This is a genomic window from Phenylobacterium sp. P4_E10 (assembly GCF_056401675.1).
Window position 1 is genome coordinate 1 of record NZ_JBFUIW010000015.1, and the last position, 96,629, is coordinate 96,629.

87 protein-coding genes, 1 tRNA gene and 4 pseudogenes are annotated in these 96,629 nt (G+C 68.1%); 54 read left to right on the plus strand and 38 right to left on the minus strand.

Translation table 11 applies throughout. From position 1 onward, the window contains the following. The 3 genes and pseudogenes from odhB to AC1DQJ_RS16515 form a co-directional block, all read left to right on the plus strand. A partial coding sequence (gene odhB, locus AC1DQJ_RS16505) for a 2-oxoglutarate dehydrogenase complex dihydrolipoyllysine-residue succinyltransferase (RefSeq protein ID WP_477605234.1) occupies positions 1 to 915 on the plus strand: 915 nt, incomplete at its 5' end. Positions 916 to 977: 62 nt separating this feature from the next. Beyond that, a pseudogene (gene lpdA, locus AC1DQJ_RS16510) lies at positions 978 to 2,390 on the plus strand (dihydrolipoyl dehydrogenase); the annotation flags it as partial. Between the two features lie 61 nt (positions 2,391 to 2,451). After that, positions 2,452 to 2,733, plus strand: coding sequence for a hypothetical protein (locus AC1DQJ_RS16515; protein ID WP_477605236.1), 282 nt, complete (start codon positions 2,452 to 2,454; stop codon positions 2,731 to 2,733). 52 nt (positions 2,734 to 2,785) lie between these two features. Here the strand turns inward: AC1DQJ_RS16515 and AC1DQJ_RS16520 are convergent, their stop codons facing one another. The 3 genes from AC1DQJ_RS16520 to AC1DQJ_RS16530 all read right to left on the minus strand — a co-directional run bounded on the left by AC1DQJ_RS16520 (position 2,786) and on the right by AC1DQJ_RS16530 (position 5,119). Beyond that, a complete protein-coding gene (locus tag AC1DQJ_RS16520) occupies positions 2,786 to 3,172 on the minus strand; it encodes a hypothetical protein (RefSeq protein ID WP_477605238.1) in 387 nt (128 codons plus the stop codon). 67 nt (positions 3,173 to 3,239) lie between these two features. Next, on the minus strand, positions 3,240 to 4,031 hold the full coding sequence (locus AC1DQJ_RS16525; RefSeq protein ID WP_477605240.1) for a LytR/AlgR family response regulator transcription factor: 792 nt from the start codon (positions 4,029 to 4,031) through the stop codon (positions 3,240 to 3,242). After that, positions 4,028 to 5,119, minus strand: coding sequence for a sensor histidine kinase (locus AC1DQJ_RS16530; RefSeq protein ID WP_477605242.1), 1,092 nt, complete (start codon positions 5,117 to 5,119; stop codon positions 4,028 to 4,030). The genes AC1DQJ_RS16525 and AC1DQJ_RS16530 overlap by 4 nt, the downstream gene beginning before the upstream one ends. A 197-nt stretch (positions 5,120 to 5,316) precedes the next feature. On the opposite strand from AC1DQJ_RS16530, the gene AC1DQJ_RS16535 reads away from it, so the two are divergent. Both AC1DQJ_RS16535 and AC1DQJ_RS16540 read left to right on the plus strand, forming a co-directional pair. Continuing rightward, positions 5,317 to 5,745 carry a hypothetical protein gene (locus AC1DQJ_RS16535; protein ID WP_477605244.1) on the plus strand — a complete coding sequence of 143 codons (429 nt, stop codon included), beginning with the start codon at positions 5,317 to 5,319 and terminating at the stop codon, positions 5,743 to 5,745. Between the two features lie 43 nt (positions 5,746 to 5,788). Further along, positions 5,789 to 5,902, plus strand: a pseudogene (locus tag AC1DQJ_RS16540) (PEPxxWA-CTERM sorting domain-containing protein); the annotation flags it as partial. Between the two features lie 39 nt (positions 5,903 to 5,941). On the opposite strand, the gene AC1DQJ_RS16545 reads toward AC1DQJ_RS16540, so the two are convergent. From AC1DQJ_RS16545 to fsa, 3 genes are read right to left on the minus strand one after another with little or no spacing between them, the layout of a single operon-like run. Then, a complete protein-coding gene (locus tag AC1DQJ_RS16545) occupies positions 5,942 to 6,871 on the minus strand; it encodes a tyrosine recombinase XerC (protein WP_477605246.1) in 930 nt (309 codons plus the stop codon). Continuing rightward, complete coding sequence (locus tag AC1DQJ_RS16550) at positions 6,856 to 7,533, minus strand: DUF484 family protein (RefSeq protein ID WP_477605248.1); 678 nt, start codon at positions 7,531 to 7,533, stop codon at positions 6,856 to 6,858. Before AC1DQJ_RS16550 ends, AC1DQJ_RS16545 begins: the two co-directional genes overlap by 16 nt. 20 nt (positions 7,534 to 7,553) lie before the next feature. Next, positions 7,554 to 8,207, minus strand: a complete 654-nt coding sequence (gene fsa / locus AC1DQJ_RS16555; RefSeq protein ID WP_477605250.1) for a fructose-6-phosphate aldolase — start codon at positions 8,205 to 8,207, stop codon at positions 7,554 to 7,556. A 78-nt stretch (positions 8,208 to 8,285) separates the two neighbouring features. Here fsa and AC1DQJ_RS16560 point away from each other — a divergent pair, with 78 nt between their 5' ends. Beyond that, entirely contained in the window at positions 8,286 to 10,448 is a 2,163-nt protein-coding gene (locus AC1DQJ_RS16560) for a primosomal protein N' (RefSeq protein ID WP_477605252.1), read from the plus strand. 45 nt (positions 10,449 to 10,493) lie between these two features. Here AC1DQJ_RS16560 and AC1DQJ_RS16565 read toward each other — a convergent pair whose 3' ends face one another. Together AC1DQJ_RS16565 and AC1DQJ_RS16570 are read right to left on the minus strand one after the other, a co-directional pair. Further along, positions 10,494 to 12,140: an MDR family MFS transporter gene (locus AC1DQJ_RS16565; protein WP_477605254.1), complete on the minus strand. Its 1,647-nt coding sequence runs from the start codon at positions 12,138 to 12,140 to the stop codon at positions 10,494 to 10,496. 127 nt (positions 12,141 to 12,267) lie between these two features. Beyond that, complete coding sequence (locus AC1DQJ_RS16570) at positions 12,268 to 13,089, minus strand: TerC family protein (protein WP_477605256.1); 822 nt, start codon at positions 13,087 to 13,089, stop codon at positions 12,268 to 12,270. A 160-nt stretch (positions 13,090 to 13,249) separates the two neighbouring features. Here AC1DQJ_RS16570 and AC1DQJ_RS16575 point away from each other — a divergent pair, with 160 nt between their 5' ends. The 5 genes from AC1DQJ_RS16575 to AC1DQJ_RS16595 all read left to right on the plus strand — a co-directional run bounded on the left by AC1DQJ_RS16575 (position 13,250) and on the right by AC1DQJ_RS16595 (position 18,099). Then, on the plus strand, positions 13,250 to 13,612 hold the full coding sequence (locus tag AC1DQJ_RS16575; protein WP_477605258.1) for a VOC family protein: 363 nt from the start codon (positions 13,250 to 13,252) through the stop codon (positions 13,610 to 13,612). A gap of 259 nt (positions 13,613 to 13,871) precedes the next feature. Beyond that, positions 13,872 to 14,972 (plus strand): acyltransferase family protein, encoded by a 1,101-nt coding sequence (locus AC1DQJ_RS16580; protein ID WP_477605260.1) that lies wholly within the window; start codon positions 13,872 to 13,874, stop codon positions 14,970 to 14,972. A gap of 67 nt (positions 14,973 to 15,039) precedes the next feature. After that, a complete protein-coding gene (locus tag AC1DQJ_RS16585; RefSeq protein ID WP_477605262.1) occupies positions 15,040 to 15,723 on the plus strand; it encodes a CHAP domain-containing protein in 684 nt (227 codons plus the stop codon). Positions 15,724 to 15,825: 102 nt separating this feature from the next. After that, a complete protein-coding gene (locus tag AC1DQJ_RS16590; RefSeq protein ID WP_477605264.1) occupies positions 15,826 to 16,779 on the plus strand; it encodes a magnesium transporter CorA family protein in 954 nt (317 codons plus the stop codon). A 108-nt stretch (positions 16,780 to 16,887) separates the two neighbouring features. Then, the gene (locus AC1DQJ_RS16595; RefSeq protein WP_477605266.1) at positions 16,888 to 18,099 is read left to right on the plus strand and encodes a pentapeptide repeat-containing protein; all 1,212 of its coding nucleotides are present in this window, start codon (positions 16,888 to 16,890) and stop codon (positions 18,097 to 18,099) included. A gap of 128 nt (positions 18,100 to 18,227) precedes the next feature. Here AC1DQJ_RS16595 and AC1DQJ_RS16600 read toward each other — a convergent pair whose 3' ends face one another. Beyond that, positions 18,228 to 19,088, minus strand: a complete 861-nt coding sequence (locus AC1DQJ_RS16600) for a crotonase/enoyl-CoA hydratase family protein (RefSeq protein WP_477605268.1) — start codon at positions 19,086 to 19,088, stop codon at positions 18,228 to 18,230. 197 nt (positions 19,089 to 19,285) lie between these two features. After that, a complete protein-coding gene (locus tag AC1DQJ_RS16605) occupies positions 19,286 to 19,918 on the minus strand; it encodes a COQ9 family protein (RefSeq protein ID WP_477605270.1) in 633 nt (210 codons plus the stop codon). A 177-nt stretch (positions 19,919 to 20,095) separates the two neighbouring features. On the opposite strand from AC1DQJ_RS16605, the gene rpsU reads away from it, so the two are divergent. The 4 genes from rpsU to AC1DQJ_RS16625 all read left to right on the plus strand — a co-directional run bounded on the left by rpsU (position 20,096) and on the right by AC1DQJ_RS16625 (position 24,452). Then, entirely contained in the window at positions 20,096 to 20,329 is a 234-nt protein-coding gene (gene rpsU, locus AC1DQJ_RS16610; protein WP_068874644.1) for a 30S ribosomal protein S21, read from the plus strand. Positions 20,330 to 20,521: 192 nt separating this feature from the next. After that, a complete protein-coding gene (gene ftsH / locus AC1DQJ_RS16615) occupies positions 20,522 to 22,399 on the plus strand; it encodes an ATP-dependent zinc metalloprotease FtsH (RefSeq protein WP_477605272.1) in 1,878 nt (625 codons plus the stop codon). A gap of 86 nt (positions 22,400 to 22,485) precedes the next feature. Further along, complete coding sequence (gene folP / locus AC1DQJ_RS16620) at positions 22,486 to 23,298, plus strand: dihydropteroate synthase (RefSeq protein WP_477605274.1); 813 nt, start codon at positions 22,486 to 22,488, stop codon at positions 23,296 to 23,298. Positions 23,299 to 23,363: 65 nt separating this feature from the next. After that, entirely contained in the window at positions 23,364 to 24,452 is a 1,089-nt protein-coding gene (locus tag AC1DQJ_RS16625; RefSeq protein ID WP_477605276.1) for an alpha/beta fold hydrolase, read from the plus strand. Here the strand turns inward: AC1DQJ_RS16625 and AC1DQJ_RS16630 are convergent. Continuing rightward, the gene (locus tag AC1DQJ_RS16630; protein WP_477605278.1) at positions 24,449 to 25,186 is read right to left on the minus strand and encodes an SDR family oxidoreductase; all 738 of its coding nucleotides are present in this window, start codon (positions 25,184 to 25,186) and stop codon (positions 24,449 to 24,451) included. The two genes, AC1DQJ_RS16625 and AC1DQJ_RS16630, sit on opposite strands and share 4 nt — an antisense overlap. Positions 25,187 to 25,293: 107 nt before the next feature. On the opposite strand from AC1DQJ_RS16630, the gene thiD reads away from it, so the two are divergent. Continuing rightward, complete coding sequence (gene thiD, locus AC1DQJ_RS16635; RefSeq protein ID WP_477605280.1) at positions 25,294 to 26,097, plus strand: bifunctional hydroxymethylpyrimidine kinase/phosphomethylpyrimidine kinase; 804 nt, start codon at positions 25,294 to 25,296, stop codon at positions 26,095 to 26,097. Further along, positions 26,094 to 26,666 carry a nucleotidyltransferase family protein gene (locus AC1DQJ_RS16640; protein WP_477605281.1) on the plus strand — a complete coding sequence of 191 codons (573 nt, stop codon included), beginning with the start codon at positions 26,094 to 26,096 and terminating at the stop codon, positions 26,664 to 26,666. Before thiD ends, AC1DQJ_RS16640 begins: the two co-directional genes overlap by 4 nt. Here the strand turns inward: AC1DQJ_RS16640 and AC1DQJ_RS16645 are convergent. The 3 genes from AC1DQJ_RS16645 to AC1DQJ_RS16655 all read right to left on the minus strand — a co-directional run bounded on the left by AC1DQJ_RS16645 (position 26,663) and on the right by AC1DQJ_RS16655 (position 29,816). Then, positions 26,663 to 27,106 carry a GNAT family N-acetyltransferase gene (locus AC1DQJ_RS16645; protein ID WP_477605283.1) on the minus strand — a complete coding sequence of 148 codons (444 nt, stop codon included), beginning with the start codon at positions 27,104 to 27,106 and terminating at the stop codon, positions 26,663 to 26,665. The genes AC1DQJ_RS16640 and AC1DQJ_RS16645 overlap by 4 nt on opposite strands. A 98-nt stretch (positions 27,107 to 27,204) precedes the next feature. Beyond that, positions 27,205 to 27,798 (minus strand): hypothetical protein, encoded by a 594-nt coding sequence (locus tag AC1DQJ_RS16650; protein ID WP_477605285.1) that lies wholly within the window; start codon positions 27,796 to 27,798, stop codon positions 27,205 to 27,207. A 125-nt stretch (positions 27,799 to 27,923) separates the two neighbouring features. Further along, on the minus strand, positions 27,924 to 29,816 hold the full coding sequence (locus AC1DQJ_RS16655) for an ATP-binding protein (RefSeq protein ID WP_477605287.1): 1,893 nt from the start codon (positions 29,814 to 29,816) through the stop codon (positions 27,924 to 27,926). 217 nt (positions 29,817 to 30,033) lie between these two features. Here AC1DQJ_RS16655 and AC1DQJ_RS16660 point away from each other — a divergent pair, with 217 nt between their 5' ends. Both AC1DQJ_RS16660 and AC1DQJ_RS16665 read left to right on the plus strand, forming a co-directional pair. Further along, the gene (locus AC1DQJ_RS16660; RefSeq protein ID WP_477605289.1) at positions 30,034 to 30,369 is read left to right on the plus strand and encodes a hypothetical protein; all 336 of its coding nucleotides are present in this window, start codon (positions 30,034 to 30,036) and stop codon (positions 30,367 to 30,369) included. Between the two features lie 66 nt (positions 30,370 to 30,435). Next, positions 30,436 to 30,903, plus strand: coding sequence for a hypothetical protein (locus AC1DQJ_RS16665; RefSeq protein WP_477605291.1), 468 nt, complete (start codon positions 30,436 to 30,438; stop codon positions 30,901 to 30,903). On the opposite strand, the gene AC1DQJ_RS16670 is transcribed toward AC1DQJ_RS16665, so the two are convergent. Next, positions 30,900 to 31,787 (minus strand): DMT family transporter, encoded by an 888-nt coding sequence (locus tag AC1DQJ_RS16670; RefSeq protein WP_477605293.1) that lies wholly within the window; start codon positions 31,785 to 31,787, stop codon positions 30,900 to 30,902. The genes AC1DQJ_RS16665 and AC1DQJ_RS16670 overlap by 4 nt on opposite strands. Before the next feature lie 173 nt (positions 31,788 to 31,960). Between AC1DQJ_RS16670 and AC1DQJ_RS16675 the strand changes: the two genes are divergently transcribed. From AC1DQJ_RS16675 to AC1DQJ_RS16685, 3 genes are all read left to right on the plus strand, one after another. Next, complete coding sequence (locus AC1DQJ_RS16675) at positions 31,961 to 33,130, plus strand: phosphoserine transaminase (RefSeq protein ID WP_477605295.1); 1,170 nt, start codon at positions 31,961 to 31,963, stop codon at positions 33,128 to 33,130. Between the two features lie 76 nt (positions 33,131 to 33,206). Beyond that, entirely contained in the window at positions 33,207 to 34,787 is a 1,581-nt protein-coding gene (serA, locus tag AC1DQJ_RS16680) for a phosphoglycerate dehydrogenase (protein ID WP_477605401.1), read from the plus strand. A gap of 104 nt (positions 34,788 to 34,891) precedes the next feature. After that, a complete protein-coding gene (locus AC1DQJ_RS16685) occupies positions 34,892 to 35,278 on the plus strand; it encodes an MmcQ/YjbR family DNA-binding protein (protein WP_477605297.1) in 387 nt (128 codons plus the stop codon). A 6-nt stretch (positions 35,279 to 35,284) separates the two neighbouring features. Here AC1DQJ_RS16685 and AC1DQJ_RS16690 read toward each other — a convergent pair whose 3' ends face one another. Together AC1DQJ_RS16690 and AC1DQJ_RS16695 are read right to left on the minus strand one after the other, a co-directional pair. Next, complete coding sequence (locus AC1DQJ_RS16690) at positions 35,285 to 35,548, minus strand: MoaD/ThiS family protein (protein ID WP_477605299.1); 264 nt, start codon at positions 35,546 to 35,548, stop codon at positions 35,285 to 35,287. Then, positions 35,548 to 36,672: a glycosyl hydrolase gene (locus AC1DQJ_RS16695; protein ID WP_477605301.1), complete on the minus strand. Its 1,125-nt coding sequence runs from the start codon at positions 36,670 to 36,672 to the stop codon at positions 35,548 to 35,550. The genes AC1DQJ_RS16690 and AC1DQJ_RS16695 overlap by 1 nt, the downstream gene beginning before the upstream one ends. Positions 36,673 to 36,800: 128 nt before the next feature. Here AC1DQJ_RS16695 and AC1DQJ_RS16700 point away from each other — a divergent pair, with 128 nt between their 5' ends. The 5 genes from AC1DQJ_RS16700 to ku are packed head-to-tail and all read left to right on the plus strand — an operon-like array spanning position 36,801 to position 44,861. Continuing rightward, positions 36,801 to 37,583 carry an ImuA family protein gene (locus AC1DQJ_RS16700; protein WP_477605303.1) on the plus strand — a complete coding sequence of 261 codons (783 nt, stop codon included), beginning with the start codon at positions 36,801 to 36,803 and terminating at the stop codon, positions 37,581 to 37,583. Next, positions 37,507 to 39,168 carry a Y-family DNA polymerase gene (locus tag AC1DQJ_RS16705; RefSeq protein WP_477605305.1) on the plus strand — a complete coding sequence of 554 codons (1,662 nt, stop codon included), beginning with the start codon at positions 37,507 to 37,509 and terminating at the stop codon, positions 39,166 to 39,168. Before AC1DQJ_RS16700 ends, AC1DQJ_RS16705 begins: the two co-directional genes overlap by 77 nt. Next, positions 39,165 to 42,380: an error-prone DNA polymerase gene (locus AC1DQJ_RS16710; RefSeq protein WP_477605307.1), complete on the plus strand. Its 3,216-nt coding sequence runs from the start codon at positions 39,165 to 39,167 to the stop codon at positions 42,378 to 42,380. The genes AC1DQJ_RS16705 and AC1DQJ_RS16710 overlap by 4 nt, the downstream gene beginning before the upstream one ends. Positions 42,381 to 42,437: 57 nt before the next feature. Further along, positions 42,438 to 43,946 (plus strand): carboxylesterase/lipase family protein, encoded by a 1,509-nt coding sequence (locus tag AC1DQJ_RS16715; protein ID WP_477605309.1) that lies wholly within the window; start codon positions 42,438 to 42,440, stop codon positions 43,944 to 43,946. Between the two features lie 57 nt (positions 43,947 to 44,003). After that, the gene (gene ku / locus AC1DQJ_RS16720) at positions 44,004 to 44,861 is read left to right on the plus strand and encodes a non-homologous end joining protein Ku (protein ID WP_477605311.1); all 858 of its coding nucleotides are present in this window, start codon (positions 44,004 to 44,006) and stop codon (positions 44,859 to 44,861) included. A gap of 1 nt (position 44,862) precedes the next feature. On the opposite strand, the gene AC1DQJ_RS16725 is transcribed toward ku, so the two are convergent. The 4 genes and pseudogenes from AC1DQJ_RS16725 to otsB form a co-directional block, all read right to left on the minus strand. After that, positions 44,863 to 45,267 (minus strand): RcnB family protein, encoded by a 405-nt coding sequence (locus tag AC1DQJ_RS16725; RefSeq protein ID WP_477605313.1) that lies wholly within the window; start codon positions 45,265 to 45,267, stop codon positions 44,863 to 44,865. Between the two features lie 115 nt (positions 45,268 to 45,382). Further along, positions 45,383 to 47,980 (minus strand): DNA ligase D, encoded by a 2,598-nt coding sequence (gene ligD, locus AC1DQJ_RS16730; protein ID WP_477605315.1) that lies wholly within the window; start codon positions 47,978 to 47,980, stop codon positions 45,383 to 45,385. A 49-nt stretch (positions 47,981 to 48,029) separates the two neighbouring features. Beyond that, positions 48,030 to 49,391: pseudogene (locus AC1DQJ_RS16735) on the minus strand (alpha,alpha-trehalose-phosphate synthase (UDP-forming)); the annotation flags it as partial. Next, a complete protein-coding gene (gene otsB / locus AC1DQJ_RS16740; protein ID WP_477605317.1) occupies positions 49,388 to 50,140 on the minus strand; it encodes a trehalose-phosphatase in 753 nt (250 codons plus the stop codon). The pseudogene AC1DQJ_RS16735 and the gene otsB, both read right to left, overlap by 4 nt. Positions 50,141 to 50,319: 179 nt before the next feature. Here otsB and zwf point away from each other — a divergent pair, with 179 nt between their 5' ends. Continuing rightward, positions 50,320 to 51,789 carry a glucose-6-phosphate dehydrogenase gene (gene zwf / locus AC1DQJ_RS16745; protein WP_477605319.1) on the plus strand — a complete coding sequence of 490 codons (1,470 nt, stop codon included), beginning with the start codon at positions 50,320 to 50,322 and terminating at the stop codon, positions 51,787 to 51,789. Here the strand turns inward: zwf and AC1DQJ_RS16750 are convergent, their stop codons facing one another. Both AC1DQJ_RS16750 and AC1DQJ_RS16755 read right to left on the minus strand, forming a co-directional pair. Further along, positions 51,790 to 51,978: a DUF5961 family protein gene (locus AC1DQJ_RS16750; protein WP_477605321.1), complete on the minus strand. Its 189-nt coding sequence runs from the start codon at positions 51,976 to 51,978 to the stop codon at positions 51,790 to 51,792. Positions 51,979 to 52,032: 54 nt separating this feature from the next. After that, positions 52,033 to 53,829 (minus strand): glycoside hydrolase family 15 protein, encoded by a 1,797-nt coding sequence (locus tag AC1DQJ_RS16755; RefSeq protein WP_477605323.1) that lies wholly within the window; start codon positions 53,827 to 53,829, stop codon positions 52,033 to 52,035. A gap of 192 nt (positions 53,830 to 54,021) precedes the next feature. On the opposite strand from AC1DQJ_RS16755, the gene pyk reads away from it, so the two are divergent. After that, positions 54,022 to 55,440, plus strand: a complete 1,419-nt coding sequence (gene pyk / locus AC1DQJ_RS16760; RefSeq protein ID WP_477605325.1) for a pyruvate kinase — start codon at positions 54,022 to 54,024, stop codon at positions 55,438 to 55,440. A gap of 116 nt (positions 55,441 to 55,556) precedes the next feature. Beyond that, the gene (locus AC1DQJ_RS16765; protein ID WP_477605327.1) at positions 55,557 to 55,985 is read left to right on the plus strand and encodes a YciI family protein; all 429 of its coding nucleotides are present in this window, start codon (positions 55,557 to 55,559) and stop codon (positions 55,983 to 55,985) included. Positions 55,986 to 56,052: 67 nt separating this feature from the next. Here AC1DQJ_RS16765 and AC1DQJ_RS16770 read toward each other — a convergent pair whose 3' ends face one another. After that, a complete protein-coding gene (locus AC1DQJ_RS16770; protein WP_477605329.1) occupies positions 56,053 to 56,508 on the minus strand; it encodes an AraC family ligand binding domain-containing protein in 456 nt (151 codons plus the stop codon). Positions 56,509 to 56,641: 133 nt separating this feature from the next. Between AC1DQJ_RS16770 and AC1DQJ_RS16775 the strand changes: the two genes are divergently transcribed. Further along, a complete protein-coding gene (locus AC1DQJ_RS16775) occupies positions 56,642 to 57,025 on the plus strand; it encodes a YidH family protein (protein ID WP_477605331.1) in 384 nt (127 codons plus the stop codon). A 41-nt stretch (positions 57,026 to 57,066) separates the two neighbouring features. Here AC1DQJ_RS16775 and AC1DQJ_RS16780 read toward each other — a convergent pair whose 3' ends face one another. Both AC1DQJ_RS16780 and AC1DQJ_RS16785 read right to left on the minus strand, forming a co-directional pair. Beyond that, positions 57,067 to 59,217, minus strand: coding sequence for an amylo-alpha-1,6-glucosidase (locus AC1DQJ_RS16780; RefSeq protein ID WP_477605333.1), 2,151 nt, complete (start codon positions 59,215 to 59,217; stop codon positions 57,067 to 57,069). 11 nt (positions 59,218 to 59,228) lie between these two features. Beyond that, positions 59,229 to 60,296: a glycosyltransferase family 4 protein gene (locus AC1DQJ_RS16785; protein WP_477605335.1), complete on the minus strand. Its 1,068-nt coding sequence runs from the start codon at positions 60,294 to 60,296 to the stop codon at positions 59,229 to 59,231. 176 nt (positions 60,297 to 60,472) lie between these two features. On the opposite strand from AC1DQJ_RS16785, the gene pgl reads away from it, so the two are divergent. From pgl to eda, 4 genes are read left to right on the plus strand one after another with little or no spacing between them, the layout of a single operon-like run. Then, a complete protein-coding gene (gene pgl, locus AC1DQJ_RS16790) occupies positions 60,473 to 61,147 on the plus strand; it encodes a 6-phosphogluconolactonase (RefSeq protein ID WP_477605337.1) in 675 nt (224 codons plus the stop codon). 27 nt (positions 61,148 to 61,174) lie between these two features. After that, positions 61,175 to 63,001 (plus strand): phosphogluconate dehydratase, encoded by a 1,827-nt coding sequence (edd, locus tag AC1DQJ_RS16795; RefSeq protein WP_477605339.1) that lies wholly within the window; start codon positions 61,175 to 61,177, stop codon positions 62,999 to 63,001. After that, a complete protein-coding gene (gene glk, locus AC1DQJ_RS16800; protein ID WP_477605341.1) occupies positions 62,998 to 63,975 on the plus strand; it encodes a glucokinase in 978 nt (325 codons plus the stop codon). The genes edd and glk overlap by 4 nt, the downstream gene beginning before the upstream one ends. Next, positions 63,972 to 64,586: a bifunctional 4-hydroxy-2-oxoglutarate aldolase/2-dehydro-3-deoxy-phosphogluconate aldolase gene (eda, locus tag AC1DQJ_RS16805; RefSeq protein WP_477605343.1), complete on the plus strand. Its 615-nt coding sequence runs from the start codon at positions 63,972 to 63,974 to the stop codon at positions 64,584 to 64,586. The genes glk and eda overlap by 4 nt, the downstream gene beginning before the upstream one ends. A gap of 139 nt (positions 64,587 to 64,725) precedes the next feature. Here the strand turns inward: eda and AC1DQJ_RS16810 are convergent, their stop codons facing one another. Together AC1DQJ_RS16810 and AC1DQJ_RS16815 are read right to left on the minus strand one after the other, a co-directional pair. Beyond that, positions 64,726 to 65,508, minus strand: coding sequence for an enoyl-CoA hydratase/isomerase family protein (locus tag AC1DQJ_RS16810; protein ID WP_477605345.1), 783 nt, complete (start codon positions 65,506 to 65,508; stop codon positions 64,726 to 64,728). Then, a complete protein-coding gene (locus AC1DQJ_RS16815) occupies positions 65,505 to 66,671 on the minus strand; it encodes an acyl-CoA dehydrogenase family protein (RefSeq protein WP_477605347.1) in 1,167 nt (388 codons plus the stop codon). The genes AC1DQJ_RS16810 and AC1DQJ_RS16815 overlap by 4 nt, the downstream gene beginning before the upstream one ends. A 73-nt stretch (positions 66,672 to 66,744) precedes the next feature. Here AC1DQJ_RS16815 and AC1DQJ_RS16820 point away from each other — a divergent pair, with 73 nt between their 5' ends. Both AC1DQJ_RS16820 and AC1DQJ_RS16825 read left to right on the plus strand, forming a co-directional pair. Beyond that, entirely contained in the window at positions 66,745 to 67,962 is a 1,218-nt protein-coding gene (locus AC1DQJ_RS16820; protein WP_477605349.1) for a CaiB/BaiF CoA transferase family protein, read from the plus strand. Then, positions 67,962 to 68,498, plus strand: coding sequence for a P-loop NTPase family protein (locus AC1DQJ_RS16825; RefSeq protein ID WP_477605351.1), 537 nt, complete (start codon positions 67,962 to 67,964; stop codon positions 68,496 to 68,498). The genes AC1DQJ_RS16820 and AC1DQJ_RS16825 overlap by 1 nt, the downstream gene beginning before the upstream one ends. A 128-nt stretch (positions 68,499 to 68,626) precedes the next feature. On the opposite strand, the gene AC1DQJ_RS16830 is transcribed toward AC1DQJ_RS16825, so the two are convergent. The 3 genes from AC1DQJ_RS16830 to AC1DQJ_RS16840 all read right to left on the minus strand — a co-directional run bounded on the left by AC1DQJ_RS16830 (position 68,627) and on the right by AC1DQJ_RS16840 (position 71,935). Next, the gene (locus tag AC1DQJ_RS16830; RefSeq protein ID WP_477605353.1) at positions 68,627 to 69,043 is read right to left on the minus strand and encodes a Zn-ribbon domain-containing OB-fold protein; all 417 of its coding nucleotides are present in this window, start codon (positions 69,041 to 69,043) and stop codon (positions 68,627 to 68,629) included. Positions 69,044 to 69,048: 5 nt separating this feature from the next. Beyond that, the gene (locus AC1DQJ_RS16835) at positions 69,049 to 70,233 is read right to left on the minus strand and encodes a thiolase domain-containing protein (RefSeq protein WP_477605355.1); all 1,185 of its coding nucleotides are present in this window, start codon (positions 70,231 to 70,233) and stop codon (positions 69,049 to 69,051) included. Positions 70,234 to 70,459: 226 nt separating this feature from the next. Beyond that, entirely contained in the window at positions 70,460 to 71,935 is a 1,476-nt protein-coding gene (locus AC1DQJ_RS16840; RefSeq protein ID WP_477605357.1) for an AMP-binding protein, read from the minus strand. Positions 71,936 to 72,116: 181 nt separating this feature from the next. Here AC1DQJ_RS16840 and AC1DQJ_RS16845 point away from each other — a divergent pair, with 181 nt between their 5' ends. From AC1DQJ_RS16845 to AC1DQJ_RS16860, 4 genes are all read left to right on the plus strand, one after another. Beyond that, positions 72,117 to 73,664, plus strand: coding sequence for a class I adenylate-forming enzyme family protein (locus tag AC1DQJ_RS16845; RefSeq protein ID WP_477605358.1), 1,548 nt, complete (start codon positions 72,117 to 72,119; stop codon positions 73,662 to 73,664). Beyond that, entirely contained in the window at positions 73,661 to 74,140 is a 480-nt protein-coding gene (gene rraA / locus AC1DQJ_RS16850) for a ribonuclease E activity regulator RraA (RefSeq protein ID WP_477605360.1), read from the plus strand. The genes AC1DQJ_RS16845 and rraA overlap by 4 nt, the downstream gene beginning before the upstream one ends. An 11-nt stretch (positions 74,141 to 74,151) precedes the next feature. After that, positions 74,152 to 74,592, plus strand: coding sequence for a PaaI family thioesterase (locus AC1DQJ_RS16855; protein ID WP_477605362.1), 441 nt, complete (start codon positions 74,152 to 74,154; stop codon positions 74,590 to 74,592). Positions 74,593 to 74,694: 102 nt separating this feature from the next. Further along, positions 74,695 to 74,784 (plus strand) — tRNA-Ser (locus tag AC1DQJ_RS16860). 29 nt (positions 74,785 to 74,813) lie between these two features. On the opposite strand, the gene AC1DQJ_RS16865 is transcribed toward AC1DQJ_RS16860, so the two are convergent. Both AC1DQJ_RS16865 and AC1DQJ_RS16870 read right to left on the minus strand, forming a co-directional pair. Beyond that, positions 74,814 to 76,739, minus strand: coding sequence for a toll/interleukin-1 receptor domain-containing protein (locus AC1DQJ_RS16865; RefSeq protein WP_477605365.1), 1,926 nt, complete (start codon positions 76,737 to 76,739; stop codon positions 74,814 to 74,816). Between the two features lie 3 nt (positions 76,740 to 76,742). Next, complete coding sequence (locus tag AC1DQJ_RS16870; protein WP_477605367.1) at positions 76,743 to 77,804, minus strand: PEPxxWA-CTERM sorting domain-containing protein; 1,062 nt, start codon at positions 77,802 to 77,804, stop codon at positions 76,743 to 76,745. A 359-nt stretch (positions 77,805 to 78,163) separates the two neighbouring features. Here AC1DQJ_RS16870 and AC1DQJ_RS16875 point away from each other — a divergent pair, with 359 nt between their 5' ends. Continuing rightward, positions 78,164 to 78,814, plus strand: a complete 651-nt coding sequence (locus AC1DQJ_RS16875; protein WP_477605369.1) for a YidH family protein — start codon at positions 78,164 to 78,166, stop codon at positions 78,812 to 78,814. On the opposite strand, the gene AC1DQJ_RS16880 is transcribed toward AC1DQJ_RS16875, so the two are convergent. After that, positions 78,811 to 78,993: a hypothetical protein gene (locus AC1DQJ_RS16880; protein WP_477605371.1), complete on the minus strand. Its 183-nt coding sequence runs from the start codon at positions 78,991 to 78,993 to the stop codon at positions 78,811 to 78,813. The genes AC1DQJ_RS16875 and AC1DQJ_RS16880 overlap by 4 nt on opposite strands. Before the next feature lie 189 nt (positions 78,994 to 79,182). On the opposite strand from AC1DQJ_RS16880, the gene pth2 reads away from it, so the two are divergent. The 3 genes from pth2 (at position 79,183) to AC1DQJ_RS16895 (ending at position 80,155) form a co-directional block, all read left to right on the plus strand. Next, positions 79,183 to 79,524, plus strand: coding sequence for a peptidyl-tRNA hydrolase Pth2 (gene pth2 / locus AC1DQJ_RS16885; RefSeq protein ID WP_477605373.1), 342 nt, complete (start codon positions 79,183 to 79,185; stop codon positions 79,522 to 79,524). Positions 79,525 to 79,528: 4 nt separating this feature from the next. Continuing rightward, positions 79,529 to 79,789 carry a hypothetical protein gene (locus tag AC1DQJ_RS16890; protein ID WP_477605375.1) on the plus strand — a complete coding sequence of 87 codons (261 nt, stop codon included), beginning with the start codon at positions 79,529 to 79,531 and terminating at the stop codon, positions 79,787 to 79,789. 111 nt (positions 79,790 to 79,900) lie between these two features. Beyond that, positions 79,901 to 80,155 (plus strand): EF-hand domain-containing protein, encoded by a 255-nt coding sequence (locus AC1DQJ_RS16895; RefSeq protein WP_477605377.1) that lies wholly within the window; start codon positions 79,901 to 79,903, stop codon positions 80,153 to 80,155. A 3-nt stretch (positions 80,156 to 80,158) separates the two neighbouring features. Here AC1DQJ_RS16895 and AC1DQJ_RS16900 read toward each other — a convergent pair whose 3' ends face one another. Together AC1DQJ_RS16900 and AC1DQJ_RS16905 are read right to left on the minus strand one after the other, a co-directional pair. After that, positions 80,159 to 81,334, minus strand: coding sequence for a cystathionine gamma-synthase (locus tag AC1DQJ_RS16900; RefSeq protein WP_477605379.1), 1,176 nt, complete (start codon positions 81,332 to 81,334; stop codon positions 80,159 to 80,161). Beyond that, positions 81,331 to 82,725 (minus strand): pyridoxal-phosphate dependent enzyme, encoded by a 1,395-nt coding sequence (locus tag AC1DQJ_RS16905; RefSeq protein ID WP_477605381.1) that lies wholly within the window; start codon positions 82,723 to 82,725, stop codon positions 81,331 to 81,333. Before AC1DQJ_RS16905 ends, AC1DQJ_RS16900 begins: the two co-directional genes overlap by 4 nt. Before the next feature lie 254 nt (positions 82,726 to 82,979). Between AC1DQJ_RS16905 and AC1DQJ_RS16910 the strand changes: the two genes are divergently transcribed. The 7 genes from AC1DQJ_RS16910 to AC1DQJ_RS16940 all read left to right on the plus strand — a co-directional run bounded on the left by AC1DQJ_RS16910 (position 82,980) and on the right by AC1DQJ_RS16940 (position 92,756). Further along, positions 82,980 to 86,207: an amidohydrolase family protein gene (locus AC1DQJ_RS16910; protein ID WP_477605383.1), complete on the plus strand. Its 3,228-nt coding sequence runs from the start codon at positions 82,980 to 82,982 to the stop codon at positions 86,205 to 86,207. An 81-nt stretch (positions 86,208 to 86,288) separates the two neighbouring features. Further along, entirely contained in the window at positions 86,289 to 86,759 is a 471-nt protein-coding gene (ybaK, locus tag AC1DQJ_RS16915; protein WP_477605385.1) for a Cys-tRNA(Pro) deacylase, read from the plus strand. Between the two features lie 122 nt (positions 86,760 to 86,881). Next, positions 86,882 to 87,484: a TetR/AcrR family transcriptional regulator gene (locus AC1DQJ_RS16920; RefSeq protein ID WP_477605387.1), complete on the plus strand. Its 603-nt coding sequence runs from the start codon at positions 86,882 to 86,884 to the stop codon at positions 87,482 to 87,484. 212 nt (positions 87,485 to 87,696) lie between these two features. Further along, the gene (locus AC1DQJ_RS16925; protein WP_477605389.1) at positions 87,697 to 90,231 is read left to right on the plus strand and encodes a TonB-dependent receptor; all 2,535 of its coding nucleotides are present in this window, start codon (positions 87,697 to 87,699) and stop codon (positions 90,229 to 90,231) included. Between the two features lie 186 nt (positions 90,232 to 90,417). Next, positions 90,418 to 91,683, plus strand: a complete 1,266-nt coding sequence (locus tag AC1DQJ_RS16930; protein WP_477605391.1) for an LLM class flavin-dependent oxidoreductase — start codon at positions 90,418 to 90,420, stop codon at positions 91,681 to 91,683. A 13-nt stretch (positions 91,684 to 91,696) separates the two neighbouring features. Then, on the plus strand, positions 91,697 to 92,473 hold the full coding sequence (locus AC1DQJ_RS16935) for an alpha/beta fold hydrolase (RefSeq protein WP_477605393.1): 777 nt from the start codon (positions 91,697 to 91,699) through the stop codon (positions 92,471 to 92,473). A gap of 73 nt (positions 92,474 to 92,546) precedes the next feature. After that, the gene (locus AC1DQJ_RS16940; protein ID WP_477605395.1) at positions 92,547 to 92,756 is read left to right on the plus strand and encodes a dodecin family protein; all 210 of its coding nucleotides are present in this window, start codon (positions 92,547 to 92,549) and stop codon (positions 92,754 to 92,756) included. A 51-nt stretch (positions 92,757 to 92,807) separates the two neighbouring features. Here the strand turns inward: AC1DQJ_RS16940 and AC1DQJ_RS16945 are convergent, their stop codons facing one another. Next, positions 92,808 to 94,337, minus strand: coding sequence for a M10 family metallopeptidase C-terminal domain-containing protein (locus tag AC1DQJ_RS16945; protein WP_477605397.1), 1,530 nt, complete (start codon positions 94,335 to 94,337; stop codon positions 92,808 to 92,810). A gap of 322 nt (positions 94,338 to 94,659) precedes the next feature. Between AC1DQJ_RS16945 and AC1DQJ_RS16950 the strand changes: the two genes are divergently transcribed. Then, on the plus strand, positions 94,660 to 94,998 hold the full coding sequence (locus AC1DQJ_RS16950) for a c-type cytochrome (protein WP_477605403.1): 339 nt from the start codon (positions 94,660 to 94,662) through the stop codon (positions 94,996 to 94,998). Beyond that, complete coding sequence (locus tag AC1DQJ_RS16955; protein WP_477605398.1) at positions 94,995 to 96,389, plus strand: D-arabinono-1,4-lactone oxidase; 1,395 nt, start codon at positions 94,995 to 94,997, stop codon at positions 96,387 to 96,389. The genes AC1DQJ_RS16950 and AC1DQJ_RS16955 overlap by 4 nt, the downstream gene beginning before the upstream one ends. Positions 96,390 to 96,419: 30 nt before the next feature. Here the strand turns inward: AC1DQJ_RS16955 and AC1DQJ_RS16960 are convergent. Beyond that, a pseudogene (locus AC1DQJ_RS16960) lies at positions 96,420 to 96,629 on the minus strand (hypothetical protein); the annotation flags it as partial.

Genomic DNA, 96,629 nt, shown 5'->3' on the forward strand with positions numbered 1-96,629 from the left:
GCGCCGACCCCGGCGCCCGTCGCGGCTCCGGCCGCCGCCGCGCCGCTGGCCCCCTCGGCCCAGCGCATCGTCGCCGAGAACAGCCTCGACGCCGGCTCGATCGCCGGTTCGGGCAAGGGCGGCCGCGTGACCAAGGGCGACGCCCTGGCCGCGCTGGAAGCCCGCGCCAACGCCCCGGCGGCGCCCGCCGCCCCGGCCGCGCCGCGTGAGATCCACGAACGTGAAGAGCGGGTCCGCATGACCCGCCTGCGCCAGACCATCGCGCGCCGCCTGAAGGAAGCCCAGAACGCCGCGGCCATGCTCACGACCTTCAACGAGGTCGACATGAGCGCGGTCATGGCCCTGCGCAACCAGTACAAGGACGGCTTCGAGAAGAGCCACGGCGTGAAGCTCGGCTTCATGAGCTTCTTCGTGAAGGCCGTGATCCACGGCCTCAAGCACGTGCCGGACGTCAACGCCGAGATCGACGGCACCGACGTGATCTACAAGAACCACTACGACATCGGCGTCGCCGTCGGCACCGAGAAGGGCCTGGTGGTTCCGGTGCTGCGTGACGCCGACGTGCTGTCGCTGTCGGGCATCGAAAAGGGCATCGGCGCCCTGGGCAAGAAGGCCCGCGACGGCCAACTGGCCCTCGAGGACCTGCAGGGCGGCACCTTCACCATCTCGAACGGCGGCGTCTACGGCTCGCTGATGTCGACCCCGATCCTCAACGCCCCGCAATCGGGCATCCTGGGCATGCACAAGATCCAGGAACGCCCGATGGCCGTGAACGGCCAGGTGGTGATCCGCCCGATGATGTACCTGGCGCTCAGCTACGATCACCGCATCGTCGACGGCCAGGGCGCGGTGACCTTCCTGGTGAAGGTCAAGGAAGCCATCGAAGACCCGCAGCGCCTGCTGCTGGACGTCTAATTCGCGCCGATCTCGGCGAACGCATTTCATGACGGCGGGGCTTCACGCCTCGCCGTTTTGCTAAGGACTGGAAGAGCATGGCTCAATACGACGTCATCATCATCGGCGGCGGCCCGGGCGGCTACAACGCCGGCATTCGCGCTGGCCAGCTGGGCCTCAAGGTCGCGGTGATCGAAAAGCGCGTCACCCTCGGCGGCACCTGCCTCAATGTCGGCTGCATGCCGTCCAAGGCCCTGCTGCACGCCTCGGAACTCTACGAAGCCGCCGGAGGCGATTTCGCCACCCTCGGCATCGAGGTGAAGCCGAAGCTGAACCTGGTGCAGATGATGAAGCAGAAGGGCGAGTCGGTGACCGCCCTGACCAAGGGCATCGAGTTCCTGTTCAAGAAGAACAAGGTCGAGTGGATCAAGGGCGCGGGCAAGATCACCGGCCCCGGCAGGGTCGACGTCACCGCCGAGGACGGCTCGGTGACCAGCCTGGAAGCCAAGAACATCGTCATCGCCACCGGCTCGGAGCCGACCCCGCTGCCCGGCGTGACCATCGACCAGGAGCGTATCGTCGACTCCACGGGCGCCCTGTCGCTGCCGGAAGTGCCGGGCAGCCTGATCGTCATCGGCGCCGGCATCATCGGTCTGGAGCTGGGCTCGGTGTGGCGCCGCCTCGGCTCGAAGGTGACCGTGGTCGAATTCCTCGACCGCATCACGCCCGGCATGGACACCGAAACCGCCAAGACCTTCCAGCGCTCGCTGACCAAGCAGGGCGTCGAGTTCAAGCTGGGCGCCAAGGTGACCGGCGCGACCGCCTCCAAGAAGGGCGTCAGCCTGACCGTCGAGCCGGTGGCCGGCGGCGCGGCGCAGACCCTGGAAGCCGACTACGTGCTGGTCGCCATCGGCCGCCGTCCCTACACCGAAGGCCTGGGCCTGGAGAACGTCGGCGTCGCGCTCGACAAGCGCGGCTTCATCCCGACCGACCACTTCAAGACTTCGGCGCCCGGCGTCTGGGCGATCGGAGACGCCATTCTCGGCCCGATGCTGGCCCACAAGGCCGAGGAAGACTCGGTCGCCTGCATCGAGATGATCGCCGGCAAGTACGGCCACGTGGACTACAACCTGGTCCCCAGCGTCGTTTACACCTACCCGGAAGTCGCCTGGGTCGGTCAGACCGAGGAGCAGCTGAAGGAAGCGGGCGTCGCCTACAAGGTCGGCAAGTTCCCGTTCACCGCCAACAGCCGCGCCAAGATCAACCACGAGACCGAAGGCTTCGCGAAGGTTCTGGCCGACGCCAAGACCGACGAGATCCTCGGCGTCCACATCGTCGGCCCGCAGGCCGGCGAGATGATCGGCGAATACTGCGTGGCCATGGCGTTCAAGGCCGCCAGCGAGGACATCGCCCGCGTCTGCCATCCGCACCCGACCCGCTCGGAAGCCGGCCGTCAGGCCGCCATGGGCGTCGAGGGCTGGACCATGCAGGCCTGACGACGAGTTAACTTTTGCGCGGAAGCAGCCGGCGGTAGACTCCTCGCGAAGGAGAACCGCCATGGTTGTTTCCGCGCTTCTGGCTGCCGCCACGATGGCGACGGCCGCCCCTCCGCCGGCCCGGACCTGCCCGGCCGAAGGCGCGATGGAAGTCTCCGACAAGAGCCCGGCCTTGCTGCTCCGGCCGCAGGACCGCCGCGGAGACTCCGGCGCGCAGACCCTGGGCAGCCTGCCCAGAGCCGACCTCCAGCTCACCGTCATGCGCTCGATCGGCGGCTGCGCCGTCTCCACCGTGGTCCGTGAAAACGTCCAGGGCGACGGCCGCTTCGCGCGTCCGCGTTAGGCCGCGTCCCGGTTTCGGCGCAGTCGAAGACTGGGATGTCGCCGCAAGGCCGCTACCGCGGCATATCGAACCCGCTCATCTGCGCGAACGTCCGCGCCAGCTCGTCGCAGTCCGGCTTCGCCGCTTCGCAGCGCACGGCCATGGCGATGTCGAGACCGCCGGCGCCCTGCGCCACCTGGCGCCTCACCACCGTCGGGTAGGCGGGATGTCCGGGCGGGGCGAACGACCAGACGGTGCGCGTGGCGTCGTCGGCCGCGATCAGCCAACCGTTCTGGCTGCTGCGCTTGACGGAGGGCTTCGCGCCCAGATCGTTCATCGCCGCCTCGACGCTGTCGTAGCCGATCGTCGATTGCGGCGTTTCGGGAGGCTGTTGAGCGCCGGCGGCGCTCGCCCCGGCAAGCAGGACGACAGCCAGAGTTCGACCAAGCCAGCGCAGCATTCTCGCATCCCCCGATTGCAGGACCGCAAGACCACCACGCAAAGCAAGGGCTGTCGAGCGCCGGGCCCTAGGCCTCCACGCGCCGCATCTCCACCTTCAGGGCCGCGAGCAGCGCCGTCGCATAGGTCGGCCCCACCTGGATGACCGCCCCGTCGTGCAGCTTGAGAGCGTAGAGCCCCTTTCCCTGGCGTTGGATCTCGGCCACCGCCCCGGGCCGTACGAAGCTCGATCTGTGGACGCGCATCATCACCTGCGGATCCAGTCGCCGCTCCAGTCCGGCCATGGTCGCGCGGTAGAGGTGGCTGCGGGTGGAGGTGTGCAGCAGTACATAGTCGCGGGCGGCCTCGATCCAGTCGATGCTCTCCACGGGTATCCGCTTTACGCCCTGCAGCGTCGGCGCCCAGAACTCGGTGTCGAAGTCTCCGGCGGGGTCGCCCGCGCGGAGCTGGCCGATGAGGGTCTCGAGCTCCGCGGCGCGCCCGCTGGCCTGCTGCATCTCGCGTCGCCGCCGCGCCCGGTCCACTGCCAGCCGCAGCCGTTCGAACTTCACGGGTTTCAGCAGATAGTCGACAGCCTCCACCTCGAAGGCGTCCGCTGCGTAGTGATCGAAGGCGGTGATAAAGATCACCTCGGGGCGGTCGGCTCCCTCCAGGGCGGCGGCTACGCCCAATCCGTCCAGGTTCGGCATCTGGATGTCGAGCAGCACCAGGTCCGGCGACAGGGCGGCGATCTTGTCGACGGCTTCCCTCCCATCCTGCGCATTGCCGACGACGGTCACGTCGCTGAATCCCTCCAGCGCGGCCGACACCCGGGCCAGGGCCAGGGGCTCGTCATCCACCAGCAGCATGCGGAGCGTCACTCTGCGGCCTCCCGAATGGCGAACAGGTCGAGCGGCAAGGTGACCATGCACCGATAGCCCCGCTCGCGCGGCCCGCTCACCAACCCCCCGCGGTCGCCGTAAAGAACCGCCAGACGACTGCGCAGATTGGGCAGGCCGACGCCGGGCCCGCCGGCCGCAGGCGGCCAGGCGCGCGCGGCCGCGCTCTCGTCTTCCACGCTGAGGATCAGCTGCGACGAGAGCGCCAAGGCGACGACCCGGATGGTGACCGGGGCCCGCGAGGGCGCCACCGCGTACTTGATGGCGTTCTCGACTAGGGGCTGAAGCATGAAGCTGGGCACGCACGCCAGGCGCAGGTCGGCAGGGCACTCGATTTCGACGACGAGGCGCTCGCCGAACCGGACCCGCTCGATGTCGAGATAGGCTCGCAAGGTGTCCAGCTCGTCCTCAAGCGAAACGAACTGGTGCGGATCAGAGGTCAGGGTGGCGCGCAGGAAGTCGGACAGCTTGTCCATCATCGCCTCGGCTTGGTCGTTGTGGCGCGTGACGATGAGCGAGGAGATGGCGTTCAGGGTGTTGAACATGAAATGCGGGTTGAGCTGGAAGCGCAGCGCCGCCATCTGCGCTTGATGCGCGGCCTCGCGGGCCTCGGCCAGCAGACGTTCGCGGTGCTGGACGGCAAGGTTGGACAGCATCAGGCCGACGACGGCGGCGAACATGCCGTAGACCCAGACATAGATGACGACGCTGCCGCCGATCGAAATGAAGCTTGGGCGGTCAGGAGCGACGGCGCGGATGAAGACCCCGACGAGCGAGACGTCGAGAACCGCGTGCAGGATGGCCAGGGCGAGCGCAACCACGCTGATGGTCACGATCTTGCCCACCCGTGGCCAGGGTTCGATGGCGCGAATGAAGAAGAAGAACGCCGGCAGCAGCACCAGCCCCGGCAGGACCGAGACCCCGAGCACGCCGTAGTACAGTCCCGCTATCGGCGCGCCGTCAGCCATCGGGGAGGCGACGAAGACGACATAGGACATGAGCGTCAGGCCCACGGTCAGCACCATGGCCTCCCGTAACCCCCGATGCCTGAAGTCCAGCGCGGCCGCCATGCACGAGCCCTCCGCCATGCGTGATTGTATTCCGTCAGCTTAGCTCGCCGCCCAGGGACTGGCGTCCGCCTTGATCGCTCCAGGGTCCGCCCTGGTCGATGATCGCCGTCGGTCGCAAGCCCGGCGCCTATGGCTTGCGCTCCACCCGCGCCCGGAAACCGACATGTCAGGGCGCCGCTATGCCATGAGGGCTCCAAATGAAATCCATCGTCTCCGTCTTGCTGCTCGCCTTCGCCCTCCCTGGCGTGGGCCGCGCCGACACGCCTGCCGACATCGTCCGGGTCGGCGACAGCCAGTTGAGCTGCGAGAAGCTGGCGGCCGAGATCAACGCCCTGACCGCCGCGGCCGGGACGGCGCGTGAGGCTGCGGCCAAGCGCGAAAGCCAGGCGCGCGCGACGAAGGGCCTTCTGAAGGGTCTTGCGGGCGGCGCCCTGAGCATGGCCCCCTCGTTGCTCGGCGGGCGCGGCGGCATGATGACTCAGCTCGCATTGAACGGCGCATTGCAGGGCGTGCAGGCCGGTTCCGTCCCTGCCGTCCCTTCTGCGGCCGCGCCCGCGAGCGCGCCCGGACCGGAGGAGCAGCGGCTAGCTCACCTGTCGGACCTGTTCGGCAAGAACGGCTGCTGATCTCGGCCGTCCGGCCGCCCAGATCCTCCTCGACGGCTCCGCGGTCGTCGGCTCGGCCGTGCCGGAACCGGCGACCTGGGCGATGATGATCGTCGGCTTCGCGGCGGCCGGATCGATGGTTCGCGCCAATCGCCGCAAGTCCGACATCTACGCCTAGTCAAGCAATACGGGCGCTGCCAGTGGCGGCGCCCCGTCCCTACGCGTGCGGATGGGCCTTGGCGTAGGCGCTGAGCAGCGAGGCGGCGTCGACCTCGGTGTAGCGCTGGGTGGTGGACAGCGAAGCGTGGCCCAGCAGTTCCTGGATCGAGCGCAGGTCTGCCCCGGCCCCCAGCAGGTGGGTGGCGAACGAGTGGCGCAGGGCGTGCGGCGTGGCGCTGTCGGGCAGGCCCAACCGGCCGCGCAGCCCCTGCACGGTGGCCTGTACGTGCCGCGGGCTGAGCGGGCCGCCACGCTTGGCGCGGAACAGCGGCTCGTCGGCCTCCAGCACGAACGGCATGTCGGCGACATAGGCGTCGATGGCCTCGCGCACCGCCGGCAGCACGGGGACGATCCGGGTCTTGCCGCCCTTGCCCAGGATGCGCAGCGTCTCGGGGACCGGCGCATCGGACCGCTTCAGCGACAGGGCCTCGGAGATCCGCAGGCCGCAGCCATAGAGCAGGGTCAGCACCGCCTGGTCTCGGCTGACCTCCCAGTCGTCGCGGTCGGGATCGAAGGCAGGCTCGGCGATCAGCCCGACCGCCTGGTCTTCGCTGACTGGGCGCGGGGCGGAGGGGACCACCCGCGGACCGCGCACCAGGGCGATGGCGGCGTTGGGCGTATCCAGCCGCCGATCCATGAACCGGTGAAAGGTCCGGATCGCCGACAGCGACTGCGAGAGCGAGCGCGGCGACAGCGGGTGGTCGCCCTGCCGCAGATGGGCCAGCCAGGCGCGGATCTCGCTGGGGGCCAGGGCGCCCATGTCGGCCAGGCTCAGGGCCTCGCCACGGTGCCGTTCAAGAAAGCTGATGTAGCGGCCGCCGGCGAAGGCGTAGGCCTCGACCGTGCGCGGCGAGGCGCGGCGTTCCTTGGCCAGGTGCTCCAGCCATAGGGCCAGAGCCTGGCGGGCGCTGGTCACAGGACCGGCCACCGCTCCGCCGTGCGCTCGACCACGCGGGCCAGGAAGGCGACCAGCTCGACGCCCATGTCCTCGGTGAAGCCGTTCTCGTCGGCCGAGCCGAAGGCCAGCAGGCCCTCGCGCGACGGCTCCCAGATCGCCATGCGGACCATGGCCATGGAGCGGACCTCGCCGGCCCGGTCGCCGAACAGGCCCAGCGCTACCGGCTCGAAGCCCATCAGCGCCACGCGGTCATGGCCGATGATCATGTCGATCTGGCCTTCGATCAGCATCCGCCAGCCGGCCGGGGTGCGTTCAGGTCCTTCCAGGGCGACCACGCCGGCCACCAGGCCAAAGCGCAGCTGAGCCAGCTCGTCGACCCGGCGGGCCAGGTCGGCGTGGTTGCGGGAGTCGAGCATGTCGACCACCGCGCCGTGGGTCTGGGCCTGGGCCGCGAAGTTGGCGCGGGCCGTGGCTTCCAGGTGCTTGCGGGCGCTGGACTCGCGCTTGTGCGCCTCATGCACCCGGGCCAGGGCGGCCGGACCGAAGTCCACCACATTGGCCGCGTCCGGCCGCAGGCCGAGCTCGGCCAGCAGCGACGGATCGGCGCTCAGGAAATCGGGGTTGTCGGACAGGAAGCGGCGAACCGCGTGCGGGTCGAGAGAACTGTCCTTCGTCTTCGCCCCGCCTTCCATGCCCGCCCCCGCCTGACTTTCTACAGGATGGACTGGCCCGTCTTGGCCCAGTCGCTCATGAACTGTTCAAGACCCTTTTCGGTTAACGGGTGCTTGAAGAGGTCAGCGAAAACAGTGGGCGGGATGGTCGCGCAATCGGCGCCGGCCAGGGCCGCGGCGGTCACGTGGGCCGGCGTGCGGATCGAGGCGGCGAGGATTTCGGTGTCGAAACCATAGTTGTCGTAGATGGCCCGGATCTCGGCGATCAGGTCCATGCCGTCCGCGCCGTAGTCGTCCAGCCGGCCGATGAACGGCGAGATGTACGAGGCCCCGGCCTTGGCCGCGAGCAGCGCCTGGGCCGCGGAGAAGCAAAGGGTGACGTTGGTGGCGATGCCCTGTACCGCGAACTCCGCGGTCGCGATCAGACCGGCGCGGGTCAGCGGCAGCTTCACCACCACGTTCTGCGCGATCCCGGCGAGCTTGGCGCCCTCGGCCAGCATGCCTTCGACCTCGGTCGAGGCGACCTCGGCGCTGACCGGGCCCTCGACGAGCTCGCAAATCTCAGCGATGACCTCCAGCATGGGGCGGCCGGACTTGGCGATCAGGGTCGGATTGGTGGTCACCCCGTCCACCAGGCCGGTGGCGGTGAGCTCCTTGAGCAGGCCGATGTCGGTGGTGTCGAGGAAGAGCTGCATGGGTGACCTTCTGGCGCGGAGTTTCCGGCGCTCTTTAGCGGTTGCGGCCCTCCCGGACCAGCCTATGTGGACGGGGCCATGAGCCGCATCGCCTCCGTCCTTCTCCCCATGCCGCTGCCCGAGGCGTTCGACTACGCCGAGCCGGAGGGGATGGAGCTTGTCGTCGGCGACCAGGTCGCCGCCCCGCTCGGCCCTCGGTTGCTGCGCGGTGTCGTCGTGGCGCTGCGCGAGGCCGCGGGCGGCAACCGGCCGCTGAAGCCGCTGGAGAGCAAGCTCGATTCCCCGCCGCTGCCGCCCGGCGCGATCGAGTTCGTCCAGTGGGCGGCCCGCTATTCCGTCGATGCGCCCGGCCAGCCGCTGGCCATCGCCATCCGCGGCGCCCGCGCGCCCAAGGCCAAACCGCAGAAGCTGCTGGAAGCGACCGGCGTCCTGCCCGCCCGCTCGACCCCGGCCCGCGCCAAGGTGCTGGAGGCCGCTGCCGCCGGCCCGCAGGCGCCGGGCGAGCTGGCGCGCGCCGCAGGCGTCTCGGCCGGCGTGGTCAAGGGCCTGGTCGACGAGGGCGTCTTGGTCCTGCGGCTCATCGAGGAGGCGGCCAGCTTCCCCGAGCCAGACCTGGCTCGCGCCGGCCACCAGCTCAACGCCAGCCAGGCCGCCGCCGCCAATGCGCTGACCGCGATGGTCACCGAGGGCGGGTTCAACGTCGCCCTGCTCGACGGGGTCACCGGATCGGGCAAGACCGAGGTCTATCTGGAAGCCGTGGCCGCCGCCCTGGCCAAGGATCCGCAGGCCCAGGTCCTGGTCATGCTGCCGGAGATCGCCCTGACCCAGGCGGTGATCGCCCGTTTCGTCGAGCGCTTCGGCGTCCGCCCGGCCGAGTGGCATTCCGACGTCGCCCCGCCGACGCGCCGCAAGACCTGGGACGCCGTGGCCACCGGCGGCGCGCGCATCGTGATCGGCGCCCGCTCGGCTCTGTTCCTGCCGTTCGTGAAGCTCGCCCTGATCGTCGTCGATGAGGAGCACGACGGCTCCTACAAACAGGACGAGGGCTTCATCTACCAGGCCCGGGACCTCTCGGTGGCGCGCGGCAAGATCGAGGGCGCCGGGGTGATCCTGGCCTCGGCCACGCCGTCCCTGGAGAGCCTGCGCAACGCCGAGATCGGCCGCTATCGCTGGCTGAAGCTCACCTCGCGCCATGGGACCGCGCGGCTGCCCGACATCACCCTGATCGACCTGAAGGAGACGCCGCCGGCCGCTGGCCGCTGGCTGTCGCCGCCGCTGGTCGAGGCGATGGGCGAGACCCTGGCCGCCGGCGAGCAGACCCTGCTGTTCCTCAACCGTCGCGGCTACGCCCCGCTGGTGCTGTGCAAGGCCTGCGGCGAGAAGCTGACCTCACCCGACACCGACTCGTGGCTGGTCGAGCATCGCTACTCAGGGCGACTGGTCTGCCACCTGACCGGCTTCTCAATGCCCAAGCCGGACAAGTGCCCGCACTGCGGGGCCAAGGACAGCCTCACCTCGATCGGCCCGGGCGTCGAACGGGTGGAGGAGGAGGCGCGGCTGCTGTTCCCGGATGCGCGGATCGCGGTTTTCTCGTCCGACACCGTCTGGGACGCCAAGGAGGCCCGCCGCCTGGTCGACTCCATGGCCGACGGCGACATCGACATCCTGGTCGCCACCCAGGCCGCCGCCAAGGGCCACAACTTCCCCAAGCTGACCTTGGTCGGGGTGGTCGACGCCGACCTCGGCCTGCGCGGCGGCGACTTGCGGGCGGCCGAGCGCACCTATCAGCTGCTGGCCCAGGCCACCGGCCGCGCCGGGCGCCGTGACCGTCCCGGCCGCGCCCTGCTGCAGACCTACGCCCCCGAGCACTCGGTGATGCAGGCGCTGAAGGCCCAGGACCGCGACGCCTTCGTCGAGGCCGAGATGGCCGAGCGCGAGATCATGAAGCTGCCGCCGTTCGGCAGGCTGGGGGCCATCGTGCTGTCGGGCCCGGACGCCGCGGCGCTCGAGACCTTCGCCCGCGAGATGGCCAAACTGGCGCCCAACGCCGAGGGGGTCGAGGTCTACGGTCCGGCCGATGCGCCGCTCGGCCTGGTGCGCGGCCGCCGGCGCAAGCGGTTCCTGATCCGCGCCGACCGCAATGTCGACCTCTCGGCCTTCCTGGCCACCTGGCGCGCCCGCGTCCGGCCCCCCGGCGCCATCCGGGTGGCCATCGACGTCGATCCCTACAGCTTCCTCTGAACTCCTCTGGATCCTCCCCCAGCGGGGGAGCAACTATCGGAGGAGCTACTCCGCCGGTTTCGGCTCGGCCCCGGCCGGTGGTCCGGTCGGCCGCTCGCGCAGCGGCGCGCCTGGCACCATCAGCATCAGCACGAAGCCGGCCAGCAGCACGGCCAGGCTGAACATCATCCCGTGCACGATGGCCACCGAGAAGCTCTCGCGGATCGTCCGCTCGGTTTCACGCGCCGCCGGATCGGCCGCCAGGGCCGCGGCGCGTTCCGGGTGCAGGGTCTTGTCCAGCGCCATCCGCTGCAGGTCGCCGAGGTCGAGCTTGCGCACCTGCGCGCCGGGATGCTCGGCGGCGTGCCGGCCAAGCTCGGTGGCCAGCCCCGCGGTCAGTAGCGCCCCGAACAGCGCCACGCCCATTGTCGAGCCGATCTGCCGGACGAACTGACTGGACGAGGTCGCCACCCCCAGCCGGTGGAACGGCACGTCGTTCTGCACCGCCAGGCTGAACAGGCTCTGGCCGGGCCCCAGGCCGATGCCGAAGATCAGCAGCCGCCAGGCCAGGTCGAGCGTGGTGATGTCCGGGCCGATGAAGCACAGCAAGGCCGCGCCCAGCACCAGCATCGCCCCGCCGCCGATCATGAACGGCTTGAAGTGGCCGGTGCGGGTGACCAGCTGGCCGCAGATCGTCGAGGAGAAGACGAACCCGCCCATCAGCGCCAGCATGGTCAGGCCGCTCTTGGTGGCCGGATAGCCAAGCCCGACCTGCATGTAGAGCGGCAGGAAGCTCGACACCCCCATGAACGCCATCGAATAGACGAAGGCCGCGCCGTTGGCGGTGACGAAGGTGCGGTTGGAGAACAGCTCCAGCGGCAGGATCGGCTCGCGGACCTTGCCCTCCAGATAGACGAAGACCGCCAGCGCCAGGCCCGACCAGGCCAGCATGCCGAGGATTAGCGGCGAGCTCCAAGGATGCTCGCGCCCGCCCCAGGTGATGGCCAGCAGCAGCGGCACGAAGGCGGCGATGATCAGGGCCGCGCCGAACCAGTCGATGCCGCCGCCGCCGCGCCGGGGCAGGGTGGGCATCTTCCAGAGGATCATCAGGATCGCGGCCGCCGCGAACGGGACGTTGAAGAAGAACACCCAGCGCCAGCCGGCGATCAGGTGCCCGGCGATGGTCACCGTCCCGTGGTCTGTGAAGAACCCGCCGACCACCGGGCCGAAGATGCTGGAAATCCCGAACACCGAGCCGAACAGGCCCGAGAACTTGGCCCGCTCGCGCGGCGCGAACAGGTCGGCGAGGATCGCGAAGGCGGTGGTGAACAGCGCCCCGCCTCCCATGCCCTGGATGGCGCGGAAGGTGATCAGCTGGGTCATGCCGCCGCCGATCAGCGGCAGATCGCCGAACTCGCCCGACAGCCCGGCCAGCCACGATCCTGCCAGGAACAGGCCGATCCCGGTCAGCAGCACAGATTTGCGGCCGTAGAGGTCGCCGAGCTTGCCCCAGATCGGCACCATGACCGTGGAGGCCAGCAGATAGGCGGTGGTGGCCCAGGCATAGAGGTGAAGGCCGGACAGATCTCCGACGATCCTCGGCATGGCGGTGGCGATGACCGTCTGGCTCATGGCGGCCAGCAGGAAGACGATCATCACGGAGATCAGCGTCAGCCGACGCTCGTCGTCCGTATGGACGTGCGGCTCGTTCAAAAGCGTTTCCGTAGCGGCCAAAATAGGCCGCCCCCAAAATTATCGTTTTATATCAGCGACTAGATCAGTTTTGAGATCTGGAAGGAACGGGCGGAAGAATGATCGCCCGTCCCTTGGGATTCAGATCCTAGTGCAGCCTATCAGGGGTGTCGCCAGTCCGTGTTGCGGCGACGTTACGTTTCTTCGCGGCGTTGCGGCTCCACATGTTCAGACCCTCGACCAGACCCGAGAAGGCCATGGCCGCGTAGATGTAGCCCTTGGGCACATGCACCCCGAAGCCGTCGGCGATCAGCACGGTCCCGATCATCAGCAGGAAGCCCAGCGCCAGCATCACCACGGTCGGGTTGTCGTTGATGAAATTGGCCAGCGGGTCGGCGGCCAGCATCATCACGGCCACGGCGAAGATCACCGCGATGACCATCACCGGCAGGTGGTCGGTCATGCCCACGGCGGTCAGGATCGAGTCGATCGAGAACACCAGGTCGAGCAGCAGGATCTGGAGGATCGCCGCACCGAAGTTCTTGGCCACCGCGCTCTTGGCGTCGAATACGTCATCGTTCGGGGACGGGTCGACGCTGTGATGGATCTCGGTGGTCGCCTTCCAGACCAAGAACAGCCCGCCGCCGATCAGGATCAGGTCGCGCCAGGAGAAGATCATCTCCCAGGCCGGCTTGCCGTGCTCGTCCAGCACGCCGTGGTAGGGCAGCTGGAACACCGGCGCGGTCAGGCCGACGATGAAGGCCAGGGTCGAGAGCAGCGCCAGGCGCATGATCAGCGCCAGGCTGATGCCGATGCGGCGGGCCTTGGTGCGCTGCTCGACCGGCAGCTTGTTGGATAGGATCGAGATGAAGACCAGATTGTCGATCCCGAGAACGACCTCCATGACGATCAGCGTGACCAGCGCGGCCCATACGGCCGGATCGCTCGCCAAGGTCATAAGGGTGTCCATCGGTTTCCTCTTGGTGGTTTCTGTAAGCGGTTGAACCGCGAGAGATAGGGTTGCGGCTCAGCTCCGCAAGAACACCGGGTGAGCCGCCGCAGGCTGAGAAGGGAGAACGCATGAAGTTCGTCGACCGCTACCCGATCATCGTCACGCCGAAGCTGCTTGCATGCCGCGACTTCTGGGTCGCCCGCCTGGGTTCGAGGTCGCCTTCGAGGCCGACTGGTTCGTCCTGCTGGTCGCCGACGGCGCCGCCCTGGCCTTCATGCATCCCGACCATCCCTCGGCCCCGCCGGGCCCGGAGACCTTCTCCGGCAAGGGCATGTGCTTCGAGCTGCAGGTCGAAGACGCAGCAGAGGCGCTGAGGGATTGTGACGCCAGAGGACTGAAGCCGGACCACCCGCTGACCCGCGAACCGTTCGGCCAGCTGCGCTTCGGGTTCTTCGACCCGTCCGGCCTCTGGGTCGACGTGGTCGAGCAGGTCGAGCCCGCCGAGGGCTTCTGGGACCGGTACATTACTGGCGCGGCGTAGGCCTTAGATCCTCCTCCGTTGGGGGAGGTGGATCGGCGCGCAGGGCCAAGACGGAGGGGGACTGCCCGCTTGAGCCAATGTCCCCCTCAGTCGGCCATTCGGCCGACAGCTCCCCCAGGAGGGGAGCAACGGAACCAGGCGTAACTCAATGGTCAGGCTTTGCCGCGATGGTCCCAGCCGGGGCGGACTCGCCTGGTGCGTGAGTTGCACTCGCCCCGACAGGGCGCCGAGAACGGCGCCGATACGGGACGAAGACGCCATGAACGACGCCTCGAACATCCGCCAACTCACCTCGCTGCGGTTCTTCGCGGCGGCTTGGGTGGTGCTGTTCCACTATTGGCCCAAGCTCGACCTCGACGCCGCCATCCCGCCGTTGGTCCAGAAGGGCTATCTCGGCGTCGAGCTGTTCTTCGTCCTCTCCGGCTTCATCCTCTGCCACGTCTACCGGACCAGCCTGGAGGAGGGGCGCTTCCGCTACGGCTCCTTCCTGTGGAACCGGCTGGCGCGGGTCTATCCGCTGCATCTGGCGACCCTGATCGGCATGATCGTCCTGGCCCTGGCCGCCCAGCTCGCCGGCTTCGGCATCGACGCCAACATCCTCTCCTGGGAGTCGCTGCCGGCCAATCTGCTGCTGCTGCAGGCCTGGGGCCTGGCCCCGCAGGCGGCCTTCAACCATCCCTCCTGGTCGATCTCGGCCGAATGGTTCGCCTACCTGACCTTTCCGGTCTTCGCCTGGGGCGCCCTGGCCCTGAAGGACAAGCCGCTCACCGCGCTCGGCCTGGCGATCGGCTTCCTGGTCGGCCTCTACGCCGCCTTCCAGCATTTGGCGGGCTTTCCGCTGACCCAGGCGACCATCCAGTGGGGCGCGCTACGGATCGTTCCGTGCTTCGCCTATGGCTGCGCGCTGCATGCGCTCTGGCGCGCCCGGCCCTCGCAGAATCGTTCTACGGCAGCGCTTGGCGCGGTCGCCTCGACGCTCGCGGTGCTTGTTCTGGCGGCTTTCGGCGCCCCTGATGCCGCGATTGTGACCATGCTGGGCGGTTTGATCTTCTTCTTGGCCGGCATGGCTCAAACAGGGTCTGAAACATTCGGTAACACGCCGCTCGTTTATCTCGGCGAGATTAGCTACTCGGTCTACATGGTCTGCGTGCCGTGGAAGATTGTATTCGTGAACGCTGCGGCCAAGCTTTTCGAGCTTAGCGATGAGCGCCTCCCCCTATGGCTGTGGTTAGTTTTCCTCGGCGGAGTCATTCCGCTGGCGGCTGCGTCATATCACCTTATCGAGAAGCCTTGCCGTACTGCCATGAAGGGCTGGGCCGACTCGTGGGACGCACGGCGACCTTCCACCGCAGGGGCGTAAAGACTCTTTTCATCCGGACGCGGGATGGTTACCCCTTACGCAGTTCGCGTGGGGGAGTACCCGTAACATGCTTAAACGACCGAGAGCCGTGATTGGCTCCCTGGCCGCTGCTGCGGTTATGATTTTCGCTCCGATCTCGAGCGCTGTCGCCGATACCTACTGGCAGTGCGTTCCCTTCGCGCGTCTGATTTCCGGCGTTCAGATCTATGGCGACGCCTGGACCTGGTGGCGTCAGGCGGTCGGCAAGTACGATACCGGCGTGACCCCGAAGGCCGGCGCGGTGCTCTGCTTTAAGCCCTCAGGCAATATGCGTCTCGGCCACGTGGCCGTGGTCAGCCAGGTGCTGACCGACCGCGTCATTCAGATCACCCACGCCAATTGGTCGCGCATCGGCGGGACCCGTGGCCAGATCGAGAAGGACGTCACCGTCATCGACGTCTCCCCGATGGGCGACTGGAGCCAGGTGAAGGTCTGGTACGACCCGATCCGCGATCTCGGCTCGTCGACCTATCCGACCCACGGCTTTATCTATCAGGACGGCCAGGCCCTCACGATGGCCTCCTCGCGCTTCAACAACGCCCAGAACGCGGCCGTGGCCGTGGCCCAGGGCGCGGCCAACCAGGTCGTCTCGGCGGTCCGTCCGGGCGCTGGTCCGCTGCAGATGCTGAGCCAGGCCGCCGACTCCACCGACCGCATCGCCGCCCTGATCCAGGCCGCGACCCAGATGCAGCCCCCCACCGAGTCGAACTGATCCTCGCTGCCCGCTCGATGCGGGCGGCAGATCCCGCACCGTCAGCTTGACGCCTCGCGCGCACCGCCGCACACGAGTCCGAGTACGCTTGCGGAGCGCTCCATGCTGAATCTCCTTCGTCGGGCCGCCCGCGGGTTTGCCCCGCTGACCATCAGTAAGGGCTGGCGGCCGACCGACGACGTCATCTGGATCGACCTCGTCTCGCCGACTCGCGAGGAAGAAACCGCGGTCGAAGAAGCCTACGGGATCGAACTGCCGACCCGCGAGGAGACCGCGCACCTGGAGCCGTCGTCCCGGCTCTACCAGGAGGGCGGCGCGACCTTCCTCACCGCCACCCTGCTGGCCCGTGTCGACGAGCCGCGCCCGGTCGCCACCCCGGTGACCTTCGTGCTGCTGGCCGACGTGCTCATCACCATCCGCTATGAGCCGCTGAGGGCGTTCTCGATCTTCGCCCAGCGCTGCAACCACATCCCGCTCGCCGATGGCGGCGAGGCGGCGCTTGAGCTGCTGGACGCCATCGTCGAGCGGTCGGCCGAGGTGCTGGAGCTGCAGTCCAGCCTGGTGCACGAGACATCGGTGGCGATCTTCAACCGCCCGCCGAGCACCGCCTTCGGTCCGCTGCTGACCGACCTGGCGAGGGCCCAGTCGATCACCTCCATGGCCCGCAAGAGCCTGGTGTCGTTGAGCCGGCTGTCCAGCTTCGCGGCCCTGGCCCCCGAGTTCCAGAAGGACGAGAGCCGGCGCAGCCACCTGACCTCGGTCCAGCACGACATCCAGGCCCTGACCGAACACGCCAGCTTCACGTCCGGGCACATTTCCTTCCTGCTGGATGCGGCGCTGGGCCTGATCAACATCGAGCAGAACAGCATCATCAAGTTCTTCTCGGTGGTGGCGGTGGTGTTCCTGCCGCCGACGCTGGTCGCCTCGATCTACGGGATGAACTTCGACGAGATGCCAGAATTGCACTGGCTTTTCGGATATCCGTGGGCGCTGTTGCTTATGGTTATCAGCGGAGTAGCCCCGTTTTTGTGGTTCAAGAAGAAGGGCTGGCTGTAGAGCGGCCCATTCAACCCCAGAAATTGCCACGGCTAAGCCACAATCAGGCAACCGTTCCTTAAGCGCGATGCGCCAGACTGCTGCCTTTCGTAGTTGAAACTGGTGCGAATGACCGCAGTCGCCAATCTCTTCCGGCCGTTGGAGCCCCAGGCGTTGCGACAGATCCTGGAGGGTCATCGCCGCTATCTGGCTCACCGCACCGGGGGCCGGCGGGCGAACCTGACCTATGCGGACCTGTCCTGCTTCAAGCTGGACGGCATCGATCTGCGCGAGGCCGACCTGACCGGCGCGCGCCTGTCCGGGGCGATGCTCTCGGACGCCAAGCTGGCGGGAGCGGTGCTGTTCGGCGCCGACCTGCGCGACACCGACATGCGGCGCGCCGACCTCTCCAAGGCCGACCTTCGGGGCGCCTCGCTGCGCGGGGCCAACCTCGCCGGGGCCAACCTGGCGGGCTGCGACCTGCGCGAAGGCCGCATCGCCCTGCAGGACCGCAACGAGGGCTTCCGCTATCTCGATCACGCCGGCGGCCCGGGCGAGCTGAACTTCGCCGTCCTGGCGGGGGCCGACCTCACCGGCGCCCAGATGACCGGCGCCTCGGCGCTGGCCACCGACTTCACCGACGCCAACCTGACCGACGCCCAGCTCGGCGGGGCGCGCCTGATCAAGGCCAAGCTGGACGGCGCCAACCTCACCGGGGCCGACGTGGCCGGGGCCGACCTCTCGGGCGCCTCGCTGCGCCGGGCCATCCTGATCCGCGTCGACTTCAGCTTCGCCACGGTGGAAGGGGCCGACCTCTCCGACGTGCTGCGCGCGCCGCCGGCGGTGGTCTATGTCGAGGATCGGCCCCTGGCCCAGGTGCTCGCCGCCCACCAGGCGTTCTGCGACAGCCAGGGTGCGAGCGGTGCGCCGGCCCGCCTGTCCGGCGTCGACTTCCGGCCGCTGCGCTCGCTCAAGCGCCGCAAGCTCTCGGGCCTGATCGCCCCAGGCTCGATCTTCTTCGGCCTCGATATGGAAGGCGTGGAACTGCAGGGCGCGGACCTGTCGCGCTGCGATCTGCGCGGGGCCAACCTGCGCATGGCCGACCTGCGCGGCGCCAAGCTGATCGACGCCCAGCTGACCCGGATCGACCTCCGCGGCGCCCTGCTGGGCCCGCTGGAGATCGGCGTCGGCCGCTTCATGCGCACGGACTTCTCCCGCGCCAACCTGCGCCACGGCGACCTGCGCAAGGCCTATGCGGTCAAGGCCCGCTTCCTGGAAGCCGACCTCTCCGACGCCAAGCTCGACGACTGCGTCCTCACCGGCGCCGAACTGGAGGTCTAGTCCTTCAGTTGCTCCCCCGCTGGGGGAGCTGTCAGCCGAATGGCTGACTGAGGGGGATTGCTGACTCAGCAGGCCCCCTCCGTCGCGCCTCGCGCGTCACCTCCCCCAGAGAGGGAGGATCTAAAGCCCTACATCTCGTGCCGCAGCGGCTGCAGGCCCTGCCATTCCGGTTCGCGCTTCTCGGACTTGGCCTTGAAGGCCTCGCCCATGTGCGCGCCCGAGAACATCCCGGTCTGCCAGACGGCGATGTAGTCCAGGCCGTCCTTGATGGTGTGGTCGCGGGCGTAGTTGATCATCACCTTCGACCCCGTCACGGCCAGCGGCGCCTTGGCGGCGATCTCATGGGCGGTGGCCAGGGCGTGGGCGACGCATTCCTCGTGGGTCGGCAGCACCTCGTTGACCCAGCCGATCTCCTTGGCCTTGGCCGCAGGCATCCGCCGGCCGGTATAGGCCATCTCGCGCACCCAGCCCTCGGGGATCAGCTTGCACAGCCGCGGGAAGGTTCCGACGTCGGCGGTCATGCCGATGTTGATCTCCTGGATGCAGAAGAACGCGTCGGCGCTGGCGTAGCGGATGTCGCAGGCGCTGGTCATGTCGACCGCCCCGCCGATGCAGCCGCCCTGGATGGCGACGATCACCGGAATGCGCGCGTCGTCCAGACAGCCGAAGCAGTCCTGCAGCCACAGGATATGATGGCGCTGCTGCTCGGCGTTGATGTGCCGGTCCTGGTTCTGGTTCTGCGAGGTCGAGCCGCCGCCGCCGAACACCGCCAGGTCCATGCCGGCGCTGAAGTGCTTGCCGGTCGAGGAGATCACGATCGCCCGGGCGCGGGCGTTGTGGTCGATGTCCTTCACGATCACCGGCAGTTCGTTCCAGAACTCGCGGACCATCGAGTTCATCGCCTCGGGGCGCTTGAGCTGGATGTGGGCGACGTGGCCGTCCAGGCTGACGTCGAAACAGGTCCACTCGGTCGAAAAGGCGTCGGTCATTTGACTGCTCCCTGGGCTTTGTCGCGCAGCATATCGCGCGCGACGCTAGGGAAAGGAATGATTGAACTAGATGCTCCCCCGCTGGGGGAGTTGTCGGCCGCAGGGCCGACTGAGGGGGACTTTGAGTCCCGAGTTCTGAGCTGACCCCTCCGCCTCGCCTGTGGCGAGCCACCTCCCCAAAGGGGGAGATCTACACCTCACCCGTAGCGCATCTTGCCCAGCGCCGCGGCCACGTCGCGCAGCAGTTCGGAGGGCTTCAGGCCGGCCTTCCACTTCTCGAAGGCCATGACGTTCTCGATGCGCGCATCGACGAAGGCGACCGCGTCGTCGCGTCCGGACTGAAGCCGGATCGCCGTGGCGCTGGCGAGGATCCCCGAGAGGATGGCCCGCTTGGAATAGTGGTTCTCGTCGGTGGCGGTGTCGCCGGCCCAGCGCCACAGCTGGTCGGCGCTCTCCCACAGCAGGCGCAGCGCCAACGGCAGATGCATCGGCAGGGCGAGGAAACCTGCCCATCTGCCGACAGCGGCCCCATCCTCGGCCGCGGCGTCGATGCGGGCGAGCACGGCGGCGCGGATCCGCTCGCGGATCTTCAAGGACGCGGGGTCGGGCAGGGCGGCCAGGGCGCGGGCGTCGTGACGCCTTGCCAGCAAGGCGGCGAGGTCACGCGGACCATGCGGCAGCAGCAGCTCCACGTCGGCCGCCGACAGGCCCGCGGCTTCGCCGGCGGCCTTCACCGTCGGCCAGGTCCAGCCGCGATCGGCAGCTATCTGCAAGGCGGCGTCCAAAACCTGCTGTTCAGCGGCCTGCGCCCAGTCGTCTACATTCGCCATGGCGGCATCTTAGCGGGCGTTTTTCCGGCTGTCCGCCGTGGACATCGCCCTGGGGTTCTGCTATCCCGCCGCGCTCAAACCCGAAGGTCATGTGCCTGCGGGTGCACAGCTTTTGTCCGTTCGCCGCCGCCTGATGTCAGGAGGGCCGAGCGGGAACGGGTGATAGGAGAGAGACCTCTGGTTCAGATTTTCGTCCGCGACAACAACGTCGATCAGGCCCTCAAGGCGCTGAAGAAGAAGATGCAGCGCGAGGGCTCGTTCCGCGAAATGAAGCGGCACGTGCACTATGAAAAGCCGAGCGAAAAGCGCGCTCGCCAGAAGGCCGAAGCCGTGCGCCGCGCGCGCAAGCTGGCCCGCAAGCGCGCTCAGCGTGAAGGCCTGATCGCCGCGCCGAAGAAGCCGACGCGGTAAATATTAAGGCCTAGAGCCTAATGTGGGGGGCCGCGCGGGAGACCGCGCGGCCCTTTGCGTATCTGGAACCTGGCCCGGCCAAGCTAGTTCAACGAACCGCGATATTCGGTCGCGCGGCACGAGGCTTGCTAGTTCCGGGGGGCACTCCCACGTATTGTGGGCATTGAGAGACACTTTTCACGAAGGCGCGTCATGAACCTGCGTAATCTCGCCATCTGGGGCGTCATTGTCGTCGTTCTCATCGGCCTCTACAGCATGATGACCGGCGGCAGCCAGGCGGCCGGCGCCTCGGGCCAGATCTCCTACTCACAACTGCTGAGCAAGGTGAGCGCTGGCGAGGTGAAGGCGGCGACATTCCGTGGCACGGCCATCGAGGTGAAGGACACCTCGGGCAAGTCGTTCACGGCCCTGACCCCGAACAATCAAGACGACCTGATCAAGCGCCTGGAAGGGCAAGGCGCGGACATCAATGTGAAGTCCGCCGGGGGCGGCCTGCTGGGCCTGTTCCTGAACAGCCTGCCGATCCTGCTGCTGATCGGCGTCTGGATCTTCTTCATGCGTCAGATGCAGGGCGGCGCCCGCGGCGCCATGGGCTTTGGCAAGTCCAAGGCCAAGATGCTGACCGAAAACAAGAACCGCGTGACCTTCGACGACGTCGCCGGCGTCGACGAGGCCAAGGAAGAGCTGTCGGAAATCGTCGACTTCCTGAAGGACCCGCAGAAGTTCCAGCGTCTGGGCGGCAAGATCCCGAAGGGCGCCCTGATGGTCGGTCCTCCCGGTACGGGTAAGACCCTGCTGGGCCGGGCCGTCGCGGGCGAGGCCGGCGTGCCGTTCTTCTACATCTCCGGCTCGGACTTCGTTGAAATGTTCGTCGGCGTCGGCGCGAGCCGCGTGCGCGACATGTTCGAGCAGGCCAAGAAGAACAGCCCCTGCATCATCTTCATCGACGAAATCGACGCCGTCGGCCGCCATCGTGGCGCGGGCCTCGGCGGCGGCAACGACGAGCGCGAGCAGACCCTCAACCAGCTGCTGGTCGAGATGGACGGCTTCGACCCGTCGGAAGCGATCATCGTCATCGCCTCGACCAACCGTCCGGACGTCCTGGACCCGGCCCTGCTGCGTCCCGGCCGCTTCGACCGCCAGGTCGTCGTGCCGAACCCGGACATCGGCGGCCGCGAGCGGATCCTGCGCGTGCACATGAAGAACGTGCCGCTGGCCGCCGACGTCGAGGTCAAGACCATCGCTCGCGGCACCCCGGGTTTCTCCGGCGCCGACCTGGCCAACCTGGTCAACGAAGCCGCCCTGATGGCCGCGCGCAAGAACCGCCGCATGGTCACCCAGCGCGACTTCGAGGACGCCAAGGACAAGGTCATGATGGGCGCCGAGCGCAAGTCCATGGCCATGACCGAGGACGAAAAGCGGCTGACTGCCTACCACGAAGGCGGCCACGCCCTGATCGCCCTGAACGTCCCGGCCACCGACCCGGTGCACAAGGCCACGATCATCCCGCGCGGCCGCGCCCTGGGCATGGTCATGCAGCTGCCGGAGCGCGACCAGCTCTCCATGTCCTACGAGCAGATGACCTCGCGTCTGGCCATCCTGATGGGCGGCCGGATGGCCGAGGAGCTGATCTTCGGCAAGGACAAGATCACCTCGGGCGCCTCGTCCGACATCGATCAGGCGACCAAGCTGGCCCGCGCCATGGTCACCAAGTGGGGCTTCTCCGACAAGCTCGGCGTGGTGTCCTACGGTGAGAACCAGGACGAGGTCTTCCTCGGCCACTCGGTCTCGCGGACCCAGTCGGTGTCGGAAGAAACCGCCAACACGATCGACGCCGAGGTGAAGCGTCTGGTCCAGGGCGGCTTCGACGAGGCCCGCCGGATCCTGACCGAGAAGATGGACGACCTGCACACCCTGGCCAAGGCTCTGCTCGAGTATGAGACCCTGTCAGGCGACGAGATCATCAATGCGCTGAAGGGCGTGCCCCCGATCCGCGACGACGCCGATTCCAAGCGGCCTTCGGGCCCCTCGGTCTCGGTGCCGATCTCGCCGCGGCCCGAACCGGCCTAGAGCCAGTCACCAGAACCTAACTTGACGCCCTCCCGGCCCCGCGCCAGGAGGGCGTCTTGCTGTTCGGCCGCAGGAAAGGCTCGACCATGTCCGGCTCCGTGAAGGTGATGGGGATCGTCAATGTCACGCCCGACAGCTTCTCGGACGGCGGGAGATACCTGGATCCCGAAGCGGCCCTGGTCCATGCCCGGCGGCTGATCGCCGAGGGGGCCGACATCCTCGACATCGGCGCGGAATCCACCCGGCCGGGCGCCGAGCCGGTCCCGGCCGCCGAGGAGATCGCCCGGGCTGTCCCGCTGATCGAGGCGATCCGCGCGCAGAGCGACATCGCCATCTCCATCGACACCATGAAGCCCCAGGTCGCCCGCGCTGCGGTCGAGGCCGGCGCCTCCATGTGGAACGACGTCGCCGCCCTGGGCTATTCCGCCGACGCTCCGGTCATGGCCGCCGAACTGGGCTGCGAAGTGGTGCTGATGCACATGCGCGGGGAGCCGGGCACGATGCAGGCCGACCCGCACTATGACGACGTCGTCGCCGAGGTCTGCGCCTTCCTGGCCGATCGCGCCGACGCCGCCATCAACGCGGGCGTCGCCTACGAGAAGATCTGGCTCGATCCGGGCATCGGCTTCGGCAAGCGGCTGGAGCACAATCTCGCCCTGCTGGCCAACATCGACCGCATCGTCGGCCTCGGCTTCCGGGTGTTGCTGGGCGTCAGCCGCAAGCGCTTCATCGCCGGCCTCGACCCGGTCGGCGGCGCGGCGCTCGACGGACGCCTGGCCGGCTCGTTGGCCGCGGCCCTGGCGGGGGTCGACGCCGGCGCCACCGCCCTGCGCGTCCACGACGTCGCCGAGACGGTTCAGGCCCTGAAGGTCTGGCACGCGATCCGGACGCCCAGCTAGGCTTGGCGCCTCGCCGGCTGCAGCGTACTCAGCCAGTACGGACGCCGTCGGGCGGAGGGGGAATGATGAAGACCTGGATCGCGGGCGCGCTTGGCGCCCTGGCGCTGGCCGCGGCGGGCGCCGCGCAAGCCGCATCGCCGTTCGACGCAGCCGTGACCCAGGGCGACTTCGCCGTCCCCGACTTCAAGTTCCGCTCGGGCGAAACCCTGCCCAGCCTGAAGCTGCACTACCGCACCCTGGGCAAGCCGGTGCGCGACGCCCAGGGCCGAGTGACCAATGCGGTCATGGTTCTGCACGGCACCGGCGGTTCAGGCGCCCAGTTCCTGTCGCCGCAATTCGCCGAAGAGCTCTACGGCCCCGGCCAGCCGCTCGACATCACCCGCTACTACGTGATCCTGCCGGACGGCATCGGCCACGGGCAGTCGTCCAAGCCCAGCGACGGCCTCCGCGCCAAGTTCCCGCACTACGACTATGACGACATGGTCGAGGCCCAGCGGCGGCTGCTGGTCGATGGGCTGAAGGTCGACCGCCTGCGCCTGCTGATGGGCACGTCGATGGGCTGCATGCACGGCTTCGTCTGGGCCGAGGCCCATCCGGACTTCGCCAAGGCGATCATGCCGCTCGCCTGCCTGCCGGTGCAGATCGCCGGGATGAACCGCTATTGGCGCACGGCGGCGATCGAGACGATCAAGGCCGATCCGGCCTGGCAGGGCGGCGACTACCCGTCCCAGCCGGTCATCGGCCTGCGCGGGGCGGTGAACCTGGTGCTGCTGATGGGCGCCGCGCCCCAGGCCTGGCAGGCCCAGGCGCCGACGCGCGAAGCCTCCGAGGCGATGTACAAGGCGCGGATCGCGTCGGACCTGCCCACCCGCGACGCCAACGACCTGCTCTATCAGCTCGACGCCTCGCGGACCTACGACCCGTCGAAGGGGTTGGAGGCGATCACCGCGCCGATCACCTGGGTGAACTCGACCGACGACCTGATCAACCCGCCGGACCTCGGCATCGCCGAGCCGGCCGCCAAGCGGCTGAAGAACGGCAAGTTCGTGCTGATCCAGGCGACTCCCCAAACGCGCGGCCACGGCACGCACACGGCTGCGAAGTTCTGGAAGCAGGACCTGATCGAGCTGCTGGCCCGCTCGGAGACGCGCTAGCCCCGTCCGACAAATGGCATCTTGGTCGCCATGACGGTCATGAACTGGACGTTGGCGTCCAGCGGCAGTCCGGCCATGAAGACCACGGCGCCGGCCACCGCCTTGACGTCCATCACCGGTTCGACGGCCATCGAGCCGTCGGCCTGCGGAACGCCGGCGGACATGCGCGCGGTCATCTCGGTGGCCGCGTTGCCGATGTCGATCTGGCCGCAGGCGATGTCGTAAGCGCGGCCGTCCAGCGAGGTCGAGCGGGTCAGGCCGGTGATCGCGTGCTTGGTCGCGGTGTAGGCCACCGACCTCGGCCGCGGCGCATGGGCGGAGATTGAGCCGTTGTTGATGATCCTGCCGCCGCGCGGATCTTGATCCTTCATCAGCCGAAACGCGCCCTGGGTGCAGAGGAAAGCGCCGGTCAGGTTGACGTCGACCACGCGTTTCCAGGCCTCGAGGCTGAGGTCTTCCAGCGGAACCGGCGGGGCGCCGGTCCCGGCGTTGTTGAACAGCACGTCCAGCCGCCCGAAGCGTAGCTTCACCGCGTCGAACACCCCACGCGCCTGGCCCTCGTCGGACACGTCGGCGGGCAGGACCAGGGTTTCGCCGACGGCGGCCGTCGCCGTCTCGGTCAGGTTTGCCGCGCGGCGGCCGACCAGGGCCACCTTGTAGCCAGCTTGGCTGAGGGCCAGGGCGCTGGCGCGGCCGATTCCGGAGCCGGCTCCGGTGACGAGGGCGATCTTCATAGCGCCCAGCTTATGCAGCCCTGACCCCGACGGGAAGCGGCGCCTTTTGCAGTGGATACGTCGCAAATCCCGATGCATTCGTGCGAGCGGCGCGCTACCTCGACAGCATGAGCGATCACAAGGGACGCGTCCTGATCATCGCCGGCTCCGATTCCGGCGGCGGCGCGGGCATCCAGGCCGACATCAAGACCGTGACCATGCTGGGCGGCTATGCGGCCACGGCGATCACGGCCGTCACCGTCCAGAACACCCTGGGCGTCACCGGCGTCCATCCGATTCCGCTGCAGGTGGTCGAGGCCCAGGCCCGCGCCGTGCTGGACGATATCGGCGCCGACGCCATCAAGACCGGCATGCTGGGCGACACCGGCATGGTCGAGACCGTGGCGCGCATTCTCGACTCCAGCAGCGCTCCGGCCGTCGTCGATCCGGTGATGGTCGCCAAGGGCGGCTCCAGCCTGCTGGCGCCCGAGGCGGTCAAGGCCGTGCGCGCCCTGATGATCCCGCGCGCGGCTCTGCTGACCCCCAACGCCCCGGAGGCGCAGGCGCTGACCGGTCTGGCCGTCGAGAGCCTGGACGACCAGCGGCGGGCGGGCGAGGCGCTGCTGGCGCTCGGCGCCAAGGCGGTGCTGATGAAGGGCGGCCACGTGCCCGGCGAAACCGTCACCGACCTGCTGCTGACCGCCGACGGCGAAACCACGTTCGAGGGCGAGCGCCTGCACACCCGCCATACTCACGGCACCGGCTGCACCCTGGCCTCGGCCTGCGCGACTGGCCTGGCGCAGGGCCTGCCGTTGACGGAGGCGGTGGCCCGCGCCTGGGCCTATGTGCACGAGGCCATGCGCCAGGCGCCGGGCCTGGGCGCCGGCCATGGCCCGCTTGGACACAATTGGCCTCTGAGGAATCTGAGATGAGCGGCGATCATACTGTTCGGCTGGAAGAGATCGTCCGCGCCACCCCAAGCCTGATGCATGTGCTGACCGCGGCCCGCGATCTGGCGCTGCCCGACTGGCTGATCTTCTCCGGCGCGGTCTACCAGCCGGTGCTTAATCACCTGACCGGACGCGATCCCGACTACGGGATCAAGGACTACGACATCGGCTACTTCGACCCTGACACCACCTACGAGGCCGAGGACGTGGTGATCCGCCGGGTCGCTGACGCCTTCGAGCCGCCGTTCAAGGAGATGGTCGAGGTCCGCAATCAGGCCCGTGTCCATCTCTGGTTCGAGGGCAAGTTCGGCGAGCCATATGAGCCGCTGAGCTCCAGCGCCGAGGCCCTGACCCGCTTCACCTCTACGATATTCGCGGTGGGGCTGCGGCTGGAGGCGGATGACGCCCTGACGATCCACGCCCCGTTCGGCCTGGAGGATCTGTTCGCCATGCGCCTGCGGCCCAATCCGGTCCGCCGGACCGGCGGCTACGCGCGGACGGCCGAGGCCGCCCGCCAGCGCTGGCCCGAACTGACGGTGCTGCCGGCTTAGAGGTAGCCGGGGCCGCGGATCTCCATCCAGCGGTCGGGGGCGGTCAGCGGAACGAAGCCGAACTGCGCATAGAGGCCGTGAGCGTCGCGGGTCGCCAGATGGGTGCGCCGGAAGCCCTGAAGGTCGGGATGGCCGCGCAGATAGCCGACCAGCTGCTTGCCAAGGCCCGTGCTGCGCGCCGCTTCATCAACAAACACGTCGCAAATCCAGCCGAAGGTCGCGCGGTCGGTGACCACCCGCGCCATGCCGAGCATCCGTCCGTCGGCATTGTACGCACCAATGGTGAGGCTGTTCTCGACCGCCTTGCGGAAGGTCTCCAGGGGGATGCCTTGCGCCCAGTAGCTCTCGACCGAGATCCAGTGGTGGGCGCGGGCCAGGTCGAAGCGGGCGGGATCATCGCTGATCGTCATGCCGTCGTCGTGGGTGAGCTGATGAACCATGGCGGCAGTCTCGTCCACCCGCGGCGACGGTCAAGCTCGCAGCAGAAAGGGGCGGCCCGGCTGGACCGCCCCTTCCCGCTCTCCTCGGCTACCCGATGTTAGCGGGGGCCGTAGCCGTAGCTGTAGCGGTCACGGTCGCTACGCTCCGAGCGGATGCGGTCTGACAGGACGTCAAAGCGACGATCGAGGTCAGCGCGTTCCCACTGCGACAGGCCGCCCGCCCGGTAGCGGGTCTCCAGGCGCGCGATGGTCTGGAACTCGCCGCGCAAGCGGAGGGCCTCCTGACGGGTCAACTGACCCGAGCGCAGACCCTGGTCGATGCGTCGGTCGAGCTGGGCCCGGCGCTGGTTGATGTCCATCCAGCCAGCGGGGCTCCAACGATCGTCGCGGTCGTAGCGGATACGCGTAGAGATGCTGTCGAAGCGGCGATCGAGGTCCTGGCGCTCCCATTGCGACAGGCCGTCGGCCCGGTATCGCATCTCCAGGTCGGCCACCGCGCGGTATTCGGCGCGCAGGTTGGCGGCTTCGCCGCGGGTCAGCTCGCCCGAACGCAATCCGGCGTCGATGCCGGCGTCGAGATTGGCCTGACGCTGGTTGATCGAGGCCCACGACTGCGCCGAGGCGGCGCCGGCCGTCAGGGCCAGGGTGGAGGCGGCAGCGGCGGCGGCGATGAGAGTGATCTTGTTCTTCATGGTTTCTCTCCTTGTCTTTCGACTGGAGCCTCAGAAAACCATGCGGGCTCTGACCTGAACCTGAGCCTGTCGTTGTTTTAGGTTCATGGAACCAAGCGCCGCTTTAGCGAACGCTCAAGCTTCGGCTAGGCGGCGGCCGCGGCCGATCCGGAAGTCGCCGCCTCGGTCAGGGCGCGGCTGATGGCCTCGTAGAGCTTGGCGATCTCGATGGGCTTGGCCACGTGCCCGTCCATGCCAGCGGCGAGATATTCCTCGACCTGGTGCGACAGGGCGTTGGCGGTGAGCGCGACGATCGGGGTCCGCTGGCGACCGCTTTCCTGCTCGGCCGAGCGGATCGCCCGGGCCGAGTCGATGCCGTCCATCACCGGCATCTGAATGTCCATGAGGATCAGGTCGTAGGCTCCGTCGCGCCAGGCGTCGAACGCCAGCTTGCCGTTGGCCACGATGTCGATGTCGATGCCCAGCGAACCCATGACCGCGGCCAGCACCTGCTGGTTGGTCGGGTTGTCCTCGGCCGCCAGCAGGCGCAGGGCGCCTTCTTCGGCCCCCTCGGCGACCTGCGGCTGGATCGCCTCGCTGGCGGTCAGCTCGCCCCGTTCCAGCGGCAGTTCGACGATAAACACCGAACCCTCGCCCTCGCGGCTCTCGACGCTGATCACGCCGCCCATCATCTGGGTCAGCTCGCGGCAGATCGCCAGCCCAAGGCCGGTGCCGCCGAAGCGGCGGGTGGCCGTGTTGTCGGCCTGGGTGAACTTCTCGAAGAGGCTGGCCTGCTTCTCGGCGGCGATGCCGACACCCGTGTCGCGGATGCTCAGCCGCAGGGCGCCGGACTCCGGGGCCACGTCGAACTGGGCGCTGACGCCGCCCTGAAGCGTGAACTTGACGGCGTTTGACAGCAGGTTGCCGACAATCTGGCGAATACGGTCGGCGTCGCCGCGCCAGGCGCCGCGGGCTTCCTCGGCGACCTCGACCTTGAAGTCCAGGCCCTTGCCCTGAGCGATCACCGTAAAGGACTCGCGGGTCGGGGCGACGGCGCTTTCCAGGTCGAAATCATCGACCAGCAGGGTCAGCTTGCCGGCCTCGATCTTGGACAGGTCCAGCACGTCGTTGAGCACGGCCAGCAGCAGGCCGCCCGACTGGCGGATCACGTCCAGCCGCTCGCGCTGCACCGGGGCCAGGTCGCCCATCGACATGACTTCGGCCATGGCCAGCACGCCGTTCAGCGGGGTGCGGATTTCGTGGCTCATATTGGCCAGGAACTGCGACTTCAGCACGTTGGCGGCGTTGGCCGCGTCGCGCGCTTCGACCAGCTCGCGCAGGGTCCGCTGCAGCGCCTGCTCGCGCTCGTCCAACTTCGCCAATAGGTGGTTGAAGCTGTCGGTCAGGCTCCGGAACAGGGCGTCCTCGGCTTCAACCTCGACGGGCGAGAAGCGGCCGCTGGCGGCCACATCGTGCATCGCTTCTGAAAGCTTGAGCACGGGTGCAATCACCTTGGAGGCGAGTCCGCGAGCCAGGAACAGGGCGACGCCGATGCCGCCGAAGAACAGGGCGCCGGTCAGGGCGATGAACTGAGGAAGCAGAGCCGTAAGCGAGGGCGTCTCGAACGTCATGTCGAGTTCGCCGAGCTTTTGCCCGTTCGCCTTCATCGGCGTGCGAATGGTGTCGAGTTCGGCCTCGGTCGGGGCGCCGGGCCGGCGGTAGACGGCGAGCTCGCGTCCCGAAGCGTCCAGCAGCCGGGCCTGGGTGACGCTCAGGTCATTGGCGAGCGTAGCAATGGTAGCCCTTGCCTGGGCGACATCTCCGTCCACGACGGCGGTCGCGGCGCCGGCGGCGGTGATCTCCATCAGGGCCACGTGGGCCTGGTGGTTCTGCTCGCGGGCGACGGCCCATTGCTGAAGCATGAAGGTCAGGCAGGCGGCGACCAGCACGACAACGGTCGTGATCAAGGCCACGCCCGCAACGCGCGCGTGGAAGGTCACGTGGGGCCGTGGGCCCGAGTTGCGAGGCTGGTCAGTCATGTCCGCCCAAGCTTCCGTCGAGCGTCCGGTTTAGGCGAATTCTCCTAACGGTTCGCTTCTTTCGGCCTCGCCTGCGGCGCGAAGTGTTGCCTAGACGACACGGTTACAACCGTCGAGCGACAAAATCGTGGTTAACGGAACATGAATCTCCTAGGTGGAATTTAACCTCCGGTTTATCTTAATGTCGTTAGGGTTAATTTCCTCGGAGGGGTTCCCCATGGAAAAGGCGTTTGTGGCACAACGTGTCGCGACCAAGTTGTTCTCGACGGAAGCGGCGGTTGACCAGGCCATGGTCGAAGCCACTGAACTGCTGGCGGACCTGCTGAAGGCTCGCTCGGAAGTTAACGCCTCGCTCGTCTTCGCGGACGAGGTGCAGGTGAAGATGGTCGAAGCCATCAAGGCGCTGGGAGAAGCCCGGACCGCGATGGTGGGAGTCCACGGGGAGCTGGCGGAAGCCCAGCTGCGCCTCGGCATTCGCACGAAGCTCGGCTACCACGACAAGCCGGTCGTCATGCGCAAGCGCGACGTCACGGAAATGCGCGAAGTCGGCTAAGCTCGGCTTTGGTTGCAATAGTTTAACTGGTCCTGCGCCCCTAATCAGAGTTAGGGGCGCAGGATCATGCCGAACTCACCAATCGTAATCGCGCTGACGCTCCTCACCTTGGGGATCTGCCTGTTCGCCCTGTGGAAGGGCGGCCAGGCGGAACGTTTTGGCGCCGGACTGATCCTCACCAACGCGTTGCTCAGCACCGTTGGCGACCTTCTCTTCCCACATGCGGATCTCGCCATCCTCTGGCTGATCGCCGACGGCCTCACCGCCGTGGGCCTGCTTGTCGTGGCCGTGGTCTATGCGAGCTTCTGGCTGGGCGGCGTGATGTTGCTCTACGCCATCCTCTTCACCCTGCACTCGTTCTACTTCGTCACCGGGCGCGAGGTGGACCTGTTCCATGCACGCGTGAACAACGCCGACTTCCTGGGCATCAGCGTCTGTCTGGCGATCGGCACGATCATCGCCTGGCGCCGCCGCGTCGTCGCCCGCAAGGCAGCCGCCAAGGCCCAGGCTGCGCAAGTGACGCAAAGCGCCTAGGCGGCCGGGCGCCGCTCTAGCGTCGCCACCGCCACGCCGGCCAGGATCAGCGCCAGCGCCAGGAACGCGGTCCAGCTCGGTCGTTCGCCGAGGAAGGCGACGCCCAGCGCCGTCGCCCATAGCGGCGCCACATAGATCGACAGCGACACGAACAGCGGCCCGCGCCGCTGAATCAGGAACACCCAGCCGATCGTCGCCAGGCCGGCGGGAAACACCCCCTGGAAGATCACCGCCGCCAGGGCCGGCGCCGGCGGCCAGGGCGGCAGCGGGGCGAGCACGGTGGCCGCAAGCGTGGCGTAGATCGCGCCCCACAACGCCAGCATCAGCGCGCCGGCGGTGGCCGAAACCTGCGGCGCACGCTTGGTGATCACATTGGCCACCGCATAGAGGCCGGCCGCCGAGATCGCCGCGATCATCGCCAGGCTCTCGAGGTTGAACCCCGCCGCCAGCTTGGGAGCCAGAAGCGCGGCCAGTCCTGCAAAGCCCAGCAGGACGCCTCCGGCCCGCTGGCCGGTCAGCCGGTCGCCCGGAATGAACAGGTGGGCCAGCACCGCCGTGAAGATCGGCGAGGCCCCGTTGCACATGGCGTTCACCGCCGAGGGCAGGCTCTGGGCGGCGTAGGCGAACAGGATGAACGGCGCGGCCATGCCCACCAGGCCGGTGACCGCATAGAACCGCCAGGCCGGGTGGCTCAGCGGCGGCAGCGGTTGGCGCTGCGTGGCCAGCACCGTCGCCAGGGTGGCGACCGCGATCCAAAGTCGCAGGGCCGCGTTCCATGACGGACCGAGCGATTCCACCGCGATCTTCAGCGCCGCGAAGGCCGATCCCCAGGCGACGACGAGGAACGCCATCACCAGCCAGTCAACGGTTTGCGGGCGGTTCATGGCTCTTGCAGATCACGGCCGCAGCGGCTGGCCAAGCTGCATCCGGGCCGGCGCCGCTCAAATCGGGTTTCGAAAACTTTCACTTGCGCCCCGATCGAAACCGGAGTTTCTCCGCCGCGGGCCACACCCCCCCAACGGGGTGCTGCTCATCTGTAAGGATGGGAGACATCGATATGACGACCCTCGCCAAGCCGGCAATGCGTCCGGCTCGCCCCGAATTTTCTTCCGGCCCCTGCGCCAAGCGCCCTGGCTGGACCCCCGAAAATCTCCAGAACGCCGTCCTCGGCCGCTCGCACCGCTCCAAGCTGGGCAAGGCGCGCCTGCAGGAAGCGATCGACCGCACCCGTCAGGTGCTGGAGGTTCCGGAAGATTTCCTGATCGGCATCGTGCCCGGTTCGGACACCGGCGCCGTCGAGATGGCGATGTGGTCGATGCTGGGCGCGAGGCCGGTCCAGCTGCTGGCCTTCGAATCGTTCGGCAAGGATTGGGTCACCGACGTGACCAAGCAGCTGAAGCTGCCGGCCGAAGTGCTGGACGCCCCCTATGGCGAGCTGCCGGACCTGACCAAGGTCCGCAAGGACGCCGACCTGGTCTTCACCTGGAACGGCACCACCTCGGGCGTCCGCGTCCCGAACGCCGACTTCATCGCCGCCGACCGTGAAGGCATCACCATCTGCGACGCCACCAGCGCCGCCTTCGCCCAGGATCTCGACTGGGCCAAGCTCGATGTCGTCACCTTCTCCTGGCAGAAGGCGCTGGGCGGCGAGGGCGCGCACGGGATCCTGATCCTGTCGCCGCGCGCGGTCGAACGACTGGAAAGCTACACCCCGGCCTGGCCGATGCCGAAGCTGTTCCGGATGACCAAGGCCGGCAAGCTGGCCAAGGACATCTTCGAAGGCGCGACCATCAACACCCCGTCCATGCTCTGCGTGGAAGACGCCATCGACGCGCTGAAGTGGGGCGCCCAGATCGGCGGCCTGGTTGAAATGCAGCGCCGCGCCGACTCCAACCTGGCGGCCCTGGCCGACTGGGTCGCCAAGGCCGATTGGGTGGACTTCCTGGCCGCCGACCCGGCCACGCGGTCCAACACCTCGGTCTGCCTCAAGGTGGTCGACGCCCGCATCACCGCCCTGGCCGACGACGCTCAAGCCGACTTCGCCAAGAAGCTGGCCGCCGTCCTCGAGAAGGAAGGCGTGGCCCTGGACATCGGCGGCTACCGCGACGCTCCGGCCGGCCTGCGCATCTGGTGCGGCGCCACGGTCGAGACCTCCGACCTCGAGGCCCTGACCCCGTGGCTCGATTGGGCGTTCGCCTCGACCCTCGAGCAACTTCAAGCCGCCTAGGCCCTTCGCGTCCTCGCCACTCCACGCCCAAGAACCGCGTGGGGCCGAGGACGACTATCCCCATATCCGCAAGGAAATTCCCATGCCCCGCGTCCTTATCGCCGACAAGCTGAGCCCCGCCGCCATCGACATCTTCAAGCAACGCGGCGTCGACGCCGACGTGAAGACCGGCCTCTCGAAGGAAGAGCTGCTCAAGATCATCAACGACTATGACGGCCTGGCCGTCCGCTCGGCCACCAAGGCCGACAAGGACGTCATCGCCGCCGCCGGCAATCTGAAGGTCATCGGCCGCGCCGGCATCGGCGTGGACAATGTCGATATCCCCGCCGCGACCTCCAAGGGGATCGTGGTGATGAACACCCCGTTCGGCAACTCGATCACCACCGCCGAACACGCCATCGCCATGATGTTCGCCCTGGCCCGCCAGCTCCCCGCCGCCGACGTCTCGACCCAGGCCGGCAAGTGGGAGAAGAACCGCTTCATGGGCGTGGAGCTGTACGCCAAGACCCTCGGCCTGATCGGCGCCGGCAACATCGGCGGCATCGTCGCGGACCGCGCCAACGGCCTGAAGATGAAGGTCGTCGCCTACGACCCCTTCCTGTCGGCGGAGCGCGCCGTCGAGATCGGCGTCGAGAAGGTCGAGCTGGAAGAGCTGCTGGCCCGCGCCGACGTCATCACCCTGCACACCCCGCTGACCGAGAAGACCCGTAACATCCTGTCGGCCGAGAACCTGGCCAAGACCAAGAAGGGCGTGCTGATCGTCAACTGCGCGCGCGGCGGCCTGGTCGACGAAGCGGCTCTGCGCAAGGGCCTGGACGACGGCCACATCGGCGGCGCGGCCTTCGACGTGTTCGTCGAGGAACCGGCCAAGGACAACGTCCTGTTCGGCGCGGAGAACTTCATCGCCACCCCGCACCTTGGCGCCTCGACCCTGGAAGCTCAGGAGAACGTCGCCCTGCAGGTGGCCGAGCAGATGAGCGACTACCTGCTCACCGGCGCGGTCTCCAACGCGCTGAACAGCCCGTCGGTCACCGCCGACGAAGCGCCGAAGCTGAAGCCGTTCGTGGCCCTGGCCGAGCGCCTCGGCGCCTTCGCCGGCCAGATGGTCGACGTCGAGGTCAAAGCCGTGGACATCGCCTACGAGGGCGAAGTCGCCAACCTCAACACCCGTCCGCTGACCGCGGCCTCGCTGGCCGGCGTGCTGCGCCCGATGCTGGCCGAGGTGAACATGGTCTCGGCTCCGGCCGTGGCCAAGGAGCGCGGCATCACCGTCTCGGAAAGCAAGCAGGACGACAGCCCGATCTATGACAGCCTGGTGCGGATCACCGTCACCACGGCGCTGGGCAAGCGCTCGTTCGCCGGCACCGTGATGGCCGGCGCGCCGCGCATCATCGAGGTCAAGGGCATGGACCTGGACGCTCCCTTCGCTCAGACGATGCTCTATGTGAACAACCAGGATAAGCCGGGCTTCATCGGCGCCCTGGGCGCGCTGTTGGCGCAGGACGACGTCAACATCGCCACGTTCAACCTCGGCCGGGTCTCGGTCGGCGAGGACGCCATCGCCCTGGTCGGCGTCGACCAGGATCCGGGCGATGAGCTGGTCGCCAAGATCCGCGCTCTGCCGCACGTCAAGGAAGCCCGCACCCTGCGGTTCTAAGAAAGGCGCTGTCCTCCCTCGCGTTCCGCTAAATCCGGACGCGGGGGAGGGCGCACTTGCCCGCGGTTTCGGCCACGCGCACCGTGTCTCCATCCGGAGGCGCGATGACTCCCCACCAGCAAGCTGAAGCCGAGTTGACGGCCTATGGCCTGACACTGCCCGGCGCCGAAGTCGGCCGCGGCTGGCAGCTGACCCGCGCCATGTACGTGAACAGGAAGATGTTCGCCATCTTCGGCGAGAAGGCCGAGCCGCTCGACGCCCTGACCATCACGGTGAAATTGCCGATCTCGGCCGAGATGGTCGCTGACCTCGATTTCGTTCGCGAGAGCCGCGGCTGGTACAAGCAGCACGACTGGGTGATCGCCCATTTCGGCCCCGACGATGATATCCTCGCCGAGCTCGACACGCTGAGGGCTTGGCTCAAGCAGAGCTACATGGCCATCGCGCCGAAGAAGCTGAGCAAGTTGGTCGAGGTGGCGCCGCGAGCCTGAATGGCTCTAGCCGCCCGACAACGCCCCGAAGATCAGCACTTCGTCAGCTTCCGCCAGCGTCAGTCGGATGTCGGGCGCGCGGTCGCCGTTGCGGAAGATGCGCATGTGGCGGCGGATGCGGTCCTGCTCGTCGATCACCCTGAACTTCAGGCCGGGATAGCGGCGGTCGAGGTCGTCCAGCACTTGCTCGATGCTGCCGCCGTCCGCGGCCAGCCGGCTGACCCCGTCCGTGTAGGAGGTCAGCTGCGAGGGGATGAAGACCTGGACCATCAGAGTGGGGCCGCCACCACCGAATAGATTTCCGGAAGATGCTGCGCCACCGGCCGCCAGGCGCCGCCCTCGTCGTCGCTCATCCAGACTTCGCCGTTGGTGGCGCCCAGATAGAGGCCGACCGGATCGTTGGCGTCGGCGCAGAACGCCTGGCGCTTGACGGTGAACCAGCCCTGCTCGGTCGGGAAGCCGTGGTCCTGCCGCTCCCAGCTCTTGCCGGCGTCGCGGGTGCGATAGGCGGCGGGCCGCCCGCCTGGGCTTGTACGCGGCCAGACCTCGGTGCCGTCCATCGGAAACACCCAGGCGGTGTCGGCCTGGCGCGGATGCGGGACGATGGTGAAGCCGATGTCGCCGATCTCCTGCGGCATGGCCTGACCGATCCGGTCCCAGCGCTCGTCTGGCCGATCCAGCCGGTAGATGCCGCAGTGGTTCTGCTGCCAGATGCGGTCGGGCATGGTCGGGGCCAGGGCGATGTAGTGGGCGTCCTGGCCGTACTCCGGATAGGGGTCGGGAAAGAAATTCGCCTCCACGCCCTGATTGAGAGGTCGCCAACTGCCGGCTTGGTCCAGGCTCTCGAACACGCCGCCGGTGGAGGTGGCGAGGTACATGTGGCGCGGGTCGCGCGGGTCGATCTGGATCTGGTTGAGAAGGGCCCCGTCCGGCGTGCCGCCGTCGGCAGGGCACCAATCCCAGTATTTCGGGTGATCGTTGAAGCCGGCGACGCTTTCCCAGGTGACGCCGCCGTCAGCGCTACGGAACAGGCCCGGCGGCGAGGTCCCCGCCCACCACACGTCCGGTTCGCTGAGGTGGCCGGGCTCCAGCCAGAAGCTGTGGTCCACCGATCGGGCCGGTCCGTCTTCCTCCGCCTTCGCAAAGGCCGGCGGCTGTTTGGCCTCGGCCCAGGTCTGGCCGCCGTCGGTAGAGCGGAAGATGGTCGGGCCCAGGTGGCCGGTGGAGGCGGCCATCAGCAGGGTCTTTCCGTCGCGCGGATCGAGCACCAGGTGGTTGACGATGTGGCCGAGGAAGATCGGCCCCTGAACCGCCCACTTCTTGCGGGCGGCGTCGCTGCGATAGATCCAGGCGCCCTTGCGGGTGCCGACGAGAAGCTGGACTGCGGTGGACATGGGACCTCCCGGAATTCTGCTTTGCCGAAGCATAGCACCTGTCCGAACGCCGGGGCGCCACCGTGAGGTGCTTGACTCCTGCGCGCTCAAAACTAGAACAAAAGAAGAACTTGGAGAACGGAAAAGCCATGTCCGGTTTTCGCGATGGCCGCCTGGCGGCGCTCAAGGCGAAGATCTCCGCGCTCGAGGCGGGGGGGCGAGCGGACTCTGAATCTCTACCGTTCGGCGCGTCGCTGCTGGATCGCTGCCTGCCGGGCGGAGGCTTGCCGCTGGGCCAGTGGCACGAGTTCACCGGCGCGGGAATGGAGGCCGAGATCGGCGCCTGCCCGGCCGCCTTCGCCGCCCTGAGCGCCGCGCCCCTGGCTCGCCGGGGCGAGGCGGTCTGGATCCTGCGCCGCGACGACCTGTTCGCCCCTGGCCTGGTCGGGCTGGGCTTTCCGGCCCAGCGCCTGATCCAGGTCTGCGCCCGCGACGAGGACGAAGCCTTGGCCGTGGCCGAGGACGCCCTGGCCAGCGTCGGGGTGTCGGCGGTGTTCGCCGAGGTGGAAAGCGTCGACCTGACCGCCGGCCGGCGCCTGCAGCTGGCCTGCGAGAAGCACGGAGCCACCGGCTTCATCATCCGCCGCCGGCCCTATGGCGGGACGGGACGCAGGGAGACGACGGGTTCGGCCGCGGCCACCCGCTGGAAGATCACGCCCGAGGTCAGTGAGCCTGGCCCCGGGGAGTTTGGCCTGGGCCCGCCGCGCTGGCGAGCCGAGCTGGAGCGCTGCCGGGGCGGGCGACCGGGCGTCTGGCTGATGGAGGCCGCGGCCGCATACACCTGGGAGGCCGAGAATGGCCCGCATCCTCTGCGCGTGGTCGCCGAACTGGGCGATCGCCAACTGGCGCCGGCGGAACGCCTCGCAAGCTGAGGCCCTGTTTTCAGTTCCTCCCCTCTTGGGGGAGGTGGATCGGCGCGAAGCGGCGAGACGGAGGGGGACTGCTCCCTCGTCGGCGTCAAAGTCCCCCTCAGTCAACCATCCGGCTGACAGCTCCCCCAGAGGGGGAGCACCCCCCTTCGCCCTGATTGAGACCGTCAAGGGCGCGCGCCGGCTGGCGGCGGTGGACAAAGGCGCCCGGGCGCTCGGCCTGTTCGCCGGCCAGAAGGCGGCCGACGCCATGGCCCTGGTGCCCAACCTCGTCACCGCCGAGGCCGAGCCGGAGGCGGACGCCGCAGCGCTGACCGCCCTGGTCGACTGGTCGGTGCGCTTCTCGCCGGCGGTGGCCGCGGCCGCGCCCGACGGCCTGTTCCTGGACATTGCCGGCGTCGCTCATCTGTGGGGCGGCGAGGCGCAACTCGCAGCCGACTATCGCGCGCGGCTGGCGAAGAGCGGCGTCTATGTGCGGTGCGCGGTGGCCGACACGCCCGGCGCGGCCTGGGCCCTGGCCCACTACGGCAAGGGCGCAGAGATCGTCGCTCCGCCGAACGGACAGGCCGACATGCTGGCCTATCTGCCGCCCGCGGCCCTGCGCCTGGAGCCGGAGGCCGCCGCCCAGATGGAGCGCCTGGGGCTGCGGCTGCTGCTGCAGATTCTCGGCCTGCCGCGTGCGCCGCTGGCCCGCCGCTTCGGCCGCCAGACCCTGATCCGCATCGACCAGGCCATGGGCCGGGCTGAGGAAGCGCTGAGCTTTCGGCGTCCGCCGCACCCCTGGTTCGCGCGGCTGGCCTTCTTCGAGCCGATCAGCGCCCTGGAAGACCTGCAGCGGGTCACCTTCGATGTCGCCGCCAAGCTGTGCGAGCGGCTGGAACGCGAGGGTCAGGGCGCCCGCCGCTTCCGTATCGCCTTCCATCGGGTGGATGGCATCGCCCTGCCGCTGGACATCGGTCTGGCCCTGGCGGCCCGCGACCCGGCCCGGATCGCCAAGCTGCTGAACCCCAAGCTGGAGACCATCGACCCCGGATTCGGGATCGAGGTGGTCACCCTGGAGGCCGAGGACGTAGAGCCCATTTCCGGCCGCCAGGTGGGTCTGGACGCCCGCCAGGACGCGGCGGTGGAGGATGGCCTGGCGCCGCTGGTCGATCGGCTGACCAACCGTCTGGGCGAGGGCCGGGTCTGGAAGACCGCGCCGGTGGAAAGCCATGTGCCCGAACTCTCGGCCCGGCCCGCCGCTCCCTTCGGCCCCGTCGCGGCTCAGGCCTGGAACCCGGAGGCGCCGCGGCCGCTGCGTCTGTTCCGCCAGCCGGAACTGCTGGAAGGGGTGATGGCCCTGACCCCCGACGATCCGCCGCGCCAGTTCCAGTGGCGGCGGCGGGTGCACCGTATCGCCCGCGCCGAGGGTCCCGAGCGCATCGGCGAGGAGTGGTGGCGCGGCGACATCACCGCCGTCAGCCCGCACCATGTCCGTGACTACTACCGGGTCGAGGACCAGGCGGGCGCGCGCTTCTGGGTCTATCGCGAGGGGCTGTACGAGGCCGGCGCGCCGGCTCGCTGGTGGATGCATGGGGTGTTCGGATGACCCGTTACGCCGAGCTCCAGACCACCAGCAATTTCTCCTTCCTGCGGGGCGCATCGCACCCGTACGAGCTGGTCAGCGCCGCAGCCATGCTGAAGCTGGAGGCGGTCGGGATCTGCGACCGCAACTCCCTGGCCGGGGTGGTGCGGGCCTGGTCGCAAGTGAAGCGGCTCAAGGAGCACGGCCTCAAGGTCCGCGCCCTGACCGGTTGCCGGCTAGACTTCGCCGACGGGACGCCGTCGCTGCTCTGCTACCCGTCTGACCGCGAGGCCTATGGCCGCCTGACCCGGCTGCTGACCGCCGGCCAGCTGCGCTCGGAGAAGGGCGAGTGCGAGCTGCATTGGGAGGACTTCCAGCAGGCGGCCGAGGGCCAGCTGGTGCTGATCGTGCCGCCGCCGCGTCTGGACGAGCGGTTCGAGCGCGACCTGCGCCGCATTGGCGGGGAGTTGCGCGGCCAGGTCTGGCTGGCCGCCTCGCGGCCCTATGGCGCGCGCGACCTGCAGCGGCTGTCGAAGCTGGCCGCCCTGGCGCAGATGTCGGGCGCGCCGATGGTCGCCACCAACGACGTCCTCTACCACCTTCCCGACCGCCGCCCGCTGCAGGACGTGGTCACCTGCATCCGCGAGACCTGCACCATCCACGAGGCCGGCCTGCGGCTGGAGGCCAACGCCGAGCGGCACCTGAAGCCGCCGGAGGAGATGGCCCGCCTGTTCGCCCGCTTTCCGGGCGCCGTGGAGCGCAGCGTCGAGATCGCCGAGCGGGTCGGCTTCGACCTGTCGAACCTCAGCTACGAGTACCCGGACGAGCCGGTGCCGTCCGGCAAGACCGCGATCCAGCACCTGCGCGACCTGACCTGGGAGGGCGCCCAGTGGCGGTTCGAGAGGGGCATGGGCGAGAAGGAGCGCAAGACCCTGGAGCATGAGTTGGAGCTGATCGAGAAGCTCGGCTTCGCCAACTACTTCCTTACCGTGCACGACATCGTTCAATGGGCCCGCGAGCAGGACATCCTCTGCCAGGGGCGGGGCTCGGCGGCCAATTCCTGCGTCTGTTTCTGCCTGGGGGTGACCGCGGTCGACCCGACCAAGGATGACCAGGATCTGCTGTTCTCGCGGTTCATCTCCGAGAAGCGCGGGGAGCCGCCGGACATCGACGTCGACTTCGAGCACGCCCGCCGCGAGGAGGTGATGCAGTACGTCTATCGCCGCTATGGCCGCCACCGGGCGGCGATCGTGGCGACGGTGATCCACTACCGCCCGCGCATGGCGATCCGCCAGGTCGGCAAGGCGCTGGGCCTGACCGAGGACGTCACCGCCGCCCTGGCCGGGACCATCTGGGGCAGCTGGGGCGAGGAGGTGCCGGACGACTACATCCGCCAGGCCGGGCTCGATCCCGCCAACCCCGAAGTCCGCCGGGCGGTCGACCTGGCCACCCAGCTGCTGAAATTCCCGCGCCACCTGTCGCAGCACGTCGGCGGCTATGTGCTGACGAAGCGGCGGCTGGACGAGACCGTGCCGATCGGCAACGCCGCCATGGTCGATCGCACCTTCATCGAGTGGGACAAGGACGACATCGATGCACTGGGCCTGATGAAGGTCGACGTGCTGGCGCTCGGCATGCTGACCGCCCTGAAGAAGAGCTTCGACATGATCCCCGCCGACGATCCCATGGTCGGGCGCAAGATCAGCAACATCGCCCACATCCCCCAGGAGCGGCCGGAGGTCTACGACATGCTCTGCAAGGCCGACTCGGTCGGGGTGTTCCAGGTCGAGAGCCGGGCCCAGATGTCGATGCTGCCCCGGCTGAAGCCGCGAAAGTTCTACGACCTGGTGATCGAGGTGGCGATCGTGCGGCCAGGCCCGATCCAGGGCGACATGGTCCATCCCTATCTGCGCCGCCGCGACGGGATCGAGCCGATCGACTACCCCCGCCCCTCGCCGCCGCATCCGCAGGACGAGCTGAAGGCGATCCTCGGCAAGACCCTGGGCGTGCCGCTGTTCCAGGAACAGGCCATGCGCATCGCCATCGAGGCGGCCAAGTTCTCCGAGAACGACGCCGACGGCCTGCGCCGCTCGATGGCCACCTTCCGCCATCACGGCAATGTCGGGGAGTACGAGCAGAAGTTCATCCAGGGGATGGAATCGCGCGGCTACGACCCGGCGTTCGTCGGCCGCTGCTTCGAGCAGATCGAGGGGTTCGGCTCCTACGGCTTTCCGGAGAGCCACGCGATCAGCTTCGCCCTGCTGGTCTACGCCTCGGCCTGGGTGAAATGGCGCTGGCCGGACGCCTTCCTGGCCTCGCTGCTGAACAGCCAGCCGATGGGCTTCTACCAGCCGGCCCAGCTGGTGCGCGACGCGCGCGAGCATGGGGTCGAGGTGCGCGGCCCCGACCTGCTGGCCAGCGACTGGGACTGCACCTTGGAGACCGCCGCCAAGCCGGGCCGCTATCGCGCCGTCCGCCTGGGCCTGCGCCAGATCAAGGGCTTCAGCGAAAAGGAGGCCGAGCGTCTGGTCGCCGCCCGCGAGGCCGGCGTGCGCAGTATCGAAGGTTTCGCGGTTCAGGCCGGGCTCAACCGTCGCTCGCTGGAGCTGCTGGCCGAGGCCGACGCCTTCGCCTCGCTAGGTCTCAGTCGTCGTCAGGCGCTGTGGGCGGTGAAGGGCCTGGCCGACGAAACCGGATCGCTGAAGACCGCCCCGCTGCTGGCCGCCATGGGCGTAAAGGAACATCAGGTCGAGCTGCCGCTGATGAACCTGCCCCAGGAAGTGACCGAGGATTATCGCACCACCAGCCTGTCGCTGCGGGCCCATCCAGTCGGCTTCTTCCGCGAGAGCTTGAAGAATCTGGGGGCGATCACGGCCCGCGAGTTGCTCCGCACGCGCGACCGCAAGCTGGTCTCCGTCGGTGGATTGGTGCTGGTCCGCCAGCGGCCGGGCACCGCCAAGGGCGTGACCTTCCTGACCCTGGAGGACGAGACCGGCATCGCCAACATCGTGGTCTGGAAGGACGCGTTCGACGCCAACCGGCGGCTGGTCATGACCTCGTCCTTCCTGGTGGTCCACGGCCAGGTGCAGAGCGAGAGCGGCGTGGTCCACGTGGTGGCCCGCAAGTTCACCGACCTTTCCCACCGCTTGGCCGAGATGCGCCAGGAAGATGGGCCCGCGCCGCAGGTCCGCAGCAAGGTCCAAGGCGGTCTGATCCGTAGTCGCGACTTTCACTGAAGCTTGACCTGATCGGCTGCGCGCCGAATTCTCCCCAGCCGCAAGAGGGGGACCGCCATGCTGCGTCTGGGCGTCGTACTGTTGGGAAGTCTGGTTCTGGCCAGCGCGGCCAGGGCCGAGGCCCCGAAGGTCAAGGTCGAGAGCGGCGTCCTGGTCGGCCAGGAGACCGAGCGCGCACTGATCTTCCGCAACGTGCCCTATGCCGCGCCGCCGATCGGCGACCTGCGCTGGGCGCCGCCGAAGCGTCCACTGGCCTGGAGCGGCGAACGCCCGGCGGCGGAAAAAGGCCCGTCCTGCCCGCAGAAGATGAACGCCGACGGTTCTCCCAACGAAGGCAGCGCCAACGGGCCGATCAGCGAGGACTGCCTGCAGCTCAACGTCTTCGCACCCAAGGGCGCCAAGAAGGCCCCGGTCATGGTCTGGCTGCACGGCGGCAGCCACAAAACCGGAGCCGGCTGGATCTATGACGGCCAGAACTTCGCCCGCGACGGCGTGGTGCTGGTGGCGATCAACTACCGCCTCGGCGCGCTCGGCTATTTCGCTCATCCGACCCTGACCAAAGCGGCCGCCAAGGGCGAACCGCTCGGCGACTACGGCCTGATGGACCAGATCGCCGCCCTGCAGTGGGTCCAGCGCAACATCGCCGCCTTCGGAGGCGATCCGAAGAACGTCACCGTCTTCGGCGAAAGCGCCGGCGGCGGCAGCACGCTGGCGCTGCTCGCCACGCCCAGCGCTAAGGGCCTGTTCCAGAAGGCTGCGGTGCAGTCGGGGGGAGGCTGGAGCAAGCCGACCACCCTGGCCAAACAAGAGGCCGCCGGGACATCCGCCGCCGCCAAGCTCGGCCTGCCGGCGGATGTCCCGCTCGCCGATCTTCGCGCCGTGCCGGCGGAGCAATTGGTCGAGGCCACCGAGGCCGCCGACTATGGCCCGTTCGCCGACGGGCGGCTGTTGAAGGAAACCGTCGCCCAGGCCTTCGCCGCCGGCCGTGAGATCGACGTTCCGCTGATGATCGGCGCCAATTCCGGAGAAGACTCGCTGCTGGGCCGCAGCCTTCCGAACGCCGCAGCGATGGCGGCGCTGATCCCGGCGCAAACTAGAGCTGCTTATTCCGACGAGGCGGCCAAGGGCGACGAGGCCCTGGTGCGTGCAGCGTTCGGCGACCACTACATGGTCGCTCCGGCCCGTTGGCTGGCGGCCAAGGCGGCCGACGGCAAGCCCGCCTGGCTGTACCATTTCTCCTATGTCGGCTCACGCTTCCGGCCGATGGGGGTCACCACCTCGGCCCACGCCGCCGAGATCCAGTACGTGTTCGAGTACTGGGGCCGGCGCACGCCCGAGAGCATGGTCGCCGCGGACGACCGGGCGATGGCGACCCTGATGCACGGCTGCTGGGTGGCGTTCGCCAAGACCGGCGCGCCCGCCTGCGCCGTCGCTTGGCCACCCTATGAGCCGGCCAAGGACCAACTGGTGGAATTCGGCCCCGACAGCGGCGTGCGCAGCGGCTTCCGAAAGGACCGGCTGGACGCCCAGGAGGCGCTCGTCCTGCCAAGCTTGACCCTGCCTTAGAACTGAATCGCCAAGCTCGGCGTTCTGAGACTCTGGCCTTTCGGGGAGTCTGGAAACATGGCCGCGCGTCCCACTTGGCAGGGCTATCTGCGCCTCTCGCTCGTCAGCTGCCCCGTGGCGCTCTACACCGCCACCTCACGCAGCGCCGACGTCTCCTTCAACATGCTGCATAAGGAGACGCACAACCGCATCCGCATGATTCCGACCGACCCCGAGACCGGGCCGGTCGAACGAGCCGACATCGTCAAGGGCTACGAGATCGAGAAGGGCCGCTACGTCGTCGTCACCGACGAGGAGATCAAGAACGTGCGGCTGGAGACCACCCGCACCATCGACATTGAGCGCTTCGTCGACGCCGCGGAGATCGACCGGCTCTACTGGAACGATCCGTACTTCCTGGCTCCGGACGGTGAACTGGCGGCCGAGGCCTTTGGCGTCATCCGCGAGGCGATGGAAGGGGCCGGAAAACTGGCCCTGGCTCGGGTCGTGATGCATCAGCGCGAGCGGCTGATGGCGCTGGAGCCCCGCGATCTGGGGATTGTCGCCTACACCCTGCGCAACAACAAGGAAGTGCGCGACCCGGCCGAATTTTTCGATCGGATCCCGGACGCTAAGGCCGATCCGAAGATGGTCGCCATCGCCGAGAAGATCATCGATCAATTGGAAGGGCCGTTCGATCCATCGGAGTTCAACGACCGATACGAGGAAGCTCTGCGCAAGCTGATCAAGGAGAAGGAGGCCAGCCACGGCGTCACCGCTCCGGTCGAGGAGCCCAAGGAGGCCGAGGTCATCGATCTGATGGAGGCCCTGCGCCGCAGCCTTGGCGAGGCCGGGCCCCGGCGACGCAGCGAACCGCGGGCTCCATCGAAGAAGCCCGCGGCCCGAAAGTCGTCGCCGCGCAAGCGCGCGTCCTGACCTACTGGAACAGATCCACGATCACCGAGGCGATGATGCCGGTGGCGGCAGCGGTCAGCAGCACGTCGTTGTCCACCCGCGTGTAGTAGTAGCCGCGGGGCGGCGGCGGCAGGCGGTAGTAGTTGTAGTTCACGACCCGATAGCGCTCGGCCCGATAGGCGGGCGGCAGCTGATCGCCGCGATCCCAATAGCGGTGCTCATACCCGCTCGGACGGTGGTAGGCCGCGGCGCGGTAGCGGTGCTCAGCCTTGCGAACGTCGCGGTCGTATTTGCGCTCGGCCTTGTCGATGCGCTGCTCATACTTGCGCTCGGCCTTGTCGCGATGCCCGCCATGCGGATCGGCGTAGGCGGCGCTGGCGCCGGCCAGCACACTCAGGGCCACGGCCGCGGTCAGAAACTTCTTCATGGCTGTCTCTCCAAACTCGAACACGCACAGACCATAGGCCGCCAAGCTTGAGCGCGACCTGAACCGTACGGTTCGGTTTAGGTTCATCTAGACGGCGAAGCTGTGGCGGGATGTTTCAGGCCAGACGCTTGATCGCTGTTTCCAGCGGCCGCTCGCTGTCAGCGTAGTCGGCCCAGGCGCTGGTCTTGGCCAGCAGCCCCGGCGCGGTGCGGATCGTATAGCGCAATGGGTCGAGCCCGGCCCGCACCTGGCTCCAGGTCAGGGGAAAGGACACCGCAGCGCCCTCGCGCGCCCGCGGCGACGACGGCGCGACGGCCGTGGAGAGCCGGTCGTTACGCAGGTAGTCCAGGAATATCCGGCCATCGCGCAGCTTCTTGGCCATGTTGGCGACATAACGGTCCGGCTCCTCGGCCGACATCCGCTCGCACAAGGTCTTGGCGAAGGCCTTGGCGGTGGGCCAGTCCAACTCGCCCGTCGGCGGGCTGAGCGGCGTCACAACATGCAGGCCCTTGCCGCCGGTGGTCTTGCAGAAGGCGATCAGCCCCAACTCCTCCAGGCGGTCGCGGACGTCGCGGGCCGCGGCCACCACCTCGTCGAAGGTGACGTTCGGGCCTGGGTCGAGGTCGAAGATCAGCCGCCCGGGCGTTTCCGGCTCATGAGGGCGGCAGTTCCAGGGGTGGTATTCGACCGCGCCGATCTGGGCCAGGGCGGCCAGGGCCTCGGGCCGATCGACCTGCAGATAGGGCGCGTGGTCGCCGAACACCTCGACTTGCGACAGCAGCGGCGATGCGCCCTTGCCGGCATGGCGCTGGAAGAATTGTTCGCCGCCCAGGCCGTCGGGCGTGCGGATAATCGAGCAGGGGCGCCCCTCGATGTGCGGCAGCATCCAGTCGGCGACGCTCTCCAGATACTCCGCCAGCTCGAGCTTGGTCACCGGCTCAGGGCTATCCGCCGAGTTCGGCCACAAGGGCTTGTCGGGGTTCGAGATGGCCACACCCATGACCTTTGGATCGCCCATACGCTTCTTTCCCGCAGCCGCCGCCGGCGTGACCAGCTTTGCGTCCTTGGCCGGGACTGGCGCCTCGGCCTCCACCTCGCTGGCCGGCTTGTCCTCGCGCAGTCCCTTGAACGCGCCCTGCCGGACCGCGCCGCTGTCGGTGAAGCCGGCGAACTCGATCTCGGCCACCAGCTCCGGCCGGGCCCAGTTGATGTCGCCTTCCTTGCGTGGGGCATCCTTGCCGGTGAACGGGCTCTTGTCGCTCTCCAGCGGCTCGAGCTTAGGCAACAGTCGGCGGACCACTTCGCTGCTGAAGCCGGTGCCGACCCGGCCGGCATAGACCAGCTTGCCATCACTGTAGGTTCCGACCAGCAGGGAGCGCAGCCGACCCTTCTCGCCGGTCCAGCCGCCGATCACCACCTCCTCGCCCGCCCGGTGCTTGGCCTTGACCCAGCCGTCGCCGCGACCGGACCGATAGGCGCCCTCCATGCGCTTGGAGACGACGCCTTCCAGCTCCAGGCGCTGGGCCGAGCGCCAAAACGCCTCGCCCGAAGTCTCGAAATGCTCGACGTAGCGCAGATGCGGGTCGGCGCCGGTCAGCAGCGCCTGCAGCCGGGCCTTTCGCTCGCGCAGCGGCAGGTCGCGCAGGTCCTCGCCGGCGGCGAACAGCAGGTCGAAGGCGAAGTAGATCAGCTCCTCGCCGCGCCCATCGGCCAGTGCCGACTGCAGGGCCGGGAAATTCGGCTTTCCTTTGGGGTCGAGGGCGACGGCTTCACCGTCGAGAATGCAGTCGGGCAGGACGGCAGCCGCCTTGGCGATGCCGCCGAACCGCGGGGTCCAGTCCAGGCCCTTGCGGGTGCGGATCACCGCCTTGGAGCTCTCGACCCGCACCTGCAGGCGATAGCCGTCGAACTTGACCTCGTGCCCCCAACCGGAGCCCGGCGGCGGCCGCGCCACCGGCTTGCAAAGCTGCGGTTCGACGAAGTCCGGCATGGCGGCGGACTTGACGACCCGCGCCTTCGCGGGCGAGGCGGCCCTCTCGGCCTTGGCTTCCCCGCGCGGCTTGGATTGCCAGACGCCGTCTGCCTTGCCCTCGGCGGCGGTGATGAACGGCTTGGGCGCCTTGCCCTTGCCGGCGGCGATGTCGGCCATCGGGCGGCCCGAGGCGACCGAGGTGTCGTTGTCCTTGAGCAGCGCGTCGTCGTCGCCTTCGCGGGCGAATTGGTCCTTGTGCTTGATCAGCAGCCAGTTGTTACGGTCGCCGCCATTGCGGTCGTGCTTCATCCGCACCAGCACGAAGCCGCCGTGCAGCCGCTCGCCCTCCAGCACGATTTTCAGGTCGCCTTTGGCCAACGCCTCGTGGGCGTCGGTCCCGGGTTCGGGCGCCCAGTAGCCGCGGTCCCACAGCATCACCGAGCCGCCGCCGTACTGGTTTTTGGGAATGGTGCCCTCGAAGTCGCCGTAGTCGAGGGGATGGTCTTCGACTTCGACCGCGAGCCTACGTTCGTGGGGGTCGAGGGATGGGCCCTTCGTCACCGCCCAGGACTTGAAGACCCCGTCCAGTTCCAGCCGGAAGTCGTAGTGCAGTCGTGTCGCCGCGTGCTTCTGGATCACGTAACGCAGGTGCTGGGCCGGCAAGACCTTGGCCCGGCCGCTCGGCTCCGCCGTCTGCGTGAAGTCCCGCATCGATTGGTAGCGGGCGAGCTTGTTCGCCATAGAACGGTCCCTCGGCGCTCCGCGCGCGGTCGCTGGTCCGCGTCGTGGCGAGAGCGCTCACATAGGAGTCGCGCCAAGCGGTGACGTCCTCGCGCAGGACATTGTCGAAGAGAGCGCGCCAACGCTCGATTCGCTCCGCCAGATCCATTGAGAGCGCGCGGTGCAGTGCTTCGGCGATCTCTTCGGGGCTGTTCGGGTTGACCATCAAGGCGGCCGTCAATTGCTTGGCGGCGCCGGCGAACCGCGACAGCACCAGCACGCCGGGATCGTTGGGATCCTGGGCGGCGACGAACTCCTTGGCCACCAGGTTCATGCCGTCCCGCATTGGGGTGACCAGCCCGACCTTGGCGGCGCGATAGGCGCCGGCCAGCTCGTCGCGCCGATAGTTGCGGTTCACATACCGGACGGGGTTCCAGTCGATGTCGGCGTACTCGCCGTTGATCCGGCCGGAGAGCGCGTCGAGCCGCCCGCGGATCTCGCGATAGGCGTCGACGCTTTCGCGGCTGATCGGAGCGATCTGCAGGAACAGCACGTCACGGCGCAGGTCGGGATGGTCGGCCAGCAGCCGTTCGAAGCCCAGGAACCGCTCCTCCATGCCCTTGGAGTAGTCGAGCCGGTCGACCCCGATGATCATCTTCCGGAAAGCGGTGTGCGCGGCCATCACGTCATAGGTGCGGCGCGCACGCGCGGTCTTGGCCAGCGCTGCAAACTCGCGGGCGTCGATGCCGATCGGGAACTCGCCGACCCGGATGGTGCGGCCGAAAGCGCGCAGCAGGTCCTCGCCGACCACGCTGCCGCGGGCCTCGTTCAGCACGTATTCCTCGAACGCCTGGCGATATTCCGCGGTCTGGAATCCGACCAGGTCGTAGGCGAACAGCGCCTCCACCAGCGCGGCGTGGCGCGGCAGCGTGGTCAGCAGCTGGTGCGCCGGCCACGGGATGTGCAGGAAGAAGCCGATCCGGTTGGTGACCCCCAGACTCCGCAGTTCGTGACCAAGCGGGATCAGATGATAGTCATGGATCCAGACTAGGTCGCCGTCTTCGATCAGCGGCCGCAGGGTTTCGGCGAAGCGCCGATTGACCCGCTGGTAGCCCTCGTCGAACGAGCGGTCGTAGGCGGTCAGGTCCTGGCGATAGTGGAACAGCGGCCACAGGGTCTTGTTGGCGTAGCCGTTGTAGTACTCGCTGAGATCGACCTCCTCGAGGTCGATGGTGGCGATGGTCACGCCCTCGACCCGCTGCAGGTTCATCTGGCCGGTGAATTCCGGCGCAGTCTTGCCGCTCCAGCCGAACCACAGACCCGAGTACTCGCGCAGCGCCGCAGCCAGGGCCATGGCGAGGCCGCCGACGGCCTCGTCGCCCTTGCTGGTCGGCGGCGTCACGCGATTGGAGACGACGATCAGCCGGCTCATCGCGCGGCCTCCAGCCAGGCGAGCGCCGCCTCGACGCCGTCCATGCGGTAGATGGCGGTGGTGCGCCGCGGCGGGCCGATCAGGATTCCATAGCCGCCCAGCTGGCGCGCGGCGAAGAAGCCGTGCTCGTCGGTCAGGTCGTCGCCGAGAAAGATCGGCCGCGTTCCCCTGAACGGGGCCTCGCCCATGAAGGCGCGGATAGAGTCGCCCTTGCTGGCGCCAGGGGTGCGTAGCTCGATCACCATGTCGCCGGGCTGCAGGGTGAGGCCGCTGACCACGGCCATTCGCTCGGCCAGGTCGATCACCTCGCGGGCGCGGTCGGGGGCCTGACGGTAATGCAGGGTGAGGCTGAGCGCCTTGTCCTCGACCAGCAGCCGTGGGTCGCGGCTGGCGAAGTCGCTCAAGGCGGCGCGGGCGGGGGCCAGGCCCGGATGCGGCGGGGCCTCGCCGACGATGCCGTTGGCGTCACGGCGGACCAGGCCGTGGATCGCCGCCACACAGATCACCCGTGCCTCCAGGATACGGTCGATGTCATCGAGGGAGCGGCCGCTGACCACTGCCAAACGTCCGTTCAGGCGGGCGTCCAGGCTGTCGAGCAGATCGTTGCGGCGCACGTCAGGACCCACGTCTTGCGGACGCGCGGCAATCGGCGCCAGGGTTCCGTCCAGGTCCAGAAACAGGGCGGCGCCGTCCAACGCCGGGTGCGTGGGGGGGCGTTCAAGCCCAAGACTCAGTTCTTCGATGCTCATATGCGCCTTCGCCCCGCAGCCCAACGTCAACGCCCGGCGGCGCCTTTCGATCCGGCTCGCTCCGGCCACGTCCTCCTTTGCCTGTCAGGCGAAAAAACCAGCGAGAGAGTCTTGACGTTGCACGGTCGAACGCAGCTATGCGGACACGAAGTCGTTTTCTCGCGAAAAGGTGACACCTGATGGCGGAGCAACCTCTCGCTGACGTGATCGTGCTCTTCGGCGGCACGGGCGACCTCGCCCAGAAGATGCTCTTCCCGTCGCTGTACAACCTCGATGCGGACGGCTTCCTGGCGCCCAACTTCGCCATCATCTCGACGGCCCGCGCCGAGATGAGCCACGAGGCGTTCGTCGCCCAGATCAAGGACACCATCGGAGCCCGCTTGGGCGACGGCGAGTTGGACGCCAAGGTCTGGGCGCGGTTCGAGCAGCGCCTGCGCTATGTCGGCGCCGACGCCACCACCGCCGAGGGCGCGGCGCAGCTGAAGGCGGCGATCGGCGAAGGCCGCACGCCGATCTACTACCTGGCCCTGTCGCCCAGCATCTATGGCCGGGTCTGCGCGGCGCTGGCCGCGGCGGGCCTCGCCGGACCCCACACGCGTATCGTGCTGGAGAAGCCGATCGGCAGGGACCTGGAGAGCTCCAAGGTCATCAACGGCGCGGTGGCCGAGGTCTTCCCCGAGGAGAGCATCTTCCGGATCGACCACTACCTGGGCAAGGAGACGGTGCAGAACCTGCTGGCCCTGCGCTTCGCCAACACCCTGTTCGAGCCGTTGTGGAACAACCTGACGATCGACCACGTGCAGATCACCGTGGCCGAGACCGAGGGCGTCGGCGACCGTTGGCCCTACTACGACGAGTACGGCGCGCTGCGCGACATGGTGCAGAACCATATGCTGCAGCTTCTCTGCCTGGTGGCGATGGAGCCGCCCTCGGACATGGAGCCCGACAGCGTCCGCAACGAGAAGGTCAAGGTGCTCCGCTCGCTGCGCCCGGTCACCCGCGCCGACGTCCAGACGGTCAGCGTCCGCGGCCAGTACACGCCAGGCGTCGCCGGCGGCCAGTCGGTGAAGGGCTACGAGGCCGAGCGCGGCCAGCCCAGCGACACCGACACCTTCGTCGCCCTGCGCGCCGACATCGACAACTGGCGCTGGGCCGGGGTGCCGTTCTTCCTGCGCACCGGCAAGCGCCTGCCCGAGCGGCGCACCCAGATCGCCATCCAGTTCAAGCCGGTGCCGCACTCGATCTTTGAAGGCGCGGCGGAGGCCGACCTTGTCGCCAACCGGCTGGTCATCGACCTGCAGCCGGACGAGGACATCGAGCTGCTGCTAATGAACAAGGCGCCGGGACTGTCGGAGCGGGGGATGCGGCTGCAGTCGCTGCCGCTGTCGCTGTCGCTGGCCAAGGCCTATTCGGGCCCCAACTCGCGCCGCCGCATCGCCTACGAGCGGCTGATCCTCGACGTCATCCAGAAGAACAGCACCCTGTTCGTCCGTCGGGACGAGGTCGAACGGGCCTGGGAATGGATCGACGGCATCGCCTCGGCCTGGCGTGAATCTTCAATGACGCCAAAGCCTTACGCCGCTGGCAGCTGGGGCCCGGCCGGCGCCTTCGCGCTGATCGAACGATCCGGCCGCGCCTGGTACGACTAGCTAGTCGAGGTCGATCTTGAAGCTGCGCCGCTCGCCGGTGGCGCAGTCGGTCAGTTCGACCTGGCCCTCGTGGCAGAGGTCGGCGAACTCCAGCGCGGCGTCCTCGAAGCTGGCGCCGACGATCTCATAGGTCGCGCCGCCGGCGGCGCGGGCCTCGTAGCGGTGCAGGGTCTCGGTAGCATGGAACATGGGGCCGCCCTTTCAGCGTGTCCCCATAGGGAATCCATGATTCGCCAAAAGGATTCATCGGACAGATGACCACGGGCGCGAGAGCATGGTGGCGCAGTTGATCAGCCCGACCAGCGAGTAGGTCTGCGGGTAGTTGCCCCACAGCTCGGCCCCGCTGAAGGCGATGTCCTCCGACAGCAGGCCCGCGGCGGTGCGCCGGCCGAGCATCTCTTCGAACAGCTGGCGCGCCTCGTCCGAGCGGCCCGACAGGTGCATCACCTCGATGAGCCAGAAGGTGCAGATATTGAACGCGGTCTTGGGTTCGCCGAAGTCGTCTGGGATCGCGTAGCGCAGCATGTAGGGGCCGCGGCGCAGGCCCTTCTCGACCGCCGCGATGGTGGCGGCCATGCGTGGATCGTCGGGGCTGACGAAGCGCACGTCGACCAGCTGCAGCAGGCTGGCGTCCAGTTCGTCGCCGCCGAAGGTCGCCGCGAAGCGGCCAAGCTCTTGATTCCAGGCGCATTCTTCTATGGTTGCGCGGATCTGGTCGGCGCGCGCGTTCCAGTAATTGGCCCGCTCGGTGAGGCCCAGCTTGTTGGCGGCGTTGCCCAGTCGGTCGCAGGCGGCCCAGCACATCACCGCCGAATAGGTGTGCACGTTTTCCCGGCCGCGGAACTCCCAGAGGCTGGCGTCGGGCTTGTCGTGCAGCTCGAAGGCCCGCTCGCCGACCGGCTCAAGGCTATGGAAGTCCTCGATGCTGGCGGGGCGGAACAGCCGCTCGTCGAAGAAGGCCTGCACGGTCGAGAGGATGATCTGGCCGTAGACGTCGTGCTGCAGATGCTCGTGCGCCTGGTTGCCGATCCGCACCGGCCCCATGCCGCGATAGCCGGCCAGATGCTCGGCAAAGCGCTCGGTCAGCGAGGGCTCGAGCCCAACTCCGTAAAGGGGTTGCACGTGGCCACCCTTGGAGCGGTCGACGATGTTCCGCAGATAGCCGAAATAGTTCTCCATCATGTCGGCCGCGCCTAGCCGGTTCAGGGCCTGGACCACGTAATAGGCGTCGCGCAGCCAGCAGTAGCGGTAGTCCCAGTTGCGGCCGCTGCCCTCGTGCTCGGGGATCGAGGTGGTCAGGGCCGCGACGATGGCCCCAGTCTCCTCGTGGGCGCAGAGCTTGAGGGTGATGGCGGCGCGGATCACCGCCTCCTGCCATTCCAGCGGGACAGACAGGGTCCGCACCCAGCCGCGCCAATAGGCGGTGGTTTCCTTCAGCATCCGCTCGCAGGTGGTGGCCAGGTCGGCGTCGAAGCCTTCGTCGGGGCCAAGGAACATGGCCACCGGCTCTTCCAGCCGAAACAGCCGCTCGGTCGAGATGTGCGAAACCGGCGCGTCGGTGGTCAGGCGCAGGGTGAAGGCCCCGCCGACGAAGCGCAGGTGATTGGAGCCGTGAGTGCGCTCGGCCGGGCGCTCGCCCCAGTTCACGGTGGGCCGCAACCGTATGCGCACCTTGGGAACGCCGGCGATCGGACGCACCAGGCGCACAACGGCGAGCGGGCGATAAACCCTGCCGAACTGCCGATAGCGCGGACAGAAGTCGATGATCTGGACGATGGCCCCGGAGGTGTCGGCGATCTCGGTCACCAGGATCGGGGTGTTGCGCAGATAGCTCTGGGTGATCGAGGCCTGGTCCTCGACGTCAACGGCCCAATACCCGTGCGCATCGGGGTTTGCGTCGGGATGCTCGCCGAGCAGGCTCGAGAACATCGGGTCGCCGTCGACCCGCGGGACGCAGGCCCAGACCAGCCGACCGGCCCGGTCGATCAGCCCGCTGGCCGCGCAATTGCCTATCGGAAACAGATCGAGATCTTGGGTCATCTTGGCAGGTTTTCCGCGTCAGCTTCCAGTTTCAGGCCGATCGGCGCGCGCGGCCAAGCCGACTTCGCGAGCGCCCTCGAATCAAGTTCGAAAGGGAAACGCTGTCCATGGTTCCGGGTTAGGCCATATTGCGCGGCGATTTAGTGGGATTAGGCTGATGACACCGGTTACCGTGCCTCCGATGGAGACGAGATGATCCGCGCCCGCCGCGCCCGCATCGTTGCGACCCTTGGCCCCGCCAGCCGCGAGGCCGGCATGGTCGCGGCCCTGGCCAGCGCCGGCGCCGACGTGTTCCGCGTGAACTTCAGCCACGGGACCCACGAGGACCACGCCCGCACCATCGCCAATGTCCGCGCCGCCGAGGCGGCGGTGGGCCGGCCGCTGGCGGTGCTGGCCGACCTGCAGGGGCCGAAGATCCGGCTGGGCGAGTTCGCCGACCGCGTGGTGCGCATCAAGGTCGGCCAGGATTTCCGGCTCGACGTCTCCGAGGAGCCGGGCGACGCCAGCCGCGTCGGGGTGCCGCTGGCCGAGGTGTTCAGCGTGCTGCGGCCGGGCTCCGACATCCTGCTCGACGACGGCAAGGTGCGGCTGCGGGTGCGCTCGAACGGCCCGGGCTACGCCGAGACCGAGGTGCTGGTCGGCGAGACCCTGTCCAACCACAAGGGCCTCAACCTGCCCGGCCACGCCATCCCGGTCCCGGCCCTGACCGCCAAGGACCGCGAGGACCTGGCCTTCGCGCTCAAGCAGAACGTCGACTGGGTGGCCCTGTCCTTCGTGCAGCGCGCCTCCGACATGGCCGAGCTGCGCCAGATCGTGCAGGGTCGCGCCGCGGTGCTGGCCAAGATCGAGAAGCCGGCCGCCATCGAGGCGCTCGACGAGATCCTCGACCTCTGCGACGGGGTGATGGTGGCGCGCGGCGACCTCGGCGTGGAGCTGAACCCCGAGGACGTGCCAGTGGTGCAGAAGGCGCTGGTCCGCGCCGCGCGCACCCGCGGCATCCCGGTGATCGTCGCCACCCAGATGCTCGAGTCGATGATCCACGCCCCGACCCCGACGCGGGCCGAAGCCTCCGACGTGGCCGGCGCGGTCTATGAGGGCGCCGACGCGGTGATGTTGTCGGCCGAGACCGCGGCCGGGGAGTTCCCGCTGGAAGCGGTGGCGATGATGAACCGCATCCTCACCCGGGTGGAGCAGGACCCGCGCTGGCCCGAGCTGATGCGCGCCGAATACCCGATCGAGGACGCCGACGCCGACGCCCTGGTCGCCGCCGCCAGCCGCGCGGCCGAGAGCGCCTCGACCGCCTGCATCGCCGCCTTCACCACCACCGGGCGCACCGCCCAGCGCCTGGCCCGCGAGCGGCCGTTGCAGCCGACCCTGGCCCTGACCCCCAACCTGCACGCCGCGCGCCGGCTGGCCCTGGTGTGGGGGGTGGAGGCGCGAGTGGTGCCGCAAATCAACGACCCCGAGGAACTGGCCAAGATGGCGGTCGCCCAGGCTGTCGCCGCCGGCCTGGCCGCTCCGAACCAGCGGGTGATCATCCTGGCCGGCCTGCCGATGGGCTCGCCGGGCGCGGCCAATATCCTGCGTATCGCGCACGCGCCGCGGGGGTAGCGGCTTCCGTTTCCTCCCCTGCTTTAGTGGGGGAGGAAACATGCACCTTTGTCGGTTTCCCTCGCCGTGGATCGTCCTAGGCTCAGATGGCCGGTGGGGCCGCAGGGAGAATGACGATGCGCGTGATGGTTTTGGTGAAGGCGACGGCCGCCAGCGAAGCCGGCGAGATGCCGTCGACCGAGCTGCTGGAGCAGATGGGCAAATACAACGAGCAGCTGATCCAGGCCGGGATCATGCAGGGCGGCGACGGGCTGCACCCCTCGTCGAAGGGCAAGCGGGTGGCGTTCGACGGCGCCGGGCGTGTCGTGATCGACGGCCCGTTCGCCGAGACCAAGGAAGTCGTCGCCGGCTACTGGCTGTGGGAGGTCAAGGATATGGCCGAGGCGGTCGAGTGGGTGAAGCGCTGCCCCAACCCGATGCCAGGCCCCAGCGAGATCGAGATCCGTCCGCTGTTCGAGATGGAGGACTTCGGCGAGGCGCTGACCGGCGAGGTCGCCGAGCTGCACGAGCACAACCGCGAGAGCCTGGAAGCTCGGACGAGCTGAATTTCCTCCCCTGCGTCAGCACCCTTTCCTCCCCCATCCTGATGGGGGAGGGGAGGAAAAGGGTCGCCTACTTCGTCTCGAACTTGGCGACCAGGTAGAGGACGTCGCCGCCGGCGGGGACGACCACCTGGTGCGGCTGGCCGGCGGGGATGAACAGGGTGTCGCCGGGCGCGAGGTCGTAGGTGCGGCCGCCGGTGATCTGGCCGCCGCGCCATTCGTTCTCGGCGGTCTGGCGCTGGCCCTCCAGGGTCCCGCCGACGATGACGCTGGCGTGGCCCTTCTCGACGATGAACTGGTCGTGGTGCTTGGCGTGCAGCTCGGCGTCGCCGGTGCGGTCGCGCCGCACGGCCAGGAACAGCCCGCCCGGCCCGGTCGGCAGGATCGGATTGGCGACGCCGTCCTTGAGCGTGGCGACCTTGGCGTGGATCTCGGCGGCGGTGAGGAGGTGGGCGCCCGCGTCCTGGGCCAGGGCGGGAGCAGCGGCCGCGAGCAGACCGGTGACGACAAGGGCTCTGATGATCATGGGAACCTGCAAGGTGAAGCTTCGCCTGAGCTAAGCACGGCGCGGCGCCGCTGTCAGGGATACGCCCGATGTCTGGCGCGGCGTTCCGGTGTTTCCCTGGCGCGATCTAAGCCGCGCGACGGCGGAGGGTGCGATGGCCCTGCTCAAGCGACCCCAGGTCCTGCCCAAGGACATGGGCACAATCCGCACGATCATGGCGGCCGACCGCACCTTGATGGCCTGGGTGCGCACTTCGCTGTCGATGCTGAGTTTCGGCTTCACCATCTACAAGGTGCTGGAGACCGCGGTTAAGCAGGACGACATGCTGCATCCCAACAGCCCGCAGCAGGTGGGGCTGTTCCTGGCGGCCATGGGCACGGGCTCGATCGTGCTCGGCCTGATCAGCTACTGGACCACGCTGAAGGACCTGCAGCGGACCGAGGAGTTCCGGCTGGGGCGGCCGACCCTGCTGATCGCCTCGATCATGGCTGTGGCGGGCCTCTTCCTTTTCTACGCTATCGCCCGTCGCGTAATCTGAGCCCCTGTAAGGCGCAAGGCCTGCCGTTCCGGTAGGCGGGGCTAGCGGACCCGCACCTGGATGCCGGTGCGGCTGCGGCCCAGGACGTCTATGCGGCGGCCGGCCCGTTCGAAGAGCAGGTCGACCTTCTCGTCGCCGATCCGCAAGCCGTCGATCTCCAGCCGGTCGATGCCGATCGGCAGGCGCGGGTCGATGACATGGATCTCGCGGTTCCAGCCGTCGATGTTCAGCCCCAGGCAGGCCTGCAGCATCATGAACACCGAGCCGGCGGCCCAGGCCTGGGGCAGGCAGGCGACCGGATAGGCCACCGGCGGCTCGCCGGCGTTGCGCGGGAAGCCGCAGAACAGCTCCGGCAATCGCATCTCGAAGGCGCTGGCGGTCTCGAACAGGCCCGAGGTCAGGTTGACCACCGCCTCGCGCTCGCCGTAGCGCGACAGCCCCATGGCGCAGACCGCGGTGTCGTGCGGCCAGATCGAGCCGTTGTGATAGCTCATCGGATTGAAGCGCGGCTCGCCGGTGGCCAGGGTGCGCAGGCCCCAGCCGCTATCGAACGCCGCCGAGGTCAGGCGCTCGGCGACCTTGCGGGCGCGGGCCGGGCTGGGCAGCCCCGAGAACAGCAGATGGCCCGGATTGCTGGTCAGGACGCGGCAGAGCTCGCCGTCCCCATCGATGGCGATGCCGTAGAAGTCGTGCTCCTCCATCCAGAACCGCTCCTCTACCGCCTCGCGGATCTGCTCGGCGCGGGCGGCCCAGCGGGCGGCGTTGTCCTGGTCGCCGCGGTGGTGGGCCAGCTTGGCCATGGCGCGGTAGGCGGCGAAGGCGTAGCCCTGCACCTCGGCCAGGGCGATCGGCCCTTCGGGGAAGCGGCCGTCGGCGTGGAAGACGCTGTCCTCGCTATCCTTCCAGCCCTGGTTGGCCAGGCCCGAGTCCTTGCCGCGCTTGTAGTCGATCAGGCCGTCGCCGTCGGCGTCGCCATAGTTCTCGATCCAGCGGACCGCTGCGGTGAGGGCCGGCCAGAGGTCCTCGATCAGGGTCATGTCGTGGGTGCGCTCGGCATAGGCGCCGGCCAGGGCCACGAACAGCGGCGTGGTGTCGACCCCGCCGTAGTAGCGGGCGAACGGCACCTCGCCCAAGGCCGGCATCTCGCCCTTGCGGGTCTCGTGCATGATCTTGCCGGGGGCGGAGTCGCGGAAGGCGGAAACCTCCTCGGCCTGGTGGGCGGCCAGGTAGGTCAGCACCCCCTTGGCTAGCGAGGGCTCGAACCAGAGGATCTGCCAGGCGGTGATGATCGCGTCGCGGCCGAAGGCGGTCGAGAACCAGGGGATGCCAGCATAGGGATAGGGGCCGGTCTCCATGCGGGTGGTCAGCAGGGCCAGGTCCGCCCGCGACTTCTCCAGCCATTCGTTGAACAGCCGCCCGGAGCTCTTGATCCGCGCGCCGTGGCGGCGGCGTGCGCGCATGTCCCAGCGGGCGCGGGCGGCGGCGTAGCGGTAGCGCTCGCGGCTGGGAATGACGCCGCTGGTCGCGCCGATCTCCAGGAACAGCTCCAGCCGGCCCTCAGGCTCCAGCGAATACATGTAGTCGGCGCGGTGGCCGGTGATCCTGGCCGGCGGGTCGGAGAAGGCGATCACGCTGCAGCGCTCGACCTTGTCGAGGCCGTCGTAGCGGAAGCAGACGCTGCGGCCGTCAATCTCCGGCGGATGCATGAAGCCGCGGTGCTCGCGATGCAGGCCGCGGACCTCGAACATGTCGCGGAAGTCGGCGGCGAACTCCACCGACAGCGGGATCAGCACCACGTCGCGGCTGTAGTTGACGCAACAGATGCGCTCGTAGAGCCGCTCCTCCCAGAGGAAGCGCTTGCGCTCGACGTGCAGCACGCCCGGCGGTCCGACCGGCCCGCCGGGATAGGGCAGGGCCTGGTTGGCGCCGTGCGAGGTGAAGAACACGTTGTCCTGGGCGATGGCGGCCGAGAGCAGCGAAGGCGGGCGGCCGCCGAGCAGCAACCGGAACGTCGACAGGATGCGGGTGTCGTTGTGGAACAGGCCATCGCCCGTACCGACGATGTCGCCGAAGGCGTCGGCGACGACGAAGGTGTCCTTGTCCTTCAGGGCGAACAGCCGATGGGGAACCCTGGGCTCGCCAGTATCGCCCGTTTCGACCGGCGCGTCGGGGGCCGGCGCGAGATCGTCCATAGCCGCTACCTTCAAGCGCTCGCGACGAGCGTGACGCCGCGTTCGGGGCGGGCCGTCCCGAGGCCGGCGTAGAGGTCGATGTAGCGCCTGGCCATGGCGACGCCCGAGAAACGCTCCTCGAACCTGCGCCTGACATCCCGCCGGTTCAAGTCAGGGATCCTGCGGATCGCGGCGACGGCCTCGGCCTCGGAATTGACGATGAAACCGGTCAGGCCGTCGTCGATCACCTCGGGGACCGAGCCGCAGCCATAGGCGACCACCGGCGTGCCGCAGGCCATGGCCTCGATCATCACCAGGCCGAACGGCTCGGGCCAGTCGATCGGGAACAGCAGCGCGTGCGCCCCGCCCAGGAAGGCGGACTTGTTCTCGTCGCCGATCTCGCCGACGAACTCGACCAGCGGTTCGCCGACGATCAGCGGTTCGATCTTTTCCTGGAAGTAGCGGGCGTCGGCCGGGTCGACCTTGGCGGCGATCTTCAGCTTCATGCCCAGACGCTTGGCGATGGCGATGGCGCGGTCGGGGCGCTTCTCCGGCGAGATGCGGCCGAGGAAGGCGAGATAGTCGCCCGGCGCGTAGTTCGGGCGGTAGAGGTCGGCCTTCATGCCGTGATGGACGGTGCCGGCCCAGTTGGCGAAGGCCAGCGGCTCGCGCTGGGAGTCCGAGATCGAGACCAGCGGGAACCGCTTCCAGCGCCAGTAGACGCCGGGCAGGTCCTTCAGGTCGAGCCGCCCGTGCAGGGTGGTCAGGGTCCGCTCCGGCATGTCCTCGAAGAACGGGAAGTGGATCATGTCGGTGTGGAAGTGGATCACGTCGAACTCGGCGGCGCGGCGGCGCACGTCCGACAGCATCGACATGTGCGCGGCGAGGTCGGACTTCAGCAGGGCGGGGTCCAGGCGGATGGCCTGATCGCGGACCTTGACCAGTCCAGCCCGGGTCTGGGCCTCGGCGCTGGCGAAAAGCGTTACGTCATGGCCAAGCTCGACGAGGGCGTCGGTCAGGTGCGCCACGACCCGTTCCGTACCGCCATAGAGCCGGGGCGGGACGGCTTCGTAGAGTGGCGGAACTTGAGCGATCCTCATGGCGGCGGGCCTCCTGATACTGTGGACGAGCGGCGGCGTGCGTCGGCCTGGGGCTCCGAAGCGACCGCAGGGGAAGTTCGCGAGAAGCAGGTTGGGTTCCGGGCCGTTGGGCTTTTCCTCATCTGCGGCGCGAATCTCTGGCGCGCGGGTCCAGTTGCTGCGTTATGGGGCGGATGATGATCGAGAGCTTCGCAACATCGGCCGACCTGGCGCGCGCCGCCGCTGACGCCACGGCGGCAGCGCTTGGCCAGGCCCTTGCTCAGCGCGGATCGGCGAGCCTGGTAGGAACCGGGGGGCGCTCGCCGGCCCCGGTCTATGATCTGTTGTCGGCCACGCCGCTCGACTGGGGCAAGGTCGCGGTGACGCTGTCCGACGACCGTTTCGTGCCGATCACCTCGCCGGACTCCAACGAGAAGCTGGTGCGCGAGCGGCTGCTGGTCGGCGCAGCGGCGTCGGCGCGCTTCGTTCCGATCACCTGCGCGGCGGCCAGTGTCGAGGAGGCCGCGGCGCAGGTCGAAGAGGACGTCCGGGCGCTGGCGCCCTACGACGTCCTGCTGCTGGGCATGGGGGAAGACGGACACGTCGCCTCGCTCATTCCCGGCGCGCCAGTCCTGGATCAGGGCATGGATCCGGCCGGGACCCGTTTCTGCCTCGGAATCCCCGCGGGGGTCGGCTCACCGCCGCTCGCCCGGGTGACCATGACCATGCCGGCCCTGCTGCAGGCGGCGCTGATCCTGGTGCTGATATCCGGAGAGAAGAAGCGGGCGATCGTGGACGAGGGGAACGGTCTGCCCGTGCACGCTTTGCTGGAACAGGCTAAAGCGCCGGTGCGCGTTCTCTGGACACCTTAAGTCAGGGCCACCTCCGAGGAGCCAGTCATGCCTGTTGCGTTGCATCCCGTCACCGCCGCCGTCACCGCCCGCATCGTCGAGCGGAGCGCGGCGACCCGCGCGGACTATCTGCGCCGCATGGAGGCGGCCCAGCATGACGGGCCAGGGCGCGCCAAGCTCTCCTGCGCCAACTGGGCCCACGCCTTCGCCGCCTCGCCCGACGGCGACAAGCAGCGGATGCGTAATCCGACCGCTCCGAACGTGGCCATCGTCTCGGCCTATAACGACATGCTCTCGGCCCACCAGCCGCTGGAGCGCTTCCCCGCGATCATCAAGGCCGCGGCCGAGGAGGCGGGCGGCACCGCCCAGTTCGCCGGCGGCGTGCCGGCGATGTGCGACGGCGTCACCCAGGGCCGCCCGGGCATGGAACTGTCGCTGTTCTCGCGCGACGTGATCGCCATGGCCACCGGCGTGGCGCTGACCCACGACGCCTTCGACTCGGCGCTGATGCTCGGCGTCTGCGACAAGATCGTGCCGGGCCTGGTGATCGGGGCGCTGGCCTTCGGGCACCTGCCGACCATCTTCGTGCCGGCCGGGCCGATGACCTCCGGCCTTTCCAATGCCGAAAAGGCGCGGGTGCGCGGTCTGTTCGCCGAGGGGAAGGCGACTCGCGACGAGCTGCTCGAAAGCGAGATGAAGTCGTACCACGGGCCGGGGACCTGCACCTTCTACGGCACCGCCAACTCCAATCAGATGATCATGGAGATGATGGGCCTGCACCTGCCGGGCTCGGCCTTCATCCATCCCAACACGCCGCTACGGGACGCGCTGGTGGCGGCCGCGCCGAAGCGGGCGATCGAGATCGGCCAGGGAACCAACGCCTATACGCCGATGGCGCGAGTGGTGGACGAGAAGGCCATCGTCAACGCGGTCGCGGGCCTGCTGGCCACCGGCGGTTCGACCAACCACACCCTGCACCTGATCGCCATGGCGCGCTCGGCCGGCGTGCTGATCGACTGGCAGGACTTCGACGAGCTTTCCAAGGTCACGCCGCTGCTGGCGCGGGTCTATCCGAACGGCAGCGAGGACGTGAACGCCTTCCACGCGGCCGGCGGCATGGCCTTCGTGATCCGCGAGCTGCTCGACGCCGGCCTGGCGCACGAGGACGTCACCACCATCGCCGGCGCGGGCCTGCGGCTCTATCAGCAGGAGCCGTTCCTGGAGGATGGCAAGCTGGTCTGGCGCGAGGGGACGAAGGAAAGCCTCAACCTCGACATCCTGCGGCCGGCCAGCGACCCCTTCCAGCCGGAAGGCGGCATCCGGCTGCTGAGCGGACCGCTCGGCCGGGCGGTGATCAAGACCTCGGCGGTCAAGGACGCCAACCTGGTGGTCGAGGCCCCGGCCCTGGTGTTCGAGGATCAGGACGACCTGCTCGAGGCGCACAAGCGCGGCGAGCTGAACCGCGACTTCATCGCCGTGGTCCGCTTCCAGGGTCCCACCGCCAACGGCATGCCCGAGCTGCACAGCCTGACCCCGGTTCTTGGCGTGCTGCAGGACAAGGGCTTCAAGGTGGCGCTGGTCACCGACGGGCGGATGTCGGGCGCTTCGGGCAAGGTGCCGGCCGCAATTCACGTCAGTCCGGAGGCCGCGCATGGCGGCCCGCTGTCGCAAGTTCGCGACGGCGACGTGATCCGACTGGACGCGCACGCCGGAACGCTGGAAATCAAGCTTGCCGCCGACGAGTTCGCCGCGCGGGAGAAGGTGAGCGTTTCGCAGCCCGGCTTCGGCTATGGACGCGAATTGTTCGGGTGGATGCGGCGCGCCGCGGCGCCCGCGGAACAGGGCGGCGGCGCCCTCTTCGGAGATGCTGTGTGAAGACGGTCTATACGGGTCTGGTCGGCGACGTCGGCGGCACCAACGCCCGCCTGGCCCTGGTGGATTCCACCGGCCGGATCCGCAATCCCAAGACCTACCCGGCCCGGGAGTACAGCGCCCTCACCGAGGTGATCGGCGAGTACCTGGAGACCACGGCCGGCCGCCAGAAGCTGCTGAGCGCCGCGATCGCGGTGGCCGGGCCTGTGGTGGACGGTGAAATCGAGTTCACCAACCTCGACTGGCGGGTGTCGGAGGGCGAGCTGATCGGCACCTTCGAGTTTCACGCCGCCAAGCTGATCAACGACTTTGCGGCCCAGGCCCTGGCCGCGCCGGTGCTGGACGCTGACGACCTGCGGGCCATCGGCCCGGAGATGCGCGGCGCCGAGGGCGCGCCGATCGTGGTGCTGGGGGCCGGGACCGGCTTCGGCGTCTCGATGGTGGTGCGCACCGACCGCGGCGACATCGCCATTCCCAGCGAGGGCGGCCATGCCGGCTTTGCGCCCTATGACGGGGTGGAGGCGGCGATCTGGGCCTCGCTCCGCCGCACCTACGGCCGGGTGTCGATCGAGCGGCTGCTGTCGGGTCCGGGGCTCTACGCGCTCTATCGCGGCCTGGCCGACGTCCGCGGCGTCGCCGCCGACCTGAGGGACGAGAAGGAAGTGCTGGCGGCCGGTCATCTGGGCGGCGACCTGCTGGCCGACGAGACGCTCGACCGGTTCTGCGAGATCCTCGGCTCGGTGGCCGGCGACCTGGCCCTGACCTGCGGCGCGCGCGGCGGGGTCTATGTCTCGGGCGGGATCGCCCCGCGCATGGCCGACCGGCTGGCCGGCGGAGGCTTCCGGCGCCGCTTCGAGGACAAGGGCCGACTCTCGGACTACACGCGCGACATCCCGACCAATCTGATCGTGCACCCCTATGCGGCGCTGGTCGGCGCGGCGCGGGTCCTGGAACAACTGGAAGGAAGCTCCCTTTGACGCTCGCCGAGATCCTCAAGCTCGCCCCTGTGGTGCCGGTCCTGATCATCGAGGAAGAGGCGCACGCGGTGCCGCTGGCCAAGGCGCTGGTGGCCGGCGGGCTCTATGCGCTTGAGGTCACCCTGCGCACGCCGGTGGCGCTGGACTGCATCCATCGGATCGCCGGCGAGGTCGAGGGCGCGGTGGTCGGCGCGGGCACCATCACCACCATCCAGGCCCGCCAGGCCGCGGCCCACGCCGGCGCGCGGTTCGGGGTCAGCCCCGGACTGATCGACGGCGAAGGCGCCGACGGGGCGCTGCCGCTGCTGCCGGGGATCGCCACCGCCACCGAACTGATGCGCGGCATGCGCGCGGGCTTCACCCACTTCAAGCTGTTCCCGGCCAATGTGGTCGGCGGGATCGGCGCCCTGAAGGCGTTCGCCAGCCCGTTCCCGCAGGCGACCTTCTGCCCGACCGGCGGCGTCGACGTGAACAATGCGCCGGAATATCTGGCCCTGCCCAACGTGATCTGCGTGGGCGGCAGCTGGGTGGCGCCGCGGGAAGCTGTTCGCGCCGGCGACTGGGGCAAGATCACCGAGCTCGCGCGGGCCGCGGCGGCGCTGGGGAAGTAGGCATTGTAGTTCCTCCCTCGTGGGGGAGGTGGATCGGCGCGAAGCGCCGAGACGGAGGGGGACCGCAGACTCAGCAGGCCCCCTCAGTCAGCCATTCGGCTGACAGCTCCCCCAGCGGGGGAGCAACTTGCCGCTTTTCCTATCGCCCCTTGAAAACCCCGGCGCGGCGCTCCTGCACGGCGCGGACGCCTTCGGCGAAGTCGTCGGTGGCGCGCAGGATGGTCTGCTGGTCGTGCTCGTGGTTGGTCTGGGCGCGGACCTGGGCGGCGAGATCTCCACGCAAAGTCTTGCGGGTGGCGACCACGGCCAGCGGGGCGTTCTCGGCGATCTCCAAGGCCAGGGCCTGGGCGGCCGGTAGCAGCTGCTCGAGCGGGACCAGTTCGTCCGCCAGGCCCCAGGCCAGGGCCTCCTCGCCCTTGATGCGGCGACCGGTCAGGAACATCAGGTTGGCCCGCTGCTGGCCGATCAGCCGCGGCAGGGTGTGGGTCAGGCCAAAGCCGGGATGGAAGCCGAGCTTCACGAAATTGGCCGAGAACCGGGCCTCCGGCGCGACCACGCGGAAGTCGGCGACCAGCGCCAGGCCAAGGCCGGCGCCGACCGCGGCGCCCTGCACCGCCGCGATGATTGGGGTCTCGATGGAAAACAGCCGCACGGCCTGATCGTACAGGCTGTCGATGCCGCTCATGCCGGTGCCGCCGATGCCGGTCGGCGAGACCAGGTCGGCCCCGGCGCAGAACGCCTTGCCGGCCGAGGCCAGCACTACCGCGCGGATGTTGTTGTCGCGGTCGACCTTCTCCAGGGCGTCGGCCAGGTCGCGCATCAGGTCGACGGAGACGTGGTTGTTCGCCGGGCGGTCGATGATCGCCGTGGCCACATGGCCCTCGGTGGTCACGGTCAGGTGGTCGCCGTAAGCAGTCTTCATCGTCTCGATCCCATCAGGTTGCGGGCCACCACCCACTTATGGACTTCGGTGGGGCCGTCGTAGATTCGCATGGTGCGCAGGCGCGTGGCCATCAGTTGCAGCGGCAGTTCCTTGGTCATGCCCATGGCCCCGAAGGTCTGCATGGCGCGGTCGACGACCTCCCAGGCCATCTCGGTGGCGTAGCCCTTGATCATCGAGATCTCGGTGCGCACGTCGCGGCCCTGGTCCAGCTTCCAGGCGCAGTCATAGGTCATCAGCCGGGCGGCGTGGATGCGGGTGGCGGCGTCGGCCACCCACCACTGGATCGCCTGACGTTCGGAGAGCGGCAGGCCGAAGGTCTTCCGCTGCGGGGCGTACTCGCAGATCATGTCCAGCGCCCGCTGGGCCATGCCGATCGACCAGGAGGCCATCTCGATGCGCCGGGTGCCGAGCCGCAGCTGCATGGGGGCGAAGCCGTTGCCCTCCTCGCCGAGCAGCTTCCAGCCCTCGACCCGACAGTCCTCCAGCGCGATCTCGTAGGTGGCCTGGCCGCCGATCATCGGGATCTTGCGCAGCACGTTGAAGCCTGGCGTGCCCTTGTCGACCAGGAAGGCCGACATGCCGCCGCGCGCGCCCTTCTCCTTGTCGGTCACAGCCATCAGGATGGTGAAATCGGCTTCCTCGGCCCGGGTGATCCAAATTTTTCGGCCGTTGATCACCCAGTCGTCGCCGTCGCGGTCGGCGCGGGTGAGCATCCCGGCAGGGTCGGCTCCGGCCCCGGGCTCGGAGATGCCGATGGCGCTGATCGTCTCGCCGCGGACGTAGGGGGCCAGATAGGCCTCGCGCTGGCGCTCGTTCACGGTGGCGGCCAGCATGCGCAGGTTCGGGCTGTCGGGCGGCAGGGTGTAGGGCGTGACCGTCCGGCCGAGCTCCTCGTTGACCCCGACCATCGCCACCGCCGGCAGGTCGACGCCGCCGACGTCCTCGGGCGCGTCCAGGCCCCAGAGTCCCAGCGCCTTGGAGACCTCGTCTAGGCGGGCGTTCTCGGCCGCGCCGATGCCCAAGCCCTGGCCAGCCGCCTCACGGGCCAGCACCCCGGCCTCCAGCGGCATCAACTCGTCCTGAACGAACCGGGCGACCAGCTCCTTCAGCATCCTGTGTTCGTCGGAAAGCGCGAAGTCCACTAGCCCTCCCCCGCGTCAATGCGCGATCTTTGCGCCAATCATACCGAGGCGGTTCGCAGAGGGGAGGCCTGACGTGGCGGAAGTAAAGCAGCTGGCGAAAGACGCCACGGGGCCGCTGAAGGGCGTACGCATCCTGGACCTGACCAGCGTGGTGTTCGGGGCCTATGCGACCCAGATGCTGGGCGACCAGGGCGCCGAGGTGATCAAGCTGGAAGACCCCGGCTCGGGGCGCGGCAATGGCGGCGACATCATGCGCTGGCCGGGGCACACACCGAAGGACTGGCCGCGGGACCTGGGGCCGATCTTCCTGACCATCAACCGCAACAAGCGCTCGGTGGTGTTCAACCTGGCGGATCCCAAGTCGCGCAAGAGCCTGGAGCGGCTGATCAAGAGCTGCGACGTGTTCGCCACCTCGATCCGCTACGAGGGGCTGAAGCGGCTGGGCCTGGCCTATGAGGACGTCAAGGCGCTGCGCCCGGACGTCATCTATGTCCATGCGGCGGGCTACGGTTCGGAAGGTCCGTACGCCGGCGAGCCGGCCTATGACGACCTGATCCAGTCGGCCTCGGGCCTGGCCGACGTGCTGCCGCGCACCGATGGAAATCCGACGCCGCGCATCCTGCCAAGTCTTGTGGCCGACAAGGTCTCGGGCCTGTTCATGTGCCAGGCGATCACTGCCGGCCTGTTCAGCCGCGAGCGCACCGGCCAGGGCCAGTTCATCGAGGTGCCGATGCTGGAGTGCGTGACCAGCTTCAATTTGGTCGAGCACCTCTACGACCACACCTTCGATCCGCCGACCGGTCAGTGGGGTTATCAGCGGGTGGTCAATCCGCATCGCAAGCCGTTCCAGACCAAGGACGGCTACATCGGCCTCCTGCCCTATACCGACAAGCAGTGGGACATCTTCTTCGACGTCGCCGGCTGGGGCGAGACCTTCGGCAAGGACCCACGGTTCCAGGGCAACGAGCGCGCAAAACACATCCATGAGCTCTACGCCCTGGTCGAGACGGTGACCGTGACCAAGACCACCGACGAGTGGCTGGACCTGCTCAAGCCGCTGTCGATCCCGGTGACCCGGACCAACCGGCTGGACGACCTGCCGGACGATCCGCACCTGAAGGCCGTGGAGTTCTTCCAGCGCTACGACCATCCGCAGGCCGGGGTCTATGTGTCGATGAAGCCGCCGGTGAAGTTCACCGGCACGCCGTCGAACATCCGCCGCCATCCGCCGCGGCTGGGCGAGCACACCGAGGAGGTGCTGGCCGAAGTCGCGGAATCGCAGGACGCCTGATGCGTATCGCGGTGGTGGGGAGTTCGGGTTCGGGCAAGTCGACCCTGGCCAGGCGGCTGGGCGAAACCCTTCACCTGCCCCACATCGAGCTGGACGCCATCAACTGGCAGCCGGGATGGCGGGGCCTGAACGAGCACGACCCGGACGAGTTCATCCGCCGGGTGGGCGAAGCGATCGCCGCCGAGGCCTGGGTCAGCGACGGCAACTACGGCCATGTGCGCGACGCGGTCTGGAGCCGGGCGACGCACCTGGTCTGGCTGGACTACGAGCGCAGCGTGATCATGCCGCGGCTGGTGCGCCGGTCGGTGATCCGCGCAATCGACCGCCGCGAGCTGTGGCCCGGGACCGGCAACCGCGAGAGCGTGGCCAAGTGGCTGGAGAAGGATCATCCGCTGCGCTGGGCCTGGGACACCTGGGCGCGGCGGCGGACGCAGTACGAGGCGCGGCTGGAGGATCCGAGGTTCGCGCACCTGCAGGTGCGCCGCCTGCGCCATCCGCGCGAGGCGAAGGGGCTGGCGGCTGCGCTGCAGCCCTAGTTCCTCCCCCGCTGGGGGAGGGGGACCGCGAAGCGGTGGAGGGGGCGACGCCGCACGGGAGCCGAAGTCCCCCTCAGTCCGCTTCGCGGACAGCTCCCCCAGAGGGGGAGCAACTTCCTTCGCGCGGCTTAGACCGGGACGAACACCGGGACCGGCGGGCCGTTCTCGGTGGGCTGGAACTTCACCTTGACCTTCTGGCCGATGGAGAGCCCGTCGGGCGCCACGTCGACGAAGTTGGTCAGCACGGCCGGTCCCTCGTTGAGGGTCACGTAGCCGATGGCGTAGGGGCCGGACGGCGAGCGGTGCATGACGCTGTAGGTGTAGATCACGCCTTCGCCGGGGCTCTCTTCCCAGACGGTCTTGTCCGAGAAGCAGAACGGGCAGAGGGCGCGCGGATACCAGTGCGCTTCGCCGCAATCGTTGCAGCGCTTGATCATGAACTTGCCTTCGGCCGCAGCGTCCCAGAAGGGCTTGCTTTCGATGGTCACGGCCGGGGCCGGGATCTGGCGGGTCATGAGGGCGGGGCGGTCTTGAACGTCGGTCACAGCGCTTACGCCTCCCGTTCCATGATGAGGGTCGCCGCGCCGTGGCGGGTGCCGAGCGAGCCGCCCGTACCGTGCGCCAGCGCGATGTCGCAGTTGGGCACCTGCACCTTGGGGTGGGCCTCGCCGCGGAGCTGACGCACCGCCTCGATGACCTTGGTGATGCCGCCGCGGTTGGTCGGGTGGTTGTTGCAGAGCCCGCCGCCGTCGGTGTTGAAGGGCAGTTTGCCGACGCCCGAGATCAGGTTGCCGTCGGCGACGAACTTGCCGCCCTGGCCCTTCTCGCAGAAGCCGAGGTCTTCGAGCTGCATCAGCACCGTGATGGTGAAGCTGTCGTAGATCGAGGCGTACTTGATGTCGGACGGCTTGACGCCGGCTTCATCGAAGGCGATCGGGCCGGACCAGACCGCGCCCGAATGGGTGAGGTCGAGACCACGGCCGCCTTGCGGACCCTTGGGCGACTCGCCGGCGCCCATCACCTTGACCTTCGGACGGCTGAGGGTCTTGGCGACTTCCGGGCTGGTGACGATCAACGCGCCGCCGCCGTCGGTGACGACGCAGCAGTCCAGCAGGTGCAGCGGATCGGAGATCATCCGCGAGTTCAGGACCTGCTCAACGGTCACCACGTCCTTCAGGAAGGCGTTGGGATTGTACTGGGCGTGGTGGCTGGCGGCGACCTTGATCCAGGCCAGCTGCTCGCTGGTGGTGCCGTACTCATACATGTGGCGCATGGCGCACATGCCGTAGGTGTTGTGGGTCGAGCCGCCGTAGATGTTCTCATAGCCAGTCTCGGGCGGGCCGTCGGTCAGCTGGCCGGGCTTGCCGCCGCCGCCGAAGAAGAACTTGTTCTGGCGCGGACGGCCCGCGAGGGTGATCAGGGCCACCGAGCACTTGCCCTCGGCGATCGCCTGGGCGGCGTGGCCGACGTGCAGGAGGTAGGACGAGCCGCCGGTCTCGGTGGAGTCCATGTGGCGCACGTTGCGCAGGCCCATGTAGTCGACCATCGACATCGCGCCGAAGCCGGGGGCGTCGCCGGCGCAGAAGTAGCCGTCGATGTCGTCCTTGGTGAGGCCAGCGTCCTCGAGCGCGCCCTTGGCGCATTCGGCGTGGAGCTGGGGGGTCGACTTGTCGGGCGCGTCGCGGAGCGGATGCTCGTACGCCCCCATGATGTAGGCCTTGCCTCTAATACTCATGCGTTTCCCCGGAAATTATCTTGAAGAATGGGAGGTGGCTTATCGCAGCGCAGCATGGGCGGCAACCGGTGCTGCAGCGGCGAATAGTTCCTCCCCTTTTGGGGGAGGTGGATCGGCGCGAAGCGGCGAGACGGAGGGGGACCGCTCCTACGCATAGGAGTCAAAGTCCCCCTCAGTCAGCCATTCGGCTGACAGCTCCCCCGATGGGGGAGCAATTTTTTGCCCGCTAAGCCGGCTGCTTCATCGCGGCGATGCGTTCGTCGCGTAGAGCTGTGCGGCGAACCTTGCCGGCGTCGTCGCGGAGCGGCTCGTCGACGAATTCGTAGGTCCGGGGCTGCTTGTAGCTGACCAGCTTGTCCTTGAGGTGCGCCCGCAAGGAAGCTTCGTCCCGCGTTCCCTTGGTCTGGACGATAGCGTGGATCTTGGCGCCCAGGTCGTCGTCGGGGATGCCAATCACGGCGCAGGACTGCACGTCTGGATGCTCTTCCAGCGCCGCCTCGATCTCGGCCGGATAGACGTTGGAGCCGCCGACCAGGATCATGTCGGTGCGGCGGTCGGCCAGGTAGAGATAGCCCTCCTCGTCGAACCAGCCGATGTCGCCGAGCGACTCCCAGCCGCCCGGCAGCACCTTGGCCGTGGCGCCGATGTACTTGTAGGACGGCGGCGCGCCTTCGGGCCGGCGCATGTAGATCTCGCCGACCTCGCGCGCGGGTAGGAAGGTCCCGTCGTCGCCCACGGCGACCATCTCGCCGACCGTGACCTTGCCGACCGAGCCACGGTGCTCCAGCCACTCGGCGCCGGAGATGGTGGTCACGGCCTGGGCCTCAGTGCCCGCGTAGAGCTCCATCACCGTCTCGGGGCCGACCCAATGGATGAAGGCCTCCTTGAGCCAGGCCGGGCACGGCGCGGCCAGGTGCCAAAGGGTCTCCAGCGAGGACAGGTCGTACTTGCCGCGGACCTCGTCGGGCAGATGCCAGATGCGGTTCATCATGGTCGGCACCAGGTAGATCCAGGTGGCCTTGTGGCGCTCGATCGCGGCCAGGGTCGCCTCGGGTTCGAAACGTGGCAGCAGCACCATGTGGCACCCGACGCTGAAGGCCGACATCATCATGCCGAAGCCAGCGTTATGGTAGAGCGGGGCCGGCAGCACCGCGATGGATCCGGACCGCAGCCGCCAGCCGCCGACCTCGGGGATGTCCTTGGTGGTGACGCCGGGCTGGCCCGACAGGATCAGCTTCGGACGACCGGTGGAACCGCCGCTGGTCGGCGCCTTGGAGACGGGGGCGATGGCGTCCGGCAGGTCGCTGTCGTCGTCCGACAGGGCCAGCAGGTCGGGGACGCTCAGCAGCGGCCGGTCGATCTTGTGGTCGAACTCGGCGATCACCACCGGGGTGGCGGCCAGCTCCATGATCGCTTCGAGCTCGCCCTTGGGCAGGCGGAAGGAAATCGGCTGCGGCGTCGCGCCGAGCTTCCAGATCGCCCAGCACGCCACCGCGAAGTCGGTGGAGTTGGGCAGGCCCAGGGTGACGAGATCGCCGAACTTCACCCCCTTGGCGGCCAGTCCGCGGGCGGCCCGGTTCGAGAGCTGGTGGAACTGGCGGTAGGTGAGGGTGACGTCTCCGCAGGTGAGCGCGGGCGCATCGGGTTTCAGTTCGGCGAGCTGCTTGAGCTTGGCGCCGAGCGAGATCATCTCGTCTGGCATGGTCGTCCCTGGAAATGGGTCGGGCTCTAGCGGCCCCGTGATGGAATGGATGCGCCGCCGTAATTCGGAGGGCGAGCCAGGTCAGTGTCCTTTGGGGAAGGCGCTATTGGCAAGCGCCGATTGCGCCCGCGGCCAATTCGGGGTTTAGGGGTTCATACAAGCGTTTGAGAGGGAGACGGCCATGTCCGTGGAAGAATTGCTCACCCAGGATTTCGGGACCCTGGCCGACGTGATCCGCGCCCAGGCCGCTGAGCTCAAGGACAAGCCGGCCCTCGTCGACGCCAAGCGCACCATCTCCTACGCCGAGCTGGACGAGCTGATGGACCGCATCGCCGTCGCCCTGCAGCGCGACGGCGTCGGCAAGGCCGAGGTGGCCGCGGTCTGCGCCACGACCTCGGTGGAGTATGGCGCGACCTTCTTCGGCATCCTGCGCGCCGGCGCGATCGTCGCGCCGCTGGCGCCGTCCTCGACGCCGGAAAGCCTGGTCATGATGCTCAACGACTCCGGGGCGAAGGTGTTCTTCCTCGACGCCGGGGTCGCCAAGCAGCTGGAAGGCGTGGCCGGCCAGATCAGCGCCAGGCGCGTGGCGCTGGATGGATCGGACGCCGGGATCGGGTTTGAGGAATGGCTCGCGCCCAAGGGCTCCAAGCCTGAGCCGGTCGAGGTCGATCCCGACCAGGGCTTCAACATCATCTACTCGTCGGGCACCACCGGCGCGCCGAAGGGTATCGTCCAACCGCACCGGATGCGCTGGGGCCAGATCCGCCGCGGGGTCTATCCGGCCGACTCGGTGACGATGATCTCGACGCCGCTCTATTCGAACACCACCCTGGTCTCCTACTTGCCGACCCTCTCCAACGGCGGCACCGCGGTGCTGATGCCGAAGTTCGACGCCGAGCAGTTTCTGAAGCTCTCGGAGAAGCACCGGGTCACCCACGCCATGCTGGTGCCGGTGCAGTACCGCCGGCTGATGGAGCGCCCGGACTTCGACAGCTACGACCTGTCGAGCTTCCGGATGAAGTTCTCGACCTCCGCGCCGTTCTCGCCGGAGATCAAGGCCGACGTGCTCAAGCGCTGGCCCGGCGGGCTGATCGAGTACTACGGCATGACGGAAGGCGGCGGTTCCTGCGGGCTGGTGGCCCACGAGTATCCGGACAAGCTGCATACGGTCGGCAAGCCGCTGCCGGGCCACGATATCCGGCTGATCGGCGAGGATGGCGTGGAAGTGCCCCAGGGCGAGATCGGCGAAGTGGTCGGCCGTTCGGGCGCGATGATGGTCGGCTACCACAACCAGCCGGGCAAAACCTCCGAGGCCGAGTGGTACTCGCCCGACGGCCTGCGCTTCATCCGTACCGGCGACGTCGGCCGGTTCGACGAGGACGGCTTCCTGACGCTCATGGACCGCAAGAAGGACATGATCATCTCAGGCGGCTTCAACATCTATCCGTCCGACCTCGAGGCGGAGATCGTGCAGCATGAGGCGGTGCTGGAAGCGGCCGTGGTCGGGGTGCTGTCGGACAAATGGGGCGAGACCCCGGTGGCGTTCGTGGCGCTGAAGCCGGGCCAGAGCGTCGAGGCCGAAACCCTGCGCGACTGGGTCAACGCCAAGCTCGGCAAGACCCAGCGGCTGGCCGATCTGATCCTGGTCGAACACCTGCCGCGCAGCCATATCGGCAAGGTGCTGAAGCGCGAACTGCGCGACTCCTACAAGGGCAAGGCCACCGCATGAGCCAGATTTCCGTCGCCGACCTCTGTGACGAGCACGAGGAGACCGCCGAGGTCTGCGAGACCCAGTTCCGCGACTTTGGCGGTAAGACCGCGTTCTCCGGCCCGATCCGCACGGTCCGCTGCCATGAAGACAACTCGCTGGTGAAGGCCACCCTGGCCGAGCCGGGCGAGGGCTGCGTGCTGGTCGTCGACGGCGGCGGCTCGCTGCATCGGGCTCTGGTCGGCGACATGCTGGCCGCCGACGGGGTGAAGAACGGCTGGGCCGGGGTCGTGGTATATGGCGCGGTGCGCGACACCGCCGTGCTCGGCACGCTGGACCTCGGCGTCAAGGCGCTGGGGAGCAACCCGATGCGCAGCGTCAAGCGCGGCGAGGGCGTGGTCGATACGCCGGTGGCGTTCGGCGGCGTGGTGTTCGTGCCCGGCGACATGCTCTACGCCGACGAGGACGGCATCGCGGTGCTGGCCTCCGAAGACTAGGAGAGACCGACATGGCCGACGCGTTCACCAATCTCGACGCGAGGTCGCCGGCCGACCTCAACGCCATGCAGCAGGGCTTCCTGCCAGGCGAGCTGGGGCTGGAGGTGCTGGAGGCCCGTGAGGGCTATTTGCGCAGCCAGCTGACCGTCGAGCATAAGCACATGGCGCCGAACGGTTTCCTGCACGCGGCCGCCGTCATCGCCCTGCTGGATTCGGCCGCCGGCTACGGCTGCCGCCTTTCGCTGCCCGAGGGCGCCAGCGGCTTCACCACCATCGAGCTGAAGAGCAATTTTCTTGGTTCGGCCAAGGTCGGCGAGAGCGTCCTGTGCGAAGCCAAGCTGGTCCATGGCGGGCGGATGACCCAGGTCTGGGACGCTGTCGCCACCCACGCGGCGACCGGCAAGGCCATCGCCCTGTTCCGCTGCACGCAGATGGTTCTCTACCCGCGCTAAAAGATCGCAAAACGCCCGCTTGATCTAACGTGGCCGGATGAGTAGGTTCCGCGCCTCGCGCTCAGCGGGCTCTCTTTTTGCGGAAGCCCGAACGACGTCTCCGGAGAGGTGGCTGAGTGGTCGAAAGCACCGCACTCGAAATGCGGCGTACCTTTACGGGTACCGTGGGTTCGAATCCCACCCTCTCCGCCATAACCTTCTAGTCGAGACGGCAAGCGGCCTCACTTGAGGCCGTCGCACGTCGTCTGCATCGACTTGGTGAAGCTGGCGTCGGCGCCCAGGGTCCGGCTCAGGATCGAAATGCCCGAGGCGCAGTCGGCGCGGGCCTCCTTCAGACGGCCGGCCTTGGCCAGGACCAGGGCGCGATTGACCAGCAGGTCGCCGTGATTGGCGTGCAGCCCCCCATAGCTGACATCGTAGTTGTGCTTTGCGTCGTCGAGGGTGGCCAGGGCGGCGTTGGTCTTGCCGCGTTGTGACTCGATCAGGGCCAGATAGACCTCGGCGATCCCGATCAGATAGTGCGGCCCCTCGAAGGCCTTTCGATAGATCGCGACCGCTTCCTCGAGCGACTGTTCGCCTTCACGCAGTTTGCCGAGGCCCTGGAAGATCTGGCCCTGCATCGACAAGGAGTCGGCGATAATCGGGTTGTCGGCGTCCAGAACCGCCCGTTCGATCATCAGCGCCTTGGCGATCCGTTCCTGGGCGAGCGGCAGGTCTCCGGCCAGGAAGGCGTTCTGCGCCAGGGCGAACCAGGTCTGGCCGGTCGACAGGTGGTTGTCGCCGACCGTGCGGCGGTAGATGCCGAGCGCTTCCTGCAGCGAGCCTTCGGCCGCCTCGAACTGGCCGTCGTCCGACAGCAGCACGCCGCGATTGTTCAGCACCATGGCGAGCGCCAGCGGCGGAGCATTCGGCGTCGCCCGATAGAAGGCCAGTCCGCGGTCAAAGGCCTTCAGCCCCGCCTTCATGTCCGAGGCCGAAGTCTGGATCCGTCCCTCGGTCACCGCCACCTGGGCGCGCAGCGCGGTGTGCTGGGTCAAGTCCGGTCCCAGTAGCGCATTGGCCCGTCTCACCGTGGCCAAGGCGCGGGTCAGGCTTCCTTGTTTGGCGTAGGTCCAGGCGAGCGTCAGCATCGCCTCGGCGCCGTCGGGGCCGGCCCGTTCGATCTGCGGCAGCGAGGCCTCGAAGGCGGCCTTCGCCTCGTTCAGCAGGCCGAGGTTGTTGTAGGCCTTGCCCAGGGTCGACAGCAGCCGCGCCTGGATCGCCGGTTGGTCGGCCAGCTCGACCCGGGCGCGCTCGGCGCTACGGCCGAGGATGGTCAGGGCGGTGATGGTGCGCGGGTTCTCGGTGGCCGGGTTGGAAAGCTCGAAGGTGCCGACCAGGTAGTCGGAGGCCGTGCGAGCCGCGGTGGCCTCGTGCTGAGCGATCTCACGCTGGGTGTCAGCTTCGATCCGAGCGGCGTTGGCGTAGAAGGCCAGGGCGCCGGTCAGCACCATGCCCGCCACCGCCCCGCTGGTCACGTAGGCGAGGTTGCGCACCCGGCGCTGGGTTTCGCGCTGGACCAGGTCGTTGAGCGGCAGGCCGGTCAGCCCGGCGATCAGCTTCATCCGGGCCAGCCGGCGCCCATCCGCGCCGGGCCGTAAGTCGGCGGCGATCGGCTCGGCTCGCTGCGTGGAAATCTCGCCGTCCGGTCCGAGGTGGAAGCGCAGGCTGTCGGGGAAGCACTCTTCCTGCTCGCGGCCCGGCATGTCGGAGGCGTTGGGCTCGCCGTCGACGATCAGGGCCAGGACCCGCGCCTCGCCGTGGGTGCGCTTGAACTGCAGGATCTCCTCATTGACCCAGTGCGATCCCGCCGAGGAGCGCGAGCAGATGGCGATTAGGAACATCGAGCCGCGCAGCGCTGCGCTCAGCTCGGCGCCCAGGTCAGCCGAAGCCGGCAGCTCCTCGCGATCGCGGAAGATCGGCGACAGGCGGCGCGGCACCTGGCCCACGGAGGTCGTCCGCCCGACCAGCTTGGAGGGGACGCGATAGGATTCCACGGAGCGGTGCAGCGCCTGCGCCACCGCCTTGTCGGCGTGGCTGTAGCTGACGAAGGCGCGATAGCGCGGCGGCGGCGGCTCCTGGAGTTTCGGGCGTTCGCCGTCCGCCATGGCCTAGGCCAGGAGCGCGGCCCGCCGACGGCCGCGCACCGCCGTCCCGACAATCCCGAAGCCAAGGATCATGGTCAGCCAGATGGCCGGCTCTGGCACCGCCGAGGCCAGCTTGAAGGTCAGCACGCCATTCTCGAAGGTCGGCCGCCTGAACACCGAGGGCTCGAACTCGACATTGTCGATAGCCCCGACCGCCGCCAGCGAGGCGGACCGTCCGGCGACGCCGCCGCCGCGCCCGACCGGGTCGCCGAAGCCGGAATAGGCCACCAGGCAGGTGACGCCATCGATGCAGTTGGTCCGCGTGTAGCTGGTGACCGTGGTGATATAGGACAGCGTCCGGCTTTCCCCGGCCGCCATCGCGTTCTGGAAGTTGATCAGGATGTTCGTGGCGTCCCAGGCGTAGCCGATGGCCGAGCCGCTGCCGAACGGGGTCGCCTGGGTGAAGCCGGCCAGGGCGTCCCGGGCTGGATCGAGGCTGTCGGACACCACCATCTGCTGAGTGACCGGATCGTAGACCATCTGCATCGAGCCGGTCAGGCTGTAGAGCGTCTCGCCGCCCGCCACGATCGAGAACTCGAACCCGGCGAACGCGGTCGGCTCGCCCGGTGCGGCCAGGTTGGCGAGGTCGGAGAAGGAGTAGCCGGCCTGGCTCTCCGGGCAGCCCTGGTAGACGTTGCCGCCGCAGCCGTCGGTCCGGTCGGAGAGGTAGAAGCCGAGCCCCGCCGGAATGATCGTCGAACTCAGGACAGGCACTACCGTCGAGCCGCTGTCGTTCAGGAAGGTGATGTCCACGACGGACGAGGATTTCGTGGTGATGAACGGCCCAGAGACGGCGTTGCCGTTCTCGAAGCTGATGAACTCCGAGCCGATGTCGACCACGGACTGGAAGCTCGCCCCATTGTTGGAGCCGAAGGTCAGCGAACCTTCGCTCAATGGCAGGGGGAAGGTCCCTCCCTGGATGGTGAAAACGTTGTCGCCCTCGCCGGTGACGTCGGTCACCTGCGCCTGAGCGGACGATGCAGCGATCAGCGCCACGCAGGTCGCGATCAATCCCAGCCGGCCCATGACATCCCTCGTTCGTGTCCGGACGGGAGGCTGGTTGATCCCAGTCCCGGCGGACGTCATATGGTTAACACATCAAAGAACAATGTTATCCGAAACTAGGATGGCATTCGGTCCAGCCTGGCCCCTTCGCTCAGAAAGCGCGCACTGGCGTCTTGAATCTATCCGGTTGATTGCTGAGGAAATTGCCGAGGCTCTCGGGATCTAGGTCTGCGCCCGCGGCCCATGTCCCGCCGGCAAAGCCCTGCCCATAGGCCCCAGCCGCTTGAACGGGGCGCCTCGCCCCCGGGGAAACCCCGATAGACGGGGCTGGGTCGCGTCCGCAATCTCGCCGATGGCTCAACCGACCAGGTGCAGATGACATGGCGAGCAAGCTGCCGAAGTTCGAACTGACCCGGCCCAAGCGCGTGGAGAACCCGCCGCTGCCGCCCTTGCCGGACGTAGGGCAGATGGACGCCGATATGGCGTCGGTCACCTACTCCACTCACCGCACCAAACTGTCGACCCACCGTACGGACCTGTCGGAGCACAGGACGGATCTGTCGGAATTCCGCACCGACCTTTCCACCCACCGGACCGACCTCTCGACCGAGCGCACGGAGATGTCGATGCGCCGGACGGGCATGTCGTTCCAGCGGACGCGGATGAGCGATGACCGGACCTTGATGTCGGTGATCCGCACGTCGCTGTCGCTGATCGGCTTTGGCTTCACGATCTACCAGGCGTTCGAGAAGCTGCGCGACGCCGGGACGATCGCCAGCGCCGCGGCGCCGCGGAACTTCGGCGTCACCCTGGTGATGCTGGGCATACTCATGCTGATTATCGGCATGATCCGCCATGTCCGGTTCATGAGCGAGCTCGGCGCCACCCGGGCGGCCATGGCCAAGGAGGGGCTGGTCTTCGCCGAGAGCCGCTTCCCGGTCTCATCGACCTTCTGGATCGCGGTTTGCCTGTTGCTGGTCGGCTTCGCGGCGATCGCCAGCATGGTCTTCCGGTGGCAGGTGTTCGGCTAGCGCGACATCCAGGGCTTGGATTTCGAGGCCGAGCGGGCAGCCGCGGCCTGCTCGCGCTGGAAGCGGCCGCCGCGCGGCGGCTTCGGCTTGGCGTCCTCGGCGGCCTTCTTCAGGCGTAGGGCGCGCTGGATCGGGGTCTCCGAGGGCGGCGCGGCCGGATCGTCTGGCGTATCGGTCATGGTCGTCCTCCAGATCGCGAGCCTATCGTCCCGGCGCGCTTCTGTCCGTCTGAAACTCACACACGCCTGGTGCGGCCAAGCCAGGTCGCCGCTGGGCTCCAAGTCCAAGCCCTGGAGGGCGACCGCGGTGTCGCCAATCGGGCGAGAGCCCTTGCCGTCGGCGGCCGGGTGGACGAAACCGATGGCCGCATGAAACAAGTGATCGTCGTCAACGAGGCCCTGGGCCTGCCCCCGGGCAAGATGGCCGCGCAAGTGGCCCACGCCGCCGTCGGCGGACTGCTGAGCGCGCCGCGCGAAAAGCAGGCGGGCTGGCTGCAGGCCGGCATGCCAAAGGTGGTGCTGCGTTGCGCCTCGGAAGCGGAGCTGTTCGCTCTCGCCAAGGCCGCGGAGGACGCCGGACTTCCGACCATGCTGATCCGCGACGCCGGCCGCACCGTGGTCGAAGCGGGCACCCCCACCTGCGTCGGCATAGGCCCCGACGAGATTCCTAAGATCGACGCCGTGACCGGCGCGCTGAAGTTGATGAGGTAGCAACGTGTATTCCACCAAGCAGGGGACCGGAGTCCTCGGGACCATGGAGCAGCCGCTGGAGGCGGTGAGCTTCGAGGCCACCATCGAGCACGCCCAGAACGCGATCCTGTCGTTCATCGGCAAGGTGAAGACCCGCAGCGGCCGCAGTCTCGCCGAGCTTAAGGGCCAGAAGCTGATCCTGCAGATCGACGACGGGCCCGCCCTCGGCGTGGTGATCGTCCACATCGAAGGCGAGGAAGCGGTGATCAACCTGGCGCCGAGCTAGGGCGTCGCGGGGTGGGGCCGGTGGAGCTTCGCCTGAAAAGGGCGCCGCCCTCGGCGCATTCTCGCCATGGCCGGCGGCCAGCCTGTGCGGCCGTCAAAAGGAGGACCCACCATGCGTATGACCCGCCTTGTCCTGGCCGCCCTGATCCTGGCCGGCTCGGCCGGCATGGCCGCCGCCGCCGAGGGACGCTTCATCCACCCGGCCGACACCAGCAAGGACGACCGCATCAGCAAGGCCGAATGGACTGCCTACAAGCTGCCCCCGGCCGAGTTCGCCAAGGCCGACAAGAACAAGGACGGGCTGATCGACGGCCCCGAGTTCGTCGGCTGGGACACCGCCTACAAGGCCGCCCACCAGGGCCACTAGGTCTTAGGCCAAGGCCTGCTCCAGGTCGGCGATCAGGTCGCCGGCGTCCTCGATCCCCACCGACAGGCGGATCAGGCCGTCGGCGATGCCGATCCGCGCCCGGGTCTCCGCCGGGATCGAGGCGTGGGTCATGATCGCCGGATGCTCGATCAGGCTTTCGACCCCGCCGAGGCTCTCGGCGAGGGTGAACAGCCGGGTGCGCTCCAGCATCCGCACCGTACCGCGCAGGTCGCGGTCCAACACCGCCGAGATCATGCCGCCGAAGCCGCCCGTCATCTGCCGGCGGGCCAGGGCGTGCTGCGGATGGCTGGCCAGCCCCGGATAGATGACCTTGGCGACGTCCGGCCGGCCCTCCAGCCACTGGGCGATAGCCATGCCGTTCTCGCAATGGCGCTGCATGCGCAGGGCCAGGGTCTTCACGCCGCGCAGGGCCAGGAACGAGTCGAACGGCGAGGAAACGGCGCCCACCGCGTTCTGCAGGAAGCCCACCTGTTCGGCGAGCTCCTTGTTCTGGCCGACGACGAGCGCCCCGCCGACAATGTCGGAATGGCCCGAGACGTACTTGGTGGTCGAGTGCATGACCGCGTCGAAGCCAAACTCCAGCGGCCGCTGGCAGTAGGGGCTGGCGAAGGTGTTGTCGGCGGCGGTCAGCAGGCCGTGGCGCTTGCCGAGGTCGGCGATGGCGGCCAGGTCGGCCAGCCGCAGCAGCGGATTGGTCGGGGTCTCTACCCAGATCAGCCGGGTGTTGGGCTGGATCGCCGCCTCGATGGCGCCCAGGTCGCTCATATCGACGAAGGTGAACTCCAGGCCGGCGGTGCGCTTGCGGACCTTGTCGAACAGACGGAACGAGCCGCCATAGAGGTCCTCGCTGGCGATCACGTGCGCCCCGGCGTCCAGCACCTCCAGGAAGGTCGAGATCGCCGCCAGGCCGGAGGCGAAGGCGAAGCCGCGGGTTCCGCTCTCCAGGTCCGCCATGGCCCGTTCGAAGGCGAAGCGGGTGGGGTTCTGGCTGCGCGAATATTCGAAGCCCTTGTGCTCGCCCGGGCTCGACTGGGCGTAGGTCGAGGTGGCGTAGATCGGCGGCATCACCGCGCCGGTGGAGGGGTCGTGCGACTGCCCGCCGTGGATCACCCGGGTGGAGAACTCCAACCGGTTCTTGCCGTGGGTTTCGTCGGTCACGCTGCGCGCCTCAGATAGTTGATCAGGTCGATACGGGTGATGAGGCCGACGAACTCGCGGCCGTCGAGGACGATGGCCACCTGGTCGCGTTCGAACAGCGGCAGCAGGGCGTCGAGCGGCGAGTCGGCCTGGAGGGTGTCGAGCTTGGCGGTCATGCAGGCCGCCACCGGCTGCGAGAAGCGCTTGTCGGGCTTGGAGTCCTCGACCGCCTCGAGCAGGTCGCTTTCGTCGATCAGGCCGATCAGCCGTCCATCGTCGAGCACCGGAAGCTGGCTGACATCGGCCGCGCGCATTCGGTTGTAGGCGGTCAGCAGGGTGTCTTCAGGGCCCACCGTCACTGCGCCGCCCTCGGCCGGCGAGCGGGCGATCAGGTCGCGAAGGTCGCCGTGCAGGTTGCGCTGGGTCAGGCCCTGCTCGGCCAGCCAGCTGTCGTTGTAGACCTTGGAGAGGTATTTGGCGCCGGTGTCGCAGACCAGGGTGACCACCCGCTGAGCCTCCGTCTGCTCGCGGCAGTATCGCAGGGCCCCGGCCAGCAGCGTACCGGAGGAGGAGCCGCCCAGCACGCCGGCCTTGGACAGCAGCATCCGCGCCGCGGCGATGCTCTCGGTGTCGGGGATCGTGTAGGCCTTGGCCACCAGCGAGAGGTCGCAGTTGGTCGGGACGAAGTCCTCGCCGATGCCTTCGACCACCCAGGAGCCGGGCTCGATAAGTTCGCCGGTGTTGACCAGCGGGGCCAGGATCGAGCCGTCAGGATCGGCCAGCACCATCTTCGTCTTCGGCGAGGCCTTGGCGAAGAACCGGCCAAGACCCGTCAAGGTGCCGCCAGAGCCGACGCCGACGACCACCGCGTCCACGTCGCCCTCCATCTGCTCGAAAATCTCCGGGCCAGTCTGGGTCTCGTGCGCCTTCGGATTGGCCGGGTTGGCGAACTGATTGATGTAGATCGCGCCGGGGATCTTGGAGGCCAGTCGTTGGGCCATGTCCTGGTAGTACTCAGGGTGACCCTTGCCGACGTCGGAGCGGGTGATGCGGACGTCGACGCCCATGGCCCGCAGGTGTTGGATCTTCTCGCGGCTCATCTTGTCGGGCACGACCAGCAGGATCTTGTAGCCCTTGAGCACGCCGACCTGGGCGAGGCCGAGGCCGGTGTTGCCGGCGGTGGCCTCGACGATGGTCCCGCCGGGCTTGAGCGAACCGTCGGCCTCTGCCGCCTCGATCATCGAGCGGGCGACGCGGTCCTTGATGGAGCCGCCGGGATTGGCGCTCTCCAACTTCACGAACAGTCGGCAGGGGCCGGTGTCAAAACCGGTCAGCTCGAGCATCGGGGTGTGGCCGATCAACTCGAGAGCCGACTGTACCGGGGGCGAGAGCATGGATGCGTCTCGGGTCATCGAACGGGAACTCCTGAAGGCCTCAAGGCGGAAACGCCCGGGGTCGGTTTCCGCGCCATTTGCTCGAGCATATGGGCGATTTTCCCACCGCGACTAGACGGAACGCCGTTCGTTCGTCGCGCGATTGGCGACAAACGGCGAAATTGAGCCTGTCGGACTCGACATTTCGGTGACGCTTGGATGAAGGTGCGCCGCGTCAAAAGTCCGGGGTTTCCATGATTGTTCGCCACTTGCTGTCCGCGGCGCTCGTCGCCGTGCTTGCTTCGCCTGCCTACGCCCAGGCTCCCGCCCCGGAGGCCAAGAAGGCCGAGGCCCCCAAGTGGGACGTCAACGCTCCGCCCGGCCCGACCCGCGACGTGCCGATCGACGTGACCAGCGGCACCTGGATGAGCCTGGACGTCAGCCCCGACGGCAAGGAAGTGGTCTTCGACCTGCTCGGTGACCTCTACGTGATGCCGATCGGCGGCGGGGAAGCCCGCGCCCTGACCACAGGCATGGCCTGGGACATGCAGCCGAAGTACTCGCCCAACGGCCGCTGGATCGCCTTCACCTCCGACCGCGGCGGCGGCGACAACGTCTGGGTCATGAACCGCAACGGCGGCGAGATGAAGCAGGTCTCCAAGGAGACCTTCCGGCTGCTCAGCCAGCCGTCCTGGACGCCGGACTCCGAGTTCATCGTCGCCCGTAAGCACTTCTCCTCGCGCCGCTCGCTGGGGGCCGGCGAGATGTGGCTCTACCACCGCTCGGGCGGCGAGGGCCTGCAGCTCACCAAGAAGCGCACCGAGCAGAAGGACACCGGCGAGCCGGCCTTCTCGCCCGACGGCCGCTACCTCTATTTCAGCGACGACTCCACGCCCGGCGGCGTGTTCGAGTACTCCAAGGACGTCAACGCCCAGATCTACGTGATCCAGCGGCTGGACCGGAAGACCGGCGAGATCGAGCCCTACGTCACCGGCCCCGGCGGTTCGATCCGCCCGACCCCCTCGCCGGACGGCAAGTCCTTGGCCTTCATCCGGCGGGTTCGCTACAAGTCGGTGCTCTACGTCATGGACATCGCCTCGGGCCGCGAGACCCCGGTCTATGACGGCCTGGACCGCGACATGCAGGAGACCTGGGCCATCCACGGGGTCTACCCGACCATGGCCTGGACCCCGGACAACAAGGCCATCGTCTTCTGGGCCGGCGGCAAGATTCAGAAGATCGATGTCGCCTCCAAGGCGGTCACCAACCTCGCGTTCCACGTCAAGGGATCCCGCGCCGTCCAGGAGGCCGTGCGTTTCCCGGTCGAGGTCGCGCCCAAGGACTTCAAGGTCCGCATGCTGCGTTGGACCGAAGTCAACCCGGCTGGCGACAAGGTCGTCTACCAGGCGCTGGGCCATCTCTGGATCAAGGATCTGAACAGCGGCGCGGCCCCCCGCAGGCTGACCAAGCAGACCAACCATTTCGAGTTCTATCCGACTTGGTCGCGAGACGGCCGCTCGATCGTCTACACCACCTGGAACGACCAGGACTTCGGCACGGTGCGCGTGGTCAGCGCGGCGGGCGGCGAGGGCAAGGTGATCTCCGGCCAGCCCGGCCACTATGTCGAGCCGACCTTCAGCCCGGACGGCTCCAAGGTGGTTTATCGCTCGGTGTCCGACGGGTTCCTGACCTCGGCCATGTGGGGCCGCGACCCGGGCCTCTATGCGGTCTCGGCCAAGGGCGGCGACAAGCCGGTGCGGATCTCCAGCAAGGGCGTGCAGCCGCAGTTCGGCGCGGACAACGACCGGGTCTTCTTCATGACTTTCGAGGAGGAGAACAAGCGGGCGCTGAAGTCGATCGAGCTGGACGGCTCGGACGAGGAAAGCCACCTGACCAGCGAGTTCGCCACCGAGTACGCGCTGAGCCACGACGAGAAGTATGTGGCCTGGACCGAGCGCTTCAACGCCTACGTCACACCCTTCGTGCGTACGGGCAAGGCGGTCGAGCTGTCGCCGAAGACCGCGTCGATCCCGGTCAGCCGGGTGACCCGCGACGCCGGTGAGTTCCTGCACTGGTCCGGGGACAACAAGAAGCTCTGGTGGTCGATGGGGCCGGAGCTCTATTCCCGCGATCTGAAGGACGCCTTCACCTTCGTCGACGGCGCGCCCAAGGAGCCGCAGAAGGCGGCCGAGCAGGGCGTCGACATCTCCTTCACCCAGGCCTACGCCGCGCCGACCGGCCGCACGGTCTTCACCGGCGCGCGCATCGTCACCATGAAGGGCGACGAGGTGATTGAGGACGGGGTGATCGTGCTCAACGGCAACCGCATCGAGGCGGTCGGGCCGCGGGCCTCCGTCACCGTCCCGGCCGGCGCCAAGACCATCGACGCCACGGGAAAGACCATCATCCCCGGCCTGATCGACGTGCACTGGCACGGCTCGATGGGGGCGGACCAACTGATCCCGCAACAGAGCTGGGTGAACTACGCCGCCCTGGCGTTCGGCGTCACCACCATCCACGACCCCTCCAACGACTCGGGCGAGATCTTCGCCCATAGCGAACTGGAGAAGGCGGGCGAGGTGGTCGGGCCGCGGATCTTCTCGACCGGCACCATCCTCTACGGAGCCAAGGCGCCCTTCACCGCCGAGATCGACAGCCTGGACGACGCGCGTTCGACCCTGCGCCGAATGAAGGCGATCGGGGCGTTCAGCGTGAAGAGCTACAACCAGCCCCGCCGCGAGCAGCGCCAACAAGTCCTGGCCGCCGCCCGCGAGCTGGGGGTGATGGTAGTGCCCGAGGGCGGCTCGCTGTTCGAGCACAATATGACGATGGTGGTCGACGGCCATACCGGGGTGGAGCACTCGATCCCGGTCGCCAAGATCTATGACGACGTGCGCCAACTCTGGCCGGCGACCAAGGTCGGCTACACCCCGACCCTGATCGTCGCCTATGGCGGCACCTTCGGCGAGAACTACTGGTACGAGCACACCGACGTCTGGGCCGACCAGCGGCTCTCCAACTTCGTGCCGCGGCGGGTCCTCGATTCCCGCTCGCGCCGCCGCATCAAGATGCCGGACGAGGAGTACAACCACGTCGACATCGCCAAGGTGGCCAAGGAACTGAACGACCTTGGCGTCTCGGTGCAGCTCGGCGCCCACGGCCAGCGCGAAAGCCTTGGCGCGCACTGGGAGCTCTGGATGTTCGCCCAGGGCGGCATGAGCCCGCTGCAGGCGCTGCGCGCCGGCACCCTGAACGGGGCGCAATACCTCGGCATGGACAAGGACATCGGCTCGCTGGAGCCGGGCAAGCTGGCCGACCTGGTGGTCCTGGACGCCAATCCGCTGGAGAACATCCGCAACTCGACCTCGATCAAGTACACGGTCGCCAACGGCCGGGTGTTCGACGCCATGACCATGAACGAGCTGGGCAAGAGCACGCCCAAGCCGTTCTGGTTCCAGCTGCCGGGCGGCGAGGCCTGGGGCGCCGGCTCCACGGCCGCGGTCAGCCACCAGGAAGACTAACACTGGGGCGGATCCTCCCCCGCTGCGCGTCGGGGGAGGATCCGTCTGGCTCAGGCCGATCAGCGACGGTAAATCCCAGTCATGGCCAAGACGACCCCCGCGACCCTCGCCCTGGACAAGGCCAAGGTCGCCTACGAATTGCATACCTACGACTATGACCCTGACGCCCCACGCGTCGGGCTGCAGGCGGCTGAAAGCCTGGGCGTGCCGGCCAGCCAAGTGCTCAAGACCCTGATGGTCCAGGTCGACGGCAAGCCGGTTTGCGCGGTGCTCGCCTCCGACCAGGAGGTGGCCATGAAGAAGCTGGCCGCCGCCGTGGGCGGCAAGTCGGCGCAGATGATGAAGCCGGCGGACGCTGAACGGCTGACCGGCTATCGCGTCGGCGGGGTCAGCCCGTTCGGCCAGAAGCGGCAGGTGCCCACGGTGATCGACGAAGCCGCGCTCGCTCACGACAGGGTTTTCGTCAACGGCGGCCAGCGCGGGCTGCAAGCGCGGCTCGCGCCTGGCGACATTGTGAGCACACTGCTAGCCAAGGTGGCGGCGCTGACCTGATTGTCGTTGCGTCACAGCTCGGAACAAGCGTTAAGTTAGCGCTGATAACTTGGGTCGACGGGGGCCATGGCGATCACGGGTGAAGGTGAGGCGGCCATGGGTTTTGCGAAGGAACAGGCGTCATGACGGCCGTCAGCCTGGAGCGCAGGCGCACCTACCACGTGGGCAATGTGCGAGCGCAACTCTTGGCTGCGGCTCGTGACATCCTGCAGGAGCACGGGCGGGCCGGTCTCTCGCTGCGCGCCATCGCCGACCGCGCCGGCGTTGCGCCGGGCACTGTCTACTACCACTACGCCGACAAGGCCGCCCTGCTGGCGGGGCTGGCCTGCGACGGGTTCCGGCAGCTGGCCGAGGCGATGCAGGCGGCGTTTGCGGCTCGCGGGGCCGAGAGCGGCCTGCGCTCGACCGGCTTCGCCTATCTGAACTTCCTGCGCCAGAAGCCCGAGCTCTACGAGCTGATGTACGAAGCCCGCGATGCGGGGCGTCGAGAAGACGTGGCCGCCGCCGAGGCCGAGGCCTTCGCCGTGTCGCGCGCGGCGATCGTCCACGACTTCTCGGCCCAGCACACGCCTGACCTGGCCGACAAGATCGCCGAGGCGATCTGGGCCTGGGGTCGAGGCATCGCCGCGGTGTCCCTTTCGCGCGGCTCGCCGGGCCAGGGACCCGAGGATGAGGCGGTGATTTCGGCGGTTCGCGGCCTCGAGGCGCTGATCCTCGGCCGCTGAAGCCCAGGCGTCACATACCAATTGCTCAATATTTTCCGAAGCTTGGCCGAAATGCGCCCTGAGGGCGCGCGTCTCTTGCGCCACAAGGGCTCGTGAAAAGTCGACGGTGGCGCTTTTAGCTCTATTCGAACGCCGTTCAAGACATCCAGCCTGAGTAAATTAAGCACTCACGACGGGCGAAAAAACGTCCGCGTCTGGCTGGGAGGTTACATATGATCCAACCACTGCGTCTGCGCAGTCTTTTCATCATGGGCGCGTCGATCGCGGCCATGTCCGCCGCGACTCAGGCCGTGGCCCAAGACGCCTTCACCATCGAGGAACTGGTCGTCACCGCTGAAAAGCGGGAGCAGAGCCTGCAAGACGTGCCGGTGGCGGTCACCGCCTTCACCTCGGAAAAGCGCGACCTCATGGGCGTCGCCACGGTCGAAGACCTGGCCCGCGTCACGCCGAGCGTCGCCTACACCAACAACGACCGTCTCTCGATCCGCGGCTTCGGCCGCCTGACCAACGCCATCGGCACCGACCCGTCCGTGGCGCTGTATTCGGACGGCATCTTCTCCAACTCGATGGCCGACAGCTCGACGCCGTCGCTGTTCATCGAGCGGACGGAAGTCCTGCGTGGCCCGCAAGGCACCCTCTATGGCCGTAACTCGATCGGCGGCGCGCTGAACATCATCGGCAAGCGTCCGAGCGATGAGTTCCAAGGCGAAGTCCGCGGCATGATCGGCAACTACGGCGCCTGGCGTACCGACGCCCTGGTGACCGGCCCGATCTCCGAAGGCCTGCGCTTCCTGGTCGGCGGCTCGGTCGAGCGCCGCGACGAAGGCTTCATCGAGAACATCGGCCCCGGCGGCGACACCAGCGCGGTCAAGCGCTACATCCTCGAAGCCCAGGTCGAAGCCGACCTCGGCGAGAACGTCACCGCCCGCTTCCGCTACACCAAGTTCGATTGGGACGACAGCTACGGCGTCGGCAACATCCACGAGTCTGTCATCACGCCCTACGACACCGCTTCGGTGACCGGCCTGGGCAACTCGGCCCTCTACTACAACCCGACCAACGGGTACGCCGGGATCAATCCGTCGATCGCCGATCCGTTCAAGATCGACATGGACCAGACGATGGAGGGCAAGCTCTCCGACCATAATCGTCTGCACTTCGACCTGACCTGGGACCTGGGCTTCGCCACCCTGAAGTACCTCGCCGGCTACCAGGCCTACGTCTACAACACCAACGGCGACGAAGACCGCTCCTCGCGTCAGGGCCTGTTCAGCATCAACGCCGCGACCCCGTTCGGCGCCTACACCGCGACCGGCGTCTCGCCGAACCAGCGCTTCTTCTATCAAGAGAAGCAAAAGTGGTGGTCGAACGAAATCAACCTGTCGTCGAACTCCGATGGCCCGCTGAACTGGATCGTCGGCCTCTATCAGTATCACCAGTCCTACTCGCAGCCGCAGGGCCTGCGCGTGCTCGGCGACAACTCGATGCTGACGCCGCTGAGCCTGGCCACCGGCGGTCTGGCTGCGCCGAACCCCAAGGGCAACTACCTGTTCGTGGACGGCACCCTGGAAGTCGACTCGGTCGCGGCCTTCGGCCAGATCGACTACGAGTTCGCCGAGAATTGGACCCTGACGGCCGGCCTGCGCTGGACCAAGGACGAGAAAGAGGGCACCGACTTCGCCCGCTACGTCTCGCGCAGCAACACCACCGCGACCATCCTGCGCAGCACGGGCGTCCCGCTCGCCGCGGCCCAGGGCATCGCTGTGGACTTCACCACCTTCGTGGTCTGCGGCGGGCCGACCATCGCCAGCTGCCGGGCCAACCCGCTCTACGCCAACCTGCAGGAAGTCCCGACCGGCGGCCTGACCCGCGACCTCGCGCAGGACTACGACGCCTTCACTGGCACCCTGGGCGTGCAGTGGCAGCCGGACGGCGACACCAACGCCTACGCCCGCTACAGCCGCGGCTACAAGTCGGGCGGTTGGCTGGCTTCGAACGGCCTGACCCCGTTCCCGTACGCCGATCCGGAGTACGTGGATAACTACGAACTCGGCCTGAAGAAGACCTTCGGCGGCCGCGTCCAGATCAACTCGGCGATCTTCTATGCCGACTACCAAGGCTTCCAGGCGCCGCTGACCGTCATCCTGAACCCGACCACCGGTTCGACGGGCACGCAGTTCCTGAACCTCGAGGCTCGCAACTGGGGCGTCGAACTGGAAGGCCAATGGGCGCCGCTCGACAACCTGTCGATCTTCGCCAGCTACGCCTACCTGAACGCCGAGATCCAGGAAGGTTGCTGCTACGTCGACACCAACGATCCGACCGCCGCGGGCTCGGGCGCTCAACCGGTTGGCGGCACGCCGACGGCGCGCACCCAAACGCTGGTTGGCAACCGCCTGCCGATGACCGCCGAGAACAAGTTCAACCTCGGCGCCAACTACACCTTCGACTTCGAGCCGGGCAGCCTGACCATCGGCGGCACCTACACCTTCACCGACGACATGCAGACCTCGATCTTCAGCCAGGCGAACTACACCGCCCCGTCGAATGAGATCGTCGACTTCCGCGCCTTGTGGAAGGACAGCGCCGACCGCTTCACGATCATCGGCTTCGTGAAGAACGCCTTCGACGAGGTCGCCTATCAAAGCTCGACCCCGAGCTCGCTGACCTCGATCGGCACCTATCGTCGGACGGTGAAGCTCAACTTCCCGCGCACCTTCGGGATGGAATTCCAGTACCGCTTCTAAGGTCTGGAGAGCACGACTTGGTGGAGGCGCCGCGGGCAACCGCGGCGCCTCTTTCCATTCTGGGTCAGAGGAAAGAGCCCGCGGACCCGAGATTGCCCCGCGATGCTTATCGCTTGGCGCCGACGTCAATTGCCCTACCGTCGTTCACCTGACCGCCCGATAGAGGCGGATAGGGAGGAGCGAGCCATGAAGTTCACCTGGTTCAACCTCATGCCGTGGCCATACCTGCCGGATGACTTCCGGGAGAAGAACCGCTCGGTGTGGGTGGATATCGACCAGCGCCTGTTCGATCCGGCCAAGAGCCACGAAGTCTACAACACCTACATGGACCTGCTCGAATACGCCGACACCCTCGGCTTCGACGGGATCGGGGTGAACGAGCACCACCAGAACGGCTACGGCATCATGCCTTCGCCCAACATCATCGCCGCCGGTCTGGCGCGGCGGACCTCGAACGCCGCCATCGTGGTGCTGGGCAATTCCATCGCCCTCTACAATCCGCCGATCCGGGTGGCCGAAGAGTTCGCCATGCTTGACTGCATCTCCGGCGGTCGGCTGGTGGCCGGGTTCCCGGTCGGGACCTCGATGGACACCAACTACTGCTACGGCCAGATTCCGTCGTTGACCCGCGAGAAGTACCAGGAAGCCCACGACCTGATCATCAAGGCCTGGACCACGCGCGACCCGTTCGCGTGGAACGGCCGCTACAACAAGCTGCGGCACGTGAACATCTGGCCGCGGCCGATCCAGGACAAGCCACATCCGCCGGTGCACATCCCGGGCGGCGGATCGGTCGAGACCTACGACTTCTGCATCGACAACACCTACTCGTATTCCTACCTCAGCTTCTCGGGCTACCTGCGCGCCCAGGCGCTGATGGACGGCTACTGGCGGCGGGTCGAGGAGCGCGGCGTCGATAGGAGCCCCTATCGCGCGGGCTTCGCCCAGACCATCTGCGTGGCTGAGACCGACGAGGAGGCTGAGCGGCTCTATTCCGAGCACATCAGCTACTTCTACAATCGCTGCCTTCACGTCTATCCGGGCTTCGCCGACGCGCCCGGCTACCGGACCATCAAGACCATCCAGACCGGCGCGCTTTCGCAGTACGCCCCGCCAAAGGGCGGCTACACGCAGCTGACCTGGAAGGAGCTCACCGAGCAGGGCCACGTCATCGCCGGCTCGCCCGAAACCGTCCGCCAGCGGATGGAGGAGCTGATCAAGGGCCTCAACGTCGGCAACATCTTCTGCCTGATGCACGTCGGGAACATGCCCGCCGAGAAGTGCATGTATTCGACCAAGCTGTTCGCCGAAAAGGTGATGCCGCACCTGCGCAACATGTTCCCCGAGCACGCAGACGACGAGCGCTTCTGGTGCAAGCCGTTGGAGAAACGGGTGACCGCGGGCTCGCTGCCGGCCGCGCCGACCACGGCGCCGTTGGGCGCGGACGCGTGAGGGAGGCGGCATGATGGAACTGAAGACCGTCCAGACCCGCCACGTCCCGGTCCGCTATTTTGAAGGCGGCCAGGGCCCCGCGCTCGTCTACCTGCACGGCGCGAGCGGCGTCACGGCCGAGGACCCGTTCCTGGGCGCCCTGGCCACGTCGCACCACGTCTTCGCACCGCTGATCCCGGGCTATGGCGACAGCCAAGAGTGCCCCGAGATCCGCGACATGCTGGATTTCACTCTGCACAGCTGGGATGTCGTGGAAGCCCTGGGCCTCAAGGACCCGATCCTGGTCGGCCATTCGATGGGCGGGATGATCGCCGCGGAGATGGCGGCGATCGCGCCCAACGATGTGTCGCGCCTGGGCCTGATCGCCCCGGCCGGGCTTTGGGACGACGAGCACCCGATTCCGGACCTGTTCGCCCTGATGCCCTACGAGATGCCGCAGATGCTGTTCCACGACGCGGCGGCGGGGGCGGCGATGCTGACGGCCGGGCGCAATGTCGAGGACCCGAACTTTCTGCAGACCTATCTGGTGACCAACGCCCGCCAGCTGGGCATGGCCGGGCGCATTCTGTTCCCGATCCCCGAGCGGGGCCTCAGCCAGCGGCTCTATAGGATCAAGGCCAGGACCGTGATCGTCTGGGGCGACTCCGACCGGCTGGTTCCACCGGTCTACGCCCATGGCTTCAAGAAGGGGATCGCGGGCGCCGAACTGGTCTCGATCCCCGAGGCCGGCCACATGGTGATTCTGGAGAAGACCGCAGCCGTGGTCGAGGCGGTGGGCCGCCTGGGCTGAGCTTCCGCGTCACTTGCCGTAGCGTCAATTGCAGCGCTCTATGATGGCTCGGGGGACAGGAAGGGAGAAGCCCATGAGCGTCTACCGCGTCACCGAGATCATCGGCACCAGCGCCACCAGCTGGGAGGACGCCGCCGAGCAGGCGTTGGCCGCAGCGGCGGGGTCGTTGCGCGAGTTGCGCGTTGCGGAGGTGAGCAAGCTGGACATCGCGCTCGGCGCCGATGGAAAGATCGAGTCCTTCCGCACCAAGCTCAGCGTCAGCTTCAAATACGATCCGAGCTAGCCCGGCGCGGCGAACCGCCGCCGACCCCGTATGGGCCGGCGGCTGACGCCGTCAGTCGAGCACGAAGTCGTTCGCCGTCAGGCTGGCGACCGTGACGCCGGTCAAGGTCACCGTTCCGGTTCCCAGGGTCAGCACCGCGTTGCCCGCAATAGTGCTCAGGTGCGCCTGGACGTCGGCGAAGCTGTGGATGTCGGCGACCCCGGTCAGGTCGATGACATCGCCGCCAGCGACGCTGAAGTCGGTGACGACATCCTTGCCGGCGCCGGCAAGGAACACGAATTTGTCGGCTCCCGCGCCACCGGTCAGGCGGTTGTCGACCGCGTTGCCGATGATCGTGTCGTTCCCCGAACCCCCGACGGCGTTCTCGATCCAGGCGCCGTAGGCGATGCTGATGTTGTCGTGCATCAGCGGGTCGGTGACGCCGGCGATTTCCTTCCAGGAAAGGCCGCCGTTAATCCCGTCGACGCCGTTGTTGTAGACCTCGTAGAGCTGAGCCGTCCGAGCGGGCAGGCCGGCGGCGGCGTTGTTGGCGTTGATCTGTTCCAGGGTCAGGAACTCGTTCGAACCGCCTGCGCTGCTGAACGAGCCGGGGTTGAGGTCGATCAGCGAGGGCGTGCTGTAGCCCGAGAGATCGAGGGTGTCCTTGCCGCCGGCGTCCCAGATCGTGAACACCGGGGCCAGGTCGTGCGGCTGGATCTGGAAGGCGGTTCTGTTGGCCAGGTCCGCGGTCCAATTGAAGCCGTAGGTGGTGTCGCCGGTGCGAGTGGTGGTGTCGACTCCATACAGCGCCTGGATGGCGGCGATGTCGTGGACCAGCGGGGTCGGCGAATAGAGGAATCGCATCGTCGCCCAGTCGATATGGGCCGCGCCGGTCTCATAGGCGTCCCAATAGGACATCACCGAGTACTGGCGAGAGTCCTGGTAGTAGTCGGCCAGGGCGTAGCTCAGCTCGACGTCGTCGCTGGCGTTGTAGTCGCCGGGATGCGAGAGGCCGAGCGCGTGGCCGATCTCGTGGGTCAGGGTCTGCATGCCATAGAAGCCATCCTCGAGCTGAATGCCCTGGACCGGACCCGGATTGATCCAGACGTCGCCCTCGATGTGCTCGTACTTGGCGCCGTAAGCCTTGCCGTGCGGCAGGTAGGCCCAGGCCTGTCCCGGCCCTGTGGTGGTGGTGGCGAAGGCCATGTCCCAATTGCCGTGGCCGTTGGCCTGCTCCTCAAAGCGCAGCGGGACCAGGTCGTCCCAGTAGGCGAGAGCCTCGCGGGTCGCCGCCTGCTGGGCCGCGGACATCGGAGAATAGCCGTAGGTCTCGGCCGCCTCGTGCGGGTTGTTGTAGATGCCGTAGGTCCTGGGCCCGCTGTAGAAACCGTAGGTGAGCACGCCGTCGGCGGTCTCCTTGGCGCTCCAGGAGAAGCCCGACCGGTTCAGGTGGTCGGCGATCTGGTCTGGCGTCCAGATCGGGAGGTCGCGGGCGACGCCGCCGGCGTCCGGGTCGGCCGACGCGTCGTAGGTCAGCTCGCGTTCCGGCGGCAGACCAGTCTCCAGGGTGACTGCCGACCTAATTTCTTGAGCGCTTGGCATGTAGTCCTCCGAGGTTTGTGCCGCGACCGCACAGGCGTGCGCCATCTACCGCTCGCGAGAGGCGCTATGCTGTAACGGGGTGCGGGTGAGAGAGGTAAGCTTCCGGCTACGTGAAACGCATTCTGAAATCGTCCCCAGTCGTTACACGCGGATGCACGGAAGATCCCCCCGATGAACTATCAGCCCACGCCTAAGAACTCCGCGCAAGTGCATTAAATCGTTCCTTAATGTGCCGGGAAAAATGCAGGAGCCCGTCGCTGGGACTCAAGGCTAAGTTGTCGGAGGGTCGACAGAGAGCGACGAGGAGGAAGTCTTGAGACGAGTGGCGTTCGCCGCGGCGGCGGTGTTGGTTCTGGCGGGTTGCGCGCCGAAGTCTGGGCCGCCAGCCGATCCGACCGCGCTGGCTCCCGCCGATCCGCGCCTGGCCCAGCTCTATGCGGACTCCTGCAAGGCCTGCCACACGGTGGCCGATTCCGGCGCACCGATCGTGCATGACGCCAAGGCCTGGGCGCCGCGCTGGAGGCAGGGCGAGGACGTGCTGCTCGACCACGTGGTCCAGGGTTACAAGGCGATGCCGGCCCTCGGCCAGTGCGCCGCCTGCACGCCCGACGACTTCAAGGCGCTGACCCGCTTCCTGGCCGACAAGGAGGGCAAATCGTGATCTCGCGCCGCACCGCTCTTGTCGCCGGAACCGCCGGGGTGCTCGCCGCAGCCGGCGGCGGAGTCTATCTGGCTAGCCGCGACAAGCCCGAGCCGCCCGCTCCGCCGAGCATGGACGCCGACAAGCATCTGCTGTGGCGCAACTGGTCGGGCATCCAGCACGCCTATCCGGCCGTCCGCAGCGCGCCGAAGAGCGAGGCGGAGGTCGCGGAGGTCCTGAAGTCTTCGGTCGCGCCGATCCGGGTGGTCGGCGCCGGCCACTCGTTCACCGGCCTGGTCCCCACCTCCGGCACGTTGATGACCCTGGACGGTCTGGCGGGCATCGAACGCTGGGAGGGCGAGGAGGCGGTGGTCCGGGCCGGCACGCGGCTCGGCGCCCTGGGGCCGGCCCTGGCCGAGCGCGGCAGGGCGATGGCCAATCTGCCCGACATCAACAAGCAGTCGCTGGGCGGCTGCCTCGGCACCGCGACCCACGGCACTGGCGCAAAGATCAAAGCCATCCACGGCGACGTCACCGCCCTGCGGCTGGCCACCCCATCGGGCGAGCTGATCGACTGCGACGCGACCAACAATCCCGACGTCTTCCGGGCCGCGAAGGTCGCGCTCGGCGCGCTGGGCGTGATCACTCAGGCCCGGGTAGCGACCACGGCCAACCGCCGGCTGCACCGCCACGTATTCGTCGAGCCGTTCGAAGAGACCTTGGCGAAGGCCGAGGAGCGCTGGACCAAGCATCGGAACTTCGAGTTCTACGCGGTGCCGTTCACGGGCCTGGCCGCCAACATCACCCATGATGAGACCGACGCCCCGGCCATGCCGCGCGGTCCCGACAGCGACACCGCCTTCCTGGAGGTGCTGAAGCAGCTGCGTAATCTGACCCGGTTCTCGCCGCCGCTGCGCAGGGCGGCCGCTCAGGCGCTGCTCGGAACCGCCAAGCCCGAGGAGGCGATCGACGAGGGCTGGAAGCTGCTGTCGACCGAGCGGCCGGTGCGGTTCAACGAGATGGAGTTCCACATCCCCGTGGAGAACCACCTGACTGCGCTGAAGGAGGTGGTGTCGACGATCGAAGCCAAGCGCCCGGACGTCTTCTTCCCGATCGAGGTGCGCCGCATCGCCGCCGACGAAGCCTGGCTTTCGCCGTTCCAGGGCGCGCCGCGCGGCTCCATCGCCGTCCATTGTCACTACAAGGACGAGTTCGATTTCCTGTTCGAGCTGATCCAGCCGATCTTCCTGAAGTACGGCGGCCGGCCGCACTGGGGCAAGTTGCACAGCCTCAAAGCTCGCGAGCTGGCCCTGCTCTATCCGAACTGGAACGACTTCCTCGAGGTTCGTCGCCGGCTGGACCCGCAGGGCCGGCTGCTGAACCCGTACCTGCGCGAGCTGTTCGGGGTTTAGGCCCGCAGCAGCGGGGCCTCGGACGCAGCGCTAGTTCGGGTGCAGTACGATCGGCGCTTCCGGATCGGTGGGCATCGGCACGGCCGGGGTCGGCTGGATCGCCGTCTCGACCGGAGCCGGCGGCGGCAGGGCCGGAGCTGGAAGCGGAGCGGGCACGTCGAGCACTGCAGGCGCGCTAGCCGGCCGGGTGAGGCGCGCCTGGGACGCGCGTCGCGGCGAGGCCGAGGCCGTGCGGATCGG

What these genes read in the sequence shown, in the direction of transcription:
- AC1DQJ_RS16685 (WP_477605297.1), top strand. Translation starts at nt 34,892, where the DNA reads ATGACTCCCCACCAGCAAGCTGAAGCCGAGTTGACGGCCTATGGCCTG.
- ybaK (WP_477605385.1), top strand. Translation starts at nt 86,289, where the DNA reads ATGGCCAAGACGACCCCCGCGACCCTCGCCCTGGACAAGGCCAAGGTC.
- AC1DQJ_RS16650 (WP_477605285.1), bottom strand. Translation starts at nt 27,798, where the DNA reads ATGAAGAACAAGATCACTCTCATCGCCGCCGCCGCTGCCGCCTCCACC.
- AC1DQJ_RS16875 (WP_477605369.1), top strand. Translation starts at nt 78,164, where the DNA reads ATGGCGAGCAAGCTGCCGAAGTTCGAACTGACCCGGCCCAAGCGCGTG.
- AC1DQJ_RS16580 (WP_477605260.1), top strand. Translation starts at nt 13,872, where the DNA reads ATGAACGACGCCTCGAACATCCGCCAACTCACCTCGCTGCGGTTCTTC.
- AC1DQJ_RS16575 (WP_477605258.1), top strand. Translation starts at nt 13,250, where the DNA reads ATGCCGCGACTTCTGGGTCGCCCGCCTGGGTTCGAGGTCGCCTTCGAG.
- otsB (WP_477605317.1), bottom strand. Translation starts at nt 50,140, where the DNA reads ATGAGCATCGAAGAACTGAGTCTTGGGCTTGAACGCCCCCCCACGCAC.
- AC1DQJ_RS16785 (WP_477605335.1), bottom strand. Translation starts at nt 60,296, where the DNA reads ATGAGGATCGCTCAAGTTCCGCCACTCTACGAAGCCGTCCCGCCCCGG.
- AC1DQJ_RS16700 (WP_477605303.1), top strand. Translation starts at nt 36,801, where the DNA reads ATGTCCGGTTTTCGCGATGGCCGCCTGGCGGCGCTCAAGGCGAAGATC.
- AC1DQJ_RS16560 (WP_477605252.1), top strand. Translation starts at nt 8,286, where the DNA reads ATGAGCCGCATCGCCTCCGTCCTTCTCCCCATGCCGCTGCCCGAGGCG.
- fsa (WP_477605250.1), bottom strand. Translation starts at nt 8,207, where the DNA reads ATGCAGCTCTTCCTCGACACCACCGACATCGGCCTGCTCAAGGAGCTC.
- edd (WP_477605339.1), top strand. Translation starts at nt 61,175, where the DNA reads ATGCCTGTTGCGTTGCATCCCGTCACCGCCGCCGTCACCGCCCGCATC.
- AC1DQJ_RS16570 (WP_477605256.1), bottom strand. Translation starts at nt 13,089, where the DNA reads ATGGACACCCTTATGACCTTGGCGAGCGATCCGGCCGTATGGGCCGCG.
- AC1DQJ_RS16930 (WP_477605391.1), top strand. Translation starts at nt 90,418, where the DNA reads ATGAAGTTCACCTGGTTCAACCTCATGCCGTGGCCATACCTGCCGGAT.
- AC1DQJ_RS16630 (WP_477605278.1), bottom strand. Translation starts at nt 25,186, where the DNA reads ATGAAGATCGCCCTCGTCACCGGAGCCGGCTCCGGAATCGGCCGCGCC.
- AC1DQJ_RS16920 (WP_477605387.1), top strand. Translation starts at nt 86,882, where the DNA reads ATGACGGCCGTCAGCCTGGAGCGCAGGCGCACCTACCACGTGGGCAAT.
- AC1DQJ_RS16625 (WP_477605276.1), top strand. Translation starts at nt 23,364, where the DNA reads ATGAAGACCTGGATCGCGGGCGCGCTTGGCGCCCTGGCGCTGGCCGCG.
- AC1DQJ_RS16660 (WP_477605289.1), top strand. Translation starts at nt 30,034, where the DNA reads ATGGAAAAGGCGTTTGTGGCACAACGTGTCGCGACCAAGTTGTTCTCG.
- AC1DQJ_RS16935 (WP_477605393.1), top strand. Translation starts at nt 91,697, where the DNA reads ATGGAACTGAAGACCGTCCAGACCCGCCACGTCCCGGTCCGCTATTTT.
- AC1DQJ_RS16590 (WP_477605264.1), top strand. Translation starts at nt 15,826, where the DNA reads ATGCTGAATCTCCTTCGTCGGGCCGCCCGCGGGTTTGCCCCGCTGACC.
- AC1DQJ_RS16595 (WP_477605266.1), top strand. Translation starts at nt 16,888, where the DNA reads ATGACCGCAGTCGCCAATCTCTTCCGGCCGTTGGAGCCCCAGGCGTTG.
- AC1DQJ_RS16605 (WP_477605270.1), bottom strand. Translation starts at nt 19,918, where the DNA reads ATGGCGAATGTAGACGACTGGGCGCAGGCCGCTGAACAGCAGGTTTTG.
- AC1DQJ_RS16865 (WP_477605365.1), bottom strand. Translation starts at nt 76,739, where the DNA reads ATGGCGGACGGCGAACGCCCGAAACTCCAGGAGCCGCCGCCGCCGCGC.
- AC1DQJ_RS16705 (WP_477605305.1), top strand. Translation starts at nt 37,507, where the DNA reads ATGGCCCGCATCCTCTGCGCGTGGTCGCCGAACTGGGCGATCGCCAAC.
- AC1DQJ_RS16710 (WP_477605307.1), top strand. Translation starts at nt 39,165, where the DNA reads ATGACCCGTTACGCCGAGCTCCAGACCACCAGCAATTTCTCCTTCCTG.
- AC1DQJ_RS16640 (WP_477605281.1), top strand. Translation starts at nt 26,094, where the DNA reads ATGAGCGGCGATCATACTGTTCGGCTGGAAGAGATCGTCCGCGCCACC.
- AC1DQJ_RS16880 (WP_477605371.1), bottom strand. Translation starts at nt 78,993, where the DNA reads ATGACCGATACGCCAGACGATCCGGCCGCGCCGCCCTCGGAGACCCCG.
- AC1DQJ_RS16690 (WP_477605299.1), bottom strand. Translation starts at nt 35,548, where the DNA reads ATGGTCCAGGTCTTCATCCCCTCGCAGCTGACCTCCTACACGGACGGG.
- pgl (WP_477605337.1), top strand. Translation starts at nt 60,473, where the DNA reads ATGATCGAGAGCTTCGCAACATCGGCCGACCTGGCGCGCGCCGCCGCT.
- AC1DQJ_RS16725 (WP_477605313.1), bottom strand. Translation starts at nt 45,267, where the DNA reads ATGAAGAAGTTTCTGACCGCGGCCGTGGCCCTGAGTGTGCTGGCCGGC.
- AC1DQJ_RS16600 (WP_477605268.1), bottom strand. Translation starts at nt 19,088, where the DNA reads ATGACCGACGCCTTTTCGACCGAGTGGACCTGTTTCGACGTCAGCCTG.
- AC1DQJ_RS16520 (WP_477605238.1), bottom strand. Translation starts at nt 3,172, where the DNA reads ATGCTGCGCTGGCTTGGTCGAACTCTGGCTGTCGTCCTGCTTGCCGGG.
- AC1DQJ_RS16750 (WP_477605321.1), bottom strand. Translation starts at nt 51,978, where the DNA reads ATGTTCCATGCTACCGAGACCCTGCACCGCTACGAGGCCCGCGCCGCC.
- AC1DQJ_RS16645 (WP_477605283.1), bottom strand. Translation starts at nt 27,106, where the DNA reads ATGGTTCATCAGCTCACCCACGACGACGGCATGACGATCAGCGATGAT.
- AC1DQJ_RS16770 (WP_477605329.1), bottom strand. Translation starts at nt 56,508, where the DNA reads ATGATCATCAGAGCCCTTGTCGTCACCGGTCTGCTCGCGGCCGCTGCT.
- AC1DQJ_RS16755 (WP_477605323.1), bottom strand. Translation starts at nt 53,829, where the DNA reads ATGACCCAAGATCTCGATCTGTTTCCGATAGGCAATTGCGCGGCCAGC.
- AC1DQJ_RS16675 (WP_477605295.1), top strand. Translation starts at nt 31,961, where the DNA reads ATGACGACCCTCGCCAAGCCGGCAATGCGTCCGGCTCGCCCCGAATTT.
- AC1DQJ_RS16780 (WP_477605333.1), bottom strand. Translation starts at nt 59,217, where the DNA reads ATGGACGATCTCGCGCCGGCCCCCGACGCGCCGGTCGAAACGGGCGAT.
- AC1DQJ_RS16845 (WP_477605358.1), top strand. Translation starts at nt 72,117, where the DNA reads ATGTCCGTGGAAGAATTGCTCACCCAGGATTTCGGGACCCTGGCCGAC.
- AC1DQJ_RS16585 (WP_477605262.1), top strand. Translation starts at nt 15,040, where the DNA reads ATGCTTAAACGACCGAGAGCCGTGATTGGCTCCCTGGCCGCTGCTGCG.
- AC1DQJ_RS16945 (WP_477605397.1), bottom strand. Translation starts at nt 94,337, where the DNA reads ATGCCAAGCGCTCAAGAAATTAGGTCGGCAGTCACCCTGGAGACTGGT.
- AC1DQJ_RS16530 (WP_477605242.1), bottom strand. Translation starts at nt 5,119, where the DNA reads ATGGCGGCCGCGCTGGACTTCAGGCATCGGGGGTTACGGGAGGCCATG.
- ku (WP_477605311.1), top strand. Translation starts at nt 44,004, where the DNA reads ATGGCCGCGCGTCCCACTTGGCAGGGCTATCTGCGCCTCTCGCTCGTC.
- AC1DQJ_RS16670 (WP_477605293.1), bottom strand. Translation starts at nt 31,787, where the DNA reads ATGAACCGCCCGCAAACCGTTGACTGGCTGGTGATGGCGTTCCTCGTC.
- rraA (WP_477605360.1), top strand. Translation starts at nt 73,661, where the DNA reads ATGAGCCAGATTTCCGTCGCCGACCTCTGTGACGAGCACGAGGAGACC.
- AC1DQJ_RS16925 (WP_477605389.1), top strand. Translation starts at nt 87,697, where the DNA reads ATGATCCAACCACTGCGTCTGCGCAGTCTTTTCATCATGGGCGCGTCG.
- AC1DQJ_RS16535 (WP_477605244.1), top strand. Translation starts at nt 5,317, where the DNA reads ATGAAATCCATCGTCTCCGTCTTGCTGCTCGCCTTCGCCCTCCCTGGC.
- AC1DQJ_RS16775 (WP_477605331.1), top strand. Translation starts at nt 56,642, where the DNA reads ATGGCCCTGCTCAAGCGACCCCAGGTCCTGCCCAAGGACATGGGCACA.
- zwf (WP_477605319.1), top strand. Translation starts at nt 50,320, where the DNA reads ATGGCGGAGCAACCTCTCGCTGACGTGATCGTGCTCTTCGGCGGCACG.
- AC1DQJ_RS16870 (WP_477605367.1), bottom strand. Translation starts at nt 77,804, where the DNA reads ATGGGCCGGCTGGGATTGATCGCGACCTGCGTGGCGCTGATCGCTGCA.
- folP (WP_477605274.1), top strand. Translation starts at nt 22,486, where the DNA reads ATGTCCGGCTCCGTGAAGGTGATGGGGATCGTCAATGTCACGCCCGAC.
- pth2 (WP_477605373.1), top strand. Translation starts at nt 79,183, where the DNA reads ATGAAACAAGTGATCGTCGTCAACGAGGCCCTGGGCCTGCCCCCGGGC.
- AC1DQJ_RS16550 (WP_477605248.1), bottom strand. Translation starts at nt 7,533, where the DNA reads ATGGAAGGCGGGGCGAAGACGAAGGACAGTTCTCTCGACCCGCACGCG.
- AC1DQJ_RS16515 (WP_477605236.1), top strand. Translation starts at nt 2,452, where the DNA reads ATGGTTGTTTCCGCGCTTCTGGCTGCCGCCACGATGGCGACGGCCGCC.
- thiD (WP_477605280.1), top strand. Translation starts at nt 25,294, where the DNA reads ATGAGCGATCACAAGGGACGCGTCCTGATCATCGCCGGCTCCGATTCC.
- AC1DQJ_RS16895 (WP_477605377.1), top strand. Translation starts at nt 79,901, where the DNA reads ATGCGTATGACCCGCCTTGTCCTGGCCGCCCTGATCCTGGCCGGCTCG.
- AC1DQJ_RS16825 (WP_477605351.1), top strand. Translation starts at nt 67,962, where the DNA reads ATGCGTATCGCGGTGGTGGGGAGTTCGGGTTCGGGCAAGTCGACCCTG.
- AC1DQJ_RS16715 (WP_477605309.1), top strand. Translation starts at nt 42,438, where the DNA reads ATGCTGCGTCTGGGCGTCGTACTGTTGGGAAGTCTGGTTCTGGCCAGC.
- AC1DQJ_RS16835 (WP_477605355.1), bottom strand. Translation starts at nt 70,233, where the DNA reads ATGAGTATTAGAGGCAAGGCCTACATCATGGGGGCGTACGAGCATCCG.
- AC1DQJ_RS16810 (WP_477605345.1), bottom strand. Translation starts at nt 65,508, where the DNA reads ATGAAGACTGCTTACGGCGACCACCTGACCGTGACCACCGAGGGCCAT.
- AC1DQJ_RS16840 (WP_477605357.1), bottom strand. Translation starts at nt 71,935, where the DNA reads ATGCCAGACGAGATGATCTCGCTCGGCGCCAAGCTCAAGCAGCTCGCC.
- AC1DQJ_RS16665 (WP_477605291.1), top strand. Translation starts at nt 30,436, where the DNA reads ATGCCGAACTCACCAATCGTAATCGCGCTGACGCTCCTCACCTTGGGG.
- pyk (WP_477605325.1), top strand. Translation starts at nt 54,022, where the DNA reads ATGATCCGCGCCCGCCGCGCCCGCATCGTTGCGACCCTTGGCCCCGCC.
- AC1DQJ_RS16940 (WP_477605395.1), top strand. Translation starts at nt 92,547, where the DNA reads ATGAGCGTCTACCGCGTCACCGAGATCATCGGCACCAGCGCCACCAGC.
- AC1DQJ_RS16855 (WP_477605362.1), top strand. Translation starts at nt 74,152, where the DNA reads ATGGCCGACGCGTTCACCAATCTCGACGCGAGGTCGCCGGCCGACCTC.
- ftsH (WP_477605272.1), top strand. Translation starts at nt 20,522, where the DNA reads ATGAACCTGCGTAATCTCGCCATCTGGGGCGTCATTGTCGTCGTTCTC.
- AC1DQJ_RS16695 (WP_477605301.1), bottom strand. Translation starts at nt 36,672, where the DNA reads ATGTCCACCGCAGTCCAGCTTCTCGTCGGCACCCGCAAGGGCGCCTGG.
- AC1DQJ_RS16655 (WP_477605287.1), bottom strand. Translation starts at nt 29,816, where the DNA reads ATGACTGACCAGCCTCGCAACTCGGGCCCACGGCCCCACGTGACCTTC.
- ligD (WP_477605315.1), bottom strand. Translation starts at nt 47,980, where the DNA reads ATGGCGAACAAGCTCGCCCGCTACCAATCGATGCGGGACTTCACGCAG.
- AC1DQJ_RS16905 (WP_477605381.1), bottom strand. Translation starts at nt 82,725, where the DNA reads ATGACCCGAGACGCATCCATGCTCTCGCCCCCGGTACAGTCGGCTCTC.
- AC1DQJ_RS16765 (WP_477605327.1), top strand. Translation starts at nt 55,557, where the DNA reads ATGCGCGTGATGGTTTTGGTGAAGGCGACGGCCGCCAGCGAAGCCGGC.